The sequence below is a fragment of the Aeromicrobium sp. 9AM genome (genome assembly GCF_902506105.1).
Lineage (GTDB): Bacteria > Actinomycetota > Actinomycetes > Propionibacteriales > Nocardioidaceae > Aeromicrobium.
Map to the genome: position 1 here is coordinate 2,651,404 of NZ_LR733304.1, position 112,455 is coordinate 2,763,858.

Consider the following 112,455-nt stretch of genomic DNA (forward strand, 5'->3'; position numbering starts at 1 on the left):
GTCATCGCACTCCTGGTCGAGGCCCGGCGCGCGGAGACGGCGCTGCTGCGATCGCGTGGCGGGAGCACACCGGCGATGACTGCGGCAGCTGCAGTCGAAGGCGGCGTCGCGGCGGTCGCCGGCGCGACGATCGGCGCGGGCAGTGCGATCGCCGTGTTCACCGGTGCCGACCGATCGCCTGACACCGGTCTCGCGGTGCTCGCAGCAGCGGCCTGCGTCGTGGTGACGGTCGCGCTCGTCGTCGTGGCGACGGTGACGGCGGTCAGGCAGTCCGCAACACAGCGCGGATCGCGCGACCACCGCGGTGCCCGCAAGGCCCTCTTGATCGTGGTGCTGGCGGCCGCCGGCCTGTCGATCGGGCAGTTCATGGCGTACGGCGGCCCGGTGAGCGTCGGTGCCGACGGAGGCACACGGGTCGACGCGATCACGTCACTCGCGCCGGCTGCCGCGCTCGCGGCCACGGCCCTCCTGGGCATGGCCGCCGCGGCGCCCCTGCTCCGAAGTCTCGAGCGACGCGCAGCCGAGAGCCCGGGGATCACGCCGGTCGTGCCCGCCCGGCAGCTCGCCCGCCGGTTGCCGACCTTCGGCGTCACGATCGCGCTGACGTCCCTGGCGGTCGGGTTCGCGATCCTCGTCTCGACGGTGGATGCCACGCAGGCGTCCCTCGACGCCACGTCTGCCAGCGTCCGCAGCGGAGCCGACACCCGCCTCGACCTGGCCGTCGAGCCCACGGCCGACGTCGGTGTCGAGTCGACGACGGCCCCGCTCATGGGGCTCGGCCGCGATGCCGCGGCGGTCGTGTCGGTGGCAGGGCGGGTCGACCAGGGCCAGGACGAGGTCTCCTTCCTCGCGTCGAGCCGCGGGATCGCGGACGTCGCACACGACCCTCGAGTCAGCAAGGACACCGCCCGCATGGTGTCGGCCCTGGACGCCGGCCGGCGCGGCGTGCCGATCGAGCCCGGCCGGATCGACGTCACCGTCACGGTGAGCGGCGCCCCGATCACCGGTGATGTCAAGACCACGATCTGGCTCGTGGACAGCGCCGGGCAGATCGCCGTCCGCCCGATCGGGCTGGTGCGAGGCCCAGGGGCTGATCCGGCACAGCGGACCGTCACGATCCCCCGCAACTCCCGCGGCTGGCGGCTGCTCGCGCTCCACGCGGATGCGACCGGGGTCGCCGGCGACGCGACGATCAGCGTGCGCGGGCTGGCCGGCGCGAACCCGTACGACATCGAGCTCGTCGACGACAAGAGCAGCGGCGGCACGGTGGTGGGCCGCGCGCCCAAGCGGCTTCCCGTTGTCATCACGTCTGCTACCGCTGCGTTGGTCCAGGCCAAGACGGGCGACACGTTCGACCTGCTGCTGCCCGAGTCGGGGTTCCAGGGCACGGTCGTGGTGGCCGGCGTCGTCGACACGATCCCGGGGGTAACCGCCGCGCGCGGCATCGCGGCGGACCTGCCGACCATGGTGTCGTACGCCCTCGGCAGCGGAGCCTCCGTCCCGGCACCGGACTCGGTGTGGGTCGTGTCCGCACACCCGGACCGGGTGGCCCGCGCGGCGACCGCGGCCAGCGTCGTACGGACCACCGCCACCAACAGCAGCCCGGGCCCCGGAGCCCGGATCGTCTCGTCCGCCCTCGACACCTGGTGGTGGGCGGCCGGCGCCGTGATCGTCTTCGCAGCTCTCGCCACGGCGGCCATGACGGCCAGTCTCGGCCGGCGGCGCCGCGATGAGCTGCGGGTGCTCCGCGCGCTCGGCCTCACACCCCGCCAGCAGGCGCGCATCCGGTCGACGGAGCTGGCCGGGGCGGTGGCCGCGGGGGGCGTCATCGGCCTCGTCAGCGGAGCGATCGCCGTCCTCTTGACGGCCGGCGACCTCGCCCGCAGCGCGACTCCCGGACGCCCAGCCGCCGTCGAGCCGGCGATGTCGTTGGCACTGCCCGGCCTCGCGCTGCTCGTCATCCTCCTCGGCATCGCCGTGGTCGCCGTGTCCGTACGCCAGGCCCGGCACATCCGCCGGGACGCGACGCGCACCGCACGGGAGGGGGACTGATGACGACCTTCCGGCTCTTCCGGATCCACGTGGCCCACCATGCCCGCTCGATGTCGGTCATGGCCGTGATCGTGGTGTTGCTGTCGACACTCACGGCGCTGATGCCTCGCGCGGCCAACCACCTGCTCACGGACTCCCTGCGGCACCAGGTAGACGACCTCTCGGTCGTGCAGCGAGACCTGTCCGCGCGCGAACAAGGGACCCCGACGCCGACCGCGGCCACCGACCCCAAGAGCAACACCCTGCCGAGCGCGTCCGACCCGGTCTGGGGCGGGCTCGACGACACCATGACCGAGATTCGTGGAGAGATGCCGCCGCGGCTGCGATCGGTCTTCGGGCCTGGAGGCTTCGCCCTGACCCTCCCGACCGCACCGGCATCGCCCGTCGACCCGACCACGCTCACCAAGGCGAACGTGATCCTCAGCATCGGATTCGACCCCCGCCTGTCCGATCACGTCCGGATCACCAAGGGACGGGCGCCGTCCGCGGTGACCGCCGACCAACCCGCCAAGGGTCACCCGGTCGACGTCGTGCTGTCGGAGGCCACCGCAGACGCCATGCACTGGCCGGTCGGCCAACGCCGGACAAGTCCGGTCAACGGCGGCCCGCCCATCGACGTACAGCTGTCGGGCACCTATGTGGCCAAGGACAGGCAGGACCCGATCTGGGCGCAGGTCTCACCCACGTTGGTCCCATCGGTGTTCGAGCCCGACGGTGGGAAACCGATCGTGACGGGAGTCGGGTGGGCCGAGCCCGGGTCGCTCCCGCAGCTCGTCCATCTGAGCTCCAACGCGGACCTGCGTACGTGGTTCCCGCTCGACTCCTCGGCTCTCACGGCCGGCAACGCCGACGAGTTCGTGAACGAGCTGCGCCGGTTCAGCCGCGGTACGCACCTCCTGCCCGGTGACGGCTACCTCAACGACGCCCAAGGTGAACCGACGATCGTGGGCGCCACCCAGCTGGCGTTCAGCTCCGAGGCCCCCAATGCGATCGACCAGGCCACCAGGTCCGGCTCCTCGGCACGCGCCATGATGGCCCTTTTCGCCTCCGGGCCCTTGGGCGTCTCGGCCGTGGTGCTCGCGCTCACCGCAGGACTCGTCCTCCGGAAGCAACGCCGCTCACTGGCCCTCATCGCCGCCCGCGGCACGTCCGGCATCCAGCTGCGAGCGTTGGTGGGGGTGGAGGGACTCGCGGCAGGCCTGCCCATGGCCGTCGCCGGAGCACTCATCGGTGCAGCCGTGCTCCCCCACGACGGCAGCGCAGCGGCGTGGTGGTGGCCGGCGGTCGTCGGGGTCGCACCGGCCCTCCTGATGGGCGCGATGTCGCCGGCGGAGGCGCACGCGGGACGCGCCGACCTGACGTCAGGAGGAACCGGCGGGCAGCGATGGATCGTCGACGTGCTCGTCCTGCTCGGTGCCGTCGCCGCAGTCGTGGCGCTGCGCAACCGAGGCCTGGCCACCCCGGACGGCGGGGTCGATCCGTTGCTCGCCGCCACACCACTCCTGCTGAGCCTCGCCGGCTGCCTCCTCGTCATGCGGGCCTATCCATGGGTGCTCGGCCGCGTGCTGGCCCGGGCTTCGCGCTGGCGTGGTCCCACGGCCCTGCTCGGCACGGCGCGCGCACTGCGCGATCCAGCGGCCGGCCTCGCGGCGGCCCTCGCACTGGTGACCAGCGTCAGCCTGGCGGTCTTCTCGGGTGTCGCCACCACGACGCTGCAGCACGGACTCGAGGATGCGGCCGAGGCGACCGTCGGTGCCGACGTCGTGGTGGAGGGCCAGCCGTTGAATCCCCGGATCCAGGCCATGCTGTCGGATCGCGCAGACGTACGCGCGACAGTCGGGATCACCGAGCAGTCCGGCGTGCCGCTGTTCGCGGCCAACCGGCCAGCCTTCACCCGGGTCCTGTTCGTCGACGTCGCCGCCCTGCGCAAGGTCCAGAAGGGCGTGCCGGGCGCACTGCGGCTGCCGCGGGCCCTCGAACGTACGAGCGGGGACCGGGCGTCGATCCTGGTGTCGAAGGACTTCGGCAAGGATCGGGCGGCGCTGCGCATCGACGACCTGCCGGTGGACGTCGTGGGCACGGCGCGGGTGCCCTCTCCGCTCAGCCCCCTGAGCTCATGGATCCTGATGGACCGTGCCGTGGCGAAGCACTTCGGCTTCGACCCCGGACCACCCGACCGGCTCCTGGTCAGCACCACCGGCGCGAGCGAGACGGTCCGCGACGCCATACGCGCAGTTCCGGGAGACGCCGAGGCCAGGACGACGGACGACGTCGCCCGCAGGATCGAGGATCTCCCGCTGGTCCCCGGCATACGTCACGCGGCACAGATCATGCTCGGCGCACTGGTCGCCATGTGTCTTGCCGTCATCGCGCTGGCCCTCGTACGCGGTGAGGCCAACCGGTCGCGGCAGGCTGCGCAGCTCGATGCGATGGGTGAGCCTCGCCGGCGATCCCGCTGGCTCGTCGCATGGGAGATCGGGCCGCTCGCGATCGTCGCGATCGTGTCCGGCGTGCTGATCGGGCTCGTGCTCCCTGCGGTCGTGCTGGATGCCATCGACGTGAGGGCGTTCACGACAGGCACCACGCAACCGGCTGTCCACATCGACCCCGTGCCGACGATCGTGATCGCGGCCGGCGTGCTCGTCGCCGTCGCGGTCGGCGCACTCCTGGCCGCAACGGCCACCCGACGGCAGGACCTGTCCAGGCTCCTGCGGATGACGGAGGATTGACCAGATGACGATCACCGAGACCGAGGCCGACATCAGGTGCAACGACCTGGTGCGCATCTTCACCGCCGTCGGCGTGGAGGTGCAGGCCCTCCAAGGCCTCAACCTGACGGTCGAGGCGGGATCCATGGTCGCGCTCGTCGGTGCCTCCGGCTCCGGAAAGTCGACGCTGCTGACGATCCTGTCGGGGCTCGACACCCCGACCGCCGGGGTGGCGCACGTCGCCGGCCACGACCTGCTGACGATGGACCGCCAGGAGCGCATCGAGTTCCGCAGGCGCAGCGTCGGCTTCGTGTGGCAGCAGACGGCCCGCAACCTGCTGCCCTACCTCACCGCGGTCGACAACGTCGAGCTCGCGATGACGATCGGCCGCAGCCACCCCCGCCGCGATCGCCCGCGCCGCTCCCTCGACCTGCTCGACCTGCTGGGCGTCGCCGACGTGGCTCACCGGCTGCCGGCCGAGCTGTCCGGTGGCCAGCAGCAGCGCGTGGCGATCGCCGTCGCGATCGCCAACTCGCCGCGGGTGCTCCTCGCCGACGAGCCCACCGGCGAGCTCGACGACGCCGCGAGCGCAGACGTGCTCGAGGCGATGCAACGGGTCAACGGCGAGCACCGGACGACCGTCCTCATCGTGACCCACGACGCGACGGTGTCGAGCCACGTGCAGCGCACGGTCCAGATCCGCGACGGCCGCACCGCGACCGAGACTCTCCGGCGTACGCGCGTCGACCAGCACGGCCAGGAGCACAGCATCGCCGAGGAGTTCGCCGTGCTGGACCGCGTCGGGCGGCTCCAGCTGCCGGACGACTTCACGTCGCGCCTCGGCATGCGCGAGCGCGTACGCCTGGCGCTGGAGACCGACCACGTCGGCGTCTGGCCGGACGCGCCGCACGACGAGGAGGAGCAGTCATGACCTCGGTGCTGCGAGCGGACGGGCTGACCCGCACCTTCGGTACGCCTGCCGGTGAGGTCACCGCGTGCGAGGACATCTCGCTCCACCTCGAGCCAGGGGAGCTGCTCGTCGTGCGCGGTCCGTCCGGCTCGGGCAAGACCACGTTGCTCAACCTGCTCGGAGGGCTGGACCGACCGACCTCCGGCACCGTCATGATCGACGGCCACGACCTGGGCCCGCTCGGGGAGGACAAGCTCGCCGAGCTGCGCCAGCGGTCGATCGGGTTCGTGTTCCAGTCGTTCGGCCTGCTCCCCGTCCTCACCGCGGCGGAGAACGTCGAGGTCCCCTTGCGCATTCGCCGGATGGCGCCTGCCGAACGCGACGCCAGGGTCGTGGAGCTCCTGGACATGGTCGGCCTCGCCGAGCACGGGGCTCAGCGGCCCGACGAGCTGTCGGGCGGCCAGCAGCAACGGGTCGGCATCGCGCGGGCGCTCGCCGTGACTCCCCAGGTGCTGCTCGCGGACGAGCCGACCGGTCAGCTCGACAGCCGTACGGCCGGTTCGGTCATGGACCTGATCGTCGACGTGGTCCACCGGTCGGGCGTCGCCGCCGTCGTCGCCACGCACGACCAGCAGCTCGTCGAGCGCGCCGACAAGGTGCTGACGCTGCACGACGGACGCGTCGTCCAGGGCCCCTGAGGGCATCAGTGCAACAATCGGGCATGCCCAGATTCGTGACTGCTTGGATCCTCAGCGGACTCGCCCTCGCGGCGGCCGCCGGCCTGCTCGGCGACCACATGAACATCGGTGTCGCCGACGACTCGACCGGCGAGCGTGTCGTGGCGATCGCCCTCGTGGCGCTCGTCTTCACGGCGATCAACGCCTTCGTGGCACCGGTCATCAAGACCCTGTCCCTGCCGTTCATCATCATCACGCTGGGCTTCGCGCTGCTCGTGATCAATGCGCTGCTGCTCCTGCTGACCGAGTGGGTCACCGATAAGTTCGGCGTCGCGTTCCACGTCGACGGGTTCTGGTGGGCCGTGCTCGGCTCGATCGTCATCTCGATCGTCAACGCCGTCCTCAGCGGCTTCACCAACAAGAACCACGCGCGCTCCGCACGGTGACCTACCGCGTCGCCCTCGTCTGCCTCGGCAACATCTGCCGCTCGCCGATGGCGCACGTCGTCCTCGAGCGCCGGCTGGCCGAGGCTGGTCTCGACGACCGGGTCGAGGTCGCCTCGTCCGGCACGGGCGACTGGCACGTCGGTCACCCGATGGATCCGCGAGCCGCGGCGACGCTGTCGGCCGCGGGATATGACCCGACCCGGCACCGCGCGCGTACGTTCTCCACGGACTGGTACGCCGAGAACGACCTGCTGCTGACGATGGATGCCAGCAACTACGCCGATGTCGTCGACCAGGCGCCGACCGTCGAGCAGGCCCGACAGGTCCGCATGTTCCGGGAGTTCGACCCCGCGGCGGGCGACGATCACGACGTGCCCGACCCCTACTACGGCGGCGACGACGGATTCGCCGAGGTCCTCGCGATGATCGAGCGTACGACCGAAGAGCTCGTCGCCCGGCTGCCGGACCTCATGGACCGCTGAACGCAGGGTCCTCCACGGGGTAACGTCGTGGTCATGGCACGCATGGCAGGAACCGCCGCACGGGCGGAGGCACTCCTTGGCCTCGGTGTCGTCTCCACCACCCCGGTCGCCGGCGGTGACATCTGCACATCGACCCGGCTCCGGCTCACCGACGGGCGCGGCGCCATCATCAAGACCCGTCCGCACCCGCCTGAGGGCTTCTTCGAGCGTGAGGCAGAGGGACTCCGCTGGCTGCGTGAGGCCGACGGCGCCCACGTCCCCAACGTGCTCGCGGTCGCCGACGACTGCCTCGTGCTCGACTGGATCGAGCCCGGCAAGCCCACGACCGATGTGGCCGAGCGGTTCGGCCGAGCCCTCGCCGCGACCCACCAGGCCGGAGCCGACGCGTTCGGCGGCCCCAAGGACGGCTTCGTCGGACTCGCTCCCCTGCCCAACCGCTCGCTGCCGGCCTGGCCGGAGTTCTTCGCCTCGCGCAGGGTCATGCCCTACGTACGCGCCTCCGTCGACCGGCAGGCGCTGACCGCCGACGAGGCGGCCACGATCGAGGCCGCGATGCGTCGCATCCACGACTTCGCCGGTCCCGAGGAGCCGCCGTCGCGCATCCACGGCGACCTCTGGTCCGGCAACATCGTCTGGGGCTCCGACGGCAACGTCTGGCTCATCGACCCGGCGGCGCACGGCGGACACCGCGAGACCGACCTGGCGATGCTGGCGCTGTTCGGCATACCCCACCTGCAACGCGTGATCGACGCCTACGACGAAGCCGCACCCCTGGCCGACGGGTGGAGAGATCGCGTCGGCCTGCACCAGCTCCACCCGCTGCTCGTGCACGCGACGCTGTTCGGCGGCACGTACGGCGCGAGGGCCGCTGCCGCGGCTCAGGGCCTTCTCGACTCGTAGTTCAGCCAAGTCTCAGGGATCCGGGGCAGACTGATGCCCATGCGCATCCTTGTCGTCGACGATGACCGTGCTGTGCGCGACTCACTGCGACGGTCCCTCGAGTTCAACGGCTACACGGTCGAGCTGGCCTCCGACGGCGCCGAGGCGCTGGCACGTGTCCCCCAGATCAACCCCGACGCGATCATCATGGACGTCATGATGCCGCGGCTCGACGGGCTCGAGGCCACGCGCGCCCTCCGCAGCGCGGGCAACGACGTGCCGATCCTCGTCCTGACCGCGCGCGACGCCGTCTCCGACCGCGTCGACGGCCTCGACGCCGGGGCCGACGACTACCTGACCAAGCCGTTCGCCCTCGAGGAGCTCCTCGCCCGCGTACGTTCGCTGCTGCGTCGCTCAAGCCGGGCAGCCGCTGTCGAGCCCGACGAGGCACCCCTGGAGTTCGCCGACCTGTCGCTCGACCCGGTGACCCGCGACGTCAAGCGGGGCAACCGCTCGCTGTCCCTCACGCGTACGGAGTTCGCGCTGCTCGAGCTGTTCCTCCAGCGGCCCAAGCGCGTGCTCGAGCGGTCGTTCATCCTCGAGGAGGTCTGGGGCTTCGACTTCCCCACGACCGCCAACTCGCTCGAGGTCTATGTCGGTTACGTCCGCCGCAAGCTCGAGGCCGAGGGCGAGTCGCGCCTGCTGCACACCGTGCGGGGCGTCGGATACGTCCTGCGCGAGACGCCTCCGTGATCGATCTCCTGCACCGCTCGCTGCAGCCGTTCACGCAGCGGATGACGCTCGCCCTGCGGGTCGCGGTGCTCACCACGATGGCCGTCGCCGCAACGCTGGGCGTGGTCAGCGCGATCGTGTTCGTCGTCGTCCGCGCGGAGTTCGAGCGGTCGCTCGACGACTCGATGCTGCGTCGAGCTCACGCGGCGGTTGACGCCGATCTCGCAAACCCCGCGGTTTTCAACCAGCTCAATCCCCAGCTGCAGCGTATCGCGGATGTCCAGATTTTCGTCGTCAACAGCGGAGAGCTGTTCTCGCCGACCACCCCGGTCAACGCGCTGACCAAGCCGTTCAAGAGCATCAAGGAGATCGAGGTCTCCAACGGCGAGGCGTCGCAGTCCATGCGCACCGTTCGCATCCAGGGGACTCCCTACCGCGTGGTCGCCGTCCAGGGCGGCAGCGGCACCGCGCTCGTCATGACGCAGTCGATGGAGTCGATCGACTACGCCCTCGAGCGCCTCAAGGTCATCCTGCTGCTGTGCAGCGCGGCGGGTGTCGCCCTGGCGGGCATGGCTGGGTGGGCGGTCGCCGCCAACGGCCTGCGACCGGTCCGCCGACTGACGGCCGCGACCGAGCGCGTGGCGCGCACCTCGGATCTGACCCCGATCGAGGTCACCGGGCACGACGAGCTGGCTCGCCTGACGACCTCGTTCAACGCGATGCTCCAGGCGCTCGACGCATCGCAGACCCGACAGCGACAGCTCGTCGCCGATGCGGGACACGAGCTGCGTACGCCACTCACGAGCCTGCGCACCAACATCGAGCTGATCGGCCAGGCCGCCGACAACGCCGAGCGCTCCCTGACCGACGACCAGCGGCACGAGATCATGGGCGACGTACGGTCCCAGCTCGAGGAGCTGACGACCCTGGTCGGCGATCTCGTCGAGCTCGCCCGCGACGAGCCGCTCACCCGCGACCCCGAACCGCTCGACGTGTCAGACGTGGTGACCCAGGCGATCGACCGCGTACGCCTGCGCGCCCACACCGTCACGTTCGACGTCGAGCTCGAGTCGTGGATGGCGTTCGGTGAGCCGCAGCTGCTCGAGCGGGCCGTCACCAACCTGCTCGACAACGCGGCCAAGTGGAGCCCGCCCGACGGCACCGTCACCGTACGACTCGCCGACGGCGCATTGACCGTGACGGACGAGGGACCCGGCATCGACCCGGCCGACCTGCCGCACATCTTCGACCGGTTCTACCGCTCGAGCGAGGCGCGTACGCTGCCCGGCTCGGGGCTCGGGCTCTCGATCGTCAAGCGCGCGGCCGAGCGCCACGGCGGCACCGTCGACGTCGAGTCGGCCCCCGGCGGCGGCACCACGTTCACGCTCGTTCTGCCCAGCTCGGACCAGCTCTGACCTGCAGCTTTCTTCGATCGCTCACACGCCGCTCTTAGATCCGTCTCAGCGATGCGCGAGAATCTACTTCCATGACCGATTCGAACGACCCGTTCGCCGAGCGCCCGTACGTCCCGCCGACCGAGCGCGACTCCGGCGCCAGCACCACCCCCGCCGCCTCTGAACCCGCATCGCCGGACAGCACTCCGTCGAACGAGGCGCCCGCGCCCGCTCCGGAGCCCGCACCGGAGGCGCCCACGGTCGAGGCGCCGGCGGCTCAGTCCGAAGGGGACGCCGAGCCGACGATCCCGCTGGCTCCCACGTCGGCCGCCCCGTCGGACCCCGCGACGGTCGAGCAGCCCGCTGCCACCACGTCCGACCCGCCCGCCGCCGCACCGCAGCCGCCCGTCGAGACCTACACCCACCGCTACGCGGACGCGCCGTCCGAGCCGGCGTCGGCCACCACGCAGACCGACTCGTTCCCGCCGTTCGCCGCACCTCCCGCCGCGTTCCCGGCCGACGCCGGCCACGGCGGCGGTGAGCCACCGGCCAAGAAGCGGCGCGGTCGCTTCCTGGCCGGAGCGCTCGCCATGGTCCTGCTCGCCGGTGGTGCGGGCTTCGGCGGCGCCTGGCTCCAGGACAAGCTGCAGGACGATGACGACAACGGCACGACCGTCAGCTCGCTCGACCCCGGCAACAAGGTCACCGACACCAACGTGCCGGCCGGTGCGGTCGAGCAGGTCGCCAAGAAGGTCCTGCCTTCCGTCGTCCAGATCAACGTCAAGGGTGACGAGGAGTCCGGCTCCGGCACGGGCATCATCATCAGCAGTGACGGTGAGATCCTCACCAACAACCACGTCACCGCGGTGGCCGGCAAGGACGGCATCATCACGGTCGCGTTCAGCGACGGCTCCAACGCCAAGGCAACCGTGGTCGGTGCCGATCCCAAGACCGACCTCGCGGTGATCAAGGCCAGCGGCAAGTCCGGCCTGACCCCGGCGACGCTCGGCAGCTCCAAGGACCTCGAGGTCGGCCAGGAGGTCGTGGCGATCGGTTCGCCCTTCGGCCTGGAGAGCACCGTGACGCAGGGCATCATCTCGGCACTCAACCGCCCGGTGACGTCGTCGGACGGCAGCAACGACCCTGGCGCCTCCAACACGTTCCCGGCGATCCAGACCGACGCGGCGATCAACCCCGGCAACTCCGGCGGCCCGCTGGTCGACATCGACGGCAACGTCATCGGCATCAACTCCGCGATCAAGGCCTCCGGCGGCGCAGAGGGCGGATCGATCGGCCTCGGCTTCGCGATCCCGATCGACCTGGCCAAGAACGTGTCGAAGCACCTCGTCAAGGGTGAGAAGGTCGAGCACGCCCAGATCGGCGTCACCGTCAAGGCGGCCGTCTCGAGCGACGGCATCACCGGCACGGGCGCAGAGGTCGCGGGCGTCACGACCGGCGGCGCCGGCGACAAGGCCGGCCTCAAGAAGGGCGACATCATCACCGCGGTCAACGGAGATCTGGTCGCCAGCAACGACGCACTCGTGGCCTCCGTGCGCGGCTTCCGTCCGGGCGAGAAGATCACGCTGACCTACACCCGCGGCGGTGAGAAGCGCGACGTCGAGGTGACCCTCGGCTCCGACGGCGGCGCCACCAGCTGACGTCTCGCAGAGCCCTGAGACCGGGCGCCATCTCGTCACCCACACGCGGACGAGGTGGCGCCCACCAGGTTCGGCCGGATCGTTCGCGAGGATGGCTGATTTTCGCTCGTGAAGTGTCCGTGTCGTTCACTACCGTGGAGTGGTGAAGATCGATCGCGACCTCTCGCTGCCGGCACTGCTCGTCACCGTGGTCGTCTGGGCCTCGGCATTCGTCGCGATCCGGGCGGTCGGCGACACGTTCTCGCCGGGTTCACTGACGCTCGGCCGGCTCGTCGTCGGCGTGGTCGCCCTCACGTTCTTCGCCCGACCCCGCATCTCCGCCCTGCCCACGGGTCAACCGCTCCTGCTGGTCGTGCTCTACGGAGTCGTGTGGTTCGGCGCCTACAACATCGCGCTCAACGCCGCTGAGCGCGATCTCGACGCCGGCACGACAGCCCTGATCGTCAACGTCGGGCCGATCTTCGCCGCGGTCATCGCCGGGTTCATCTACAAGGAGGGCTTCCCCAAGCCCCTCATGATCGGCATGAGTATCGCGTTCGCCGGTGTCGTGCTCATCGCGCTCAGCACCAAGAGCGACTCCACGGCCGTCGACAGCGCCAGCACCACCGGCGTCCTGTTGTGCGTCGCCGCGGCGGCGTTCTACGCGTTCGGCGCCCTCGCGCAGAAGCCCGCACTCAAGCACATGGAGCCGGTCATGTCCGTGTGGCTCGGCTGCCTCGTCGGCGTCGTCGTCTGCCTGCCGTTCGCACCGACCCTGATCGACGAGCTCGGCCGCGCCTCGAGCGAGGACATCTGGTGGGTCGTCTACCTCGGGGTCTTCCCGACGGCGATCGGCTTCAGCACGTGGTCCTACGCGCTCAAGCGCATCTCGACCGGCAAGGCCGCCTCGACGACCTATCTCGCGCCGGCGACCGCGACGCTCATCTCCTGGGCCATCCTCGATGAGGTCCCCGCCGCGCTGGCATTCGTCGGCGGTGCGATGTGCCTCATCGGCGTCGCGATCACCCGCCTCAAGTCGACGCCCAAGGCGACCCCGGCCAGCGAGCAGGCCCCCGCCAGCTGACCCCAGCCTCGCTGGGAGTGACGTTCCGGTCGGGGGTGCACGGCGAGTCGCGACCCGAACGTCACTCCCAGCGCGAGCTCAGCTCGGGCCAGGCGACGGGAATCCCCACGCCCGGCTGCCACTCGGGATCGCGCTCATGGCGTCACGCGATAGGTCGCGGTCCTCAGTGACCTGACTCAGACTGGAAAGCATGAAGATCGGGGACAAGGTCAGCTGGGACACCTCCCAAGGTCGTACGCGCGGCAGGATCGTCGAGAAGAAGACCAAGGACTTCCAGCTCGCCAAGCAGAAGTTCACGGCCTCGGAGGATTCTCCCAAGTACGTCGTGCAGAGCGACAAGACCGGAGCCAAGGCCGCTCACGACCCGTCAGCGCTACGCGTCCTCAAGGGCTGAACCCTCGCTGCGCGTGGGTGCCCCCAACTACCAGCGAGGTCTAGCCGATGAGGTCCGTGACGAGGTCGCGCAGGATGCCGAAGCCGTTCTGCGTCAGGATCGACTCGGCGTGGAACTGCACGCCGCGGTAGTGCGGCCCGGCGACGTGATGGATGTCGCCGGTGGCAGGATCGGTCTCGACCGTGACACCCTCGGGCAGCCCTGACGCCGGCACCCGCGCGACGAACGTGTTGTAGAAGCCGACCGTCTCGGGCCGACCCAGCACCTCGAGCCGGCTCTGCGTGCCCTGGAACACGATGTCCTTGAACGCCAGGTCGAGTCCGATGTTGTGGCTCAGCACCTGGTGCCCGAGGCACACCGCGAGGAACGGCCGCCGGGTCTCGAGCAATCCCGTGACGAGACCGTGCAGCACGGCCATCTTGGGATCCGCGAGATCGCGAGGGTCACCGGGCCCGGGGCCGACGACGACGAGGTCGTAGCCGTCGAGGTCGCCATCGGCGTACGCGTCGTGCCGGATGATGTCGGTCGTCATGCCGAGCACGCCGAAGACGTGGGACAGCATGTTGACGAAGTCGTCCTCGCCGTCGACGATCACGACCCGCTTGCCGGTCAGCGACGTCACGGGCGCAGCGCCGGACTGGTCGGTGAGCCAGAACTGGCTGAGTCGCTGGTTGCGGGAGCCCAGCGCGATCAGCACCTCGTCCTCGCGGGTGAACGCGTCGAACCCCTCGACCGGCTCGGGTGCCGCCTCCACCAGCCCGAACGCACTGAGGATGCCGGAGGCCTTGGCCCACGTCTCCTTGGTCTCGTACATCGCGTCGGAGTCGCGCACGAGGGTCGCGCCCGCGGTGACCTTGAGGTTGCCCTCGAGGTCGACATCGGCCGTACGGATGAGGATCGGCGCGTCTGCGAGCGGGTTGCCGTCGTCGTCGCGGCCGATCAGTGCGGCGACCGCGGCGTAGTAGCCGCGGCCCTCCGGCTCGTACTTCTTGATCAAGCGGCAGGCGTTCTCGACCGGGCTGCCGGTGACGGTGGCGGCGAACATCGAGTCGCGCAGCACCTCGCGCACGTCGCGGTTGGTGCGGCCGGCGAGGAGGTACTCGGTGTGCACGAGGTGCGTCATCGGCTTGAGGTAGGGGCCGAGCACGAGTCCACCCTCGTGGCAGATGTCGCACATCATCTTGAGCTCTTCGTCGACGACCATGAAGAGCTCGTAGATCTCCTTCTCGTCCTTGAGGAACCGCAGCAGCTCACGCTTGCGGTCGGCATGCGTCTCCAGGCCGCGCATGCGGAACGTGCCGCTGATGGGGTTCATCCGCACCTGGCCGTCCTCGACGCTGACGTGGCGCTCAGGGCTCGCGCCGATCAGGTAGCGATCGCCGGTGAAGATGCAGAACGTCCAGAACGCGCCACGCTCCCGCTCCAGCAGTCTGCGGAACACCGTCAGCGCGCGATCGTGGCCCCAGTCGGCGACCTGCGCCCGGTAGTGCCGGCCGATCACCAGGTTGGCACCCTCGCCTTGGCCGATCTCCTCGTCGATGATCGTGCGGACGATGCTGGCATACGCCTCGTCGGAAGACTCGAACCCGCCACGGTCGGCGAACTCGATCGGAGCATCGGGCAAGAGACCGAGCAGATCCTTGATCTGCACCTCGGCGCTGTAGGCCGCCGTAATCGCCGACAGCGGTGTGCCGTCCTGGTGCGCCTCGAACCCGCGCTCGCGCACCTGCGCGTACGGCACGAGCACCAGGTGGTCCCAGGCCCGTTCGCTGCCGGGCACCAGCGGGATCTCCGAAAGCGTGTCGAGGTCCGTGCGGGGACCGCCGATGAGCGTCACGGTGTCGGAGTCGCGTACGCGGATCAGCGCGAATGCCGGTTGAGCGAGAAGGTCGTCGAGCTGGGTCATGAAGGTTCCTTGGGAAAGTCTCGACCGGCTGAGACACGAAGTGCCCAGAGCCGGCCATGAGGCGGTCTGGGCACGAGTCGACAGTCCACCTACAGGTGGAGCCACCAGCTTGAGGGCTGAACTGTCATGGCACGAGCCTAGCGCAGGGACAGTCGCGGTCGTGAGACCGAGCCTCGGCGATACGGTCTGAGCATGAGCTCCGCACCGGACATCGACGTCGACCTGATCCGGCGTGACCTCGCGCAGATCGTCAACATCCCCAGTGTCGGCGGCTCGGACGCAGAGGTCGCGGTCCAGCGCTGGTGCGCCGCGACCCTGACGGGCCTCGGCCTCGAGGTCGACCAGTGGAACCTCGACCTCGACGAGCTGCGCGCCACAGTCGACTATCCGGGCGAAGAGGTCGAGCGCGAGGAAGCTCTCGGCTGCGTCGGCGTCTCCGGTCCCGGGACCCCCGCGCTGATCCTCAACGGCCACGTCGACGTCGTGCCGCCGGGCGACCCTGAGACCTGGAGCAACGCCGACCCGTGGCTGATCCGCGAGGACGACGACACCTGGTACGGCCGGGGGGTCTGCGACATGAAGGGCGGCGTCGTCGCGATCATCGCGGCCGCCCGTGCGGTCAGCGGCATCCAGCTCAGCCGTCCGTTCGCCGTGCACACCGTGATCGGCGAGGAGGACGGCGGCCTGGGGACGTACGCGACTCTGCGCCGCGGACACCTCGGCGAGGCCTGCGTCATCGCCGAGCCGACCGATGGTCAGGTCGTGGCCGCCAATGCCGGCTCGTTGACGTTCCGGATCGAGGTCGTCGGCCGGGCGACTCACGGGTCGATGCGGGCGACCGGTCGCAGCGCGATCACCGCGTTCGAGCTCCTGCACCACGCCCTGGCCGAGCTGGAGAGCGTACGCAACGCGGCTCCGCCGTTCCCGTTCGGCGAGCTGCCGTGGCCCATCAGCGTCGGCATCATCCACGCCGGTGACTGGGCGAGCACCGTCCCCGACCTCCTCGTCGCCGAGGGTCGGTACGGCGTCATGCCGAGCGAGTCGTTCGCCGAGGCCAAGGCGGCGTTCGAGAACGCTCTCGCCCACGCAGCTGCCCAGGACTCGTGGCTCGCGGACAACCCGCCGACCGTCACCTGGCCCGGCGGGCACTTCGCTGCGGGCCGGCTGCCCGAGGGCGACCCCTTCGGCGCCCAGGTCGTCGACGCCGTCGTCGCCGCAGGCGATCCGCGCCCTCACCTGACGGGGGCGCCCTATGGCTCGGACCTGCGGCAGTACGCGGCAGCCGACATCCCGACGGTGCAGTACGGCCCGGGTCGCATCGCCAACGCGCACGCCGTCGACGAGCAGGTCGCGATCTCCGAGGTCGTCACGTGCGCGCGGGCGTACGCCGAGCTGATCCTCACCCGCTGCCGCTAGCGCGGCGACGTCGTGATCGGCGTGTAGTCCTGGACCTGGATGATGCCGCCCGGCTCGAAGCTGACCGGCTGCAGCCCGACCGGCTTGCCGTCGGCGAACGTCACGATCGTCACCTGCGCCTCGCGCCGGAGCTTGCTGCCGAGCGCGAACGCATACACGGCGCCGCCGGTCGTGCCGGTCGTCATCGTCGTGGTCGAACGACCGTTGGCACCGGTCACCCTGGACGGCCCGACCTGCCGGTGGAGGTGACCCGACAGCACCAGGTCGACGCACCCTGACGCAGCAGTGCGGCTCGCCGACGACGGCGAGTGCACCGCGACGACGCCGACCTCGCCGTCATCGCACGCAGCCTTCTCGAGCTCCTCGTCCTGCTGGCGCAGCGCCAGGGAATTGTCCGAAGCGTTGCCGTCGTAGCCCGCCGTGAGCCCTGAGCTGCGGGGGTCGCTGCTGCCGAGGAACCGCACGCCGCCGACCGTGACGGGCTTGCCGTCCAGCACGGTGAAGCCCTTGTCCTCCATCTGCTTGCGCACCGTCGACCCGGTGTCGTGGTTGCCGGCGACCGACACGATGTCGAAGTCGCGGAACTCCCGGGCCAGCGAGTTGATGCTGAACGTCTCCCAGCTGCCGCCGTTGGACGTGTCGTCGCCGAGGTCGATCAACATGCGGGCCCCAGCACGGTCGGCGATCGCGCGGGCCACCGGATCCATGCCGATGTTGTCGTGCCGGTCCGTCACGACCAACGCCGTCGTCTCGCCGTCGGACGGGGTGCGCACGTCGGCGGTCGAGGCGCTGACCGCGAGCCGACCATAGAACGACACCGAGGTGCGGTACGTCGAGAGGGCACCCTCGACGAGCGCCTTGCTACCGCTGGTCGACGCGCCTTCGACGATCTGCACCTTGTCGAGCACCTCGTCGGAGGGCAGCTCGGGGAACACCGAGTCGATCGGCACCCATGCCTGGTCCTCCGCTCGGGGTCGCTCAGGGGCGGCCACCAGGACCATCGCGGCGATCGTGACGACCCCGACGCCGGCGGCGGCCAGCGCCTGGCGCCGGTTCGGATGGTGAGCGCCCGCCCAGATCGCCCGCCGCCGCGGCTGCCCGATCGCGCGCCAGGCGAGCACCGCGACGAGCACGGCCAGCAACGCGGCGCCGAGGGCCCGCATCGCTGCGTCGATCAGCATCGAGATGAGCACCGAGCGTACGGACGCGATCTCACCTTGCGGCTGTGCCGCGATGGCGGCGTCCCGCGCGACCAGCTGGTCGAGGTTGGTGATCTCGCTGTCACCCAGGCGGATGTCGACGCCCAGGCCGAGGGGTGCCTCGGCCGGGACGCGGATCTGCGGGATCAGCGTGCCGAAGTCGATGCGGGCGTACCCGCTGAAGGTCGGCTGCACCGTCGCGTCGTGGGCGCCGATGACCACCTCACGCTCGCTGTGGATGAACGTCGAGTAGCCGGTCGGCAGCGCCACGCCCACCGCAAGGAGGACGAGCAGCAGGACCTTGAGAGTCCGGGTCATACGATGCGCGACAACCAGCGGTCTGTCGTGCCGACCGTGGTCAGCAGCTGCGTCGCGCGGGTCAGCACGACGTAGAGGGTGCGCCAGCCGGCGCTGGACTCGGCCGCGATCGCGTCGGGCTCGACCACGACGACACCGTCGAACTCCAGGCCCTTGGTGTCGAGGCCGTCGAGGAGCCGCAGCCGGTCGGGGTGCCGCTCGAGCAGGTCGGCGAGCTGGTCACCGAGCTCGGCCAGCTGTGCGGTCGGCGCGACGATCGCGACGGTGCCGTCGACCCGGTCGAGGACCTCCTCGGCACTGCGGCTCACCGTCTCGACGATCTCAACCGCCCCGACCGTGAGGTGGACGGGCTGCTCACCGGTGCGACGAACCGCGTCGGCAAGGTCAGGGTGCGGCACGCCGATCGCCGCGACCTTGGCAGCGAGGTCATAGATCTCGGCGGAGTTGCGGTAGTTGGTCGACAGCCGGAACGCGTGCTCGGGCTTGCCCTCGAGCGCAGCCTTGCGCGCAGCCGCCGACTCCTTGGGGTGCGGCCACGACGACTGGGCCTCGTCGCCGACGATCGTCCAGCTCGCGTAGCGGCCGCGACGGCCCAGCATGCGCCACTGCATCGGCGAGAGGTCCTGTGCCTCGTCGACCAGCACGTGGGCGAAGCCGTCGTCCTCGATGCTCTGGGTCGAGCGAAACCTGTCGTTGCGGTCCTCGCGCTCGCGTCGCTCGAAGCTCATGAGCTGCTTGGGCGCGTCGTCGTCATCGCCGCCCGTTGCCGGCACCTCGCCGATGACGTAGCGGAGCTCGTCGATCAACGGCACGTCCTCGATGCTGGGCTCGCCGACCGTCCACGACGCCTTGAGCGCGGCGAGCTCCTCGCCGCTGAAGGCGCCGCGCGCGAGCGAGTCGATCACGTCGGGCAGCGTCCGCCAGACGTCGATCGGCTCGACGGGTGGCCACCAGTCCTCGACGAAGTCGACGAAGCGGTCGTCCGTCGTGATGGTCTCGACGAACTCCTCCTCGCCCTTCTCCAGCGCGCGCTCGCCGGCGACCTGGGCCCACAGTGCCGAGACGATGGCCTCCGGAGCCTTGAGGTAGGCACGGTTGCGCTTGCCGCCCGACAGCAGGTTGCGGCGAATGCGCTCGAGCTGCTCGGCGTCGAGCCGCAGCACGTCGTCCTTGTAGAAGTAGCGGAACTCCGTCGGCGATCCAGGCATCGGCGCCGCCGCCGCGCGGCCCAGGAACGCCGTCATCCGCGACGAGCCCTTGGCCGCAGCGGCGACCGGCTCGTCGTGACGCATGGCGCGCAGCCCGTCGACGACCTCGCCCAGCGATCGCAGCGTCACGCTGGTCTCGCCGAGGCTCGGCAGGACGCGCTCGATGTAGTTCATGAAGACCGTCGAAGGTCCGACGACCAGCACACCGCCGGACTCGAAACGACGCCGGTCGGTGTAGAGCAGGTAGGCAGCGCGGTGCAGCGCGACGACGGTCTTGCCGGTGCCCGGTCCGCCGCCGATCGTCGTGGCGCCACGGCTCGGCGCGCGGATCGCCTCGTCCTGCTCCTTCTGGATCGTGGCGACGACGGAGTGCATCGAGCTGTCACGCGCGCGGGTCAGACTCGCCAGCAGGGCACCCTCGCCGATGATGACCAGGTCGTCGGGTGCATTGTCGGCATCGAGCAGATCGTCCTCGATGCCGATGACCTTGTCGTTGGCGCACCGCAGGACCCGGCGACGTACGACTCCGGCGGGCTCCTGGGCCGTCGCCTGGTAGAAGATCGCGGCCGCGGGAGCGCGCCAGTCGATGAGCAGGATCTCGCGGTCGGCATCGCGTACGCCGATGCGGCCGATGTAGCGCGAGTCGCCGTCGAGCATGTTGAGCCGGCCGAACACGAGCCCGTCGTGCGCGGCGTTGAGGGCCGAGAGCCGCAGCGACGCCTGGTAGACCATCGCGTCGCGCTCGACCAGTCCACCTTCGTTGCCGACGTGGCCGCGAGCCATGCCCTCGACGACCAGGGACTGGGCGACCTTGGCGGACGCGTCGAGCCGCTCGTAGACGGCGTCGACGTACGCCTGCTCCGAGTCGATCTCGCGCTGTTCCGCGTTGTCTGAGCTCACCAGACCCCTTTTCGTCCTAGAGAACTCACAAGTCTATTGCGTACGGGAAATATTCCGCAGGCAGTTGCCCGCTCAGCGGGATTTCACCCGGTTGTCACGACCGACCTGCCGACGTACATTAGTGACAAGCGTTCACATTCCGATCACAACGCCGAGGCCCCCATGACCACACGCCGTCCCACCACCGCGATCGTCGCGCTCATCCTCACCAGCTTCGCCCTGGTGCTCTCGGGCCTGGCGCCGGCGACCGCTGCAACGACCGGCGCCGTCAAGGGGGTCGTGATCTCGGCGGGCCAGCCGATCGCCGGGCTCACGGTGCAGCTGATGCGTTCCGACACCGAGGGCGAGACGTGGACCCGCGTCGCGACCGACACGACGGACGCCAAGGGTGCCTATGCGTTCACCGGGGTCAAGATCTCCGAGGTCTACCACCACCTGGTACGCATCAGTGACTCACACGGCAGGTACGTCACCACCGATCGCAGCTTCACCCCACGCTCCGGCAGGACAGTCACCCGCAACGCGACGGTCAAGCCCGCGGGATTCCTGACCGGCAAGGTCTTCCGCGCCGACGGCGCCTCACCGACCACGACTCGCGTGCACCTGATTGGTCCGGACGTCACGATCGGCGACCCCGACCAGAACATCAAGGCGTATGACACCGACCGCGGCGTCAAGGCCGATGGCACCTATCGGTTCGCCGGGCTGCCGGCTGGCGACTACACGGTCCGCTACACCGACACCTCCAGGAAGTACCTCGACCAGTGCTACGACGGCGTCCTCGCCAAGCTGGGCAGCGACCCCACCTGCGACAGCACCGAGGTGCCGGCCGCCAAGGTCGTCACCGTCGCGGCGAAGGCGACCAGCACCCTCACGGACCAGACGCTGACGCACGCGGGCGCGCGGCTCAGCGGCACCGTCACGAGCACCGCCGGGTCGATCCTGAAGGGCATCGACGTCACGCCCGTTCCCCAGGGCTCGGACTCGCGCGACTGGTATGACTACGCGAAGGCCACCGGGTCGGCCGGCACCTTCTCGCGTGGATCCCTGTCCAGTGGTCAGTGGCAGCTGTACGCCGAGGACTCCAACGGCGTCTGGGCGTCGCAGTGGGTCGGCGGCACCAACCAGGCCACCGCTCAGGTCTTCGACCTCAGCGCCGGCGAGACCATCGACAACATCGCGATCAAGCTCAAGTCGCGCGCCGTACTCAGCGTCAAGACCACCACCGGCTCGACCAGGGCGACGTTCGTCGTCTCGGTGAGCCGCAAGGTCACCGGCAGCGCGGTCAGCGGCAAGGTCAGCGCAGCCCTCGCCGGCAACACCAAGACCGCGACGCTCTCGGGCGGCAAGGCCACGATCACGCTCACCGGCCTCACGGCCGGCAAGCACACGTTCCGGATCCACTTCGAGGGCAACGGCAACACCTCCACCGGTACCAAGAACGTCACCGCCACCGTGGGCTGAACCCGGCCGCGGATGGTGTCGGGTTGATTCTGCCGAACCCTCGGCGTACGTTTGTGACAGCATGTTCGCATCACGTCCGTCTCACGGAGGATCCATGACACCACGCCGTTCCATCGCCGCCGTCCTCACGCTGGCCCTCGCAAGCCTTGCCTTGGTCGCCGGGGTCTCCTCACCGGCCACGGCCGCAGCGACCAGCAGCGTCACAGGCACCATCACCTCCGGCGGGAAGACGTTGCCCGGACTCAAGGTCGAGCTGCTGCGCATGGAGTCCGACGAGGACAACTACTACCCCGTGACGAGCGCGACCACGACGACGAGCTCCACCGGCACCTACAAGATCTCCGGGTTCCGGACCAAGGATCCGTACGACGAGTACTACCGGTTCCGCATCCGGGTCAGCGACCCACACGGGGCGTACGTCACCGGCGTCCGCAACTTCGCCAACGCTCCGGGCAAGACCGTCACCCGCAACGCGACGATCCAGCCTGCGGGCTTCCTGACCGGCAAGGTGCTTCGCGCGGACGGCGCCTCACCGACCACGACGCGCGTGCACCTGATCGGCCCCAACGTCGACATCGGCACACCCGACAAGCCAGCACTCGCGTACGACGACGACCGCGGCGTCAAGGCCGACGGCACCTATCGGTTCGCGGGGTTGCCAGCGGGCGACTACACCGTCCGCTACACCGACACCTCCGGGAAGTACCTCGACCAGTGCTACGACGGCGTCCTCGCCAAGCAGGGCACCGAGGCGACGTGCGACCCCGCCGAGGTGCCGGCTGCCACGAAGGTCACGGTCGCGGCCAAGGCGACCAGCACCCTCACCGACCAGCAGCTCACGAATGTCGGCGGCCACCTCAGCGGAACGGTGACGAGCACCGCCGGCTCGATCCTGAAGGACATCGACGTCACACCCGTGCCCCAGGGCTCCGCCTCGCGCGACTGGTACGACTACGCCAAGGCCACCGGGGTGGCCGGCACCTTTTCGCGCGGACCGCTGGCCAGTGGTCAGTGGCAGCTGTACGCCGAGGACTCCAACGGCGTCTGGGCCTCCCAGTGGGTCGGCGGCACCAACCAGGCGACAGGCCAGGTCTTCGACCTCAGCCCCGGCGAGACCATCGACGACATCGCAGTCAAGCTCAAGTCGCGTGCCGTCCTCAGCGTCAAGACGACCACCGGCTCGACCACGGCGACGTTCGTGATCTCGGTGAGCCGCAAGGTCACCGGCAGCGCAGTCAGCGGCAAGGTCAGCGCAGCCCTCGGCGGCAACACCAAGACCGCGACGCTGTCCGGAGGCAAGGCCACGATCAAGCTGACGGGCCTCTCGGCCGGCAAGCACACGTTCCGGATCCACTTCGAGGGCAACGGCAACACGTCCACGGGGACCAAGAACGTCACCACGACCGTGGGCTGACCGACACGCGGCGATTCCGCGCCTTGCGCTCGCAGGACAGGCCATACTGAGGGCCAACACACAGCGTGAGGAATGACGAGATGGCTGGCGGCTGGCGCGTGACGGCTCGGATGGTGGCCACGGCCGTTGCGGCGAAGGCAGTGACGCGCGCCGCCGAGTCCGTACGCAAGCTGCTCGACGAAGCCGCTCCGCAGGCCCAGCTGGCTGCTGCCCCTGCCGCGCCCGAGCCGTATCCGCCCGTCGCGCACCTGACGGCGACGGCGGGGCTGCATCCCGCACCCTCGAGCGAGGATCGGGTCATCGCGGCACAGGTGGTCCCGCCTCACGAGTTCGGCCCCATCCCGCTCGTCGCGCCGTCACACGGCATCGGCTTCCGCTCCGAGCCCAGGCGCCGTCAACCGGCCGGCGAGATGCCCGTCATCTCGCGGCCGCCGAGCGAGGAGCCTGGCGGCCGGAAGGACGTGGCCCCCGCCGCTCCGGTGATCCTGCCCAAGTCCGTCACCACGGCTGCCGCCTTCGTACAGGATCTCGATGACACCGACGACGACGGCGAGCCGCCGGTCGACGCATTGGACGAGGCTCCGCCGGCGGAGCCCGACGCCGCGCCCGAAGCTGTCGCAGAGGCTGAGCCCGTTGCCCAGGAAGAGGACGAGGCAGAGGACGTCGCGGAACCGGTTGCGGACGTGCCGGACGAGCCGGTGGTGGAACCCGTCGCCGAGGAGCCGGTCGCCGAACCAGAGCCTGAGCCGGAACCCGTACGCACGCTGCGGCTGACCGATCCGCCCTACGACGACGCGCCGATCAGCCCCGAGCCGGCACCCGTCGTCGATGAGCCCGTCGAGCCTCTCGCGGTGGTTCCCGAACCGGCCGTGATCGAGGAGCCCGCGAGCTCGCGGTACTCATTCGGGAAGCCCGGCAAGGCCAAGGGCAAGCACCGTCGTCGCACCAGTGCCATCAGTGGCACGGTCCAGAGCTCGCGTGGCCGTGGCCTGCGCGGCATACGGGTCACCGCCCTCGACGACCAGGACAACGTCGTCGGAAGTGCGGTGTCGGGAGCAGGTGGCGCGTTCGTCGTCGAGGACCTGCCCGCCGGCTCCTACCGGCTGACCGCGAGCGACGAGGCGCGAGGCGACTTCGCGATGGGACCCGACCCGGACGCCGACACCATCAAGGTCAAGCACGCCAAGACCCGCCGCAACGCCGGTGTCACTCTGGTCGCGGCCTCCGTGGTCAGCCTCGCCGTCGAGATGCGCAAGAAGAAGGCCGTCGTCGAGGTCACCGTGACCGAGCGCGCCACCGGCATACGGGCCAAGGGCTCGGTGCGGGTGACGACCAAGCGCTTCGCCGCCGAGCTGCCGCTGTCGAAGGGCCGCACGGCGGTCACGCTGATCGGCTCGGCCGACGGCTCGCCGAAGCTGGCCAAGAAGATCAAGGTCGACTATCGCGGCACCCGGCACGTCCTGCCCGGGTCGGCGACGGTCAGGCTCCGCTGACTCTGCTCACGCCGGATCGAGGATCCGCTGGAGGAACTGCCTCGTACGCTCCTCGCGCGGGTCGGCGATGACCTGCGAGCTGGGGCCACGTTCGACGACCACCCCCTCGTCGAGGAACAGCACCTGGTCGGCGACGTGCTCGGCGAAGCGGATCTCGTGCGTGACGAGCACCGTGGTCCATCCCTCGGCGGCCAGGTCCTTGATGACTGAGAGCACCTCGCCGACGAGCTCAGGGTCGAGCGCGGACGTCGGCTCGTCGAACAACATGACCCGCGGCTTGAGGGCCAGGGCGCGGGCGATGCCGACCCGCTGCTGCTGACCACCGGACAGCTCGAACGGGTGCTGATCGGCCTTGTCACTCAGACCGACCTGGTCGAGGAGCGCCTTGGCCTCGTCGACCACCTCGTCGAGTGGACGCTTCTGCACCTGGACGGGTCCCTCGATGACGTTGCCGAGCACGGTCTTGTGGGGGAACAGGTTGTGTGCCTGGAACACCATGCCGCTCTGCGCCCGCAGCGCCGCCATCTGCTGGCGCGCCGAGCTGCCCTTGTCTGGCAGGGTGCCGAAGTCCACCTCGACGTGGTCGATGCGGATCGTGCCGGCATCGGGTCGCTCAAGGACGTTGAGCGACCGCAGGATCGTGGTCTTGCCCGAGCCGGACGGCCCGATCAGGACCGATGTCGTGCCGGCCTTGACGTCGAGGTCGATGCCGCGGAGGACGTGGTTGTCGCCGAACGACTTCTGCAGTCCCCGCGCGCGTACGCGGAGATCGCCCATGTCGTTGCTGGGCTGCTGGATGTCGGTCATCTGGCCACGAACCTGTTCAGTCGGGTCTCGAGTCTGCCTTGGAAGGTCGCCATGCCCACGCACACGAACCAGTAGTAGAAGCCCGCGACCACGTAGATCGGGAGGTAGATCTGGGCGTTGGCGCCGGCCAGCTGGGCCTGCCGGAACATGTCGGTCAGCAGCACCACGGAGACCAGCGACGTGTCCTTGAGCAGCGAGATCGCGGTGTTGGACAGGGGCGGCACGGCCGTGCGTGCGGCCTGCGGGAACACGATCCGGCGCAGCGACTGCCAATAGCCCATGCCGATGGTGGAGGCGGCCTCGAACTGGCCTTTCGGGACCGACAGGATGGCGGACCGTACGACCTCAGCGGCGTACCCACCGACGTTGAAGCTCAGCGCGAGGATCGCCGATGGCCACGGGTCGAGGTCGATCCCGATCTCGGGGAGCCCGTAGAACACGATGAACAGCTGCAGCAGCAGTGGTGTTCCGCGGATGATCGAGATGTAGGCCCGGGCGATGGCGCTCAGCACTCGACTGCCGGAGATCCGGGCCAGGGCCGCGCCGATCGCGAGCACGAGCCCGATGGCGAAGCTGACGATGGTCAGGGGGATCGTCACGATCAGCAGCTTCTTGAGCATCGGCCATGCGGCGTCCTTGACGACCTGGGTGTCGCTGCGGACCTCGCGTCCGCCGGACACGTCGACCTTGCCGGTGTTCTCCACCGTGACGTCGGTCTTGAAGTACTTCTCCGAGATCTTCTTGAGGGTGCCGTCAGCCTTGAGCGCTGCCAGCGCCTTGTTGGACTCCTCGAGGCGAGGATCTCCCTTGCGGAACGCCAGCACCTGCTTGCTGACCTCGTCTCCCGCGTTGCCGACGATCTGGATGTCGTCGCGACCCGTGGTGTTGAGGTAGTCCAGGGCGGCGATGTTGTCGTTGATCAGCAGGTCCGCGCGACCCTGGACCACCAGAGCAGCAGCCTGCGAGAACCCCTCGACGGCCTGGATCTTGGCACCGGCCTTGCGCGCGACGTCGGCCCAGCTCGTCGTGGTGGACTCAGCGGCGGTCTTGCCCTTGACGTCCTTCAGGGTCTTGATGCCCTTGGTGCCCTTCTTGACCACGATGACGCCACGCGAGTACGTGTACGTCGTACCGAGGCCGTACTTGGCATCGCGTTCAGGATTGAAGGTGACCTGGTTGGCGATGACGTCGATACGCTTGGCCTCGAGTGCGGCGAAGATCGCGTCGAACTGCGTCTCGACGAACTTCAGGCGCCAGCCGGCCTTCTTGGCGACCGCCTTGATGACCTCGATGTCGAAGCCCGTGAGCTTGTTGGACTTGGCGTCGTGGAACGAGAACGGCGGATAGACGCCCTCGGTGCCGACACGCACGACGGGACGGTCATCGGCCTGGGCCAGATGTGTCGCGGTCGCGGAGGCGCTGCCGACCGGCAGCACGACCAACCCCACGAACGCCAGGACGAGCAGCCTCACGGCATGGCGCATTGCGTCTCCTCTGTGGTGGTCCACCGAGGGTTTCCCCGATAGACGTGACAGTAGCCCTGAAACGACGAGCCTGCCGATGTCTCGCCGGTCGGACTACTTCTTCCGCCGCTCGAGGAAGGCGCTCATGGCCTCACGCGCCTCGTCGCTCGCGAACAGCTCGGCCGACAGGGCGGCGACCTCGTCGCCGCGCTCGTCGATGCGGGCCACGAGATCGCGGTTGAGGATCCGCTTGCTCTCGCGCAGGCCCTGCGGGTACGCCTTGCAGAGGTCCGCGAGGACGCGCGCGATCTCCGCCTCCAGCTCGTTGTCGGGCACCGCGCGCGTGATGAGGCCGACCTGGGCCGCCTCCGCAGCGTCGAACGTACGGGCGGTCAGGAACAGGTCGCCGGCCGCACGGTCGCTGAACCGCGGGATGAGGCTCAGCGAGATGATCGCCGCCGCCAGTCCCAGACGTACCTCGGTCAGCTGGAACGACACCGACTCCGCGGCGATGACGATGTCGGCCGCGCCGACGATGCCGAGGCCCCCGGCTCGTACCGGTCCACCCAGCTCGACGACGACGGGCTTGGCCGCCGTGGCGATCTGGCGCTGCAGCGTGACGATGGCCTTGGCGCCCTCGGCCATGCCGCCAGCGACCGCCTCGGTCATGTCCGCGCCGGAGCAGAAGACCGTGCCGGCCGAGCGGATCAGGATCGCCTTGGCCTGCGGATCGGCGTCGGCCGTTGCGAGGTGCGCGGCGAGCTCGCTGACGAGCTGCTTGCTCAGCGCGTTGCGGTTGCGCTCGCTGTCGAGCGTGATCGTCGCAACCTGGTCGGCCACCTCGAGGTGCACCAGCTCAGTCATGTTCTGCCTTTCAGATCCCGCTGGCAGTGACGTTTCGGTCGCGAATCGCCGTATGAGGCCGACGCAAACGTCACTCCCAGCGGGGTTTCTTCTTAGTAGGACTTCGGGAGGCCCAGGGAGAACTGGGCGATGAAGTTGAGCACCATCTCCTTGCTGACCGGTGCGATGCGGGACAGGCGCGAGCCCGCGAGCATCTGCACCAGACCGTACTCGTTGGCCAGGCCGTTGCCGCCATGCGTCTGGATCGCCCGGTCGACGGCGTTGCACACGGCCTCGCCCGCGGCGTACTTCGCCATGTTGGCCGCCTCGCCGGCCGCCATGAAGTCACCGGCGACATACAGGGCCGCCGCCTTCTGGGTCATGAGCCGGGCCATCTCGATCTCGATGAACGTCTGCGCGAGCGGGTGCGCGATCGCCTGGTGCGAGCCGATCGGCGCCTTCCAGACCTGGCGCTGCTTGGCGTACTCGCACGCCTTGGCCAGGGCGAGCCGGGCGGTGCCGGTCGCGAACGCCGCGCCCATGATCCGCTCGGGGTTGAGCCCGGCGAAGAGCTGGTCGATGCCGGCGTCCTCGCTGCCGATCAGGGTGTCGGCCGGCACGCGTACGTCGTCGAAGAACAGCGTGAACTGCTTCTCCGGCGACGTGATGCCCATGTCGATCTGCTGGTACGTGAAGCCCTCGACATCGGTCGGCACGAGGAACAGCGCCGGCTTGAGGTTGCCGGTCCTGGCGTCCTCCGTGCGCGCGACGACGAGCACGTGGCTGGCCTCGTCGACGCCGGAGATGTACGTCTTGGTGCCCTTGAGGCGCCAGCCGTCGTCCTCGCGGTACGCCGTGGTGATGATCTGGTGGGAGTTGGATCCGGCGTCGGGCTCGGTGATCGAGAACGCGAACGTCGAGGTGCCGTCGGCGAGACCGGGCAGCCAGCGCTCCTTCTGCGCCTGAGTGCCGTACTGCGTGATGATCGTGCCGACGATCGCCGGGGAGACGACCATCAGCAGCAACGGACTGCCGGCCGCGGCCAGCTCCTCGCAGACCGCGGCGAGGTCGCCGATGTCGCCGCCACCACCGCCGAACTCCTCCGGCACGGCGACGCCGAGATAGCCGAGCTTGCCGGCTTCGGCCCACAGCTCGGTCGTCTTGCGGCCTTCCTTAGCGGCCTGCTCGAAGTAGTCGCGGCCGTACTTCGCGCCGAGGTCGGCCACGGCCTTGCGCAGCGCGAGGCGCTCGTCGGACTCGGTGAAGTTGTTCATGATGTTCCTTCGTTCGTTGAGCTCGTCGACACGTGGATGACTGCGAGGACTGCGCCGGACTCGACCTGGCTGCCCGGCGTGACCGACAGCTCGGACACGACGCCGTCGGTTGGTGCGGTGATGGTGTGTTGCATCTTCATGGCCTCGAGGACGACGACCACGTCGCCCTTGCTGACGTGTTGCCCGTCGGCGACGGCGACGCTGATGACGGCTGCGGGCATCGGCGCGAGCAGCGACCCCTCGGCGACGACGTCCGCAGGGTCGACGAATCTCGGCGCGGGCGTGAGGGTGATCGAGCCGTCCGGCCCGTCGACGTCGACCCACCCGTCACCGACCAGGACCTCGTACGTCTCGGTGATGCCGTCGACATCGAGCACGACGCGGGTCGGGCTCGCCTCGACGACGGTGACTCCCTCGAGGTCGTGCTGCACGAACCCAGCCGAGTAGGAGACGGTGAGCTCATCGGTCCTTGAGCTTGTCGAAAGGACGTACGTCCGGGTGCGGGGTTGGCTCGGGACGTTGCGGAACGCTGTGGGGATCCGGCCGAGGACCGTCGCGTTCGCGGTTGCCGTCGTGGCCTCGGCCAGTGCCGCAGCGAGTGCCGTCAGACGTACGGCCCGCTCGTCGAGCGACGGCTTGGTCCACTCAGCGAGTCGTTCGTCGAGCAACGCCGTATGAATGCGTGCAGCGGCGAACTCCTCGTCGGCGAGGATCGACCGGAGGAAGTCGAGGTTGGTCGAGACGCCGTGGATGCGCGTACGCCTGAGGGCGTCACCAAGCTTCCGCAGCGCGGTGGCCCGGTCGGCACCGTGGGCCACGACCTTCGCGAGCATCGCGTCGTAGTGGATGCCGACGACCGAACCTGACTCGACGCCGGAGTCGACGCGCACATCGTGCGGGACCTCGAACGTACGGACCGTGCCGGTCTGCGGCTGCCAGTCGTCAGCCGGGTCCTCGGCGTAGAGCCGCACCTCGATCGAATGCCCGCGGGGACCAGCCGGCTCCTCGCCGAGCTGCGCGCCCTCGGCGACCCGGATCTGCTCGGCGACGAGGTCGATGCCGAACACCTCCTCGGTCACCGGGTGCTCCACCTGGAGCCGGGTGTTCATCTCGAGGAAGTACGCCTTGCCGGTGTCGAGGTGCGCGTCGGCGACGAGGAACTCGACAGTGCCGGCGCCGACATAGTCGACCGCCTTGACCGCGGCGCGGGCCGCGTCGTGGAGCGCCGTGCGTACGGGATCGCTGACGGCAGGCGCGGGTGCCTCCTCGACGACCTTCTGGTGGCGGCGCTGGATCGAGCAGTCGCGGTCGCCGACGACCCAGCACGTGCCGTGGGTGTCGGCCATGACCTGCACCTCGATGTGGCGCGCGGTCGGCAGGTAGGGCTCGACGAACACCGTGGCGTCGCCGAACGTCGACAGCGCCTCGGCACCAGCAGCGGCGAGCTCACCCTCGAGGTCGGCTGGGTCGGTCACGACGCGCATGCCCCGGCCGCCACCTCCGGCCGACGCCTTGACGAGGAGCGGAAAGTCTTCGGCTCTCGCGGCCTCCGCGTCGACCGACAGGATCGGCACGCCGCCGGCAGCCATCAGCTCCTTGGCGCGGATCTTCGAACCCATCGCGTCGATCGTCTCCGGCGCGGGGCCGATCCAGGTGAGTCCCGCGTCGATCACGGCGCGGGCGAAGTCGGCGTTCTCGGACAGGAAGCCGTAGCCGGGGTGGATCGCGTCGGCGCCGGCCTTGAGCGCGGCGGCGATGACCAGGTCACCCCGCAAGTAGGTGTCCGTGGGGGCGTTGCCGGGCAGACGTACGGCGAGGTCGGCCTCCCGGACGAAGGGGGCACCGGCGTCGGCGTCGGAGTGCACCGCGACGGTGCGGATGCCGAGCTCGCGGCACGTCCGGAAGACGCGCCTGGCGATCTCGCCACGGTTGGCGACCAGGATGGACGTGATCATGCGGGATCTCCTCTTCGGTCCCCAATGAGGCCGCCAGCGGCCGAATGTGAGCGAAGCGAGGGGACGTCACGTGAGATCGCCTCGGTCGCTGGCGCTCCCTCACGGTCGGCCGCGGACGGCCTCCCTGGCGGACGATTGATTGCGCTCACGTTCTGAACACCCCGTATCCCTCGGCACCCTTGACCGGGCGGGTGTTGATCGCCGACAGGCAGATGCCGAGGATCGTGCGGGTGTCCCGCGGGTCGATGACGCCGTCGTCGTAGAGCATCCCCGAGGTGAAGTAGGCCAACGACTCCTTCTCGATCTGCTCCTCGACGTACGCCCGCATGGCCTTGTCGCCCTCTTCGTCGTACGGCTGGCACTTCGCCTCGGCGGCTCCCCGCGCGACGATCGAGATGACTCCGGCGAGCTGCGCCGGGCCCATGACGGCCGACTTCGCGTTGGGCCAGCTGAACATGAACCGCGGGTCGTACGCTCGACCGCTCATCCCGTAGTGCCCGGCGCCGTACGACGCGCCGATCACGACCGAGAGGTGCGGGACCGTCGAGTTGGACACCGCGTTGATCATCTGTGCGCCGTACTTGATGATGCCGCCCTGCTCGTATTCCGCGCCGACCATGTAGCCGGTCGTGTTGTGCAGGAACAGCAGCGGCGTGTCGGTCTGGTTGGCGAGCTGGATGAACTGCGTCGCCTTCTGCGCCTCCTCGCTGAACAGCACGCCCTGGGCATTGGCGAGGATGCCGATCGGGTAGCCGTGCAGCTGGGCGAAGCCCGTCACGAGCGATGACCCGTAGAGCGGTTTGAACTCGTCGAACTCCGAGGCGTCGACGATCCGCGCGATGACCTCGCGGGGGTCGAACGGGATCTTGAGGTCGGTCGGCACGATGCCGAGCAGCTCCTCCGGGTCGAGCACGGGCTCGGCGTACGTCGGTTCGGGCGTGAAGCCCTGCTTGCGCCAGTTGAGCCGCCTGACGATCGATCGGCCGATGCGGATGGCGTCCTCCTCGTCGACCGCGAGGTAGTCGGCGAGCCCGGACGTACGCGCGTGCATCTCGGCGCCGCCGAGCGACTCGTCGTCGGACTCCTCACCGGTCGCCATCTTGACCAGGGGCGGCCCCCCGAGGAACACCTTGGCGCCGCCCTTGACCATCACGACGTAGTCACTCATGCCCGGGATGTACGCGCCGCCGGCCGTCGAGTTGCCGAACACGAGGGCAACCGTCGGCCGGCGATCCGCACTGGCCCTGGTGATGCTGCGGAACGAGCCGCCACCGGGGATGAAGATGTCCTTCTGCGTCGGCAGGTCGGCACCGCCGGACTCGACGAGGTTGATCGTCGGCAGGCCGCACTCGGCGGCGATCTGCGCGGCGCGGTGACCCTTCTTGAGCGTGCTGGGGTTGGACGAGCCACCCTTCACCGTCGGGTCGTTGGCCACGATCATGCACTCGACGCCCTCGACCACGCCGATGCCCGTCACCAGGGACGCGCCGACGGCGAAGTCGGTGCCCCACGCGGCAAGCGTCGACAGCTCGAGGAACGGCGAGTCGGGGTCGATCAGCAGCTCGATGCGCTCGCGGGCGGTGAGCTTGCCGCGCTCGTGGTGGCGCTGGACGTACCGCTCACCACCACCGGCCAGCGCCTGGGCGTGCTGCTCGGCGAGGTCGGCGAGCCGCTCGAGCATCAAGGCCCGGTTGGTCTCGTACGTCTCGGTGGTCGGGTCGACAGTTGTCTTCATACGACTACCCCTCGCGACGGTGCTGGTTTCGAGGCTTCGCTCGCAGAGCTCGCTACGCACCTCAACCAGCGGGCTCCGGTGGTTGAGGTGCGAGGCCGCCCGCGGCCGAGCCTCGAAACCACGTCTGTATGGCTCATCTCAATATCCCAACAGCTTGGCGGCCAGGTCGTTCAGGACTTCGGTGGCGCCGCCGCCGATGCCGAGGATGCGGGCATCGCGGTAGTGCCGGTCGATCTCGGACTCGCGCATGTAGCCCATGCCGCCGAATATCTGCACGGCCTCGGAGACGACCCACTCGCACGCCTCGACCGACTGGTTCTTGGCGAGCACGGCATCGAGGATGACGGCCGGATCGGTCGGGTCCGCTGCGACTGCCCTCTCGACGGCCTGCCGGGTCAGCGCCCGGGCAGCAGCCGTACGCCGGTGCATGTCGACGAGCTTGTGGCGGATGACCTGGCGCGAGATCAGCGGCTTGCCGAACGTCTCGCGCTCGCGGGCGTACCCCACGGCGAGGTCGAGCGAGCGCTGCGCGGTCGCGTACGCCTGCACCGCCAGGCTGAGCCGCTCGCTGACGAACTGCTGCATCACCAGCACGAACCCGCCGTCGACCTCGCCCACGATGTTGCCGGCCGGTACACGTACGTCGTCGAAGCTCAGCTCGGCGGTGTCGGAGCAGTGCCAGCCCATCTTCTTGAGCGGCCGGGCGACGGTGAACCCGGGTGTGCCCTTGTCGATGACCAGCAGGCTGATGCCGCCATAGCCCTCGCCGCCGGTGCGCACGGCCGTCGTCACGAAGTCGGCGCGCACGCCCGAGGTGATGAACGTCTTGGCGCCGTTGACGACGAAGTCGTCGCCATCGCGGACCGCACGCGTACGGATGTTGGCGACGTCCGAGCCGCCGCCGGGCTCAGTGATGCCGAGCGAGCCGATCAGCTCACCCGCGAGCGTCGGGCGTACGTAACGGTCGATCAAGTCAGCGTTGCCCGACGCGACGATGTGCGGCAGCGCGATGCCGTGGGTGAACAGCGCGGCAATGAGCCCCGTCGACCCGCCGGCCTCGAGCACGGCCTCGCTGACGATCGCGGAGTCGATCAGGTCGCCGCCCTGGCCGCCGACCTCCTCGGGGAACGCGACACCGAGCAGTCCCGCGTCGGCTGCCTTCTGGTGCAGCTCGCGCGGCACCTCGCAGGCGTCCTCCCATGCCGGCAGGTGCGGGACGACTTCCTTCTCGGCGAACGAGGTGACCATGTCGCGCAGCGCCCGGCGCTCCGGCGTGTCCCAGGCACTCACAGTGCGGCCTCGGCGATCGCGTCCGGCAGCAGCGACGCTGGGATCGCGCAGTCGCGGGCCCGCAACCACTCGCCGACGCCCTTGGCCTGAGGGTCGAGGCGGGTCGACGAGGCGACGCCCTCGCCGAGCAGTCCGTGGATCACGATGTTGACCGCGGCGAGGTTGGGCAGCGGGTGGATCTCGAGGTCGAGAGTGGCTGCCTCGCGGATCAGCTCGCGCACCGTCGCCTCGTCGAGGAACCCGGCCAGCCACGCGTACGCATCATCTCGAGCCGGGTGGCCGGCGGGGATCCACACGCCGACGTTGGCGTCGCCGCCCTTGTCGCCGGAGCGCGCGTGGGCGAGTCGGCCGAGCGGTGCTCGTACGGTCTCGGCCACCCAGTCGCCGACCGGCGCCGGCGACTCCTGCACGGCAGCCTCCGGCCAGGCGGTGTCGTCCTCAGGGCTGCTGACGGTCGATGGCGGGTCGATGTCCTCGCGGCGGCCGGCGGCGTGCACGACGACGTGGGGCACCTCGGACTGTGGGACGTACGCGGGACGGTAGATCCCATAAGGCGTACCGGCCGAAGGTGGTCGCGTGACGCTGAAGCCGGGGTACGACGCGAGGGCCAGCTGGATCGCGGCATCGCTGAAGGCCCGGCCGACCGGGTCCGGCGACGCACTCTTGACGTGGCATCGCAGCAGTGAGGTGCCCTGCGCCTCGGTCGCCGGGTCGGGAGTGTCGGTGCGGTCGAGCTGCCACTCGACCGTCTCCGGCACCGTGCCGGCGGCCAGCGCGGCCTCCAGCTGGCGCTGGATCAGCTCGGCCTTCTCGGGGATGTCGAGCCCCGTGAGCAGGAACTCGACGCTGTTGCGGAACCCACCGAAGGCGTTGAGGCAGACCTTCGTCGTCGCCGGAGGCGGCTCGCCGACGACACCGGAGATGGCGACCCGATCGGGTCCCTCCTGGGTCAAGGTCATGGTGTCGAGCCGGGTCGACACATCGGGGCCGAGATAGGTGGGGCCGCCGATCTCGTAGACCAGCTGCGCCGTGACGGTGTCGATCGTGACCGCGCCGCCGGTGCCGTCATGCTTCGTGATGACGACCGATCCGTCCTCCGCGATCTCGGCGATGGGGAACCCCAGTGGACGGGACGTGTCGATGTCGCGGAACCCGGAGAAGTTGCCACCCGTCGCCTGCGTGCCGCACTCGATGACGTGGCCTGCGACGACCGCGCCGGCGAGCTGGTCGAGGTCGTCGCGCCCCCAGCCGAAGTGCGCGATCGCCGGGCCGACGACGACCGACGCGTCAGTGACCCGGCCGGTGACCACCACGTCGGCCCCTCCCTCCACGGCCGACGCGATGCCGAACGCACCGAGGTACGCGTTCGCGGTCATCACCTCACCGAACGAGAACTCGTCGGCGCGAGCCAGCAGGTCGTCACCCTCGACGTGCGCGATCGCGATGTCGAGGCCTTGCGACTCGGCGATCTCGCGCAGCTTGGCGGCGAGTCCCGCGGGGTTGAGCCCGCCGGCGTTGGCGACGATCCTGACGCCGCGCTCCTTGGCGAGGGCCATGGACTCGGTCATCTGCCTGACGAACGTCTTGGCGTAGCCCAGCGACTCGTCCTTCACGCGGTCGCGACCGAGGATCAGCATCGTGAGCTCGGCGAGGTAGTCGCCGGTCAGGTAGTCCAGGTCGCCGCCCTCGAGCATCTCGCGCATCGCCGAGATGCGGTCGCCGTAGTAGCCGGAGCAGTTGCCGACGCGGATCATCGGTCCGCCAGCCTGACCGGATCGTTGCCGGGCAGGCCGGCGAACGCCTGCACGATCGTCAGCCAGTGGGCCGCATTCTCACCCTCGGCTCGTACGTCGACATCGTCGACGTGCCGGCGGCGGGTCGCCAGCAGTGCGAAGTCGTAGCCTGAGCCAGTCACCCGCTCCCCGGCGTCCTCCGGACCCCAGGCCCACAGGTCACCGTCGGGCCCGGTCAGCTCCACACGTACGTCACCATGGGGCACCTGCTCGCCGCGCACCAGGTAGGCATAGCCGCGCGCGCGTACGCCGATGTGGCACACGTGCTTGGCTCGCGAGGTCTGCGGGATCGTCAGGCCGAGGGCCTCACCGACGTCGTGGCTGTGCGCCCAGGTCTCCATGATCCGCGCCGTCGCCATCGAGGCCGGGCTCATGGGCGGACCGAACCACGGGATCTTCTCGCCGTCAGGGACGCTGCGCAGCGCGGCGTCGAGCGCGACCCGGCCCTCACGCCACGTCGCGAGCAGCTCCTCGGGCGGCAGCATCGCCATCTCCTCGGCGCCGTCGTCGACATAGCCCTCGGGATTGGCGGCGGCCCGCTTCAAGCCGCGGCCGAACTCGTCCTGGTCGGTGATCGCTGCCAGGGAGGCCGCGTCGGTCCAGTGCAGGTGGCCGATCTGGTGCCCCACCGTCCAGCCCTCGGGCGTCGTGACAGCCGCCCAGCCATCGGCAGGCAGTCCGGCCACCCACGTGTCGAGCTGCAGGCTCTCGTCCACGAGGTCCGACAGCAGTCCTTCCAGAATCGTCATGCGTACTCCAGCTCGTCGTCGAGGACGACGGCCCACGAGTCGAGCACGGCGGCCCGGCGCTTGGCGTCGTCACTGAGGGAGGCTGCGAGGCCGAGGCCGCGCAGCAGGTCGAGGGTCGCCTGGACGAGCCGGCGGTTGTCGCCGCGGGTCTCGTCGATCGCGAGCAGCTCGACGGCGTACGCATGCGTCTCGCGGCCGACCCGCCGCTCGAGGGGTGCGACCTCGGCTCGCAGGGTCGCATCGGTGCGGGCCGCGACCCACAGCTCGAGCGCCGCGAAGAAGACCGGAGAGACGAACTGCTGGCTGAGGATCTCCAGCACGGCTCGAGTGCGCCCGGTCTCGGGGAGCTCAGCCGCGGCAGCCCGCATGTCGTCGCGGCGGCGTTCGGTCAGGTGCCCGACGGCCGCCACGACGAGGTCCTGCTTGCTCGGGAAGTGGTGCAGCTGCGCACCGCGACTCACGCCGGCCCGCTTGCTCACGACCGTCGTCGTGGTGCCGGCCCAGCCGAGCTCGACGAGGCAGTCGACCGTGGCCTCCATCAGCCGCAGCCGCATCGCGCGGGTGCGCTCGCCCTGCGGCGTACGCATCGTGGTGCCCGAGTCGTTCGTCACGCACCCCAGCATGCGGACATTCTCACAAACAGTCAAGCCTGATTGTTTGTGACTTGTGATTCCGGCCCGTCATCCCGGGGGCATGCCCTAGAGTTGGCGACTCGTGCGAACAGCGCGTCTGATTCCTCGGAGGGTCACTCCCATGCCCACGCTCACCACGCGGCGCCTCGGTTCGTTCGCGGCTGCGCTCGCCCTGACCGTCAGCGGTCTCGCACTCGCCAGCCCCGCCCAGGCAGCCGTTGGCGTCGACCTCAGCGTCAACGACACCACGATCACCGAGGGCGAGAGCGTCACGCTGTCGTGGACCAGCACCGAGGCGATCGACCTGGTCGCATCCGGCGGCGGCTGGTCCGGCAACAAGGCCAACCCCGCCGGCAGCGAGAGCGTCACCCCGACCGGCACCGGTGACGTCACCTACACCCTGACAGCCACCGACGAGAACGGCCGCGACGCCACCGACTCGGTCACCGTCACCGTGGCTCCCGCCGCGCCCGCAGGCATCACGCCCAACCCCGTGACGTTCCCGGACCCGTGCACCGTCGTGGTCCCCGAGACGCTCCACGTCACCTACTACGTCGACTACGGCGACGACGACGTCGAAGAGGTCGACGCCGACACCTACGACGGCACCGACTTCTCCGAGCCCGACTTCCCGGTGCGGTTCTACGCGGAGGCCGACCCCGGCTTCTCGCTGGCCGACGGCGCGCCCGCGGAGTGGGAGTACACGGCGCCCGAGAGCTGCTTCGGCGAGAGCGCGACGCTGGTCAAGGCCGTCGCCTCGTGCGGCAAGGTGACGTTCAACAGCGTGTCCGACGAGACCGTCACGGTCCTCTACGGCAGTGAGGACGAGGACCAGCCCGACGGCGAGATCACCCTCGAGGCCGGCGACTCGCGCACCGTCAAGACCAAGCGCCGCGAGCTCCTCTTCATCGCCTACACCGACGACACCGACGTGCAGCTGGACAGCATCAAGGTCCGGCAGAACTGCGGCGACACCAGCCCCGGCGGATCGGGGCATCCGACCGTTGCCCCCGCAGCCGGGTTGTAGGTGTCCCGCGGCACCCGGCGCGGCCCCGGCAGGCACCGGAGACTCGCGTACGTCCTGGCGGTGACCGTTGCGGTTGTCGCCGCGGTCGCGGCGTACGTCGTGCTGCGGCCGAGCGATGACCAGCCCGAGCCGAAGGCCCGGCCGACCGCGACGAGAACCAATCCGACCGCGTGGCCCAGCACCGCAACGCCCAAGGTCGTCAAGCCCATCGGCGAGCCGACTCAGCTGGTCATCCGTGGCATCGGGGTCGACGCGAAGGTGCTCCCCGTCGGGACGACGGCCAAGGGGGCCCAAGAAGTTCCAGCGAGCCTGCACGACACCGGCTGGTGGAAGGACGGCCAGCAGCCCGGGCAGCCCGGCAACGCCGTGATCGTGGGCCACACCGCCTCCAAGGCCGATGGCGTGTTCGACGAGCTCTCCGACCTCGGCAAGGGCGACCGGCTCACCGTGAAGGGTCGAGACGGCACCCTGACCTACCGGATCACCTCCGAGAAGGAGATCAAGGTGGCGGACTTCGCTGCCGAGTCCGACCAGATCTATCGCGAGACCGGCGCCAGCGGCCTCGTCCTGATGACGTGCGGCGACTGGAACGGCAGCCGGTTCGAGACCACCGTCATCGCGTACGCCGAAGCCGTCGGCCGCTCCTAGCGCGGCTCCATGAGAGATCTCTCACCCGTCCCTCACCGGCCCCTCACGCTGCACCGCTGTGCTGTAGGCAACTGATCATCTACTGCACAGGAGTGACATGCGTACCCCTCGCGCCATCATCGGACTGACCCTCGTCGCGGCCCTCGGCCTCAGCGCCTGCGGAGGCGGCGACAACGACGAGAAGCTTTCCAGCGGCGACCGTGCCAAGGCATCCGCCGCAGCCCTGAAGTACGTCGGCGGCGGTGCCGTCACCGACGCTGAGCGCGGCGACGGCGATGACGCCTACGCGTACGGGGTCGAGGTCACGCTGCCCGGCGGGACCGATATCGACGTCGAGGTCGACAAGGCGTTCAAGGTCACGAACAGCCCGGCCAAGGCGTCGGACCTCGAGCCCTCAGCGGCACCCAGCGAGCCGGCGGCGACCCCGTCGCCCAGCGTGACGGCCGACGACGATCGCGCCCTCACCGGCACAACCCTGAAGAAGGCGTCCGCAGCCGCGCTCAGGGCCACGGACGGCGGCAAGATCACCGAGACCAGCGGCAGCGACGACGCCGACCACGTCTACGAGGTCGACGTGCTGCTGCCCAGCGGCGAGGACGTCACCGTGGAGCTCGACAAGGCTTTCAAGGTCACCAAGATCGATCGCTGACCCCCACGACGGCATGCCGTGTGCCCGACACCACGAGACAGGGCGTACCGATTGGTTCGGATTCGGGCTCGGGCAGGCGGGGATTCCGGTAGTCTCCTCTGACTCCCCCGACCTTTTTCTGAAGGAACACGCATGACCGAGCAGCCCCCGATCACGTACGAGCTTTCGACCCCGGACGAGGCGCCCGCCGGCGGCCGCAACACCAAGGCGCTGGTCGTCGCGGCTATCGCTGTCGTCGTGGTCCTCGCCCTCGCCGGTGGCGCGTTCGCCGTGATCAAGAAGCTCGACGGCGGCGGCCCCCAGCCGCACGACGTGCTGCCGGCCTCGGTCATCGCGTACGCCCGCGTCGACGTCGACCCGTCGGCGAGCCAGAAGATCGCGCTGTTCAAGCTGATCCGCAAGTTCCCCGAAGCGGCCGACCAGATCGGGATCAAGAGCGCCGACCAGGACGTCCGCAAGCTGCTGGTCGAGGGTGCGCTCGACGAGGCCGACTGCGACCTGACGTACGACAAGGACGTCAAGCCGTGGCTGGGCAGCCGCATCGGCGTCGCCCTCGACACGAAGCAGACCCCGCTCGTCGCGATCCAGATCTCGGACGAGAAGAAGGCCAAGGCCGGCATCAAGGCCCTGTTCGCCTGCGGTGACGAGAAGGCGTCGGTCGCCTACCTCGACGGCTACGCGATCGTCGCCGAGACGCAGAAGCAGGCCGATGCCGCCGTCAAGGCGGCCGAGGCGAAGCCCCTGGCCGACAACAAGGCGTTCGCCAAGGACTTCGACGACCTCGGGGAGCAGGGCATCGCCTCGGCGTGGGTCAACCCCAGCAAGCTCATCGACGCCTTCCCAGAGCTCAAGGACATGATGGGGAGCACCGCGGGGACTGACCTGGAGCGGCTCGAGCAGTCGGGGACGACGGCCGTCACGCTGCGGGCCGACGGCTCGTCCCTCGAGCTGGCTGGCCTCTCCGGCCTGACCGACTCGGTCGCAAAGCAGAAGGCCGCCCACATGGGCAAGCTGCCCGCCGACACCGTGGCCGCCCTGTCGGTCGGCGGTCTCGGCGACCAGGTCGCCGCGCAGTACAACACGATCCTCGAGGAGTTCAGCAAGGGATTCGCACCCAGCTCGGACGACGTCGACACCTCCGGCATGAGTCCCGAGGAGAAGGCGGCCTACCAGACGTACCTCGAGAACGCCCCGATCGGCCTCTTCGACCCCGAGGACCTCATCAAGGAGTTCGAGAACTCGACGGGTCTCAAGCTGCCGGCGGACCTCGAGACGCTGTTCGGCGACGAGCTCACGTTCGCGGTCGGCTCCAAGAACCTCGAGAAGCTGCCGGAGCTCGCCGGTCCCGAGGACGTCGCCGGACTCGACGTGGCGCTCAAGATGACGACCGATCCGGCCAAAGCGTACGACCTGGCCAAGCGGCTGGCCGCCCTGGCCGGCCAGGCGGGCATCGAGCTGCCGACCAAGCAGACCGCCGACGGCGCAGTCATCGCCACCAACCAAGGTGCCGCCGACGCGATCGACGCGTCCGGCGGCAAGCTCGGCGACGACGACACGTTCAAGTCCGTCATGCCGTACGGCGACGACACGCTCTACGGCCTCTTCGTCGATGTCGGCACGGTGCTCGACAAGCTCAGCGACGCCAACCCGCCGGACGATGTCGCCAAGGACATCGAGGAGGCCAAGGCCCTCAAGGCCGTCGGCTTCTCGTACGCCACGAAGGGCAAGCACACGGTCTTCAGCCTGCGCGTGGCGTTCTCGAAGTAGTCGCTCAGGCTGCGGAGTCGTCCTGGTCCGGCACGAGCTCGCCGGTCAGGACCTCTTCGTGGCTGTTCGGGTCCTCGACCGGGGCGCGGTCGAGCTCGCCGATCACGCGGCGGGCGAAGTCGGCCGCCAGCTGGATCGCCATCTCGCTCTCGGGCACGACGTCGACCAGGACCGGGAAGGCATGCACCTGCTTGCGCCAGAGGTGCGTCTCGACCTCGACGCCGCGCTCGGACAGCGACAGCGCCATGGCCTCGACCTCGGGCCGCAGCAGCTCGTCCTCGACTGCGACGAAGAACGTGGGCGACGTGATGTAGGCCGCGGCGTGCAGCGGTGAGGCGTACCCCTCGATCGGTGCACCGTCCTCGGGCAGCCAACGCTCCCGGATGCGGGCGATGCGCTGGATCGGCAGGTACGCGTCACGGGCCGGCGCGATCCGCTCGACCGCCTTGTCCTCGCGGTCGGGGTCGACGCTCAGGAGCGGTGAGAACCCGAGAAGCGCGGCCGGCGCCTGCAGGCCACGGCGGGTGGCGAGCTCGGCGACCTTCATCGTGAGGTAGCCGCCGGCCGAGTCGCCGGCGACGACGATCTTGTCGGGATGGTTGCTCTCCGCGACCAAGGCGGCGTACGCCGAGATGGCGTCATCGACCGACTCGGCGATCGTGCCCTCGGGCAGCTGGACGTAGTCGACCGAGATGACCTCGGCGCCGGTCTTGAGCGCCAGTCGCTCGCAGATGCGGCGATGCGTCGCGACGCTGCCGGAGAAGAATCCGCCGCCGTGGAGGTAGAGCAGGGTCATCTCGCTGTCGGGACCGTGGCGGTGCCGCATGCGCTCGACCCGGACGCCGCCGAGCTCGGAGACCTCGAACGTGATGTGGGGTGACCTCTTGCGGTGGACCTGCAGGCCGTCGATCGCACGGATCGCGGCGAACGTCCGCTCGCTGATCGGGGTGAAGCGGAGCACCGGCTTGAACACCAGGCGGATCGTGCGCTGCAGCACCCTCGACCGGAAGCTGTAGGTCTCGTGGACGACGGCCTTGTCGTAGACGACCCGCATCGGACCGCGCCCGGGCAGCACCAGACGGACGCGTCTGCGCGGCATCCGGGCAGCGCTCCGGAGCGCCGTCAGCCGGTCGAAGAACGAGGTCCACATACGTCGAGCGTACGCTCGGTATGTCGGCCACTCAAATCGGCCGCTCACGTTTGCGCAGGTCAGGGGCGGTTTGCCGGAGCCGGTGACCGCCGCCCGAGGCGATGGGTGACACTCGAACAGACAGCACGTCGACGGGAGGGGCGATCTCATGCTGGAGGCCATCGCCATCTTCGCGGCCGGCATGTGGGCCGGCATGATCAACGTCATCGTCGGCTCGGGCACCCTCATCACGTTCCCCACGCTCCTGCTGTTCGGCTATCCGGCGATCACCGCCAACGTGTCCAACAACATCGGCCTGGTGGCCGGCGGGCTGTCCGGCGTCCACGGCTACCGCAAGGAGGCCCTGCGCCATCGCGCCCTCCTGCTGCGACTCGCACCGGCGTCAGTCCTCGGCGCGCTGACCGGCGCCATCCTGCTGCTGGTCCTGCCGGCCGACTCGTTCAAGTCGGTCGTCCCGGTCCTCATCACTATCGGGTTGATCATGGTCATGATCGGGCCGGCGATGCAGCGTCGTACGGCCCGGCGGCATGCCACGCTCGACAGCGAGCCACGGACGGCGCAGTGGGCACTGCCGGTCGGCGTCTTCTTCGCCGGCGCGTACGGCGGCTACTTCGGTGCGGCGCAGGGCGTGATCCTGGTCGGGCTCATGGGCGTCTTCCTGACGATCGGCCTCCAGGACATCAACGGCGTCAAGAACGTGCTGGCGACGATCGTCAACGCGGTGGCCGCCGTGGCGTTCATGGTCGTCGCATGGGACCGGATCGACTGGAAGATCGTGGCGCTGATCGGTGGCGGCAGCCTGATCGGCGGTCAGTTCGGCGCCCGCATCGGCCGGCGCCTCCCGCCGGCAGTGCTGCGCGGGGTGATCCTGGTCATCGGCGCCCTCGCGCTCGTCAAGATCCTGTTCTTCGACTAGCCCCGACTCACTCCGCGACGAAGCGGGCGTCCACGTCGACGTGGATCACGATCTCGGCCGGGGTGAGGTCGAGCATCGGGCCACCGTCCGACATGTCCGCGAATCCGGACTTGGCCAGCATCGGCAGGCTCCCGGCACTCTCGATGTGGTGCGTCAACATGCCCGGGTCGGCGAGCTGCACCGCCACGACCTTGCCCCGACGCACCGCGTTCGCGTACGACTGCGCCTTGGCGACGGCGTCGTCGACCGCCGCCTTGCGGACCTCGGCCTCGTACGCCCGACGGCTCTTGACCCCGACGTCCCAGGCGATGCCGCCGACCTCGACACCCTCGGTGCCTGACCAGAAGTCGAGGAAGCCGCTGAGCCGTTCGAAGTCGGTGAACTCCGCGCCGACCTGCACCCGGGCGACGTGCACCATGGCGCCGCGCCTGCCCTCGGCGTCCCACGGGCGGTGGCTGAACACCCGCACCTGATCGCTCGACCACGGGCCGACGGCACGAAGCTCGACCAGCTCGCGGAGCTGGGAGGTCAGCGGGTCGTGGATCGCGACGGCGTCCTGGAAGACCTGCTTGCGATCCGGGCCTTCGACAGCTGCCGCGAGCGACACGATGGCACGTTCGGCCTGGTAGTGCTGCTCGGCGGAGCCGCGCACGGTGATGTCGAGCGTCATGCTGGCATCTTGCCGCATCAATTGCCGTACGACGATGACATCGGGGTTGTCACATAGCCCGGTCCCTGCTTTACTGGTTTCAGATATTCGCATTATCTGAAACCGACGGGAAGATCCCATGGCCCAGACCATCCACGACGCCGCGATCATCGGCGCCGGCTTCGGCGGCATCGGCGCCGCGATCCAGCTCCGGCAGCTCGGCTACGACGACCTCGTGATCCTCGATCGCGAGAGCGACCTCGGCGGCACCTGGCACGTCAACCGCTATCCCGGCCTCGCCGTCGACATCCCGTCGTCGACCTACTCCTACTCGTTCGAGCCCAACCCCTACTGGTCGCGGCTCTACGCGCCCGGCGCGGAGCTCAAGGGATACGCCGCTCATGTCGCCACGAAGTACGACGTGCGCCGGCACATGCGGTTCGACACCGTCGTCGAGGGCGCGGTGTGGGACGAGGACGAGCAGCACTGGACCGTCAACATCGCCGGCGGCGAGCGCCTGCACGCCCGCCTGCTGCTGACCGCGACCGGATTCCTGTCCCAGCCCGCATTCCCCGACATCGAGGGCATCGAGTCGTTCGCCGGCACGGTCATCCACACGACGCGGTGGGACGACTCGGTCGACCTGGCCGGGCGACGCGCGGCGGTCATCGGCACGGGGGCGACGGCCGTGCAGCTGATCCCCGAGATCGCGCCCCGGCTCGCGGAGCTCACGGTCTATCAGCGCACCGCGATCTGGGTGACGCCGAAGTGGGACGGTGCGGTGCCCAAGCGCGTGCAGAAGCTGTACGCCCGGGTGCCCCTGGCCCAGCGCGCCGTCCGCACGGTCGGCAACGGCATCCTCGAGCTCATCATGGTCGCCGGCGTGCTGAAGTACCGCCGCACCAAGCTGCTCAACCGAGCCGTGGAGAAGATGGCGCTGCGACACCTGGCGCGACAGGTCGACGACCCGGAGACGCGCAAGAAGCTCACGCCCGACTACACGTTCGGCTGCAAGCGCCCCACGTTCTCCAACACGTACTTCCGCACCTTCAACCGCGACAACGTGCACCTCGAGACGTCGCCCATCACGCGCATCGAGCCCGACGGCATCGTGACCGCCGACGGCACGAAGACCCCGATCGACACCCTCGTGCTCGCCACGGGCTTCAACCTCTGGGACACCAACTTCCCGGCGTTCGAGGTCATCGGGCGGGACGGCAAGGATCTCGGCAAGTTCTGGCGCGCCCGGCAATTCCAGGCGTACGAGGGCGTCACGGTGCCGGGGTTCCCCAACTTCATCTCGCTCAACAGCCCCTACTCCTACTCAGGCCTGTCGTACTTCACGACGATCGAGTCGCAGATGCGGCACATGAAGCGCCTGCTCGGCGAGGTCGAGAAGCGCCGGGCGTCGACGTTCGAGGTCACCGAGGAGGCCAACGCCGAGTTCCTCGGGCGGATGACCGACCTCGTCGAGGACTCGGTGTTCGTCAACGGCAGCTGCGCGACCTCGCGGTCGTACTACTTCAACCAGCACGGCATGGCGACGCTGCTGCGGCCGACGTCGACGCTCAACGCGTTCCGCGAGGCCGGCAGCTTCCCGCTGGACGACTACTCGTACGCCTGATCGATCTGGTCCTTTCGACAAGCTCAAGGAACGTCACTCGAGTCGCGAGCACCGCTCCTTGAGCTTGTCGAAAGGAAATCAGCCGGCCAGCTTGGCTCCGGCCAGAGGGACGAGCTCGGCGCGCGTCGCCGTCTCGATCTCGTGACCCGCAGCGCAGGTGAGGTGCGCATGGATCTCGGCACCGCAGTCACGGTGCCGCAGTGACATCGGCGGACCGTCCTGGCCCGGGCGGTGGACGTCGCCCCAGTCCATCAACGCGACCATGACCGTACGCAGGTCCCGCCCGGCCGGCGTGAGGACGTACTCGTGACGGAGGCGCTCGCCCTCTGGCTGGTACGGCCGACGCTCGACGATCCCCTCGTCAACCAGCAGCGCGAGGCGCTTGGTCAGCACGTCACGGGCGATGCCGAGGTGCTGCTGCAGCGCGTCGAAGCGGCGCATCCCGTTGAACAGGTTGCGGACCACCAGGACGGACCAGCGATCGCCGAGGATCTGCGCCGTCCTGGCGATCGAGCAGGCGGCCGAGTCGTAGTCGGTCAGCGGCATGTGTTCTCCCTCATGCTGAGTCTGGAATCCCAACTCAGATGCTACGCTCTTCTTCTTCGTACGAGAAGAGGCGCGACATGACCGAGCTCGACCAGGCCCAGCAGAAGACCATCACGTGGGTCGACCCGCGGCCCCAGGCCGCCGCAGCCCTGACGATGTCCGGGCTCGACTACCTGCAGGCGATGATCGATGGAACGTTTCCCGCGCCGCCGATCGCGAGCCACATCAACCTCGAGCTCGTGACCGTCTCGCCCGGTGTCGCCGAGATGGCAGCCACCCCCGACGAGTCGCACTACAACCCGATCGGGTCGGTGCACGGCGGCTTCGCCGCGACGCTGCTCGACTCGGTGTGCGGCTGTGCGGTGCAGACGACGCTGCCGGCCGGCAAGGCGTACACGTCCCTCGACCTCAGCGTCAGCTTCCTGCGCGGGATGACCAGCGAGACCGGTCGCGTCACGGCTCAGGGCCGGGTCACCAAGCCCGGGTCGCGGGCCGCGTTCGTCGAGGCGGACATCAAGGATGCGGCCGGGCGCGTGCTGGCGACCGCGACGTCAACCTGTCTGGTGTTCACGCCCTGACGCTTCGACAAGCTCAACGACCCATGGGCTGGAATTGCGGTCAAACGTGAGGATTTCCTCGGATACCATTGTCGGGTGGTTTCCCTCTCCGACCTCCAGGTCCGCTCGCTCGGCGCATGCGCCGTCGACTCGCCTCTCGCGCTCTATGTCGAGGGGCGTACGACCAACGAGTACTACGTCGGCGAGACCGATCGCATCCTCTACGACGACACGCTCGAGCTGATCGCATCGCGCGGCGTGCCGCTCGAGGAGCTGCCGACCTTCGAGTCCGGCGGTCCGCGCCAGAAGATCTTCTTCGACCCCGCCACGACCAAGGTCGGCGTCGTCACCTGCGGCGGCCTGTGCCCCGGCCTCAACGACGTCATCCGCGCGATCGTGCTCGAGCTCAACACGCACTACGGCGTGCGCGACGTGGTCGGGTTCCAGCACGGCTATGCGGGACTCATCGAGTCCAACGGCCACGACGTCGTGCAGCTGACCCCGGAGTTCGTGTCACGCATCACCGAGCGCGGCGGCACGATCCTCGGCTCGTCGCGCGGCGCCCAGGACCCGGTCGCGATCGTCGACCGCCTGGTCGAGCTCGACATCGACATCCTCATGGTCATCGGCGGCGACGGCTCGATGCGCGGCGCCCACAACATCGGCGCCGAGATCGCCGCGCGAGGACTCACGATCGGCGTCGTGGGCGTGCCCAAGACGATCGACAACGACATCCCGCACATCGGCCAGAGCTTCGGCTTCTCCACGGCGTTCGCCAAGGCCGCCGAGTCCATCAAGGCCGCACGTGTCGAGGTCGAGGCAGCCGTCGGCGGCGTCGGCATCGTCAAGGTCATGGGCCGTCACGCCGGGTTCATCGCCTGCTACGCCGCCCTGGCCAACCACGACGCCGACTTCGTCCTGATCCCCGAGGTCGGATTCTCGCTCGACGGCGACAACGGCTTGCTCGCCCTGCTGGAGCGCCGCGTCGCCGAGCGCGGCAGCGCCGTGATCGTGCTCGCCGAGGGTGCCGGCCAGGACCTCATCCCGGCCAGCGACCGTCGCGATGCGAGCGGCAACGCGGTCCTCGGCGACATCGCGGGCTTCCTGCGCGAGCAGATCACCAAGGACTTTGCCAACCGCAACCAGCCGCTGACGATGCGCTACTTCAACCCCGGCTACGCGATTCGCTCGGTGCCGGCAGATGCCTCGGACTCGGTCTACTGCGCGCGCCTCGCCCAGACCGCCGTGCACGCCGCGATGGCCGGGCGTACGGACATGGTCGTCGGCCGTCGCCGCCACCGCTTCGTGCACGTGCCGATCCCGTTCGTCACCTCCGGCTCGCACAGCGTCTCCCCCGACGGCGACCTGTGGCTGTCGGTGCTCGAAAGCACCGCGCAACCCTTCAGCATGTGCTGACCACCGGCCCCTAGCGGCGAGCTCTGCGAGCCGCGGGAGGGAGCGCCAGCGACCGAAGGGGCGTACGACGACTGACTCGCTCGAGCCTCTCGTCTCACCACCCTTCGCTCGCTCGTTCCTCGCTCGCTCCCAGTCGGCCGCGGGCGGCCTCCTTAGGGAGCGGTGGGTCGCGGCCGCGGGCGGCCTCCTTAGGGAACGGTGAGTCGCGGCCACAGGCAAGGAGTCGGTCGCTGGCGCCCTCCGAGGGGGGAATGGGGGAAGCGCCAGCGACCGAGTGCGGGGCTTACCGGAGCCGCACCTTCACCAGCTTTCCGATCGGTTGCGGTCCCATGTCGCCAAGCACGAACGCGTCGGTCGTCACGTAGAGGGAGCTCGAGTGCCGGTCGCCGACCCACTCGACTGCGGCGGGCGACGTCAGCGGCAGGTACGAGCGATGGTGCGACCCGCGCTTCAGCAGGGTGACCTGTCCCGTTCCATCACTGCCGCCGAACAGCTCCGCCACGGCGATCTGGCCCTTGGGACCAATGGCGAGGTTGGTGGCACCGACGAATCCGGCGGCCACCAGCTCGGTCCGGCCGTTGTGCGGGTTGACTCGGTGGACCGAGCCGCGCGCACCGAGACTCGCGTCCTCGGGCCCGCCCGGCAGCGACGTCACGTAGAGCCAGCCGTCGCGCCCCATCTCGACGTCGGTCGGCACGAACTCGAAGCGGTACTTGTATCCGACGGTGCACTCCGGCAGGCCGATGGCCTCGTAGTTGTCGGCCGTGATGCGGACGGGCTTCGCGGTCGGCATCACGGCGACGGTGTGCACCTTGCCGTGGCGCACCCAGAGGATCGCATTCGCCGCCGCGTCGGCTACATAGACGCCGCGCCGGGTCGGCAGCGATGCGTACGGGTGGCTGTCGACGAGACCCTGGTACGTCGCCGGTCCCACCTCGTCCGGAAGCTGGCTCGCGCACGACTGGGGCAGGCCCTTGAACCCGTAGGTCCTGATGCGATCGGGGTTCTTGGTGTTCTCGTGCTCGTACAGATCACCGATCTCCTTGGGCGCATGGCCCTTGCGGAGCGCCCAGAGGTTTGCCGACGGGTGCTCCGGGTCCTGGCCCGTCGTGGCGTAGTAGATCGTGTCGCCGCGCTTCGACACCGCACCGAGCTCATCGCCTCCGGTGCTGGCGATCGTCGTCTTCGTGCCGTCTCTGGTGATCTTCAGGAGCTCGCCGGTGAAGTTCTGCGAGACGTACGCGGTGCCGTGATGTCCGATCTCGAGGCTCAACGGTGTGACGAGATCGGTGGCGACCGTGCGCGGCGGACCTGCGTGTGGGCCGTGTCCGCCGGCAAAGGCGGGAGGCGTGGTGAGACCGACGGCCGCGATGACTATCGCGGAGGACGCCAGGACAGCTGAGCGTTTCATGGGGGCTCCCTCGTGCATCGTGATGTGTGGAGAGGCATCACGTCTGCGCACCCGAGAGTCCCTCTGAACGTTGCAATCGCAGCCGTTCGTGTCTCTTCCGCTTGACCATCGGACCGTAACGCGGACGGTCTCGGATGTGAATCCCGCAGAGCCGCCAACCTGTTGCGGCATCGCGCCATGCCGCAGCGATCTTGCGGGGTCATCTCGCATCTTGAGAAGGTGTCTCACGGTCCGGTCGCGGTGGCACGGTGGAGGCAGACCTTCGACAGGAGACACCATGAGCGACCAGTGGTCATTCGAGACCAAGCAGATCCATGCGGGTCAGACGCCTGATCCGACGACCGGCGCCCGCGCGCTGCCGATCTACCAGACGACGTCCTACCAGTTCCGCGACACCCAGCACGCGGCCGACCTCTTCGGACTGGCCGAGCCCGGCAACATCTACACGCGGATCATGAACCCGACGCAGGACGTCGTGGAGCAGCGGCTCGCGGCGCTCGAGGGCGGCGTCGGCGCGCTGCTGCTGGCATCGGGCCAGTCGGCGACGACTGCGGCGCTGACCAATGTCGCCGAGGCAGGCGACCACATCGTGGCATCAGCCAGCCTCTACGGCGGCACCGACAGCCTCCTGCGCCACAGCTTCCCCAAGCTCGGCATCCAGGTCACGTTCGTCGAGGACTCGAACAATCCCGACGCGTGGCGCGCTGCCGTGAAGGACAACACGAAGGCGTTCTTCGGCGAGACGATCGGCAACCCCAAGGGCGACATCCTCGACCTCGAGGCGATCTCCGCCGTGGCCAAGGACGTCGCGGTGCCGTTCATCGTCGACAACACGATCGCGACGCCGTACCTCCTCAACCCGTTCAAGCACGGCGTCGACACCGTCGTCCACTCCGCGACCAAGTACATCGGCGGACACGGCACCGCGATCGGCGGCGTCGTGATCGACGCCGGGACGTTCGACTACGGCGCGCACGGCGACAAGTTCCCCGGATTCACCGAGCCGGACGCCAGCTATCACGGGCTCAAGTTCGCCGAGGCCCTCGGACCGGCCGCCTACATCGCCAAGCTCCGCGTGCAGTTCCTGCGCAACATCGGGCCGGCGATCAGCCCGTTCAACGCGTTCCTCCTGGCGCAGGGCCTGGAGACGTTGAGCCTGCGCCTGGATCGGCACCTGGAGAACGCCCGGCGCGTGGCCGAGTGGCTCGAGAGCCGCGAGGACGTCAGCCAGGTCACCTGGGCGAGCCTCGACAGCAGCCCCTACAAGGCACTCGCCGACAAGTACGTCCCCAAGGGTGCGGGCGCGGTGCTGACGTTCGAGCTGCCCGGCGGACTGGAGGCCGGCAAGGCGTTCATCGACTCGCTGGAGCTATTCAGCCACGTCGCCAACATCGGCGACGTGCGCAGCCTCGCGATCCACCCCGCCAGCACGACGCACTCGCAGCTGTCGGCCGACGAGCAGGCCGCCACCGGCGTCACCCCGGGACTCGTACGTCTTGCGGTCGGCCTCGAGGGCATCGACGACATCCTCGCCGATCTCGACGCCGGCTTCCGCGCAGCGAAGTGACGATCAGTCCCGGCATAGATCCCTCTCTCGTCACCGGTGCGTGGCGAGAGGGGGATCCGCCGGGCGCCCGGAAGTTCGCCGACGTCGGCGACCTCGTCCTCGACTCGGGCACAACGCTGCCGGACGTACGCCTGGCGTACGAGACGTGGGGTCGCTACGACGGGTCGAACGCCGTCCTCGTCCTGCACGCTCTCACCGGCGACAGCCACGTCGCCGGCGGGGCCCGAGCGGGCCATCCCACGCCGGGATGGTGGGACGCGGTGGTCGGGCCGGGCAAGGCGATCGACACCGATCGGCTGTTCGTGGTGGCGGCCAACATCCTGGGCGGTTGCCAAGGCTCGACCGGTCCGTCGTCCCGTGATCCTGACGGCCTGCCATGGGGTGGGTCGTTCCCGGCGTTGACGGTCCGCGACCAGGTGCGCGCCGAGGTCGCACTCGCCGACCGGCTCGGCATCCCGCGCTGGCGCGGCGTCATCGGCGGGTCCGCCGGCGGCATGCGCGCCCTGGAGTGGGCGGTCGAGCATCCCGAGAGGGTCGAGCGGCTCTTCCTGCTCGCCACCTCGGCGGCGGCGTCGGCGGAGCAGGTCGCGCTCTCGGCGACGCAGATCGACGCGATCCGCGCCGACCCCGCGTACTTCGACGGCGACTACTACGACGGGCCGCAGGGTCCGCTGCAGGGCCTCGACCTGGCCCGGCGGATCGCCCACATCAGCTACCGGAGCGAGTACGAGCTCGCCGAGCGGTTCGGCCGCGCGGTGCAGGACGACGGTCGCTTCGCCGTCGAGTCCTACCTGCAGCACCACGGTGCCAAGCTCGCCGGCCGGTTCGACGCCAACTCGTACGTCGTGCTGAGCGCGGCGATGAACAGCCACGACGTCGGCCGCGACCGCGGCGGGATCACGGCGGCGCTCGGCCGGATTACCGCCCGGACGGTCGTCGCCGGCATCAGCTCGGACCGGCTCTATCCGCTGCACCAGCAGCAGGAGCTCGCCGACGGGATCCCCGGCTCCGGGTCGCTCGAGATCGTGAAGTCCGATCACGGCCACGACGGGTTCCTCGTCGAGTCCGAGCAGGTGGGCGAGCTGGCGCGTCAGCTGTTGGGGTGAGCCGATCACCTTGGGGAGTCATCTCACCTGCCCTTCGCTCGCAGAGCTCGCTCCCGCTCGGCCGCGGGCGGCCTCCCTAGGGAGCGGATGCGAGAGACCAGTCTTCTTCGACGAGGGTGCCGTTGATCATGGCGCCGACCTTGGCGCCCTGGGCTGCGGCCGAGATGACCTGAGAGCCTGCGTCGGCGACGTTGCCGGCAGCCCAGAGTCCGGGCACGTTCGTGGCGCCCATCGGGTCGGCTGCGACGACAGGTCCCATCGGGGTGTCGGTCATCTCCAGCTCGAAGCCGGCGAGCGCATCGAGGTTGAGCACCATCGTGGGCGCCACGAACACCGCGTCGACCTCGTGAACGGCCTCCCCCGCGCGTACGCCTCGCAGTGCGCCGTCTCGACGGACGATCTCGTTGACCGGCCCGTCGACGACCTCCACACCACGGGCGGCGAACACCCGGCGCTCTTCAGCACCGAGCTCGATGGTGTCGTTGAGGAAGAACACCACGTCGTCGGACCACTGCCGCACCATGCGTACCTGGTGACCTGACATCGGCTGCGTCGCCACGACGGCGAGGCGTTCGCCGGCGACCTCGTAGCCGTGACAGTACGGGCAGTGGAAGATGTCGACGCCAAAGCCTTCGCTGAGCCCGCCGAGGCCGGGCAGCGAGTCGGTGATGCCTGCGGCGACGACCACGTGCTTCGTGCGGAGAGTGTCGCTGCCCACGTGCACGGCGAACCCGCCATCAGCGGCCTCGACGTGTGAGGCGATGCCCTCGCGGACCGCGACCCCGAGCTTCTCGACCTGCGTACGTCCGACAGCGAGCAGCTCGAGTGGGCTGAGCCCGTCGATGCCGAGGTAGCCGTTGACGTGCGCCGCGGCAGCGTTGCGCGGAGGCCCGCCGTCCAGCACCAGCACGCGGCGCCGCGCACGACCGAGCACGAGAGCGGCGGACAGGCCGGCTGCACCGGCTCCGATGACGATGGCGTCGTACGCGTCTGAGTTCATGTCCCTCAGTGTTCGTCGACATGTACAGATTCGCAAATGCCTTTGCCACTATGGCAAGATGCCGGTATGACCGATGATCTCGGCGAAGCCCTCACCTCTGTCGGGCCGCGCCTGCGGGCGCTGCGCCAGCGCGGCGAGGCGACCCTCGCCCAGCTCTCCGCCACGACCGGCATCTCCGTCAGCACGCTCTCCCGCCTCGAGGCCGGGCAGCGCAAGCCGACGCTGGAGCTGTTGCTGCCGCTGGCCAAGGCGCACGGTGTGACCCTCGACGAGCTCGTCGAGACACCTCCCAGCGAGGATCCGCGCGTCCAGGCCGAGCCGATCCACCGGCACGGCCGGACGTACGTGCCACTGACCCGCTCGGCCGGCGGCCCGCAGGCCTACAAGGTGGTCATGCCACCCGGCCAGACGCCCGAGGACACCGGGGGCCTCAAGACGCACGAGGGCTACGAGTGGCTGTACGTCCTGTCCGGGCGCCTGCGGCTCGTGATCGGCGAGCACGACCTCGTGCTGGGCCCGGGCGAGGCCGCCGAGTTCGACACCCGGCTGCCGCACTGGCTGGGCTCTGCCGGCAAGGGCGCGACTGAGGTCCTGTCGCTGTTCGGGCCGCAGGGCGAACGGATGCACGTACGCGCGAAGCCCCGCTCCAAGGACTAGATTGCCAGACCAGCAAACTCATTTGTCAAGCGCCGATCACCGGCGCACGATGGGTTCATGACGCATCAGCACACCGAACGGCCAGAGGATCACTTCACCCGCGAGTTCTGGGACGAGCGGTACGTCGGCGAGCAGGTGTGGAGCGGCAATCCCAATCCGCACCTCGTGACGTACGGCTCGGAGCTCCGGCCCGGCACCGCGCTCGACTTCGGCAGCGGCGAGGGTGCGGACGCGATCTGGCTCGCCCAACAGGGTTGGCAGGTCACCGCGATCGACATCTCCGTGGTGGCCCTCGAAGGAGTCGCCGCTCGTGCCGCCGAGCTTGACCTCGAGCTGATCTGCCTGCAGGCTGACGCGTTCTCGTGGTCCGCCGACACGACGTACGACCTGGTGTCGGCCCAGTTCATGCACCTGCCACGACCTGCGTTCGTCCGCCTCCATCGTGAGCTGGCCGCATCGGTCGCGCCCGGCGGCACCCTGCTGATCGTCGGTCACCACCCCGAGGACATCGGTCACGCGCCCGAGGGCACGACGTTCGAGGACGTCCGCTTCACCGCCGAGGAGACCGCCTCGACGCTGGACCCGGCGGAGTGGGACACGATCGATGCGCTGCGACTCGAGCGGGAATGGATCGACCGCGACGGGCGTCCTGCCGTCGCGGTCGATGCCGTGCTGCGTGCCGTGCGTCGCGGCTGAGCTCAGCGCTCTTCGCGGAACTCCACGTGGCGCTGCGCCACGGGGTCGTACTTGCGCAGCCCCATGCGCTCGGGATCGTTCCGGCGGCTCTTGCGGGTCACGTACGTGTATCCCGTGCCGGCGGTCGAGCGCAGCTTGATGATGGGCCTGAGATCCGTGTGTCGAGCCATGGTGGCCACCTCTCCTTGATTGACAATGAATGTCAACAAGGCTCATGCGTTCGGCATTCCCAGCTGCGCGACGTCGGCAGGAACGTACCGGACGTCGGCTCGGCTCATCGGATCGAACCTGGCGGCGAAGTCCCTGTCGTTCGGCAGCCATACGTCGATCCAGAGCTCGTCGTGCTGACTGCCGTTGCGCCGGTCGCGCTCCCGGCCCCGTTCGCCCGCCGTCTCCAGGTCGACATCGACCCAGACGGACAGGTCGAAGCAGCCCTCGAGCTCGGGGTGCAGGATGCCGATGGCGTCGACGAGGAGCGCCTCCGTGTCGGGCAGCTCCGTGACCGACCCCAACCTGCCGGTGCTCCAGTCGAACGGCCGGAAGCGCACCTGCTCACCCCTCCTGAACGGCGCGAGCACCTCGTCACGAAGGCGCGTACGTTCGACGCCGTCCCAGTCCGTCGAGCGCAGGTGCGAACGCATCGGGTCGAGGAAGTCGTCGCCGCGCAGGCGCGTCCAGCCCGGTTCCGCGGCGAGCGTCTTGGTGAGCGTCGACTTCCCGGCGCCTCCGTACCCGCTGATCGCCACGACCGTACGTGCCTGGCTACGCCTCAGGGCCGCGATACGTACCGCGAGCTCCTCGATGCCGGCCAACGGGACGGGCTCGTTCAGCCCCACTGGGGGCGGGACCGAGCTGCGTAGAACTCGCTCGACTCCTTGCGCCACAGCAACGACAGGATCACGAGGGCGAGCACGAGGCCCACGACGGAGACGGCGATCGAGGCGCCGGTCGTGTTGCCGAGGGAGACGGCCGACAGCGTCGACAGCAGGTTGAGGCCACCGAGCACCGAGGCCACGATGCGCGCCCACGGGCGGCCCTGACCGTTCTTCCACGCCATCCAGGCCCACAGGCTCACGCCGATGAGAGCCGCGACGACCGCGATGCCCACCGAGATCCCGTAGAGCGCATCGAAGTCGGACTGGGTGTAGTTGGGGTCGCTCTTCTCGAGCGAGTCGCGCAGCTGCGACTTCAGCGAGTCGAGCGTGAGGAAGGTGACGACGAGGCCCGCCAGGCTCAGCGCAGCGCCGACCCACATCAGCCGGACCGCGAGCCGGATCGGCGCGGGCTGCTCGACGGCGGCTGCAGCCCGGGGCTGCTCGGCCGGCGTGCCGGGATGGACGGGATAGCCGTCCGGACCGATCGGTCCGCCGGGCGGTGGTGTGCTGCTCATGAGGACTCCCTGGTTCGCGTGAATTCGGGTCCCACCGTGTCATGGAGACACACCCTGTCGCATCCTGACCTCGATGTGAGGTTCGCCAGACCCGCGCCGATACGTGCGTCACCCACGTAAAGTAGCCACATGCTGGAGTGGATCCTGATCGGAATCGTGGTGCTGGGCGGCGCCGTGCTGGCCGCTCATGCGGCGGCTGTCGCGTTCGTGGTCAGCCGGATCGTGTTCTCCGGCCGGCCCAAGCAGAAGCAGTTCAGCCCGAGGTCCTAGTCAGACCATCCGGCGCACGATGCTGAGCGGTGCGTGCTTCATGACCTGGCCGAGCGGTGCCCAGGGCCAGGCCGGCACGGCCGCGTCGACGACTTCCTTCTCGATGTTCTTGACCAGTGCTCGGCAGCCGGTCTCGGTGTCGACCATCATCTTGGCCTCCTGCTGGACGCCCTCGTTCATCTCCGAGGCGATGTAGCCGGGGTAGAGCGTGGTGACCTTGATGTCGAGACCCTTGCGGCCGATCAGGTCCGAGCGGATGCCCTCGGCGATCGCCGCGATGCCGGCCTTGGTCGCCGCGTACGTCGTCATGGACGACGGCATGCCCCGCATCGCCGACATCGAGGAGATCACGACGAGGTGCCCGGCCTTGCGCTCGTAGAAGTGCTCCATCGCGGCCTCGCACTGCGCGATCGCGGCGATGAAGTTGGTCTCGGCGGTCTGCTTGTTGGCGTGGAACTTGCCCGTGCCGATGCGGCCACCCTTGCCGAGGCCGGCGTTGACGATGACCCGGTCGAGTCCGCCGAGGTCCGTGATCGCCTGCTTGAACACCTCGAAGACTCGCTCGTGGTCGTTGACGTCGAGCTCGTGGACGACGACCTCGATCCCGGGGTGGGCGGCGAGCAGCTCGTCCCGCAGCGCCTCGAGCCGGTCGACCCGGCGGGCGGTGAGGGCGAGGTGGTGACCCTTGGCGGCCAGGATGCGGGCCATCCCGGCGCCGAGCCCGGAGCTCGCGCCGGTGATGAGAACGTTCTTGCGCATGTCAGTCCTTCTTCGACATCTGGACGGAGGCCTTGGCCATCATCGAGTAGTAGAGCGGGCGGGCGAAGCGCTTGGCGGCGTACGCGATCCGGCCGTCGCGATCGGTCAGGATGATGTGCTTGCCCTTCTCGACGCCCGCGACCACCCGGCCCGCGATGACGTCCGCGCTGACCTTGGAGCCGTCGATCAGCTTGGCCGCCGACCTGTTGGCCGCCTCGTCCTTGCCGCGGAGCGACTCGGTGAGGTTGGTCTTGAAGAACGTCGGACAGATCACCGACACCTTGACCCCGTACGGCTTGAGCTCGTGGAGCAGCGTCTCGCTCAGCGCCACGACGCCGGCCTTGACCGCGTTGTACTCGCTCATCCGCGGCGGGTGGACCAGTCCGGCCGCCGACGCGGTGTTGACGATGTGCCCGCTGCCTTGCTCCTTGAGCAGGGGCGCGAACGTACGGCAGCCGCGTGCGACGCCGAGCAGGTTGATGTCGACGATCCACTGCCACTGGTCCATCTCGGACAGCTCGATGCGCCCGCCCGCGGCGACGCCGGCGTTGTTGAACAGGTAGTCGAGACCGTCCCACTGCTCGACGACCCAGTCGTGTGCCGTGGCCCAGTCGACGTCCTGGGTGACGTCGAGCTTCAGGTACGAGACGCCGTCGAGGTTGCGCAGCACGTCGGGCAGCTCGGTGTGCACGTCGGTGGCGAGCACGCGGCAGCGCCGTTCGGCGAGCCGGCGCACGAGCGCGAGCCCGAGACCGGAGGCCGCTCCGGTGACGAGGACTCGGGAATGGGAGGGGATGGCCATGTTCAGATACTAGCGGTATCTCAATGTTGCCTCGCGCAGTTGTCTCGCCACGCCTCGCAGCTGGCGGCTTCGCCGCGAACGCTCACGCTCCGCTGGCGCGCTTCGGAGCTCGTCGCTGCACTCCTCGTCCTCAGCGGTACGTGACGAGGTCGCGCGGGAGGTGCGTGCTCTCGTTGAGCGCGAGCAGCCGGGGACCCGTCGAGCCGACGATGACCGTCGTGACCGCCGCGTTGAGCATGACGTCGTTGATCCGCTGGAACGCCGACGCGTCACCCGTCAGCAGGTGGGACGCCACGATCGCGATCGGGCCGCCGGAGGTGAACACCGCGATCGACTGGCCAGACCCCGCATCGGCCACGCCCTTGCCGAACGACGTCATGACCCGGTCCACGAAGTGCCGGTACGTCTCGGCGTGCTCGCCCTCGCCGGCGATCCATGCGTCGAGGGCGGCGTTGAGATGCCGCTGGAACTCCTTGGCGTCCTTGCTCCGGGCGGCCGGGTCGTGCGCGTTGGCGATCGCCAGGTGGTCGTACTCGTTCCAGCCGTCGTCGATGTCGTAGCCGTCGCCCTGCCCGCACGCGTCGATCGCCGCGATGGCGGTCTGGGCGTGACGCTTCATCGACCCCGCGACAGCGGCGGTGGGTGCCCACCCCGACGCCTCCCACGACATGCCGAGAGCCGTCGACTGCTGCATGCCAACGGGCGAGAGCTGGTCGTAGTCGTCGGACCCGAATGACGCCTGGCCGTGGCGGATGAGGTGGACGGATCCCATGCCGGGAGCCTAGCGACCCTGCTCGAGGCGGGTCTTCCGCAGTCTTGTGGAACTCCGCAGGGTCTGTGCAGCTCCCCGCATTCCGCGTCCATTCGACCCACGCGTCCCCTTGGGAAAGCCGAATGTGGATTTCTCGCGGGAATCGCACCAGGGGTATGAGAGATGAGCACGCAGACACCAACGCAGACCGAGCACCACCAACGCCCGAGACGAGTCCGAGCGCGGGTGTCGTGGTGCGCCGCGATGATCCTGGCACTCCTGCCCGGCGTGATCGTGATGTCTCCCGGCCAGGCCGCTGACGGTCCACCGACCGTCGTGAGCCTCACGTTCGACGACGGCAGCACGACCCAGCTGCTGGCCGCCGGTCTCATGACGAACCACGGGATGCCCGGCACGTTCTACGTCAACTCGGGCAACGTCGGCAAGAACGGCTATGCGACGAGGGCCGAGCTCACACAGCTCGCCGCGGACGGCCACGAGATCGGCGGCCACACGCTCCATCACGCGAACCTCACGACCCTGCCGTCCACCGAGGCCAAGAGGCAGATCTGCCTCGACCGGGCCAATCTCACCGAGTGGGGCTTCACGGTGCGCAGCTTCGCGTTCCCGTTCGCGGAGGGATCGACCGCGATCGGCGACCTGGTGCGCGACTGCGGCTATAACAGCGCTCGCAACGTCGGTGACATGAGGTCGCGCTTCGGCTGCGACGACTGCACCTACACCGAGTCGACCCCGCCCGGCCAGCCGTACTCGCTCAAGGCGCACGACGTCGTCAACGAGTGGACCCTCCAGGACCTCCAGGACGCCGTGACGAACGCCGAGTCGAGCGGAGGCGGCTGGGTGCCGCTGACCTTCCACAACTTCTGCGAGGACGTGTGTGGCGCGTTGTCGACCGACACGGCGCTCTTCGAGCAGTTCCTCACCTGGCTCGAACCCCGGGCGGCATCGAACAACACGGTCGTCAAGACCGTCGGTGATGTCGTCGGCGGTGTCGCCCAGCCGGTCGTGTCGGTCGACGACGTGCCGACCCAGGACGAGAGCGGGGTCAACAACCCGAGTCTCGAGAGCATCGCACCCTCGGGACTGCCCGCGTGCTGGCAGGCCGGGACGCAGGGCGCGATCACCGCGGCGGTCGACACCGTCGCGCCCGGACGCACGGGGCAGGTCGCCGGTCGGGTGACGGTCTCGAGCTTCACCAGCGGCGACGCCAAGCTCGTCATCACCCGCGACCTCGGCACGTGCGCGCCCGCGGTGACACCGGGCAAGGCTTACGTGCTGCGCGGCTGGTACACGTCGACGGCCCAGACGCAGTTCGTCGTGCATCGGCGGAACGCGGCCGGCACCTGGTCCTACTGGACCTCGAGCCCGTTCTTCGGACCTTCCTCGACGTATGCCCCGGCGACGTGGACAACCGGGCAGGTGCCGCCCGGCACGACCGGCATCAGCTTCGGCCTGAACCTCGTCGCCGTCGGCACGCTCACGGTCGACGACTTCACCCTCTCGGCGACCGACTCGGTCCCCCGGACGATCGCCGCGGTCGCGCCGACCGCGCCCGACGGTACGGCCGGCTGGTACAGGACGCGCCCCGAGGTGACCTTGAGTGTGGACCGTGGCAGTCCCGCCGCCACGACCGAGTACTCCGTCGACGACGGCGCGACGTGGCACGCGTACACGGGTCCGTTCGATGCGCCGGACAGCTACACGCTGAGCTACCGCTCCAAGTTCGGCACCATCGTCGAACCCACGCGCACGATCGACCTCAAGGTCGACACGACCGCGCCCTCGATGGCCCCGGCACTCGACCCCTCGAACCGGACGCTCAACGTGAACGCGGCCGACAACGGATCAGGCATCGCCTTGGTCGAGAAGCGCGATGTCGGCAGCTCCGACTGGACGCCGGTCACAGGACCGGAGGTGCTGGGCGACGACGCCGCGCACCTGGATCTGCGCGCGACCGACCACGCCGGCCACGAGTCGACCAAGACGGTGCACGTCCTGGCGAGGGCCGAGGCGGGCGTCTCCCTCAGCCTCGGTTCGAGCCTGACGTACGGCAAAGGGAACACAGCGACCGTCGCGGTCACGGCGCCACTCGGCTGGCCCCCGCCGACCGGCACCGTCACGATCAAGGACGGCACCAAGGTCATCGCGACGGGGCCGCTGTCGGGCGGCACGGCTGCGATCCCATTGCCCACCCTCGGCGCGGGCAGCCACGGACTCACGGCGAGCTATTCGGGCGACAGCCGGACCAAGGCCGGCACGTCGGCCATCACGACCGTGACGGTCAATAAGGCCACGCCGACCGTGACGTTCACGCTGAGCACGTCCAAACCCAAGGTGAGCTCCACCAAGGTCAAGATCACGGTCAATCTCCGCATCGCGGGATCGTCGATCAGGCCGGCCAACTATGTGTACATCCGGCTCGACGGCAGGACGATCAAGACCATGTTGATCTCGTCGGCGTACGCAGGGACCCGCAGCGTGAGCCTGCCGGTGTTCAGGAAGAAGGGGACGTTCAAGCTCAGCGTGAAGTACCAGGGCTCGTCGAACGTCTACTCCGGGACCAGCAGCAGCAAGACGATCACCGTTCGCTGAGACCGCACGCACGTACGGGCCGAACCCTGGAGGAGGTCCGGCCCGTACGTGTGGTGCTTTCCTCGTGTGATCAGGCGGCGGGCGGCATCAGCACGGTGTCGATGAGGTAGACCGTCGCGTTGGCGGTCTTGACGCCGCCACAGATGACGCTGGCCTGGTCGCCTACGCGGATGTCGTCGCCCGAGCCGGTGATCTTCAGGTCCGCACCGTTGACCGTCTTCTGCGTGCCGTCGATGTCAGCAGGCGCGATCTGGCCGGCGATGACGTGGTAGGTCAGCACGCTCTCGAGCGTCTTGGCGCCCGCGGGGGTGCCGAGCGTCGCGAGCGTCTTCTTGTCGAGCTTGGCGAACGCCGTGTCGACCGGGGCGAAGACCGTGAACTCGCCGCCGTTCAGCGTGTCGACCAGGTTGACGTCCTTGTTGACCTTGCCCGAGACCGCGGCGACGAGCGTCTTGAGGAGCGGGTTGTTGCTCGCAGCCGTGGCGACCGGGTCCTTGGACATACCGCTGACCGAGCCCTTGCCCTCCGGCACGGCCTTGGCGTAGTCGGCGCAGCCCGGACCCACGAGGTCGGATCCCGCGTCGTCCGCCGGGGCGGCCGACGTGGAGGTGTCGTCCTTGGGCGCGGCCGCGCCGTCGCTGCCGTCGCTCGAGCCACCGCAGGCCGCGGTGAACAGGGACAGCGAGGCAACCGCCGCGATGGCGAAGCTCTTGGTGGATGTACGCATGTCATTTCTCCTTGGGTTGGGGTGCTGCATCTACTCGACGCGGAACTGGACGCTGTGCCAGCCGGTCGTACCGTTCGGGCGAATGCGTGCCCGATCGGAGGTCTGGGTCTCGCCGTTCTTGTTGGTGGCGCGGATCGTGAGCTTGTGGGTGCCTTCGGTCGCGTCGTCCCACTGCCAGCTCCACTGGCGCCAGGTCTCGACGGTGTCCTGCGTGGCCAGGGTCGCTTGCTGCCAGTCACCGTCGTCGACCTTGACCTCGACGCGTTCGATGCCGACCGTCTGCGCCCAGGCGACGCCACCGACGCGGACCTTGTCCCTGGGGAAGGTCTGGAACGACTTGGGCACGTCGATGCGTGACGAGAACTTGATCGGCGCCTCGGCGTCGTAGTCACGGGTCGTCCAGTACGCCTTGAAGTCCGCGAAGCGGGACACCTCGATCTCGGTGAGCCACTTGGTCGCCGAGACGTAGCCGTAGAGGCCCGGCACGACCATGCGCGCAGGGAATCCGTGGGCCAGCGGCAGCGGCTCGCCGTTCATACCGATCGCGACCATCGAGCTGCGGTCGTCGGTGACCGCCTCGAGCGGCGTGCCTGCGGACCACTTGTCGGCGCTGGTCGTCTTGATCGCGTCGGCTCCGGCCTTGACGCCGGCCATCGCCAAGAGGTCCTTGACCAGCACGCCGGTCCAGACCGCATTGCCGACGTACGGGCCGCCGACCTCGTTGGAGACGCAGGTCAACGTGACCCGGTGATCGACGAGCGGCATGCCGAGCAGGTCGCGGAACGAGAGGTTGAGCTCCTTGTCGACCATGCCGTGGATGCGGAGGTTCCAGCCCTCGGCCGGTACGTCCGGGATCCGCAGCGCGGTGTCGACGCGGTAGAAGTCGCGGTTGGGTGTCACGAACCTGCTGACGCCGTCGATGTCGACCTGCGCGCCGGCCGGGACCGCCGGCGCAGGGTTGGCCCGCCGAGGGAGCTTGATGCCGGCCCGTGATGCGGCCGCGGCGGCGTTGCCGAAGACCTGGCCGACGACTCCGCCGACCACGACGAGGGCGCCGAGCCCGGCAGCGACGCCCAGGAAGCGCCGGCGCTGGAAGCCCATGGGGTGCTCGGCGGCCCGCTTGCCGGTCGGCACGAGGGCCGAGAGCAGCAGCACCAGGGCTGCGAGACTCACGAGGAGAGTCAGGACGGACGGGACGAGGGTCAGCGCGCGGCTTGCCGTCGTGGTGCGGTCCGAGGCCGCCGCGGCGACCGCGACCAGCCCGATGACACCGACGAGGATGACGGCGACGCGCGGCCTGCGGCGGCCGATGATCCCGGCGATCATCGCGATCACGGCGAGGCCGGCCACGACGCTGCCGATCAGGATCGGCTTGTCGTTGGTGCCGAACTGCTTGACCGCGAACTCCTTGAGGAACGGCGGCGCGTAGTCGATCGCGCGGTTGCCGACCGACTCGATCGGCGACGGCACACCCTGCAGAAGGGCGGCGACTGCGGTGCCCACCGCGACGCCGGATGCGGCGGCGAGCAGGCCCGAGAGGGCACCGGCCCACCAGGGGGCTGCTGCTCGGGGTGCCGCCGTCGTGGTCATGCCCGTGGTTCGCCACGCTCGGACGTACTGATTGGTCGCAGCTGGAAAAAGATTCGGTCACATGACTCGTCAGTAACCGATATCCGCTCCTAGTCTGAGCCGATGGGACTTGAGGGAGTGTCGTTTCCGTCCGAGAGCACGTCCGCAGCCGCGCGCACGATCCTGTCCGATGCGCTGCGCAAGGCCGATCCGGTGGGCGCCCGCGCGGTCGAGAACGAGACCAACTGGCGGCGTCACTATCTCGACCACTTCCGCCGGGCGCTCGAGGCCGGTATCGGCGAGGCGACCGCGGCCCAGTCGATCGCCGCCGACGGGTTGCGCAGCGCGCACGGACTAATGCGGTACGGCGACGTGCCGCTCGATGATGCGATCACCGGCACGGCGCTCTCGCAGGTCTTCCACACCCGGACGGTCACCGGCGACGCCGAACCGGAGACCGAGCTGTCGGTGCCCTATCGCAGTGAGCGGCTCCGCGGCAAGGCGTTGCTGGACCAGCTCGACACCTGGGTCGAGGGCGGGGTCATCACGCAGTCGTGCTCCGAGGCGATCCAGACCGTCCAGGAGAACCCCGAGTGGCTGCGGCTCGAGGGCGACACAATCGTCGTGCTCGGCGCCGGCGCCGAGATGGCCCCCTACCGGGCCCTCCTGCACTGGGGCGCAGAGGTCGTTGCGATCGACCTGCCGCGGCCCGACGTGCAGGAACGCGTGCGGACGTACGCCGAGCAGTCGGCCAGCCGTGTGCACGTGCCGGCCCGCATCGTGACCAACGGCGACGACGACTCCGGCGCCGACCTCGTCACGGAGCTGTCTGCCGTGGCGCACTGGCTCGACGGCTTCGAGGGCCGGCTGGTGCTCGGCAACTACTGCTACGCCGACGGCGCGTCACACGTCCGCGTGTCGATGGCGGCCGACGCCCTGGCGGCGCACCTGACGCGGCAACGGCACGACACAGCGTTGGCCTTCCTCGCGACGCCGACCGACACGTTCGCCGTGCCGGCGGCCGAGGTCGCGTACGCCAACCGGGCTTACGCCGAGTCGTCCAGGATGCTCCGGGCGCCCCTGCGGATGATCAGTGGCGGCCGCCTGCTGCAGCGCAACTACCCGCCCGGCGCCGACCCCGGCGTGTGCGACGCCCTTGTGCCGCAGCAGGGCCCCAACTACGCGCTCGCCAAGCGGCTCCAGCGCTGGCGCGCGACCGCGGCCCGCCACGAGGGCACGATGGTGTCGCTCAACGTCGCGCCGGCGACGCGCACCCGTTCGGTCGTCAAGAACAAGGCGCTCGCCGCCGCGTACGCGGGCGCGCACCGGTTCGGCGTCGAGGTCTTCGAACCGGCCACGAGCAACACGCTCATGGCCGCCCTCATGGCGTACGACCTGCGCTCCGGGGCGCAACCGCAGGCGGAGCCGTGGCAGGACGAGGCCGTCAACGCCGCGCACGGCGGGCTGTGGACGACGGCCTACCACCCACGCAGCGCCCTGGGTCTCGCCGCGGTCCTCGGCATCGGCGCCCTCCGGGGCTGAGATCAGCCCCGCTGGTTGAGGTGCGAAGGCCGCCCGCCTCGAAACCAGTGGTGGTTTCGAGGCTGCGCTCGCAGGGCTCGCTTCGCACCTCAACCACCGATTAGGCGCCTCTGAAGTCTGCCTTGCGCTTCTCGACGAACGCCTGCCCACCTTCGGCGAAGTCGGCCGTCGAGAAGAGGGCGACCTGACCCTCACGCTCACGGTCGAGCGCCTCGTCGAGGTGGCTCAGCGTGGTGGCGGTGATCGCGGCCTTCATGGTCCCGAGGGCGACGGTCGGCCCGTTGCCGAGCTTGTCGATCAGCGTCGCGAGCTCGGCGTCGTACGCCTCGTCGTCGAGGGACTTGTGGATCAGGCCGATCTCCGCCGCGACAGCTGCCGGGAGTCGCTCGCCCAGCATCGCCATGCGGCTGGCGCGAGCCCGGCCGATCGACGCGGCGACGAGCTCGGTCGCTCCGCCGTCGGGCATCAGGCCGACGTTGACGAACGCCAGCAGGAAGTAGCTCGAGCTCTTCGCGATCGTGATGTCCGCCGCGATCGCGATCGAGACGCCGACACCGGCGGCGATGCCGTTGACCGCGCTGACGACCGGGACCTGAGCACGCGTGATGGCGCGGATCAGGCGGTTCGCGCCGTCGATCGTCGCGGCGCCGTCGAAGCCGGGACCGAGCGCGGCGCCTGAGCTGAACGCGCGCCCGTTGCCCGTGATGACGATCAGGCGTACGTCCGACGCCTCCTCGATTGCAGTGGCCGCAGCGTTGAGCATGTCGGCGTCGAAGGCGTTCAGGCGGTCGGGCTCGTTCCAGGTGATCGTCAGCACACCGTCGGTGGTGTCGACCAGCACGGACGTTGTCATGGGTTCCTCCATTGGCCGAGCAGGGTCTGCAGCACCGCGATGAGCGCGATGGGCTGGTCGAGCATGATGTGGTGGCCCGCGTCGCGGATGACCGTGACCGGGACATTGCGCCCGAGTCGTTGGGCGACGACGTCGGTGATGTCGGTCGTCGCCATGCCGCGCTCGCCACGGATCAAGGCGATCTCGCAGGTTGCCGCGGCCAGGTCCTCAGGCTCCATCTGGGCCCGCAGGAAGATGCGGGGGTCGAACTTCCACGTCCAGCCGCCGTCGGCCTCGCGGATCGACCCCTCGGCGAGGTGCCTTCGCACGTACGGGAGCGAGGCGTCGTCGGCCGGCAGCGTACGGAAGCGACCGAGGATCGTGTCGCGGTCGGGATAGACCCAGTTGCCGGGCACGTGCTCCTTCGCGACCCATGCTCGCGCCTCGGGCGACATCTCTCGGACCGGCGAGTCGATCGCCGCAGCTCCGCGGATCGCGTCGCCATGGCGTTGCGCGGCCGTCAGCACGACGAACCCGCCCATGCTGTGACCCAACAGGACCGGAGGTAGATCGGACTCCGCCGCCGCCACCGCCATGACCTCGTCGGCCCATGTCTCCAGGGAGTACGCCTGACGGTGCCCGCTGTCGCCGTGACCGCTCAGGTCGATCGCGATGACGCGATGACCCGCGGCGAGGTGCGGCGCGACGTGATCCCACCAGCCGGCGTGGGCAGCCCCGCCATGCACGAGGACCGCCACCGGATCGCCGCTCTTGCCCCACGCGCGGTAGACGATGCGTGCGCCGTCGACCTCGACGTCACCGGAGTCGTACGACTGGCCGAGCGCGTCGGCGAACCATGCCGGGACCTCTTGGCTCATCGCGATCCTCCTCGTCCGTCACAGCTACTTGGACTTTAGGCGACCGCATCAGCCGAACTGCGTTCAGGTCCGACGCCCATTGCGGCAGGATGTCTCCGATTCGAGGACGTGGGCCCGTCCGCTGAGGCACGATGTCCCGGTGACTATTCGGGGTCGGCGCCACGCAGCGCCTGTCAGCTTCCTGCTCATGGCCATGACGATCGGCGCGGGGACGCTCGCCGCCATGCCTGCCGAGGCTGCGACCGCGCCTGTCGCTCACGGCACCGTGACGGCTGCCGAGGGATCCGGTCCGATCGTGGGGATCACGGTGTGCGCGACCCACCGCAACGCCCGCGGCGACTACGGCGCCCAGCGCTGCACCGAGACCGCGGCGGATGGGACGTACACGATCCCGGTCACGAGCAGCCTGTGGTCGATCAGCGCCGAGCAGCGCAACCTCTACGGGGCGTGGCTCCCTCAGGACTACAACAACCGCAAGGCGTACTCCTTCGCCACGAGCCCGAGCCGGACCTTCAACTTCGCGCTGGTGCGCGGCGCCACGATCTCGGGCTACCTCAGCCCGCCCGAGAGCGGGCCGCGCATCGACTACACCCACGTCGGAGCCCATCGGGTGGGTTCGACCGGCAAGGTCGACAAGACGGCAACGAGCTTCTCCAACGTCAGCTCGGACGGCTACTACCGCGTGGCGAAGCTGCCGGCCGGCACCTACAAGCTCCTGGTCGACGACGGCTACTCGCCCGTGGGTTATGCCAACCAGTGGTATCCCGATGCGGCGGCGGCGAGCGGTGGTGAGCGTGTGACGGTCGGGACCGGGCAGTCGGTCACCGGGCGGGACATCTCCCTGAGCCTTGCCGGATCACTCACGATCGCCCTGCACTCACCCAAGGGATCGTCGCTCAAGGGCGACCTGAGGGTCTACGACGTCGACGGACGCGTGGTGTATGTCGGCGACGGTGACTACACGACAGCTCACACCATCGTCGGCCTTCACCCGGGCGTCTACAAGGTTCGGGCGTCGCCCTACGACGTCTCGGGATATCAGGAGTGGTTCTCCTGGAAGCGCACCTTCGGCACGGCCAACCCGATCACGGTGACGTCCGGCGGGACGACGTCGAGGACCCTGACGTTCCACTACCCGACGATCAAGGCCACGAAGCGGCCCGTCGTGCGGCTGGACGCGAACTCGATCGTGACCAGTCACGCGAAGTGGAACGTCAAGCCGAGGTACGTCCGCTACGAGTGGTGGCGCGACGGCAAGCGGATCGAGTACGAGGGCTGGGACTGGCGACTCGCCCGCAAGAGCGACGTGGGCCACCGCTTCAAGGTGTGCCAGTTCGCGGACCGCTCCGGTTATGCCGACGGCAGGACGTGCTCGGACTACTCCAAGAAGGTCACGACGTACTGAGGGCGACGTCACTTACGGTCAGGCTTGACCGTAAGTGAGGTGGGCGGCAGGATCGGACGATGGCCCCTCCGAGCGTGATCGTGGTCGGCGGCGGCGCGATGGGGTCGAGCGCCGCCTGCGAGCTGGCCCGGCGGGGGCACCCGGTGACAGTCCTCGAACAGCACGACATGCAGCACGCTCGCGGCAGCTCCCACGGCTCGTCGCGCATCGTGCGCCTCGCGTATGCCGACCCGTTCTACGTACGCCTCGCGATGACGGCGCGACCCGACTGGGACGAGCTGCAGCGGCACAACGATGTCGAGGTGTTCCGGCGCACCGGCGGTGTCGACCACGGCCCCCGTGAGCTGCTGGAGCCGTTCGCCGCCGCGATGGACGCGGCCGGCGCCGCGTACGAGTGGCTCACACCCGGCGAGGCGAGCCGCCGATGGCCGGGGCTCCGCTTCGACGAGGCAGTCCTCTTCCAGCCCGATGCCGGTGTCGCCCATCCCGACAACACCCTCGCGATCCTGCAGCGCGACGCCAGGGCTCATGGCGCCCAGTGGCATCCGCACACTCGCGTGGACGGCATCAACCAATCAACCGATGGCGTGAGCGTCGTCGCGGGCGATCGTACGTTCACCGCTGACCAGGTCGTGGTCACCGCAGGCGTGTGGAGCCATCGCCTCGCGGGCCTGCCCGCCGACGACGCGATCCAGGTGCAACCGGCGCACTTCGTGCCGGTCGACTCCGAGTCGCCCTGGCCGACGTTCATCCATCGCCGCACCGACGAGCGGGGCCGCGAGCTCCCGGAGGCGTACGGGCTGCCGTCACCCGATGGCGTCAAGGTCGGCTTCCACGGGGGCGGCAAGCTGGTCGATCCCGATGACCGGGACTTCGCCGTCGTCGACGAGGAGGTCGCCGACCTGCGGGCGTACGTCGGCCAGTGGCTGCCCGGCCTCGACCCGGCGACTCTCGAACCCGGCACGTGTCTGTATGGCGGCCTGGCGGAGGACGACTTCATCATCGACCGCACCGACCGGCTCACCGTCGCGGCCGGGTTCTCCGGTCATGGCTTCAAGTTCGTGCCGCTCGTCGGCCGCATGGTCGCCGACCTCGTCGCCGGCACTGCGCAACCCGAACCACGCTTCACCATCTCAGCCCACCGCACGACTACCTAAGGTGTGACCATGTCCCTTGCAGGAAAGACCATCATCATGTCCGGCGGATCCCGTGGGATCGGCGAGGCGATCGCGGTGCGCGCGGCCAAGGACGGCGCCAACGTCGCGCTGCTGGCCAAGACGACCGAACCGCACCCCAAGCTGCCCGGCACGATCTACACCGCCGCGGCGGCGATCGAGGAGGCCGGCGGCAATGCCCTGCCGCTCGTCGGCGACATCCGCGACGACGAGTTCGTCATCGACGCCGTCGCCAAGACCGCTGAGGCGTTCGGCGGCATCGACATCGTCGTCAACAACGCGAGCGCGATCGACCTGACCGACACGGCAGACGTGTCGATGAAGAAGTACGACCTGATGAACGACATCAACACACGCGGGTCGTTCCTGCTCGCCAAGTCCTCGATCGAGTGGCTCAAGCAGTCCGACAACGCGCACATCCTGACCCTGTCGCCGCCCATGAGCCTCGACCCCAAGTGGTTCAACAAGCACACGGCGTACACGATCGCGAAGTACGGCATGAGCCTCGTGACGCTCGGCCTGAGCGAGGAGCTGCGCCCGTTCGGCATCGCCGCCAACTCGCTGTGGCCCCGCACGGCGATCGACACCGCGGCCGTCCGCAACGTCGTAGGTGCCGGGCTCGTCAGCCACTCCCGTACGCCCGCGATCATGGCCGACGCGGCATACGAGATCCTCACCAAGCCGAGCCGGGAGTTCACCGGCCAGTTCGTGATCGACGACGACGTGCTCGAGGACGCCGGCGTCACGGACTTCTCGATCTACCTCAACGGCGGCACCGAGGAGGAGCTCGCGCTCGACTTCTGGGTCGAGCCCAAGGGCCCGCACAACCCTGAGCTCACGCTGCACTGAGTCCGCCCGCCACACCCCGTTCGAGATTTCTTCGCGCTCGTACTTGACGTACTGGTTAATTAACCTTTACGTTAAATGCATGGCAACCGATCAGCTCAGCAAGGTGTTCTCGGCACTCGCTGACCCGACGCGGCGTGACATCCTCACGCGGCTCGGGCAGGGCGATGCCACCGTCACCGAGCTCGCCGACCCGTTCCCGATCAGCCTCCCGGCGATCTCACGACACCTCAAGGTGCTCGAGACCGCCGGCCTGATCAGCCGGGACAAGCGAGCGCAGTGGCGGACGAACAGCCTCGAGGCTGCGCCGCTCAAGGAGGCGACAACGTGGATGGAACATCTCAGCCACCTGTGGGACGACCGCTTCTCTCGTCTCGACGCGCATCTCGCCGCCATGAAGGCACTGCAGGACAACCCCACGGACACCGACAAGGAAGAGGAATCGACCGATGACTGAAACGACTTACGAGGTCAACATCTCGCGCTACTTCGACGCCGCCCCCGAGCTCGTCTATCGCGCATTCACCGATCCCGAGCAGCTGGCCCAGTGGTTCGGACCGCTGATGTTCGTGGTCCCGATCGACACCGTCGACGTCGACGTACGGCCCGGTGGTCACTGGAAGCTGACGATGGTCGGCAAGGACAACCCCGAGTGGCGGGCGCCGATCAACGCGACGTTCACCGAGGTCGTGGAGAACCAGCTCATCGTCGGCTACGAGACGGCCGAGTCGATCCCCGGCATCGAGGACGGCACGCAGATGTCGCTGTCGATCGAGTTCATCCCCGAGGGCGACGGCACCCGCCTCGAGCTCCGCCAGGGACCGTTCCCCGAGCAGATGCGCGAGATGAGCGAGCTGGGCTGGAGCCAGTCGTTCTACAAGCTCGACGCCCTGCTCGCCACGCCGGCGCACTTCCGCAACACGCCCACCGACGGTGACGCGTCATGACCACGATCACCCCGTTCCTGTGGTTCGACGACAACGCCGAACAGGCCATCGAGCGCTACCTCAAGGTGTTCGACGACGCCGAGCTCGTCGACGAGAACCGGCTGCACGACGGCAACCTGTTCATCGCGACGATCCGCCTCCAGGGCACGACGTTGACGCTCATGAACGGCGGGCCCGACCACAAGCTCACCGAGGCGTTCTCATTGGCGGTCAGCGTCGAGACGCAGGACGAGGTCGACCAGATCTCCGACGCGCTGATCCAGGGTGGCGGCGAGCAGGGTCCGTGCGGCTGGCTCGTCGACGCATTCGGCCTCTCCTGGCAGATCGTCCCGACGCTGCTGATGCAGCTCCTGGGCGATCCCGACCGCGAGAAGGCCGGCCGGGCCCAGGCCGCCATGATGCAGATGAAGCGCCTCGACCTGCAGGCTCTTCAGGATGCCTTCGACGGCAGGTGAGTCGTACGCTGGCCGCATGATCGGCCGGCTCCACCACATCATCCTGGACGCCGCCGACCCTCAGGGTTCGGCGGCGTTCTGGTCTGCGCTGCTGGGCCAGCCGGTCACGTACGACGACGGTGACTTCGTCGTGGTGTCGGTCGACGACACGACGTCCGGCATCGCGTTCCAACGGGCACCCAACCACGTGGAACCGACGTGGCCCGACCCGATCGTCGGTCAGCAGGTGCACGTCGACGTCGCGGTCGACGATCCCTCAGCCTCCGGCCCGGAGGTCGTGGCGTTGGGCGCCCGGCACCTCGAGGGTGACGTGTACGCCGATCCGGCCGGTCACCCGTTCTGCCTGATCCGCCGGCCGTCGTGGATGTCGGCCGTCAGCTCAGTGCGCGACGACCTCTGACTCCACGGGCGTACCGACGATGACCGTGCGGGTGACGGTGCACAACCGGTCGTGCGACTGGGCGACGGCCCGCGGCAGGCTCTCCTTGGCCCGGTCGCCGTCGTCACCCTCGGGGAACGTCACGTCGAACGACACCCGGATGTTGGTCAGCCGGTTGCCGAGGTCGTCGCGGATCTTGTCGGCACGGATTGAGACATCGAACGACTCGGGGTCGACCCGCTTGCCGACGAGGTAGTCGACGTCGATCGCGCTGCACCCGGCGATGCCCGCCAGCAGCAGCTCGATCGGCGTGAAGTCATCGTCATTGCCCTCGCCGAAGTCCAACGTCTTGCCCCGGACGTTGGTCGCCCGGAACCGGGCCTTGCCGGTGCGGGTCAGCTCAACGGATCGCTCGGTCTCAGTAGCCATACCCCGACGCTACTCCCGGCCCTCCGCACCCTTGGCAATCACGTGATGCCAGTGGTCAGGTCCTGTCCCTGCGGCTTCTCGCCCTCGCCCTCCTCGATCGAGCGGGTCTCGGGACGCGAGCCGCCCGGCGCCATCAGCTCGGTGATCTGGTCGGCGAGCGAGCTGCCCAGCTCACCCCAGCCGTCCTTGTAGCCGTACACCGAGCGCAGCGATCGTGCCTCGTAGTCGCCGCACATGATGTCGACGTCGTCAGCGGTGATCAGCCCGGGGTGCGCGACGCCGACCGACTCGGAGACCTTGACCATCTCCTTGCGGAACGTACGAATGTATTGCGCGCACCGCTCCGACTTCAGCGTCGGATCGAGCCCGTGCGCCAGCCACGGATCCTGGGTCGCCACGCCGGTGGGGCACCTGTCGGTGTGGCACTTCTGCGACTGGATGCAGCCGATCGACATCATCGCCTCGCGCGCGACGTTGACCATGTCGGCGCCGAGGGCGAACGCGACGATCGCGTTGTCGATCAGACCGAGCTTGCCCGAGCCGATGAACGTGACGTCGTCGGTCAGCCCGGCCTCGGCGAACGTCCCGTAGACGCGGGAGAAGCCCATGCGGAACGGCAGCGCGATCGAGTCGGCGAAGATCGGCGGCGACGCACCCGTGCCGCCTTCGCCGCCGTCGACGGTCACGAAGTCGACGCCGCGGTCGCCCTTGGCCATGAGCCTGACCAGCTCGTACCAGAACTCCATCTCCCCCACGGCGCTCTTGATGCCGACCGGCACACCCGTCTCGGTCGCGGCGAGCTCGACGAAGTCGAGGAGGCTGTCGACGTCGGTGAATGCCGTGTGGCGCGACGGGCTCGCGCAGTCCTTGCCCATCGGGATGCCACGGATCTCGCTGATCTCCTGGGTCACCTTGGCCGCCGGCAGGAGTCCACCGAGCCCGGGCTTGGCGCCCTGCGAGAGCTTGATCTCGATCGCCCTGACCGGCGCCGACCCGACGACGTCCTTGAGCCGGTCGAGCGAGAAGGTGCCGTCCTCGTTGCGGCAGCCGAAGTACGCCGTGCCCACCTGGAGCACGATGTCGCCGCCTTGCCGGTGATGCGGTGAGAGGCCACCCTCACCGGTGTTGTGCATGCAGCCGGCCAGCTTGGCGCCCTGGTTGAGCGCCTGGATCGCGTTGCCCGACATCGAGCCGAAGCTCATCCCCGAGACGTTGATCAGCGACTCGGGGCGGAAGGCCTTGGCTCGCCCGCGCGGACCACCGATCACCTTGGCGCTCGGCAGCCCGACCTTCTCGGCGTGGTCGTGCGGCAACGAGTCGGCGAACGTGCGGTGCTTGATGATCGCGTAGCCCGGCGTGTGCTCGATGTCGTTGTCGGTGCCGAAGCCGGAGTAGTTGTTCTCCTGCTTCGACGACGCGTAGATCCACGTGCGCTGGTCGCGGCTGAACGGCCGCTCCTCGTCGTTGCCGGTGACGATGTACTGGCGCAGCTCCGGGCCGATCGTCTCCAGCAGGTAGCGCGCGTGCGCCACCACCGGATAGTTGCGCAGCAACGCGTGTCGTTTCTGGGTCAGGTCGCGCACCGCGACTGCCCCGACAGCAAGACCGACCCCACCGAGCACGCGGCTGAGCTTCATGTCCAAGTCCTACCCCGCACCGGTGAACGTTGTCCATCGGGACGGCGACGAGCGGCTTCGGGCGTACCTAGTCCTTTCGAGTCATTTTTTCCCGGCACGCAACAAATGCCCGCAATTGCAGGCGCACAGTCGTACGGTCGAAGGAGAAGCACTGGAAGGACTATCTCGGATGAGCGTCTATCTGTTCGACATGGACGGCGAGCCCATCGCGTTCCGACGGACCTGGACAGACCCCTACGTCTTCGACCTGCATGGCCGCTGGATCGGCTGGTTCCCCTGGGAGGACCACGACGCGGTCGATCGTGACGGTCGCTACCTCGGCACGGTCGTCGACGACCGCCTGGTGCGGCGCAACGACTGGTACGAACGCCCGTGCCCGGCCGGCCCGGGCGACCCCGGCGAGGCCCGACCCACCGGACATCCGCTGGCACCGCACGCGTTCCCCAACCGGTTCGCGTACGAGGATGCCGGCATCCGCCTGCTGACCTAGCTTTTCGGCGTGCAGCATCGCGCCATCCCCCGAAGACTGGAGGGGTGTCCGCCACCCGCAGTCTCGTCACCGGAGCCACCGGCTATGTCGGCGGCCGCCTCGTCCCGCAGCTCCTCGAAGCAGGTCATGACGTACGCGTGATGGTCCGCGACGAGCGCAAGGCCCAGGCGCACGACTGGGCCGCCGACGTCGAGATCGCCACCGCAGATGCCACCGACGCAGGTCAGGTCGCGGCAGCGCTCGAAGGCGTCGATGTCGCCTACTATCTGCTGCACTCGATCGGGACCGGCACCGACTTCGCCGCGACCGAGAGCCGGATCGCCCAGACATTCGCCACCGAGGCCAAGCGGGCCGGCGTTCGCCGCATCGTCTTCCTCGGCGGCATGTCGCCCAAGGACGAAGAGCTGTCGGAGCACCTGCGATCCCGCGAGGAGGTCGGCGAGATCCTGCTCGGCTCCGGCGTGCCCACCGCCGTGCTGCAGGCCGGCGTCGTCATCGGCTCGGGCTCCGCGTCGTTCGAGATGCTGCGCTACCTCACCGAACGACTGCCGGTCATGGTGACGCCGAAGTGGGTGCACACCCGCATCCAGCCCATCGCGATCCGCGACGTCCTGCGCTACCTCGTCGCGTGCGCCGACCTGCCCGCCGACGTCAACCGGCGCTTCGACATCGGCGGGCCCGACGTGCTGACGTACTTCGACATGATGCAGCGGTACGCCGCGGTGGCCGGCCTGCCGAGGCGCCGCGTGCTGCCGGTGCCGGTGCTGTCACCAGGACTCTCGAGCCACTGGGTCGGCCTCATCACGCCAGTGCCGGCGAACCTGGCGCGGCCGCTCGTCGAGTCGCTCCGCAACACCGTCGTCGCAGGTGAGACCGACATCAAGACGTACGTGCCCGACCCGCCGGAGGGCCTCATCGGCTTCGACCGCTCGGTGGAGCTCGCCCTCACGAAGATCCAGGACCTCGACGTGCCGACCCGCTGGTCGTCCGCCGCGACAGCCGGCGCGCCGGCCGAGGGGCTGCCGACCGACCCGGACTGGGCCGGCGGGTCGCTCTACACCGACGAGCGCACGCGCGAGGTCCACGCCAGCCCGGAGCACCTCTGGACAATCATCGAAGGCATCGGCGGCCGCAACGGCTGGTACTCATGGGCGCTCGCCTGGTGGATCCGCGGTCTGCTCGACCGGGCCGTCGGCGGGCCGGGCCTGCGCCGCGGCCGGCGCAACGACCGGGACCTCGTGGTGGGTGACGCACTCGACTTCTGGCGGGTCGAGGACACCGACGACCGTACGTTCCTGCGCCTCCGCGCCGAGATGAAGCTGCCCGGCCTCGCCTGGCTCGAGCTGCAGGTCGGCTCGACCGATGGGGGGACGACGACGTTCCACCACCGGGCCCTGTTCCACCCCAAGGGCCTGTTGGGACACCTCTACTGGTGGTCGATCTACCCGTTCCACGGGATCATCTTCGGCTCGATGCAGAAGAACATCGCCAAGGCGGCCGAGGCGCTCGAGCGTGACGACGTCGCTCAACGCGCGGAACCCCGGGAGCTCTGAGACGATCCTCTCGGGGAGAGGGAGCGACATGGGAGACGTCGAAGCAGCCGGCGAACAGGCGCGGCACAGCGACACGTTGCGCGCAGCGGCGCGGGTCGGCCTGGCCGCGTTCGGCCTGGTCCACTTGTTGATCGCGTGGCTCGCGCTGCAGGTCGCGTGGAGCAGCGGCGGGAAGGCCGACAGCCAGGGCGCCCTGCAGACCGTGGCCAAGGAGCCGTTCGGCGAGGCCCTGCTCTGGGTCGTCGCGGCCGGGCTGGTCGCGCTGACGATCTGGCAGGTCATGACCGCGATGTGGGGGTTTCAGACCGAGTCCGACGACAAGAAGCGGGCGGCCAAGCGTCTCGCCGCCGTCGGTCGCGCCGTCGTCTACGCCGCCATCGGGTTCTCCGCGGCCCGCACTGCTGGCGGCTCGGGCGGCGGCAAGAGCCAGGACGCCAAGGGCGAGGGCTTCACGGCCGACCTGCTGTCAGCACCGGCCGGCCGGGTCCTCGTCGCGGCGATCGGGATCACGATCCTGGTCATCGCCGCGCGGCACGTGCATCGCGGGCTCAGCGACAACTTCACGCACGACCTCGAAGGAGGGGCCACGACCGGCTCCACGGGTTCGGCGGTGCTGCTGTTCGGACGAGTCGGGTACGTCGGCAAGGGCGCCGCGATCGGCGTCGTCGGCGTGCTGTTCGGCTGGGCTGCGCTCTCGTACGACCCGGACAAGGCCGGCGGCCTCGACGACGCGCTCAAGACCGTACGCGACCAGCCTTACGGTCCCTATCTGCTGACGCTGGTCGCCATCGGCTTCGCGGCGTTCGGGCTGTTCTGCTTCGCCTGGGCCCGGTACGTGCGTACGCGCTGAGCGCCTGCCGCGGTTGCGCGACCCAACCGTCGACAACAGGATGGTGGCCATGGACCTCTTCCGCACCAAGTCCGTGGAACGCTCGATCGAGGAGACCGACGAGCCGGAGCACAAGCTCCGCAAGGAGCTCTCGGCCTGGGACCTGACGTTCTTCGGCGTCGGCGTGGTCATCGGCACCGGCATCTTCGTGCTGACCGGCCAGCAGGCACACCTCAACGCCGGTCCGTCGATCGTCATCTCGTTCATCGTGGCCGGCATCGCGTGCGGGCTCGCTGGGCTCTGCTATGCCGAGTTCGCCTCGACCGTGCCGGTGGCCGGCAGCGCGTACACGTTCTCGTACGCGACGCTCGGTGAGTTCATCGCCTGGATCATCGGCTGGGACCTCGTGCTCGAGCTCGCGCTGGGTGCCGCTGTGGTGGCCCGCGGCTGGTCGGCCTACCTGCAGGACCTGTTCGACCTGCCGACCTGGCTGGCCGGCGATGACGCCAAGCCCGACATCGGTGCGATCGCGATCGTGCTGGCACTGACGGTCATCGGCGTGCTGGGCACCAAGCTGTCGGGCCGGTTCACCGGCGCCCTCGTGATCATCAAGGTCACGGTGGTCTCGTTCGTCGTGATCGCCGGGTTGTTCTTCATCAAGTGGTCCAACTACAAGCCCTTCGTCCCTGACTCCGAGCCCGCCGCCGGCGGCAAGGGCGCGGACCAGACCCTGCTGCAGGGCATCTTCGGCGTCGACCCCACGGCCTTCGGCGCGTACGGCATCATCGCCGCGGCGTCGGTCGTGTTCTTCGCCTACATCGGGTTCGACATCGTCGCGACGTCGGCCGAGGAGACCAAGAACCCGCAGCGCGACGTCCCCCGCGGCATCCTCGGGTCGCTGGCGATCTGCACAGCGCTCTACGTCGCGGTGTCGTTCGTCATCACCGGGATGCTGAAGTACAGCGACAAGCGCATGAACACCGCCGCCCCCTTGGCCGAGGCGTTCGACGCCAACGGCGCCGGCTGGGCGTCCAAGATCATCTCGACCGGAGCCGTCGCCGGTCTCACCACGGTCGTCCTCGTGCTGATGCTCGGCCAGGCACGGGTGCTGTTCGCGATGTCCCGCGACGGCCTGCTGCCGATCGGCCTCGCCAAGGTGCATCCGCGGTTCGGCACGCCGTACCGGATCACGATCATCACCGGCGTCTTCGTGGCCGTGCTCGCCGGCGTCGTGCCGCTGTCTGAGCTGTCCAAGCTCGTCAGCATCGGCACCCTGTTCGCGTTCGTCCTCGTGTCAGCCGGCGTCATCATCCTGCGGCGTACGCGCGGCGACCTGCATCGCCCGTTCCGCGTACCGGCCGTCCCGTGGGTCCCGGCCCTGTCGATCCTGTCGTGCGCGTGGCTCATGGTGAACCTGTCGATCGAGACCTGGGTGCGATTCGTCATCTGGCTGCTGATCGGGTTCGTCGTCTACTTCCTGTACGGCTATCGCAGCTCTCGCCTCGGAAGAGGCCTGAAGCAGGCGCCGACCGACGGCGGCACCGTACCGTCGGTGGAATGAGCACACCCACCGTCACGGAGGTCGCCGACGGGGTCCACTTCGTGCAGAGCAAGGCCGTCAACTGGACCCTGCTCACCGACGGCGATGCGTTGACGTTGGTCGACGGCGGCTACCCGGGAGACCACGACGCAGTCCTGTCGTCGATCGAGCAGGTCGGTCGTACGCTCGACGACCTCGCCGCGGTGCTGGTGACGCACGCGCACGTCGACCACATCGGCTCGTTGCCGAAGCTGCTGAGCGGCCGCGACGTCCCGGTGCTGACGTCGGAGACCGAGGCCCGCCACGCCCATCGGGACTTCCTCGAGCAGGCGACCCCGCTGCAGGTCGTCGCCGCGTCGTGGCGCCCGCGCGTGCTCGGTTGGTCGCTGTACGTCATGTCGGCCGGTGGCATGACGAAGGCCGGGGTGCCCGAGGCGAGGCCGTTCGCCGCTGGCCCGCTCGACGTGCCGGGCCGCCCGGTCCCGATCGTGACGCCGGGGCACACCAGCGGCCACACCTGCTACCACCTGCCGGACGCCGGCGTGCTGATCACCGGCGACGCGCTGATCACGGGTCACCTCATCGTCGCGCGTACCGGGCCGCAGATGGTCGCCCCGATGTTCCAGCACGACGCTGGGGCCAACCGGCAGTCGCTCGAGGCGCTGCGATCATTGAGTGGCGAGGTGCTCCTGCCGGGCCACGGATCGGCATGGCACGGCTCGTACGCCGACGCGGTCGACCAGGCGCTCGCCTAGGACGCCGCGGAGACCGTCTCCCTTGCGGCGTGATGACGACCGCGCGGGACGATCATCGGGGTGCCGCTGACCGGATCCGGTACGACCTCGCAGGCCAGGCCGAAAACCTCGGTCACGACCGCCGAGTCGATGACGTCGATGGGTGGGCCCTCCGCGAGGATCGCGCCCTGCTTCATCGCGATGATGTGGTCGGCATAGCGGCAGGCGAGGTTGAGGTCGTGCAGCACGATGACGATCGTCTTGCCCGACTCGCGGTTGAGGTCCGTCAGCAGGTCGAGCAGCTCGACCTGGTGGTTGATGTCGAGGAAGGTCGTCGGCTCGTCCAGCAGCAGCAGGTCGGTGTCCTGCGCGAGGGCCATCGCGACCCACACCCGTTGGCGCTGGCCTCCGGAGAGCTCGGCGATGTTGCGGTCCGCCAGGTCTGCCGTGCCGGTGGCCTCCAGCGCGGCGGCGACCGCGCGGTCGTCCTCGGAGCTCCACTGACGGAACCAGCCCTGGTGCGGGTAGCGGCCGCGGCCCACGAGGTCACCGACCGTGATGCCGTCCGGTGCGACCGGAGACTGCGGCAACAGGCCGAGCACCTTGGCGACCTCGACGCTCTTGAGGTCGTGCACGGAGGTGCCGTCGAGGATCACCTGGCCGCTGCGTGGCCGCAGCAGGCGAGCCAGCCCGCGCAGCAACGTGGACTTGCCGCACGCGTTCGCGCCGACGATCACGGTGATCCGGCCGTCAGGGATCACCACGTCGAGGTCGCGGACGATGTCGACGTCCGAATAGCCGAGCGTGAGGTTCTTGGCACGCAGGTCGTGAGTCATCCGCCGCGTCCTTCCCGGTTGACGGTGGCGAGGAGCCAGATCAGATAGGGGGCACCGATGATGCCCGTGATGACACCCGTGGGCAGGGCCACGGGTACGACGTGCTGGGCCACCAGGTCGGCGCCCAGCACGATGATCGAGCCGACCAGTCCGGCCGCGATGATGCCGCCACCGCTGTGGCCGACCATCCGCTGGGCGATCGGGCCGGCGATGAGTGCGACGAACATGACCGGACCCGCTACCGCCGTGGCGAAGCCGATCAGGACGATCGAGACCGCGATCAACGCCAGTCGGCTCAGCTCGACGCGCGCACCCAGCGCGTTGGCGGTGTCGTCACCCAGCTCGAGGACGCGGAGCGGTCGTTGCAGCAGCAGCGCGACCGGCACGAGCACCACCAGCGCGACGAGCAGCGTGCGCAGCTCGGTCGAACCGGCCTGGCCGACCGTGCCGACGAGCCAGGTCATGGCCTGCCGCGCCTCGTACAGCTCGGCATGCGCCACGAGGTAGCCGATGATCGAGAGCATGAACTCCGACAGTCCGATACCGATCAGGATGAACCGGTAGCCCGAGATGCCGTCGCGCCAGGCCAGCAGGTAGATCAGGACGGCACTGACCAGTGCACCGGCGAGCGCCGAGGCGGACACCATCGCGCTGCCCGCGCCGAGCAGGATGATCGACGACACGGCGAACAGGCTCGCGCCCGAGGAGATGCCCACGAAGTCCGGCGACGCGAGGGGGTTGCCGAGCAGCTTCTGGAACAGCATCCCCGACACCCCCAGCGCGAACCCGACCGCCAGCGCCGCCGTGGCGGTGGGCAGCCGCAGGTCGCGCACGATGAAGTCGACCGACGGCTCGTCGCGCAGGTGGAACGCCGAGGTGATGACGTCCCACGCCGACACGTAGAAGCTGCCGACCATCATCGTGAGGACGAAGAGCGCGAACGCGACGACCGCGAGCGCGACCGTCACCGTGCCTGCGCGGCGCCGGCGCGTACGACGTCCGGCAACGACCGCCGTCACAGCTCCGCCAGGCTTCGGTAGCGCACCAGCGCGATGAAGGCCGGTGCGCCGAGGACGCCCAGCACGACGCCGACCTGCAGCTCACCGGGCGACACCACGAGGCGGCCGATGATGTCGGCGCCGAGCAGCACGATCGGCGTCAGCACCAGGGAGTAGGGCAGGATCCAGCGATAGTCGGGGCCGCAGATGAACCGGGCGAGGTGCGGCACCACGAGGCCGACGAAGACGATGGGCCCGCAGGCGGCGGTGGCGGCTCCGCACAGCACCGCGACCGTCACGAACATGACGAGCCGCGTACGCCGGAGCCGCTGCCCGAGCGCCAGCGCGAGATCCTCGCCGAGCGCGAGACCGTTGAGCGCACGCCCGGTGAGCATCGCCACGAACAGGCCCAGCACGATGAAGGGCGCCGTCTGCCAGAACACCGGCATGTAGCGGCCGGCCAGTGAGCCCACCTGCCAGAAGCGCAGCTCGTTGAGCGCGTCGGCGTTGGTCATGACGATCGCCGAGGTGAGCGACGACAGGATCGCCGTGACCGCAGCGCCGGCGAGGGCCAGCTTGACCGGCGTCGCCCCTTCACGCCCGAACGAGGCGATGCCGTAGACCGTGACGGTCGCGACGCCCGCGCCGAGGAAGGCCAGCCAGACGTACCCGCCGATGCCCTGGACACCGACGACCATGATGCCGAACACGATGAACGCCGCCGCGCCGGCGTTGATGCCCATGATGCCCGGATCCGCGAGCGGGTTGCGGGTCACTCCCTGGAGGATCGCGCCGCTGACGCCCAACGCCGCGCCGGCGAGGATGCCGATGAGCGTGCGCGGCACCCGCATCTCGCGGATGACCGTCTCGGAGGCCGACGCAGGGTCGAAGTCGGTGAACGCCTTCCAGATCGTCGGCACGCCGACACCGCGCGAGCCGAGCGTGATGCTGAAGAAGCAGACCACCAGGAGGACGCCGATCAGCACGACCAGTCCCGCGACCAGCCCGGCGCCGGGGCGGTGCCGGGGCGCGGTCTCCAGCCGGGGCGCGGACGTCTCGAGCAGCGTCATGTCAGGTCGGGGTCGGCCTTCTGGATCGCCGCGGTGAGCTGGGTCAGCTGGTCGGCGTACTCACCGTAGGTGTGCATCCAGTAGGCCGGCCACGGCACGTACGCCTTGGCCTTGGCCGCCTTGATGTTGTTCCAGGTCGGCTGCTTCTCACCCTGCTTGAGGGTCGACGCGTATGCCCGGTCGTCGATCAGCAGCAGGTCGGGCTGGTACTTGTCGGCGTTCTCCCAGCTGAGGTTCTCCCAGTAGGGGAAGCCCTTGTCCGGCTTGTCCGGGTTGATGACGTCCAGGCCCCAGCGCTGGAAGTCGAGCAGCTCGGGCGCGTACTTCGGGTTGGCGACATACAGCAGGTCATCGGACGGCGACACGGCCAGCACCGTCAGGCCGGGCTTGGCCTTGACGGCCTTCTCGAACGCGGCCTTAGCGGACTCGAAGGACTTCTTGTCGGCGGCGATCTTGGGATCCTTGACGTCGGCGCCGAGCGAGACTGCCAGCTTCTCGTAGCCCTGCGCCAGCTTCTCGATCGAGTCACCCTGGGCGATGCCGACGACCGGTGCGAGGTCGAGCAGCTTCTTGCTCGACGCCTTCACGCCCGACTCGAATCCGCTGTAGGCCTTCTCGGCCGGCCACCAGTCGGCGACGATCAGGTCGGGCTTGAGCGACGCGGCCTTCTCCACATCGATCTGACCCCACGTCTGGCCCAGGATCGTGATGCCTGACAGGTCGAGATCCTTGAGGTTGGGATCGTCCTTGACCGGCCCCGTCGCATAGATGCCGACCGGCTTGATGCCGAAGGAGATCAGTGCCGCGGCCTCGGCGCCGCTGGCGATGATGCGTTTGGGGGTGGCGTCGAGCGTGACGGTCTTGCCGTTGCCGGACACGAAGGACCAGGGCCCACTCTTCGCGGCATCGTCATTCGGCTCGCTCGTGCCGCAGGCGGCGAGAAGTGTGGTGGCGAGCAGAGCGGCGATCGCTCCGCCCGCCACACGACGTACGTAGGACACGGACAGGCCTTTCGTCAGGGGGACCTCAGGTCACCCTAACTTAGGCATGGCTTACCTCGCCACGTGGGCAAGGTCACGGGCCGGGGTCAGTCCTTGGAGCGCTGCTTGAACGCCCGCAGGGCCAGTGGCGCGAAGATCGCAGTGAGCACGATCGACCAGGCGATCGACACCCCCACCGGGTGGTGCAGCGGCCAGGCCGCGCTCGCCGCGGCAGGATCTCCGTTGCCCCAGAGGTTGCGGCAGGCCTGGGTCAGCGAAGAGATGGGATTCCACTCGGCGATGAAGCGCAACCACGACGGCATCTTGGCCGTGGGCGCGAACGTGTTGGCGAGGAAGGTCAGCGGGAACATGACGGTGAACATGACCCCTTGAACGGCCTCGGTCGTCTTGAGCAGCGAGCCGACCAAGATGCCGAGCCAGATCATCGCGAAGCCGAACAGCAGGATCAGCAGGAAGGCCATGACGCCGTCGACCACGCCGTTGCGGATACGCCAGCCGATCAACAGGCCGGTGACCGCCATGACCGCGATGCCGATGCTCGAGTGGATGAGGCTTGCGATGCTCCGGCCGATCAGCACCGACGCCCGTGAGATCGGCAGCGACTTGAACCGGTCGACGATGCCCTTCTCGAGGTCGTTCGTCAGGCCGATCGCCACGATCATCGCGGAGAACACGATCGTCTGCGCCATGATGCCGGGCAACAGGAACTCGCGGTAGTTGGAGCCCGGAATCGCGATCGAGGCGCCGAAGACATAGGCGAAGAGGAGCACGAACATGATCGGCTGGACCGTGACGTCCATGAGCATCTCGGGCATGCGCTTGATGTGGATGAGGTTGCGCCAGACCACGACCATCGAGGCCCGGGCGAGCGATGGCGGGTTGATCGTCGGTCGGACGGTCTCGGTCGTCATGAGCGCGCCTCTTCCATGGTCTCGGTCTCGTCGGTGGACTCGGCCTTGTGGCCGGTGAGGTGCAGGAACACGTCGTCAAGGCTCGGTCTCTTCAGTCCCAGGTCGTCGACGGGGATCCCGCTCTCCTCGAAGACCTGGCCGATCCGTGACATGTCGCCGAGGCCGGCCGCCTTGGCGGTGAGACGCCGCGCGATCGGATCGACGTGGACCTCGTCCGAACACGTACGGATGAGTCGCTCGGCCGCGTCGAGGTCGGAGGCGTTGGTCAACGTCACCACTACGCTGGCCGCTCCGGCCTGATCCTTCAGCTGCGTCGGGGTGCCGGCCGCGATGATCCTGCCCTTGTCGATCACGATGATCTCGTCGGCCAGGTTGTCGGCCTCCTCGAGGTATTGCGTCGTCAGGAGCAGCGTCGTCCCATCCCGGACCAGTCCTCGCAGGACCTCCCACAGCTCCGACCGGCTGCGCGGGTCGAGACCCGTCGTCGGCTCGTCGAGGAACAGCACGGGCGGGGCGGCGATCAGGCTGACCGCCAGGTCGAGCCGTCGCCGCATGCCACCCGAGTAGGTCTTGGCCGTGCGGTCAGCGGCCTCGGTCAGCGAGAACCGCTCGAGCAGCTCGTCGGAGGTCTCGGCAATGTACTTCTTCGGCAGGCCGTAGAGGCTGCCGATCAGCTTGAGGTTCTCGCGGGCCGTCAGGAACTCGTCGACCGTCGCAGCCTGTCCCGTCAGACCCATGCTGCGGCGCACGGCGTCTGGCTCCTTGCGGATGTCGTGGCCGGCCACGCGGCCCGTGCCGCTCGTGGGGACGCTCAGGGTCGTGAGCATGCGCACTGTCGTGGTCTTGCCGGCACCGTTGGGGCCCAACAACCCGAGCACACTGCCCTCGGGCACGACGAAACTGACGCCGTCGACGGCGGCGTTGTCGCCGAATCGTTTGACGAGGTCTATTGCCTCGACTGCCGGAGCAGACATGGTGTTCCTTCCACAGAAAGTGAGGTTCGAGCCTATCGCGTTGTTCCTACTAGGAATAGCAGGGACGACCGACACTTTTCGCCGAATTCCTGCCGCGCCGCCCGACCCATGCTCCAACCTCAATTGCGGTTGATGTCAAACCTCGTCCGCAGACAGCAGAACACCCCGGTCGGTGACCGGGGTGTTCTGTGGTGCTCCAGCGCTGCGTTGTCGGCTCGCGACCCTTCGCTCGCAGAGCTCGCTCGACCTCAGGCGAATCGCTCGCCGTTCTTGGCCTTGTCCAGCAGCAGCGCGGGGGGCTCGAAGCGCTCGCCGTACTTCGCGGCCAGCTCCTGCGCCCGCTCGGTGAACGCCTCGATGCCGATGCGGCCGTCGGGGGCCTCGTAGCCGTTGATGTACTGCAGCGCGCCACCCAGCAGGGGCGGGAAGCCGATGCCGAAGATCGAGCCGATGTTGGCGTCCGCGACCGTACGCAGCACGCCCTCCTCGAGGCAGCGCACGGTGTCGAGCGACATGACGAACACCAGACGGTCCTTGAGGTCCTGGAAGTCAGGCTGCTCGGCGGCGACGGGGAAGTGCTCGGCGAGTCCCGGCCACAGGGCCGCGCGCTTGCCGTTCTCGTCGTAGTCGAAGAAGCCCTTGCCGACGAGACGGCTCGTCCGGCCCAGCTCGATCATGGTGTCGATGACGTCCTCGGATGCCGTACGCACCCAGGTGCCGCCCTCGTCCTCGACGGCCTTCTGCGACGCGACACGGATCTTCTTCATCAGCTCGAGGTTGAGCTCGTCGCTGATCTGGATCGGTCCGGTCGGGTAGCCCGACTGGGTCGCGGCACGGTCGATCGAGACCGGGTTGACGCCCTCGGCGAGCATGCCGAGACCCTCGTTGATGTAGTGCCCGATGACGCGGCTGGTGAAGAAGCCGCGGCTGTCGTTGACGACGATCGGCGTCTTCTTGATCGCCTGGACGTAGTCGAGCGCGTGCGCGATCGTCTCGTCGTTGGTCTTGGCACCGGCGATGATCTCGACCAGCGGCATCTTGTCGACCGGCGAGAAGAAGTGGATGCCGATGAAGTCCTCGGGACGCGTGACACCCTCGGCGAGGCCCGTGATCGGCAGCGTCGAGGTGTTGGAGCCGAGCAGCGCGTCGGGGTTGACGACGGGCTCGAGCTCGGCGAACACCGAGTGCTTGAGCTCGACCGACTCGAACACCGCCTCTACGACCAGGTCGCAGCCCTTGAGGTCGGCGTAGTCGGCGGTCGGCGTGATGCGAGCCAGGAAGGCGTCCTTCTTCTCCTGCGTGATGCGGCCCTTCTCGAGCTGCTTGTCGAGGAGCTTCTCGCTGTACGCCTTGCCCTTCTCCGCGGCCTCGAGGCTGACGTCCTTGAGGACGACCTCCATGCCGGCCTTGGCCGAGACGTACGCGATGCCGGCGCCCATCATGCCGGCGCCGAGCACGGCGACCTTGGTGAACTTCTTGGGCTCGATGCCCGCAGGACGCGACCCACCGGCGTTGATCGCGCCGAGGTCGAAGAAGAACGCCTGCGTCATGTTCTTGAACTGCTGGCCGACGAGGAGCTCGACGAGGTAGCGCGACTCGATGCGCGACGCCGTGTCGAAGTCGACCTGGGCGCCCTCGATCGCGGCGCTCATGATGTTGCGCGGAGCCTTGTAGTCAGCGCCCTTGATCTGCTTGCGCAGGTTGGCGGGGAACGCCGGCAGGAACGCGGCGAGCTTGGGCGTCGACGGGGTGCCGCCGGGCAGGCGGTAGCCCTTGCGGTCCCACGGCTGCGTGGCAGCCTCCTCGTTGCCGGCGTTGGCCTCGATCCATGCCTTCGCGGCAGGGATGAGCTCGTCCTGCGTCGGCACGATCTCGTCGACGAGGCCCTTGTCCTTGGCCTGCGCCGGCTTCATGCGCGGACCCTGGAGCAGGATGCCCATCAGCGCGTCCTGGATGCCGAACATGCGGACCGTACGCGTGACGCCACCGCCGCCGGGCAGCAGGCCGAGGGTCACCTCGGGCAGGCCGATCTCGTAGCCGCCGTCGACCGCGATGCGGTGGTGCGTCGCCAGCGCGATCTCGAGGCCGCCGCCGAGGGCAGCGCCGTTGATGGCAGCGACGACGGGCTTGCCGATCGTCTCGAGCTTGCGCAGCGTCGCCTTGATGCGCTCGACGTTCTCGAACAACGCGGGGGCGTCCTCGGGCTTGGACTGCGTCATGAGCTTGAGGTCACCGCCGGCGAAGAAGGTCTTCTTCGCCGAGGAGACGATGACGCCGTTGATCGCATCGGCGTCGGCCGCGATGTCGGTGGCGAGCTGGTCGACGGCCTTGGCCATCGAGTCGGCGTACGCCTGGTTCATCGTGTTGGCGCCCTGGCTGGGGTCGTCGAGGATCAGGTTGACGATCCCGTCGACGAGCTCGTAGCGGACGGCTTCAGTGGTGCTGGTCATGTAGGTGTCCTAGTCCGTTTCAGATTCGTTCGACGACGGTCGCGATGCCCATGCCGCCGCCGACGCAGAGCGTGGCGAGGCCGTAGCGCAGGTCGCGGCGCTCGAGCTCGTCGATGAGGGTGCCGAGGATCATGGCGCCGGTCGCGCCGAGCGGGTGGCCCATCGCGATCGAGCCGCCGTTGACGTTGGTGCGTTCGTGCGGGAAGTCGAGGTCCTTCATGAGTCGCATCGCGACGGCGGCAAAGGCCTCGTTGATCTCGAGCAGGTCGACGTCGTCGACCGTGAGGCCGGCCTTGTCGAGCGCCTTGCGGCACGCCGGCGCGGGACCGGTCAGCATGATCGTCGGGTCGGCACCAGAGACCGCCGCCGAGACGATGCGCGCTCGCGGCGTCAGGCCGTGGCGCTTGCCGGCCGCCTCGCTGCCGATCGCGACGAGCGCGGCGCCGTCGACGATGCCCGAGGAGTTGCCGGCGTGGTGGACGTGGTTGATGCGCTCGATGTCGTGGTACTTCTCCAGCGCTACCGAGTCGAAGCCACCCATGTCGCCGATCTGCGCGAACGAGGCGGGCAGGCCGGCGAGGCTCTCGGCCGTCGTGCCCTCGCGGACGAACTCGTCGTGGTCGAGGATCGTCAGGCCGTTGGCGTCCTTGACCGGGATGACCGACTTGGCGAAGTAGCCGTTGGCGATCGCCTTGGCGGCACGCGCCTGCGACTCGGCGGCGAACGTGTCGACGTCCGTACGGCTGTAGCCCTCGATCGTCGCGATCAGGTCGGCGCCGATGCCCTGCGGAACGAACGCGGTGTCGAACGCCGTACGCGGGTCCATCGCCCAGGCGCCACCGTCGGTGCCCATCGGCACGCGGCTCATCGACTCGACGCCACCGGCGAAGATCAGGTCCTCCCAGCCGGAGCGGATGCGACCGGCGGCCTGGTTGACCGCCTCGAGACCCGAGGCGCAGAAGCGGTTGAGCTGGACGCCGGCGACCGTGTCGGGCAGTCCCGCGGCGAGCGCGGCGGTCTTGGCGATGTCGGCGCCCTGGTCGCCGACCGGCGAGACGACACCGAGGACGACGTCGTCGACGCCCTGGGGATCCAGCGAGGGGTTGCGCTTCTGGATCTCCTCGATCAGGCCCGTGATCAGCGAGATCGGCTTGACCTCGTGCAGCGATCCGGTCTTCTTGCCGCGCCCTCGCGGGGTGCGGATGGCGTCGTAGACATAAGCCTCGGTCATAGCGGGTCCTCGCAGAATTCAGGTGAAAGACGTGTCAGCAGCGTGACAACCTCGATTGTGACACCAGCACTGTCAAAGTTCTAGCGACGGTCCTGTGGGCCGCATCACGTCCGGTTTCCGTGGCATAGTCTCTGCACCATGGACACCGCACCCGCCGAGATGAGCGTCGAGCAGCTCTCGTCACGGGTGGGCATGTCGGTGCGGACCGTACGTTTCTACGCCGGCCGCGGGCTCATCCCGCCGCCCCGTCGCGAGGGTCGCAACGGCTACTACGGCCCCGACCACCTCGCCCGGCTCGAGCTCGTCCGCGAGCTGCAGGCGCACGGATTCACCCTCTCCGCGATCGAGGGCTATCTCGAGAACATCCCGTCGGACGCGACCCCCGAGCAGGTGGCGCTGCACCGCACGTTGCTCGCGCCCTGGATGGCCGACCGGCCCGAGGAGCTCAGCCGCGAGGCGCTCGAGCTGCGGGCGGGCCGCGAGCTCGACGACCACGCCCTCGAAATGCTGATCGCCCTCGGCGTGCTCGAGCCGACGCCGACCGAGGACGTCTTCCGCGTCGCACCGGCGCACCTCGCGGTCGGCATCCAGTTCATCGAGACGGACATGCCGATCGAGGTCGCACACGCCTCGCGGCGCATCTTCGACGCCGCCGGCAAGGCCGTGGCCGAGGAGATCACCGAGGTCTTCCGCACCCTGTGGTGGCCGCAGCTGCGGTCCTCAGGGCGTACGGCCGAGGACATCACGGCCCTCGTCGAGCGCTTCAAGCCGCTCACGATCCAGGCGCTCGTCACGGCGTACGAGACCGCAGTCGACGAGGCCAAGCGCGAGACGATCCGCCGCCGCACCGAAGGCAGCTGAGACTCCGTAGGTGGTTGAGGTGCGGAGCGAGCTCTGCGAGCGCAGCCTCGAAACCAGGCGGGCTCGCTAAAGCCCCATCGTGCGGCCGATGATCTCCTTCATGATCTCGGTCGTGCCGCCGTAGATCGTCTGGATCCGGCTGTCGGTGTACGCCTTGGAGATCGGGTACTCGGTCATGTAGCCGTAGCCGCCGTGCAGCTGCAGGCACTTGGCCGCCGCCTTGTTCTGCAGCTCGGTGGTCCACCACTTGCCCATCGCGGCTTCCTCGATCGTCAGCTCGCCCTTGCTCAGCGCGACGATGCTCTTGTCGACGAACGCCTGGCCGATCTGCATCTCAGTCTCGAGCTCGGCGAGCACGAAGCGCGAGTTCTGGAACGAGCCGATGGGCTTGCCGAACGCCTTGCGCTCCTTGACGTAGTCGAGCGTCATGTCGAGGATCGCGCGGGTCGCGGCCATCGCGCCGACGGAGATCGCGAGGCGCTCCTGCGGCAGCTTCTCCATGAGGTAGATGAAGCCCTGGCCCTCCTCGCCGAGGAGGTTGGTCACCGGCACGCGTACGTCGTCGAAGAACAGCTCGGCGGTGTCCTGCGCCTTGAGCCCCATCTTGTCGAGGTTGCGGCCCCGCTCGAAGCCCTCCATGCCGCGCTCCAGCACGATCAGCGAGACGCCCATCGCGCCGGCGTCGGGGTCCGTCTTGACCGCGACTATCACGAGGTCCGCGAGGATGCCGTTGGAGATGAACGTCTTGGCGCCGTTGACGACGTAGTGGTCGCCGTCGCGCACCGCCGTGGTCTGGATGTTCTGCAGGTCCGAGCCTGTGCCGGGCTCGGTCATCGCGATCGCCGTGATCATCTCGCCGCTGCAGAACTTCGGCAGCCAGCGCTGCTTCTGCTCCTCCGTCGCGTACGACAGGAGGTAGCCCGACACGAGATCGGTGTGCAGGACGAAGCCGACGCCGCTGGCGCCGATGCGGATGATCTCCTCGTCGAGCACCGCGTTGAAGCGGAAGTCGTTGATCCCGCCGCCGCCGTACTCCTCGGGCATCATGAAGCCGAGCAGGCCGAGCTCGCCCGCCTTGGTCCAGAGCTCGCGCGGCACGATGCCGTCCTTCTCCCACTGGTCGTGGTGAGGAGCGATCTCCTTCTCGCAGAACGTCCGCACGGTCTCGCGGAACGCCTCGTGGTCGGCCTCGAAAATGTCTCGTTGCATGATTCCCTCTGGTCAGTCGGCCTGGACGGCGACGCCGTCGGCGATGAGCTGGTCGATGTCGTTGATGCCCCAGGCGGCGAGCGCCTCGGTGGTGTTGGCGCCCGGCCTAGCCGGGGGTGTGGTCAGCGTCGTGGGGGTCCCGGAGAACCGGGGCGCCGGAGCGGGCTGGGTCACGCCGCCTTCCTCGACGTACGTCCCACGGGCGGCGTTGTGCGGGTGCTCGGCCGCCTCGTGCATCGGGATGACGGGGGCGACGCATGCGTCGGTCCCGTCGAAGAGCGCGGCCCACTCGGCCTGCGTCCTCGAGGCGAATGTCTCGGCCAGCACCTTGCGGAGCTCGGGCCACTGGCCGATGTCGTTGCGATCGGGCGGGTCGTCGAGTCCCAGGACGCCGACGAGAACCTCGTAGAACCGTGGCTCGAGGGCGCCGACCGACATCCACCGGCCGTCCGAGGTCTCGTAGACGTCGTAGTAGGGCGCGCCCGTGTCGAGCAGGTTGGTGCCGCGCTCGGTGGTCCAGAGGCCCGCTGCCTGCATCGACAGCTGCATCGCGAGCAGGTGGGCCGCGCCGTCGGTGATGGCCGCGTCGACGACCTGCCCCTCGCCCGTCGTACGCGCGTGGGTCAGGGCCGCGAGCACGCCGGTGACGAGGTACATCGAGCCGCCGGCGAAGTCGCCGAGCAGGTTGAGCGGGATCTGCGGGGGTCCGCCGGCCCGGCCGATCGGGTCCAGCGCGCCGGCGACGGAGATGTAGTTGACGTCGTGGCCGGCGGTCTGCGACAGCGGCCCGTCCTGGCCCCAGCCGGTGATGCGTCCGTAGACGAGCTTCGGGTTGCGCGCGTGGCAGGCCTCCGGCCCGAGTCCGAGCCGCTCGGTCACCCCCGGCCGGAATCCCTCGATCAGGATGTCGGCCCGCTCGACGAGCTCGAGCACGACCTCGACAGCGCGGGGGTCCTTGAGGTTGAGCGCGACGGACGGCCGGCCGCGGCTCAGCACGTCCTGCGCAGTCGGCACCACCAGTCCGGCGCCGCCGGGCCGGTCGATGCGGATCACCTCGGCGCCGAGGTCGGCGAGCAGCATGCCGGCGAACGGTCCGGGACCGATGCCGACGAGCTCGACGACACGTACGCCGTGCAGCGGGCCGGAGCGTGGGTTGGTCACACGGCCGATTGTGACAGTGGCACTGTCACGGTTGCAAGTGACCCCCGTTACATACCGGAGGTATGGGTATGTGTCATCATCAATGTCACGTTCGTGAAAGGACTGCTGCATGACGACTCGTCTCGCGTACACCCGCAAGGGATCCGGTGAACCCCTTCTGCTGATCCATGGCATCGGGCACCGGCGACAGGCCTGGGACCCGGTCATCGACCGCCTCGCCGAGTCGTACGACGTCATCGCGATCGACCTCGCCGGGTTCGGCGAGTCCGAGCCCTATCCGGACGGCACCGCCTACAACATGGACAACGCGTGCCGCATCATCGGCGAGAACCTCGAGGAGTGGGGCGTCTCCCAGCCGCACGTCGTCGGCAACTCGCTCGGCGGCGCGATCGCACTCGAGATGGGCGCCCGCGGGATGGCCCGTTCGGTCACCGCGCTGAGCCCGGCAGGATTCTTCCGCAACGTCGGCGACCGGCTCATCGCCCTGTTCGCCCTGATCCTGCTCAAGCTGTCGTCGTACCTGCCGCTCGCGGTCGTCCGCCCGGCGCTCCGCAGCGCAGCGGGCCGGCGCCTCATCGGACGCACCCTGTACGTCAACGGTGACCGGATCACGGTCGAGGACTTCGTCGGCGACGCGCTGGCGCTGCGCAACGGCTCGGCGTTCTTCCCGACGTTCAAGGCCGGGTTCACCTATCAGTTCACGAGCACGGTCGACGTCCCGACGACCGTCGCGTGGGCCACCCGCGACCAGGTGCTGGTCTATGGCCAGTCGGGTCTCGCGCAGGAGCGCCTCCCGGACGCGCGGCACGTCGCACTGCCGCACTGCGGTCACGTGCCGATGGTCGACGACCCGGAGCTGATCGTCCGCGTCATCGACAACACGATCGACGAGGCGTCGGCGTCCGAGGAGCAAGCCGCATAGGACGCCGCTGGTTGAGGTGGTTTCGAGGCTGCGCTCGCAGAACTCGCTCCGCACCTCAACCACCGGAGTCGGCCTGCTGGTTGAGGTGCGAAGGCCGTCCGCGGCCGGAGCCTCGAAACCAGTTCTCGAGGTGGGCATACCTGTTCGGTCCTGGGCGTTCTGCATGGTGTGGAGATCTTTGACTCGGTGGTGATCGGTGGCGGGCAGGCCGGCCTGTCGTCGTCGTACCACCTCAAGAAGCGCGGCATCGCGCACGTGCTCCTCGACTCCAACGCGCACCCGGGCGGCGCGTGGCAGCACCGTTGGGACGCGCTCACGATGAGCGACGTGCATCGCGTCTCGGACCTGCCTGACGACCCGATCCCCGACGCCGCCGACACGGAGCGGGCCAACGCGTTCGTGCCGGCGTACTTCGCGGACTACGAACGTACGCACGACCTGCCCGTCGTCCGGCCTGTGAAGGTCCAGCGAGTCGGCGATCACGACGGGCTGCTCCGGGTCGAGAGCGCCAACGGCACGTGGCTCAGCCGTACGCTCGTCAACGCGACCGGCACCTGGACGAGGCCGTTCATCCCGTACTACCCGGGCGCCGAGACCTTCGCCGGCGAGCAGCTGCACACCGTCGACTACCCCGGACCGGAGCACTTCCGGGGCAAGCGGGTGCTCGTCGTCGGTGGTGGCGCGTCGGCGGTGCAGTTCCTCGGCGCGCTCCGGCCGCTGACCGACACGATCTGGGTCACCCGGCGCGAGCCGGTGTGGCGCACAGACGAGTTCACCCCCGAGATCGGCCGCGAGGTCGTGGCTCGGGTCGAGGAGCGCGTACGCCAGGGGCTGCCGCCCCGCAGCGTCGTGAGCGTGACCGGGCTGATGCTCCGGCCGCAGGAACGCGAGGCCGAGCGCCTCGGTGCGTACGAGCGCAGGCCCATGTTCAGCCGCATCGAGCCCGACGGCGTGCGCTGGGCCAGCGGGGAGTTCGAGCACGTCGACGTGATCCTTTGGGCGACCGGCTTCAGGCCGGCGATCGAGCACCTCGGACCCCTGCAGCTGCGCAGCCCACGCGGCGGCATCCAGCTCGACGGGACCACCGCGGTCGCCGATCCCCGCATCCAGCTGGTCGGCTACGGGCCGTCCGCGAGCACGATCGGCGCCAATCGCGCCGGCCGCTCTGCCGCGCGAGGCGTCGCCGCCTGGCTGGCGTCAGAAGTGGTCGAGCAGACCGCCTGACACCGGCTGCCACTCCCGCACGGTGCGGTCCGTTCCGGGCTAAGGTGTCGTCACCGGCAGGGCGTCTGAGGGGGCGAAGACATGGTGGCTCGTACGCCAGGACCGTTTGCGTACTACGGCGACACGTATGCCGGTGTCACCGGCGACTCGATCCGCGCGGCGGTCGACCCCGTCGACACCCACGCGTCACAGCTCGGCGTGCTGGCCGAGGACCTCAAGGGCGACGAGAAGCAGATCCTCGAGTCGACCGAGGGCGACATCACGACCGACATCGCGGCCAGCCCGCACGTCCCGTACGAGGTGGCGATCCGGCTCGGCGGCAAGGCGCAGTTCGCTGCGGCGTGCACACGCGAGTTCGCCGGCGACGTCGACACGTTCGACGCCGCGGTCAACGAGATCAACGAGTCCTACCGGTCGTCGGTCTTCGCCGCGCAGCACGACCCCGACGTCCGCAGCGGCGACATCAAGCTGGCCGACCTGCAGTCGGGGTTCAAGGCCAACCTGCAGCCGCGCTACGCCAAGGCCGAGGAGGCTCTCGACACGGCCGCCGACGAGGTCGCCGCCAAGCTCAAGACCGGGCCGACCGACGAGGAGGTCCGCCAGTTCATCCGGCAGGGCCTGATGCCGCTGGCCGCCGCGTCGTTCTTCCCGACGCTCGTGCTGACGGAGTCCGACAAGCAGGCCGCGTACGTGTTCATCGTCAAGGACACGATCGCCCGGCTGCGCGAGGAGGGTCTGCTCACGGGACCGGACCCTGGCGGCTACTACCTGAAGTGGCTGCAGAACGCGACGGCCCGAGGCGTCTCGATCGACGACATCGTCGAGATCGCCCGCGAGCACGACATCCGGCCGGACGACTTCGAGGTGCTGGACGGGCTCGAGGAGGTCAAGGACCGCGACGGCAAGTCATTCTTCATCCTGCCGACCGACATCAGCGGCGACGACGCCCGCAAGGCCGTGCTCATGACGTACATCCTCAATGCCGGCACCGACTACGGCACGGCCGACAGCTCACGCGACTTCGCCGAGACGCCGTACTCCTCCGACGAGATCCAGCGCATCAAGGACCGGCAGGGCGAGAACGACTGGTTCAGCTACGGCCAGGACGTCGGGTTCGTCAACGGCAACGGCGGCCGGCTCGCCACCACGCCGAACGGCATGCTGATGGGCCTGGGCGGCAACGGCCTGCAGGACGTCTACAGCTCCAACGGCGGCACGACGTTCGGCGACATCTTCATGCTGAACATCGACGACCCGGACGACAGCCACGAGGCGCTCCGGTCGGTCATCCAGTCCGGGCTGGCCAACTACGCGGACAGCGACGGCGAGCCGTACTCCGACAGCAGCCTCGACCTCGACCGGCTGCTGCACCACGAGGAGCGGCACTCCCAGCAGTGGGCCCGCGAGGGGTACGCCGGGTTCATCGCGAGCTATCTCAACGAGTCGGTCGACTGGGACATGAAGGGGTGGGGCCCGTTCCAGGCACCCATCCCGCACACCGCCGAGGGCAAGGACAACGCGTACGAGTCAGACGCCGGCCTGACCGACGGCGGGTACTGACCCAGATGCGGCGCCGCCCCATCCGCGCGGCGGTGACCGTCGCCGCACTCGGCCTGCTCCTGGGACTCGGGGCGTGCGATCCCAAGAGCGATCCGATCACCCCGCGGGGCGCCGGGTTCCAGCAGTCCGCCGAGGGCGACCTGGACATCTGGTTCGGCGGGCCGTGCCGCGACGTCGTCGAGATCGAGCTGGGATTCGTCAAGGACGAGGACGACGAGGACCCCCTCCGGCTCGTGCTGCGGGCGCCTGGTTTCACCCCCTCGGCGGAGCTGCCCGCCAAGCCTCCCAAACCGGGGTCAGGCATCCCGTCGCTCGACGAGCTGAGCGTCGGTACGACCCCGGACGGCCTGCAGGCGACATCGCCGCTCCCCAAGGGATTCGACTGGCGCGACTACCGCACGGTCCGCCTGCTTGTGAAGACCTCACGCGGCCAGGCCGCCACGTACCTCAGCACCAAAAGACTGAAGGACGAGTCCGGCGACCACGCCGACGAGTTCTACGTGCAGGACCAGGGCTGGTTCGACAAGAGCGCGTTCAGCAAGGCCGAGGGTGACGACTTCAAGGCGCTCTGCAGCAGCATCAACCCGTGACGGCTAGGACGGGAGGTTGGCGAGGTCGAGCACCTCGTCGGCGGACGGTGCCTGCGCCTCGGAGACCTTGTCGTACGAGAAGTCGAAGCTGCCGGCACCACTCGTTGCCACGAGACTGATCGGCCTGGCGTTGCTCTTGTCGAAGTAGAACGTGCCCTGCTTGTCCTTGAGCGCGATGCAGTCGACGCCGTTGACCTTCTTCTCCGTGCCCTTCGTGACCTTGCTCTCCGGATCGAGCAACGAGTCGAAGAACTCCTTCTTCGAGACGAAGCTGCCGATCTCCGCGAAGTTCTGGTTGCCCGGATCGATCGCGACCCACTTGTCGCCGATCAGGTCCATGGTCTCGGCCGGCGCGCCGCTCGACTCGAAGAACTCCTTGTCGGCCTTGAAGTAGGACTTGCCGTCGGCCTTGAGGACCTTGAGCGTCATGCCGCTGAACTCGACGGTTCCCGATGCGGTCTTGCCCGCGAACGACATGTCGACCGCGATCTCGGCCCCTTCGTCCTCGTCCTTGCCCTGCCCCTTGACCGCGATGAATTCCTCCTGGGCCAGCTGCTTCTCGGCCTTGGCGAGGATCTTGGTGGCCGAGAGGTCGGCGATTCCGTCGTCCGAATCGCTGCCCGAGCCGCAGCCGACCAGGACGAGTGCCGAAGCGACGACGAGAGTGAGAGTGCGTGCGCGAGTGATCATCGGTCATCCCCTGTGTGCCCGGCGCCCCCTGCTGGTCACCGGTGATCGAATGGACACACCCTCTCGTGGATCACGCGGACGCGCCAGTCGGCTCCGCCCGCCGCACCACGGCGTGGACCACGCTGATCACGACCGCGACCAGTGCCGCGACGAAGGGCACGAGGAGCGCGGCCCGATAGTCCTCCAGCGTGTACGTCGCACCGTCCGCGACCGCGACGAGGACGGCGGAGACCACCGCGAGGCCGACCGCGCCGCCGATCTGGAAGGACGTGTAGAGCAGGCCGCCCGCCAGGCCGTGCTCCGCCTCCTCGACACCGTCGGTCGCGCCGATCGCGAGCGTTCCGTAGGCGAGGGTGAACGCGAAGCCCATCGCGACGAGGCTGGGGAGCATCGCGAAGTACGACCAGTCGGCGGTCATCGGCAGGAACAGGGCGAAGGCCAGGAGCTGTGCGCCGACACCTGCCGCGAGGACCGGAGCATGCCCGAACCGGGTGACCAGCCTGGGGGTCAGCGTGGGTGCCAGGATGCCGTCGATCGCCATGATGACGAGGGTCAGGCTCGTCTCGAGCGTCGACCAGCCGCGCAGCTCCTGCAGATAGAGCACCACGACGAACTGGAAGCTGAAGAACGCACCCATGAACAGCAGTCCCACCGCGTTGACCCGCACGACCGTCCCCGTTCGGAGGATGCCGAGTCGTACGAGCGGCTCGGGCGTCCGGCGCTCGATCCACACGAAGCCGGCCAGCGCGGCCACCGCTGCGAGACCCGTGGTGGCCGTCGTGAGCAGGGAGCTGTGCGAGGCCCGCTCGAGTGTGTAGACGAGCAGGAGCAGACCGGCGGCCAGGGCCGCTGCGCCTCCCAGGTCGAGCTCGCGGACCCGACGGCGGACCGCGACGGTGTCCACCGGGACGAGCCGGAGTGCGGCCGCCAGGATCAGGCCCGACATGATGACCGGGGCGAAGAAGACCCAACGCCAGTCGGCCAGGGTCAGGAAGCCACCCATCACGAGTCCCAGACTGAACCCGGCCGCGCCCGCCGCGCCATAGATCAGCAAAGCCTTCTCGCGTGCGGCACCCTCGGCGTACGTGGTCGTGATGATCGACAGGCCGGCGGGCGTCATGAACGCGGCCGCCACACCCGTGACGAAGCGCGCCACGACCAGCATCCAGGACTCCGTGGCCAGACCGCCGACGCCGGAGAAGACGACGAACACCGCGAGCGAGATCAGGAACATCTTGCGGCGGCCGAGGAGGTCGGCGGCCCGGCCACCCAGCAGCAGGAAGCCGCCGTAGCCCAGGACGTACGCGCTCATGACCCACTGCAGGCCGCCGGCAGCCAGGTCGAACTCCGCCCCGATCGATGGCAACGCGACAGCAAGCATCGCGATGTCGGCACCCTCGAGGAACAGCGCACCGCTGAGCACGAGCAGCAGCCCGAGCCCTTGCCCGTCGAGGCGTCTGATCTCCGTCCGAGTCGCCGTGCTCATGAGCTGTCCTCCCGAATTCGTGGTTCCCTCTTGTAACTGACCCCATCTTGCGTCACCATGAGGAACTATGGAAGAAGGCACTTCAACCTCACCCGGTTCCTGCGACGTAACCGGCGAGACCGACGCGTTCCAGTGGGACACCCGCGAGGGCTGCGAGGTCAGGCAGATCCTCGACCGTATCGCCGACAAGTGGTCGCTCATGGTGATCTCACTGCTCGGGCACCGGACCCTGCGGTTCACCGAGCTCAAGCGCGAGATCGACGGCGTCAGCCAGCGCATGCTGACTGTCACGCTGCGCCACCTCGAGCGCGACGGACTGATCGAGCGCACGGTGCACCCCGTGGTCCCTCCGCGTGTCGACTACGCGCTGACCGACCTCGGCTGCGGGCTCATCGAGACGATCCAGTCGCTGGTTCGGTGGACCGAGGGCAACCAGGAAGCCATCATCCGGGCCCGGGTCGCGTTCGACCAGCGGCAGAACGAGACTGTGCCTGCGTGATAGGCACCACGTTGCACTGCAACTAGTTGCATAGTACGGTCGCGGGCATGGCGCTCGAGCACGCGATCCTGGTGTCCCTCGCGGAGAAGTCCGCGTCGGGCTACGACCTCGCGCGCCGCTTCGACGCCTCGATCGGGCACTTCTGGAAGGCCAGCCACCAGCAGATCTACAAGGTGCTGGGCCGCATGGAGTCCGACAAGTGGGTCGAGGCTCACCTGGTCGAGCAGAGCGGACGACCGGACAAGAAGGTGTACGCCATCACGTCCGAGGGCAGCGACGAGCTCATGCGCTGGTCGTCGACCCCGACGCCGATCGAGGCCTACCGCAGCGAGTTCGCCGTCAAGCTGCGCGGGCTGCGGTTCGGCGATCGCGACGCGGTGCTGTCGGACGTGACCACCCGCCGCGCGGCGCACGTGGCGCAGCTGGCGTACTACGAGGCCAGCGCTGCCAAGCACTATCCCGATCCGTCGGCGATCGGCGAGGACGAGCTCGGTGCCTATCTCGTGCTGCGGGGCGGGCTGATGCAGGAGCAGGCCGCGATCGCGTGGTGCGACGAGATTCTTCAGGCCCTCGGTGCGGACGGCGAGCGATGAGCCCGTACGCCGATCAACAGCACACCGAGGCCGATCACGATCGCCGTCGTGATGAGCACCGCGTGCACCCAGAAGAACGCCGTCGGAGCGCTGTGCCAGTGCTCGCCGTCCCACGCCCGGTCGTCGTCGACGATCGCCTTGGCGAACCGCGGCCAGATCACGACGTTGAAAACACCCGCGACGATCAGGAACCGGGCTGCCAGCCGGTCCCGGTTCCTAGGGAGGCCGTCCGCGGCCGACCGGGAGCGAGCTCTGCGAGCGAAGGACACCAGGCCATCCCATCACAGGAGTCCTCATGAACGAGTTCCGCGCTGCCGTCGAGGCGGGTGACTTCGCCGCGCTGGGCGACCTGCTCGCCGACGACGTCGTGTTCCGCAGCCCCGTGGCCTTCAGGCCGTACGAGGGCAAGCCGATCGTCGCTGCCATCCTCCGCGGCGTCGGCCGGGTGTTCACCGAGTTCCGGTACGTCCGGGAGCTCGCCGATGACGACGGACGCGGCTCGGCGCTGGTCTTCGAGACCGTCGTCGACGGGGTGAGCGTCAACGGCATCGACCTCATTCGTACCAATGACGACGGCCTGATCAGTGAGCTGACCGTGATGGTCCGCCCCCTCTCAGCCGCCAACGCCCTCGCCGCCGCGATGGCAGCACAGTTCGACCAGATCGTCGCCGAAGCCTCAGGAGCCAGCTCATGACCAGTCCTTATCCGCATCTGCTCGAGCCGCTCGACCTCGGCCACACGACCCTGCGCAACCGCGTGATCATGGGCTCGATGCACACGGGCATGGAGGACCGCGCCAAGCACCTGCCAGAGCTCGCGGCCTACTTCGCCGAGCGCGCCAAGGGCGGCGTCGCGATGTCGGTGACCGGCGGGTACGCACCCAACTGGCGCGGCTGGCTGTCGCCGTTCGGCTCGGTCATGACGTCGAAGCGGTTCGCCGACAAGCACCGCATCGTCACCGACGCGGTGCACGAGCACGACGGCAAGATCGTGATGCAGCTGCTGCACGCAGGCCGCTACGGCTACCACCCGTTCAAGCGGGCCGCATCGACGAAGCCGTCGCCGATCACGCCGTTCGGCAAGCCCAAGGCGATGTCGGCCAAGGAGGTCGACCGCACAATCACGGACTTCGCGAACTCGGCCACGCTCGCCCGGCGGGCCGGCTACGACGGCGTCGAGATCATGGGCTCCGAGGGCTACCTGATCAACCAGTTCCTGACGGCACGCACCAACGACCGCGCGGACAAGTGGGGCGGCAGCGCCGAGAACCGGATGCGCTTCCCGGTCGAGATCGTCGAGCGCGTACGCGAGGCAGTGGGCGACGACTTCATCGTGATGTACCGGATGTCGTTGCTCGACCTCGTCGACGACGCGCAGAGCTGGGAGGAGACCGTCACGCTGGCCAAGAAGATCGACGCGGCCGGCGTCTCGATCATCAACACCGGCATCGGCTGGCACGAGGCCCGCATCCCGACGATCGTCACGTCGGTGCCGCGCGGCGCGTTCTCGTGGGTCACCGGCAAGCTGCGGCCCGAGGTGTCGGTGCCGGTCGTGGCGTCCAACCGCATCAACACCCCCGAGATCGCCGAGGAGATCATCGCCTCCGGGCAGGCCGACCTGGTGTCGATGGCGCGGCCGCTGCTCTCGGATCCGTACTTCGTCGCCAAGGCCGCGGAGGACCGGGCCGACGAGATCAACACCTGCATCGCGTGCAACCAGGCATGCCTCGACCACACGTTCAAGAACCAGCGGGCGAGCTGCATGATCAACCCGCGAGCCGGACACGAGACGTCGCTCGTGCTGTCGCCCACGCGTACGTCCAAGCGGATCGCGGTCGTCGGCGCTGGCCCCGCGGGGCTCGCGGCGGCCACCGAGCTGTCGGGCCGCGGTCACACCGTGGAGCTGTTCGAGGCGTTGCCTGAGGTCGGCGGGCAGTTCCGCCTCGCGATGCAGATCCCCGGCAAGGAGGAGTTCAAGGAGACGATCCGCTACTACTCGCGGCGCCTCGAGCTCGGCGGGGTCAAGATCCACCTCGACACCAAGGCCACGGTCGACGACCTGGCGAGCTTCGACGAGGTCGTCGTGGCCACCGGCGTCGAGCCCCGCATCCCGTCGATCCCCGGCGTCGACCACCCCAAGGTCGTCAACTACCAGGACGTCATCCGGCACCGCGCGCCCGTCGGTCGCCGCGTCGCGGTCATGGGCGCCGGCGGCATCGGGTTCGACATCTCGGAGTTCCTGCTGCACGACCCCGACGAGTCGGCCGAGCACTGGATGCAGCGCTGGGGCGTGACCGATCCTGAGCTCGAGCGCGGCGGTCTCGCGACCAAGCTCAAGGCGCCGCCCAGGCGCGAGGTCGTCCTGCTCCAGCGCAAGGCCACCGACCTCGGCAAGGGTCTCGGCAAGACCACCGGCTGGGTGCACCGCCAGACCCTCAAGGACTCCGGCGTCGAGATGGTCAAGGGCGTCACGTACGACCGCATCGACGACGACGGCCTGCACATCACGGTCGCCACGGGCAAGGACACCTCGGAGTCACGGGTCCTCGACGTCGACACGATCGTCCTGTGCACGGGTCAGGAGTCCGTACGCGACCTCATCGAGCCCCTGGAGTCGCTCGGCAAGCCGGTGCACGTCATCGGTGGTGCCGACGTCGCCGCCGAGCTCGACGCCAAGCGCGCCATCAAGCAGGCCACCGAGCTCGCGGCGAGGTTGTGAGCGGGCTCCATCGTCTTCCCCGGGGGAATGGTTGCCGGGTGCACCGGGTTGAACCATTGACGTGACGACCCCTGGACCTACTCGCGCCTCCATCGGACTGCGGTCCGAACGCGGCCCGGTGCTGCTGGGGGTCATGCTGTCGGTCGGCCTGGTCGCGATCGACGCGACGATCCTGGCGACAGCGGTGCCATCGGTCGTCGAGGACCTCGGCGGTTTCTCGCAGTTCCCGTGGTTGTTCTCGATCTACCTCCTCGCCCAGGCGATCTCGGTGCCGCTGTACGGCAAGTTCTCCGACATCCTCGGCCGCAAGCCGGTCATGCTGTTCGGCATCGCGCTGTTCCTCCTCGGCTCCGTGCTGTGCGGCGCTGCGTGGAGCATGCCGTCGCTGATCGTCTTCCGAGCCGTCCAGGGTCTCGGCGCCGGCGCCGTCCTGCCGATGAGCATGACGATCATCGGTGACCTGTACTCGATCGAGGAGCGGTCGAAGGTCCAGGGCTACGTCGCGAGCGTATGGGGTGCGTCCTCGGTCATCGGCCCGACGCTCGGCGGGGTGTTCTCGGACTACCTGTCCTGGCGCTGGATCTTCTTCGTGAACGTGCCGATCGCGATCGGCGCCGCCTACATGTTGATCCGCCGCTTCCGCGAGGACGTCACGCGCACCCGGCACCGGATCGACCACGCCGGTGCCATCACCCTCGCGATCGGTGGCTCGCTGCTGATCCTCGGCCTGCTCGAGGGCGGCGTCGAGTGGGCGTGGGGCTCGACGGCCAGCATCTCGGTGCTCGCCACCGCTGCCGTGCTGCTCACCGCGTTCGTCCTGATCGAGCGCCGTGCCACCGAGCCCATCCTGCCGCTGTGGGTCTTCCATCGTCGGGTGCTGGTGGGCGCGAACGCGTCGAGCCTGGTCGTCGGTGTCCTGCTGATCGGCCTCACCTCGTACGTCCCGCTGTACGCCCAAGGGGTGCTCGGCACCAACGCCCTGGTGGGCGGATTCGTCGTCGCCGCGATGACGATCGGTTGGCCCATCTCGGCCGCGATCGCCGGCCGCTTCTACCTCCGCATCGGCTTCCGCGACACGGCGTTCATGGGCTCGGTGTTCGTCCTGACCGGTGCCGTGCTGCTGCTCACCGTGACCGGCGAGAGCTCGATCTACCTGCTCGCGGGCGCCTGCTTCGTGTTCGGTGTCGGTCTCGGCTTCATCGCCGCACCAATCCTCGTCGCCGCCCAGTCGTCGGTCGACTGGTCAACCCGCGGCGTCGTCACGGGCACCACGATGTTCGCCCGCTCGGTGGGGAGCGCCCTCGGCATCGCGGTGTTCGGCGCGATCGCCAACGCGGCCGTCGCCCGACGTGTGGGTGGATCACACCCCGACCTCGAGCACCTCCCCGCTCACGTGCTCGAGCCGTCGATCCACGAGGTGTACGTCGGCGCAGGAATTGCGGCGATCGTCATGATCGGCGCGATTGCGCTGCTCCCTCGCCGCGTCACGACGGTCGACTGAGTCCGAAACCGCACCACGGGCCAGCCGTACGCGCTAGCGTTCGCGGGTGACCACGCCCCCGGAACCGCAGCTTCCGCCGTTCGGTACGCCGCCAACACCGCAACCCCCGCACCCGCCGGCGTACGCACCGCAGCCGTACCCACAGGCGTACGCACCCCGGCCGCCGAGCAACAACGGTCGCACGGTCGATCGCACACTGTCGTGGATCCTGTTCGTGCTGCAGGTCCTCGGCACGCTGGTGCTGGGGATCGTGTCGATCTTCACGATCTTCACGACGGACTCGTGCGGCACCTCCACCAGCGCCACCGTCCCGGCGGTCTGCGACTCCGACTACTTCGGTGGCGTGCTGATCGGCTACTGGATCTCGTTGGTCGTGCTCGTCGTTGTCACCCTGATCGCGATCATCGTCGCCACCGCTCGGTCGGCGGCCGTGTGGCCGTGGTCCGTCGGTGGCGTCGTGCTCACGTTCGTCGCGACGATCGTGTTCTTCGTGCTCATCAGTCGCTGAACGACATACTGGATCGGTGAGCACCCGGATCGTCCTCCTCCGTGCCGTCAACGTCGGCGGCACCCAGCTGCCCATGGCTGAGCTCCGCGAGATCGCGGGCGATCTCGGAGCGACCGACGTGCAGACGTACATCGCCTCCGGCAACCTCATCGCGGACGTGCCCGGCAAGGGCGCCGACTTCGACCGCGCGCTCGAGAAGGCGCTCGAGAAGCGCTACGGCTGGTTCCGCGACGTCATCTCGCGCACGCCGGCGCAGGTCCGCAAGGCGCTCGACGTGCATCCGTTCGACGTCGAGCAGCCGAAGTACTCGTACGTCTCCTTCCTCACCGGCAAGCCCACCGCAGCGGCGATCACGAAGGCTGAGACGTACGAGACCGGCGAGGACCAGTGGAAGGTCATCGGCACCGAGCTGCACATCCGGTACGCCAACGGTGCGGGCAGGCCGCAGATGAAGGCCGACTCGATCGGCCGCGCGCTCAAGGTGCCCGGCACGGCCCGCAACCTCAACACCGTCAAGAAGCTCATCGAGCTGGCCGACTGACCCACAACATGGAACGGGGCCGCCACCCGAAGGTGACGGCCCCGCCTGTTCAGAAGTAGTGTCTTCGACCGCCGATGCCGCGGTCCATCGAACCCAGGATCCACAAGATCGCACCGACCACGATCAAGATGATGCCGATCGTGTAGAGGATGGCGACATTGAGCACTGCTCCCAGGATCAGCAGGATGATTCCGAGAATGATCACAGCTATTCCTATCTCCCAACGAGCCGGCGAGTACCGACCCGTTCCGCCTCTGGGACTACCCCGATTCGTGGCGCGCACGCACCAGCGGGCCGGAATCACTGAGATTGCAGGTTGTCTCAATGGGTACAGCCGCCCGCATGAGCCAGCTGATCTTCCCCTACTGCCTGGGTGTCTTCTGCGTGCTTCTCCCGCTGCTGGGCAGGCGTCGGATGGAGCGCATGATCGAATCGGCGGACGAAGAGCAGCTCAAGGGCTTCCGCCAGCTCGCCGAGTCGCGGTGGATGGAGAACACCCTTGGCGTGTGGGGTCTGTTGGCCTTTGTGGGAGCGACGTTCGCGGTCGTCCGCGGCCATGCCATCGGGTGGGCCTGGTACGGAGCCGCGGCGCTGTACTTCCTCGGCATCTTCACGGGTCGGCTGCGTCGCGCGCGCCTGCTGGAAGCACTCGGCGATCGCGGGCGGCAGGAGCGACCCGAGCGCTACAAGCAACGCGCCGCCACGTCGTACCGATTCATCCCTGTGGGTGTCAGCGCCTACGTCGGGATGAGGGTCGTTGAGTACGCCTACCCCGACGAGATGCCGACGTGGGCACAAACCGTTCGGGTCGCCTTCGCCCTGGTCCTGATCGTCTGTGTCATCGGCTTCCTTGTGGTTCGCGCGCGCATGTACTGGTCCGGCGACGATCTCGAGCCCGTCGCCGACAAGGAGCCGGACCCACATTGATACCCGGCGGCATACTTGCCTTATGAGCACGGTCCAGAGCGTCCTCGGCGATCGCCGTTGGCTCGTGCTCACGGGCGCCGGGGTGTCGACCGACTCCGGGATCCCCGACTACCGCGGGCCGGGCTCGCCGGTGCGGACGCCGATGACGTACCAGGAGTTCGTGCGTACGCCTGAGGGTCGGCAGCGCTACTGGGCCCGGGCTCACGTCGGATGGAGTCGCATGCGCACGGCGCAACCCAACGCGACGCATCACGCCTTGGCGGAGCTGGAGCGCGACGGACGGCTGACCGGCCTGATCACCCAGAACGTCGACGGGTTGCACGAGCGCGCAGGTCATCGCGACCTGATCGACCTGCACGGCCGGATCGACCGGGTGATCTGCCTCCAGTGCCGCGAGCTGACTCCACGATCCGCGTTGCACGCCCGGCTCTCGCTGCTCAATCCCGGCTACGAGGCGCGCGTCGGCGAGGTGGCGCCCGACGGCGACGTCGTGCTGGACGAGACCGCCGACTTCCGGGTCGCCGAGTGCACGACGTGCGGCGGCGACCTGAAGCCGGACGTCGTGTTCTTCGGCGAGAACGTGCCGAAGGACCGGGTCGAGCGCAGCTACGCGCTGGTCGAGGAGGCCGAAGCTCTGGTTGTGCTGGGGTCGTCGTTGCAGGTGATGTCCGGGCTGCGCTTCGTACGAGCGGCGCACAAACGAGGCATTCCGATCGCGATCATCAACCGCGGGACGACACGGGGCGACGAGCTCGCGACGATCAAGGTCGAGGCCGGCTGCGCCGAGACGCTCGCACTCCTGACCCATGTCGATGCGTCGTTGCCCCTGCAACGGCAGACTGAACTGGCAGCCCAGGACTAACCTCCAAATGCGAGCGCCTGTCGCGTGGGTGCCCTAATGTGTCAATCGGTCTGCAACCATCACACATCGGAGGACTCCCATGAGCGCAGGAGCCACGTCTGGATATCCCGTCACCTTCGAGTTCGACCCGCCGGAGAAGATCGCGCGTTGGCGACCGCTCGTCCACTGGCTGCTGGTGATCCCGCACCTGATCGTCGGGTACGTCCTGACGTTCGTCGCCGAGATCCTGGCATTCGTCGGCTGGATCCTCGGGATCGCCACCGGCAAGATCCCCGAGGGCATCCAGACCCTGATCGCGCTCTCGATCCGCTACAACGCGCGCGCCATGACGTACGCGCTGTTCATGCGCGAGGAGTACCCACCGTTCTCGTTCGACACGACGTTCGACGACCCGGGTGACGACCCACGGGTGCGCGTCTCGTTCGTGCCGGAGATCGAGGGCCGCAACCGCCTCACGATCTTCTTCCGGCTCCTGCTGGTGATCCCGCACTTCATCGTGCTGATGCTCGTGTTCATCGTGTTCTACTTCGTCGTCATCATCGCGTGGTTCGCGGTCATCATCACCGGCAACTGGCCCGCTGGACTGCGCAACTTCGCGGTCGGCCTGATGCGCTGGAACAACCGGCTCAACGGCTACATGTTCCTGTTGACCGACAAGTACCCGCCGTTCGGCTTCCAGTAGCCGAACGACAGAACGCCCCGATCCGCAGCGCGGGTCGGGGCGTTCGTACGTCTGGATCAGCTCAGCTGGCGAAGGCGTACGGTCTCGGGCAGGCCGGCGAGCTCCTTGAGCACGTCGGGACCGACCTCGGCAGCCACGTCGGTCAGCACGTAACCCAGCTCGCCACGCGTCGACAGCGACTGCGCCTCGATGTTGACCTCGTGCTCACCCAGCAGGCCGTTGATCCGGGCCAGCACACCCGGGTGGTTGCGGTGCACCAGCGCCAGCCGGTGCTTCGTCGCGTCGGACGGCAGGTTGATCTCCGGCAGGTTGACGCTGAGCGAGGTGCCACCGGCCGAGGCGTACGAGCGCAGCTTGGAGGCCACGAACCGGCCGATGTCCTGCTGCGCCTCCTCGGTGGAGCCGCCGACGTGCGGCGTGAGGATCACGTTGGGCAGGCCGCGCAGGTCCGACTCGAACGGGTCACCCTGGCGCTTGGGCTCGACCGGGAAGACGTCGAGGGCGGCGCCGGCGATGTGGCCCGACTCGATGTGCTGGCGCAGGGCCGCGGTGTCGACCGCGATGCCGCGCGACAGGTTGAGGAACAGCGAGCGCGGCTTCATCTGCGCCATCTCCTCGGCACCGAACAGGCCGGCGTTGCCGGGACGGCCGTCGACGTGCAGCGTCACGACGTCGGAGATCTGCAGCAGCTCCTCGATCGTCGAGCACCGCTTGGCGTTGCCGAGGGCGAGCTTGTCGTCGATGTCGTAGAACACGACCTTGAAGCCCAGCGCCTCGGCGATCACCGAGAGCTGGCTGCCGATGTTGCCGTAGCCGACGATGCCGAGCGTACGGCCGCGGACCTCGTGGCTGCCGGCGGCGGACTTGTTCCACACGCCGTTGTGCATGTCGGTCGACTTCTCGTGCAACCGGCGGGCGAGCGAGATGATCTCGGCGATCGCGAGCTCCACGACGCTGCGGGTGTTGGAGTAGGGCGCGTTGAACACCGCGATGCCGCGCTCGGTCGCCGCGGGCAGGTCGATCTGGTTGGTGCCGATGCAGAACGCGCCGATCGCGATCAGGTCGGGGGCGGCGTCGAGGACCTTCTCGGTGATGTACGTCGTCGAGCGGATCCCGAGCAGGTGCACACCCTGGATCGCCTCGATCAGCTCGTCCTCGCCGAGCGCACCGTCGCGCGTCTCGACCTGGTAGCCCTTGCCACGCAGGAAGTCGGCGCCATCGATGTGGATGTTCTCGAGCAGCAGGACGCGTACGTCCTCGTCGCCCAGCAGCGAGGTCGGGAAAGGATCAGTGGTCGTCATGGTCATCATCATCTCTGTTGCCTCCAGTCAGCAATGCACGGCTGACGTGGGGCCCAGGCGAACGGTCCCGATGTCCGGTGTTGCAGTCGCTCCCCGGTGGTACCCACCTCAACGCCAGTCGCGACCGACTGCCTCGAGTCTACCGTGTACCCGCCGGCGCCTCGTCACCATGCATGTCTGCTGAGACGACTCAGAGTCCCGTCAGCGACTCGAGCAGCAGACCGAAGAATCGCTCCGCGTCGGGATCCGTGGCCACGTGGACGGCGCCGGCCGGGTCGAAGGCGATGTCGGTACGCCCGCGGGTCGGCGAGTCGCCGGTGTGGACCCGTATGGTTGCGGGCCTCAGCGTGACCAAGGTCGGGTCGACGAGGTAGGCGACGGTCAGCGCGTCGTGCACGGGCGCCGCGGCTCGACCCTCCATCGCCGGCAGCGTGCGGTAGCGCTCGATGCGCTGCTCGATGAAGTCGGCCGCGACACCGGCCGCTGCACCGCCGGCTTTGCGTAGGGTGGCGCACTGTTCGGATGTGACGATCGTGCGATAGGTGGCGTCCAGTGGCACGAGCACCAGCCGTTCGAAGCCGGCATCCAGGACGACCTGCGCTGCCTCGGGGTCGTAGCCGACGTTCGTCTCGATGTCGGGCAGCAGGCCGCCTCGTTCGGTGACACCACCCATGATGACGATCTCCTCGACTGCGTCCAGGAAGGCCGGATCCTCAGCCACTGCGGCGGCGACGTTGGACAGCGATCCGGTCGGCACGAGGGTGAACCGCTGGGTCGCGGCACGGGCCGTCTCGATGAGCCACCCGACGGCGTCACGGTCCTCAAGGGGAGCTGTCGCCGGCGGGATCGGCAGGGTGTCGGGCTCTGTGCTGCCGATGGCCGCGGGCGCGCCCGGTGGTGGTGCGACCGGTGCGCTGCGCCCGGCGTACACGGGCACCTCGCTGCGGCCGATCAGGTCGAGTGTGCGGCGGGAGTTGTCCGCGGTGTGCTCGACGGCATGGTTGCCCCAGACGGCGGTCACCGCCATCAGGTCGAGCTCTGGTCTCGTCGCCGCGAGCATGATCGCGATGGCGTCGTCAGTCCCGGTGTCGCAGTCGAGGATCACGCGCCGTGCCACGGCCTACTCCGCGGGCGTCGACCCGATGAAGTTGGCGAGCATCTCGGGCGGCATCTGCTGGTCGAGGTTGGCCAGCCGGACCTGGCCCTGGGCGATGAGCCGGCCGTCCTGGTCGACCGAGTCGAGGTGCCACAGCTGCTGGCTCCGACCTCGGTGGATCGGTGTCGCGGTCGTGGTGATCGTGTCGCCGACCTTGGCCTGGCGGAGGAAGTCCGTCGAGTTGTTGGTGCCCACCACGATGCCCTTGTCGCCCAGCCAGATCTGCCCGGCGATGCTGGCAGTCGACTCGTGCACCGCACAGTACGCGCCGCCGTGCGGGATGCCGAACGGCTGCATGTGCTGCTCGCCGATCGTGAAGCGCACGACGACCTTGTCGGCGTTGGTCTCCAGGTGCTCGACACCGAGCAGGCCGTCCAGGCCGGGGATCTGGGTCATAGGGCGAGCCTAGGTCAGTGGTAGTCGTGCATGACGGCGTGGCCCTTGCCGCGGCCGATCAGCCAGCGGTTGACCGGAACGGTCACGAGGAACGCGATCACGAGGGAGAACGCGAGGCTGGCCCAGAACAGGACGCTGCCGAGACCGGCGTCCATCGCGCCGGGCACCGCCACGAGCACGGTGTTGTCGATCAGCTCCATCGTCAGGATCGAGAGCGTGTCGGCCGCGAGCGCCACCTTGATCGCGCCGGCGAACGGGATGCCCGCCGCGAGGACCGGCCGGATCGTCAGCGCGTAGCCGAAGAAGAACGCGAGGACGATCGACAGGATGATCGTGGTGACGTTGTGCAGGCCGAACGCCGTGCCGATGACCATGCCCAGGACCTCGCCGATCGCACAGCCGGTGAGGCAGTGCAGGGTCGCCGAGATCGCGCTTCGGGTTAGCTCACGACCCGTCATCGCCATGTCGTGGTGATGCTCGTGCTCGGTCATGAGGCTGCTCCCTCGTTGAGGGTCTTGAAGCCGCGGAGCCGCAGGCTGTTGGTGACGACGAAGACCGACGAGAACGCCATCGCGGCCCCGGCCAGCATGGGGTTGAGCAGGCCCGCAGCGGCCAGTGGGATGCCGACGACGTTGTAGGCGAAGGCCCAGAACAGGTTGCCCTTGATCGTGCCCAGGGTGCGGCGGGACAGCCGGATCGCGTCGGGCACGGCGAGCAGATCGCCGCGTACAAGGGTCAGGTCGGACGCCTCGATCGCGGCGTCGGTGCCGGTGCCCATCGCGAGACCGAGGTCGGACTGCGCGAGCGCGGCCGCGTCGTTGACGCCGTCGCCGACCATCGCCACGGTGCGGCCCTCGGCCTGGAGCCTGCGGATGACGTCGACCTTGTCGCCGGGTCGTACCTCCGCATGCACTTCGTCGATGCCGACGGTTGCGGCGACCGCGTGGGCGGCGCGTTCGTTGTCGCCGGTCAGCAGGACCGGGCGCAGGCCCAGCTCCCGGATCTGGCGTACGGCCTCGGCGCTCGACTCCTTGATCGTGTCGGCCACGACCAGGACGCCGCGCACGGCACCGTCCCAGCCGATGACCACGGGCGTACGTCCTTGCGCCTCGGCCTCGCCCTTGGGGCCGGCAAGATCGCCCAGTCGCTGCGACCAGTCGGCCAGGAAGGCCTCTCTGCCGATGACGACCGCCCGGCCCTCCACGACTCCGTGGACACCGAGTCCTTCGGTGTTGCTGAAGCCCTCGACCGACGGCAGCGCTCCCAGCTCGGTGCGAGCGGCGTCGGCGATGGCGCGGGCGATCGGGTGCTCCGATGCGTCCTCGAGCGCACCGGCGATGCGGAGCACCGTCGCGCGGTCCTCGCCCTCGGCGACGATCACGTCGTGCAGCGTCATGCGGCCCGTCGTCACCGTGCCGGTCTTGTCGAGCACGACGGTGTCGATCGTGCGGGTGGACTCGAGCACTTCGGGGCCCTTGATCAGGATGCCGAGCTGGGCGCCACGCCCGGTGCCGACCATCAGCGCGGTCGGTGTCGCGAGGCCCAGCGCGCACGGGCACGCGATGATCAGCACCGCCACCGCAGCGGTGAAGGCCGCCGAGGCACCCTCACCCGTGCCGAGCCAGAAGCCGAGCGTGCCGACCGCCAGCGCAATGACGATCGGGACGAAGATGCCCGAGATCGAGTCGGCCAGCCGCTGCGCCTGCGCCTTGCCGCTCTGTGCGTCCTCGACCATCCGCGCCATCTGCGCGATCTGGGTCTCCGCACCGACGCGGGTCGCCCGCACGGTCAGCCGGCCGCTCGTGTTGAGCGTGCCGCCGACGACGGCATCGCCGGCAACGACCTCAGCCGGCACGGACTCGCCCGTCACCATCGACGCGTCGACCGCAGACGTGCCGTCCTCGATCACGCCGTCGGTGGCGATCTTCTCGCCCGGACGGACGACGAACAGGTCGCCGGCATGCAGGTCCTCGGTGGGGATGCGCACCTCGGCGCCGTCACGTACGACCGACACCTCCTTGGCGCCGAGCGCGAGCAGCGCGCGCAACGCAGAGCCCGACCGCCGCTTGGCACGGGCCTCGAAATAGCGCCCAGCGAGGATGAACGTGGTGACCCCGGCGGCCGCCTCTAAGTAGATGTTGCCGCTGCCGTCCATGCGAGAGATCGTCAGCTCGAACGGGTGCTTCATGCCGGGCTCGCCCGCTGTGCCCCAGAACAACGCGTAGATCGACCAGCCGAAAGCCGCGAGCGTGCCGACCGAGATCAGCGTGTCCATCGTCGCGGCACCGTGGCGCAGGTTGGTCCATGCCGCGAGGTGGAACGGCAGGGCGGCCCAGACGACGACCGGAGCCGCGAGGGTCAGCGACAGCCACTGCCAGTTGGTGAACTGCAGCGCCGGGATCATC

At 68.9% G+C, this 112,455-nt stretch carries 107 protein-coding genes and 1 riboswitch (2 of these 108 cut by a window edge); of the genes, 58 read left to right on the forward strand and 49 right to left on the reverse strand.

Annotation, left to right across the window (positions count from 1 at the left end; all coding sequences use genetic code 11):
- From BOSE46_RS19580 to BOSE46_RS19635, 12 genes are all read left to right on the forward strand, one after another.
- Positions 1-2,052 carry the 3' portion of an FtsX-like permease family protein gene (locus tag BOSE46_RS19580; RefSeq protein WP_159541913.1) on the forward strand. 861 nt of this gene lie to the left of the window's left edge, so 2,052 of the gene's 2,913 nt are visible here — the last part of the coding sequence; the start codon falls outside the window, past its left edge; the stop codon is at positions 2,050-2,052.
- On the forward strand, positions 2,052-4,781 hold the full coding sequence (locus BOSE46_RS19585) for an FtsX-like permease family protein (RefSeq protein ID WP_159541915.1): 2,730 nt from the start codon (positions 2,052-2,054) through the stop codon (positions 4,779-4,781). The genes BOSE46_RS19580 and BOSE46_RS19585 overlap by 1 nt, the downstream gene beginning before the upstream one ends.
- Positions 4,782-4,785: 4 nt before the next feature.
- The gene (locus tag BOSE46_RS19590; RefSeq protein ID WP_159541917.1) at positions 4,786-5,691 is read left to right on the forward strand and encodes an ABC transporter ATP-binding protein; all 906 of its coding nucleotides are present in this window, start codon (positions 4,786-4,788) and stop codon (positions 5,689-5,691) included.
- Positions 5,688-6,368, forward strand: coding sequence for an ABC transporter ATP-binding protein (locus BOSE46_RS19595; protein ID WP_159541919.1), 681 nt, complete (start codon positions 5,688-5,690; stop codon positions 6,366-6,368). Before BOSE46_RS19590 ends, BOSE46_RS19595 begins: the two co-directional genes overlap by 4 nt.
- A 35-nt stretch (positions 6,369-6,403) precedes the next feature.
- Complete coding sequence (locus BOSE46_RS19600) at positions 6,404-6,793, forward strand: phage holin family protein (RefSeq protein WP_236551812.1); 390 nt, start codon at positions 6,404-6,406, stop codon at positions 6,791-6,793.
- Positions 6,790-7,275, forward strand: coding sequence for a low molecular weight protein-tyrosine-phosphatase (locus BOSE46_RS19605; protein ID WP_159541923.1), 486 nt, complete (start codon positions 6,790-6,792; stop codon positions 7,273-7,275). Before BOSE46_RS19600 ends, BOSE46_RS19605 begins: the two co-directional genes overlap by 4 nt.
- A 33-nt stretch (positions 7,276-7,308) precedes the next feature.
- Positions 7,309-8,175 (forward strand): fructosamine kinase family protein, encoded by an 867-nt coding sequence (locus tag BOSE46_RS19610; RefSeq protein WP_159541925.1) that lies wholly within the window; start codon positions 7,309-7,311, stop codon positions 8,173-8,175.
- Positions 8,176-8,214: 39 nt separating this feature from the next.
- The gene (locus tag BOSE46_RS19615) at positions 8,215-8,907 is read left to right on the forward strand and encodes a response regulator transcription factor (protein WP_159541927.1); all 693 of its coding nucleotides are present in this window, start codon (positions 8,215-8,217) and stop codon (positions 8,905-8,907) included.
- Complete coding sequence (locus BOSE46_RS19620) at positions 8,904-10,301, forward strand: cell wall metabolism sensor histidine kinase WalK (protein WP_236551813.1); 1,398 nt, start codon at positions 8,904-8,906, stop codon at positions 10,299-10,301. The genes BOSE46_RS19615 and BOSE46_RS19620 overlap by 4 nt, the downstream gene beginning before the upstream one ends.
- A 71-nt stretch (positions 10,302-10,372) precedes the next feature.
- Positions 10,373-11,938: a S1C family serine protease gene (locus BOSE46_RS19625; RefSeq protein WP_159541929.1), complete on the forward strand. Its 1,566-nt coding sequence runs from the start codon at positions 10,373-10,375 to the stop codon at positions 11,936-11,938.
- A gap of 142 nt (positions 11,939-12,080) precedes the next feature.
- Positions 12,081-13,001: a DMT family transporter gene (locus BOSE46_RS19630; RefSeq protein ID WP_236551814.1), complete on the forward strand. Its 921-nt coding sequence runs from the start codon at positions 12,081-12,083 to the stop codon at positions 12,999-13,001.
- 190 nt (positions 13,002-13,191) lie between these two features.
- Positions 13,192-13,395: a DUF2945 domain-containing protein gene (locus BOSE46_RS19635; protein WP_159541931.1), complete on the forward strand. Its 204-nt coding sequence runs from the start codon at positions 13,192-13,194 to the stop codon at positions 13,393-13,395.
- 40 nt (positions 13,396-13,435) lie between these two features.
- Here BOSE46_RS19635 and BOSE46_RS19640 read toward each other — a convergent pair whose 3' ends face one another.
- Positions 13,436-15,301 (reverse strand): anthranilate synthase family protein, encoded by a 1,866-nt coding sequence (locus tag BOSE46_RS19640; RefSeq protein ID WP_159541933.1) that lies wholly within the window; start codon positions 15,299-15,301, stop codon positions 13,436-13,438.
- A gap of 192 nt (positions 15,302-15,493) precedes the next feature.
- Here BOSE46_RS19640 and BOSE46_RS19645 point away from each other — a divergent pair, with 192 nt between their 5' ends.
- The gene (locus tag BOSE46_RS19645; protein WP_159541935.1) at positions 15,494-16,717 is read left to right on the forward strand and encodes an ArgE/DapE family deacylase; all 1,224 of its coding nucleotides are present in this window, start codon (positions 15,494-15,496) and stop codon (positions 16,715-16,717) included.
- Here the strand turns inward: BOSE46_RS19645 and BOSE46_RS19650 are convergent.
- Together BOSE46_RS19650 and BOSE46_RS19655 are read right to left on the reverse strand one after the other, a co-directional pair.
- Positions 16,714-18,234, reverse strand: a complete 1,521-nt coding sequence (locus BOSE46_RS19650) for a metallophosphoesterase (protein ID WP_159541937.1) — start codon at positions 18,232-18,234, stop codon at positions 16,714-16,716. The two genes, BOSE46_RS19645 and BOSE46_RS19650, sit on opposite strands and share 4 nt — an antisense overlap.
- A complete protein-coding gene (locus BOSE46_RS19655; RefSeq protein ID WP_159541939.1) occupies positions 18,231-20,342 on the reverse strand; it encodes an AAA family ATPase in 2,112 nt (703 codons plus the stop codon). Before BOSE46_RS19655 ends, BOSE46_RS19650 begins: the two co-directional genes overlap by 4 nt.
- 162 nt (positions 20,343-20,504) lie before the next feature.
- Here BOSE46_RS19655 and BOSE46_RS19660 point away from each other — a divergent pair, with 162 nt between their 5' ends.
- From BOSE46_RS19660 to BOSE46_RS19670, 3 genes are all read left to right on the forward strand, one after another.
- Positions 20,505-21,806 (forward strand): hypothetical protein, encoded by a 1,302-nt coding sequence (locus BOSE46_RS19660; protein ID WP_159541941.1) that lies wholly within the window; start codon positions 20,505-20,507, stop codon positions 21,804-21,806.
- Between the two features lie 94 nt (positions 21,807-21,900).
- Positions 21,901-23,220: a hypothetical protein gene (locus tag BOSE46_RS19665; protein WP_159541943.1), complete on the forward strand. Its 1,320-nt coding sequence runs from the start codon at positions 21,901-21,903 to the stop codon at positions 23,218-23,220.
- Positions 23,221-23,300: 80 nt separating this feature from the next.
- Positions 23,301-24,713 carry a carboxypeptidase-like regulatory domain-containing protein gene (locus BOSE46_RS19670; RefSeq protein WP_159541945.1) on the forward strand — a complete coding sequence of 471 codons (1,413 nt, stop codon included), beginning with the start codon at positions 23,301-23,303 and terminating at the stop codon, positions 24,711-24,713.
- A gap of 6 nt (positions 24,714-24,719) precedes the next feature.
- On the opposite strand, the gene BOSE46_RS19675 is transcribed toward BOSE46_RS19670, so the two are convergent.
- The 10 genes from BOSE46_RS19675 to BOSE46_RS19720 all read right to left on the reverse strand — a co-directional run bounded on the left by BOSE46_RS19675 (position 24,720) and on the right by BOSE46_RS19720 (position 37,233).
- Positions 24,720-25,520 carry an amino acid ABC transporter ATP-binding protein gene (locus BOSE46_RS19675; protein WP_371415520.1) on the reverse strand — a complete coding sequence of 267 codons (801 nt, stop codon included), beginning with the start codon at positions 25,518-25,520 and terminating at the stop codon, positions 24,720-24,722.
- Complete coding sequence (locus tag BOSE46_RS19680; protein ID WP_159541947.1) at positions 25,517-27,004, reverse strand: ABC transporter substrate-binding protein/permease; 1,488 nt, start codon at positions 27,002-27,004, stop codon at positions 25,517-25,519. Before BOSE46_RS19680 ends, BOSE46_RS19675 begins: the two co-directional genes overlap by 4 nt.
- 93 nt (positions 27,005-27,097) lie before the next feature.
- The gene (locus tag BOSE46_RS19685) at positions 27,098-27,847 is read right to left on the reverse strand and encodes an enoyl-CoA hydratase-related protein (protein WP_159541949.1); all 750 of its coding nucleotides are present in this window, start codon (positions 27,845-27,847) and stop codon (positions 27,098-27,100) included.
- A 92-nt stretch (positions 27,848-27,939) separates the two neighbouring features.
- Complete coding sequence (locus BOSE46_RS19690; RefSeq protein ID WP_159541951.1) at positions 27,940-29,100, reverse strand: acyl-CoA dehydrogenase family protein; 1,161 nt, start codon at positions 29,098-29,100, stop codon at positions 27,940-27,942.
- Positions 29,097-31,055, reverse strand: coding sequence for a biotin carboxylase N-terminal domain-containing protein (locus BOSE46_RS19695; RefSeq protein WP_159541953.1), 1,959 nt, complete (start codon positions 31,053-31,055; stop codon positions 29,097-29,099). The genes BOSE46_RS19690 and BOSE46_RS19695 overlap by 4 nt, the downstream gene beginning before the upstream one ends.
- Positions 31,056-31,200: 145 nt before the next feature.
- Positions 31,201-32,790, reverse strand: coding sequence for an acyl-CoA carboxylase subunit beta (locus BOSE46_RS19700; protein WP_159541955.1), 1,590 nt, complete (start codon positions 32,788-32,790; stop codon positions 31,201-31,203).
- A gap of 138 nt (positions 32,791-32,928) precedes the next feature.
- On the reverse strand, positions 32,929-34,080 hold the full coding sequence (locus BOSE46_RS19705; RefSeq protein WP_159541957.1) for an acyl-CoA dehydrogenase family protein: 1,152 nt from the start codon (positions 34,078-34,080) through the stop codon (positions 32,929-32,931).
- Positions 34,077-35,834 carry an acyclic terpene utilization AtuA family protein gene (locus tag BOSE46_RS19710; protein WP_159541959.1) on the reverse strand — a complete coding sequence of 586 codons (1,758 nt, stop codon included), beginning with the start codon at positions 35,832-35,834 and terminating at the stop codon, positions 34,077-34,079. Before BOSE46_RS19710 ends, BOSE46_RS19705 begins: the two co-directional genes overlap by 4 nt.
- Positions 35,831-36,622 (reverse strand): TIGR03084 family metal-binding protein, encoded by a 792-nt coding sequence (locus BOSE46_RS19715; protein ID WP_159541961.1) that lies wholly within the window; start codon positions 36,620-36,622, stop codon positions 35,831-35,833. The genes BOSE46_RS19710 and BOSE46_RS19715 overlap by 4 nt, the downstream gene beginning before the upstream one ends.
- Entirely contained in the window at positions 36,619-37,233 is a 615-nt protein-coding gene (locus BOSE46_RS19720) for a TetR/AcrR family transcriptional regulator (protein ID WP_236551815.1), read from the reverse strand. The genes BOSE46_RS19715 and BOSE46_RS19720 overlap by 4 nt, the downstream gene beginning before the upstream one ends.
- Positions 37,234-37,375: 142 nt before the next feature.
- Here BOSE46_RS19720 and BOSE46_RS19725 point away from each other — a divergent pair, with 142 nt between their 5' ends.
- The 4 genes from BOSE46_RS19725 to BOSE46_RS19740 all read left to right on the forward strand — a co-directional run bounded on the left by BOSE46_RS19725 (position 37,376) and on the right by BOSE46_RS19740 (position 41,345).
- Positions 37,376-38,281 carry a hypothetical protein gene (locus tag BOSE46_RS19725; protein ID WP_159541965.1) on the forward strand — a complete coding sequence of 302 codons (906 nt, stop codon included), beginning with the start codon at positions 37,376-37,378 and terminating at the stop codon, positions 38,279-38,281.
- Between the two features lie 60 nt (positions 38,282-38,341).
- Positions 38,342-38,929 carry a class F sortase gene (locus BOSE46_RS19730; RefSeq protein ID WP_159541967.1) on the forward strand — a complete coding sequence of 196 codons (588 nt, stop codon included), beginning with the start codon at positions 38,342-38,344 and terminating at the stop codon, positions 38,927-38,929.
- 97 nt (positions 38,930-39,026) lie between these two features.
- On the forward strand, positions 39,027-39,578 hold the full coding sequence (locus tag BOSE46_RS19735; RefSeq protein WP_159541969.1) for a PepSY domain-containing protein: 552 nt from the start codon (positions 39,027-39,029) through the stop codon (positions 39,576-39,578).
- Positions 39,579-39,710: 132 nt separating this feature from the next.
- Entirely contained in the window at positions 39,711-41,345 is a 1,635-nt protein-coding gene (locus BOSE46_RS19740) for a DUF3352 domain-containing protein (protein WP_159541971.1), read from the forward strand.
- Positions 41,346-41,349: 4 nt separating this feature from the next.
- Here the strand turns inward: BOSE46_RS19740 and BOSE46_RS19745 are convergent, their stop codons facing one another.
- Entirely contained in the window at positions 41,350-42,495 is a 1,146-nt protein-coding gene (locus BOSE46_RS19745; protein ID WP_159541973.1) for an alpha/beta hydrolase fold domain-containing protein, read from the reverse strand.
- Positions 42,496-42,643: 148 nt separating this feature from the next.
- Here BOSE46_RS19745 and BOSE46_RS19750 point away from each other — a divergent pair, with 148 nt between their 5' ends.
- Complete coding sequence (locus BOSE46_RS19750; RefSeq protein ID WP_159541975.1) at positions 42,644-43,411, forward strand: sulfite exporter TauE/SafE family protein; 768 nt, start codon at positions 42,644-42,646, stop codon at positions 43,409-43,411.
- A 7-nt stretch (positions 43,412-43,418) separates the two neighbouring features.
- Here the strand turns inward: BOSE46_RS19750 and BOSE46_RS19755 are convergent, their stop codons facing one another.
- Positions 43,419-44,081 (reverse strand): SIMPL domain-containing protein, encoded by a 663-nt coding sequence (locus BOSE46_RS19755; protein ID WP_201299688.1) that lies wholly within the window; start codon positions 44,079-44,081, stop codon positions 43,419-43,421.
- Between the two features lie 118 nt (positions 44,082-44,199).
- Here BOSE46_RS19755 and BOSE46_RS19760 point away from each other — a divergent pair, with 118 nt between their 5' ends.
- Complete coding sequence (locus BOSE46_RS19760) at positions 44,200-45,684, forward strand: NAD(P)/FAD-dependent oxidoreductase (protein WP_159541979.1); 1,485 nt, start codon at positions 44,200-44,202, stop codon at positions 45,682-45,684.
- A gap of 78 nt (positions 45,685-45,762) precedes the next feature.
- On the opposite strand, the gene BOSE46_RS19765 is transcribed toward BOSE46_RS19760, so the two are convergent.
- Positions 45,763-46,230, reverse strand: a complete 468-nt coding sequence (locus tag BOSE46_RS19765; protein WP_159541981.1) for a helix-turn-helix domain-containing protein — start codon at positions 46,228-46,230, stop codon at positions 45,763-45,765.
- A 38-nt stretch (positions 46,231-46,268) separates the two neighbouring features.
- Between BOSE46_RS19765 and BOSE46_RS19770 the strand changes: the two genes are divergently transcribed.
- Both BOSE46_RS19770 and BOSE46_RS19775 read left to right on the forward strand, forming a co-directional pair.
- Positions 46,269-46,808, forward strand: coding sequence for a PaaI family thioesterase (locus BOSE46_RS19770; protein WP_236551816.1), 540 nt, complete (start codon positions 46,269-46,271; stop codon positions 46,806-46,808).
- A gap of 75 nt (positions 46,809-46,883) precedes the next feature.
- Positions 46,884-48,203 carry an ATP-dependent 6-phosphofructokinase gene (locus tag BOSE46_RS19775; protein WP_159541985.1) on the forward strand — a complete coding sequence of 440 codons (1,320 nt, stop codon included), beginning with the start codon at positions 46,884-46,886 and terminating at the stop codon, positions 48,201-48,203.
- 283 nt (positions 48,204-48,486) lie between these two features.
- On the opposite strand, the gene BOSE46_RS19780 is transcribed toward BOSE46_RS19775, so the two are convergent.
- The gene (locus BOSE46_RS19780; RefSeq protein ID WP_159541987.1) at positions 48,487-49,614 is read right to left on the reverse strand and encodes a ScyD/ScyE family protein; all 1,128 of its coding nucleotides are present in this window, start codon (positions 49,612-49,614) and stop codon (positions 48,487-48,489) included.
- 277 nt (positions 49,615-49,891) lie between these two features.
- Here BOSE46_RS19780 and BOSE46_RS19785 point away from each other — a divergent pair, with 277 nt between their 5' ends.
- Both BOSE46_RS19785 and BOSE46_RS19790 read left to right on the forward strand, forming a co-directional pair.
- Entirely contained in the window at positions 49,892-51,181 is a 1,290-nt protein-coding gene (locus BOSE46_RS19785; protein ID WP_159541989.1) for a bifunctional o-acetylhomoserine/o-acetylserine sulfhydrylase, read from the forward strand.
- Entirely contained in the window at positions 51,178-52,287 is a 1,110-nt protein-coding gene (locus tag BOSE46_RS19790) for a homoserine O-acetyltransferase (RefSeq protein WP_236551817.1), read from the forward strand. The genes BOSE46_RS19785 and BOSE46_RS19790 overlap by 4 nt, the downstream gene beginning before the upstream one ends.
- A 76-nt stretch (positions 52,288-52,363) precedes the next feature.
- Here the strand turns inward: BOSE46_RS19790 and BOSE46_RS19795 are convergent, their stop codons facing one another.
- Positions 52,364-53,287, reverse strand: coding sequence for an NAD(P)/FAD-dependent oxidoreductase (locus tag BOSE46_RS19795; protein ID WP_159541991.1), 924 nt, complete (start codon positions 53,285-53,287; stop codon positions 52,364-52,366).
- Positions 53,288-53,353: 66 nt separating this feature from the next.
- On the opposite strand from BOSE46_RS19795, the gene BOSE46_RS19800 reads away from it, so the two are divergent.
- Entirely contained in the window at positions 53,354-53,944 is a 591-nt protein-coding gene (locus BOSE46_RS19800) for a helix-turn-helix domain-containing protein (protein WP_159541993.1), read from the forward strand.
- 57 nt (positions 53,945-54,001) lie between these two features.
- Entirely contained in the window at positions 54,002-54,640 is a 639-nt protein-coding gene (locus BOSE46_RS19805) for a bifunctional 2-polyprenyl-6-hydroxyphenol methylase/3-demethylubiquinol 3-O-methyltransferase UbiG (RefSeq protein WP_159541995.1), read from the forward strand.
- Between the two features lie 2 nt (positions 54,641-54,642).
- Here the strand turns inward: BOSE46_RS19805 and rpmG are convergent, their stop codons facing one another.
- The 3 genes from rpmG to BOSE46_RS19820 are packed head-to-tail and all read right to left on the reverse strand — an operon-like array spanning position 54,643 to position 56,030.
- Positions 54,643-54,810: a 50S ribosomal protein L33 gene (gene rpmG / locus BOSE46_RS19810; protein ID WP_159541997.1), complete on the reverse strand. Its 168-nt coding sequence runs from the start codon at positions 54,808-54,810 to the stop codon at positions 54,643-54,645.
- A gap of 42 nt (positions 54,811-54,852) precedes the next feature.
- The gene (locus BOSE46_RS19815) at positions 54,853-55,452 is read right to left on the reverse strand and encodes a uridine kinase (protein ID WP_201299689.1); all 600 of its coding nucleotides are present in this window, start codon (positions 55,450-55,452) and stop codon (positions 54,853-54,855) included.
- 14 nt (positions 55,453-55,466) lie between these two features.
- Positions 55,467-56,030: a hypothetical protein gene (locus BOSE46_RS19820; RefSeq protein ID WP_159541999.1), complete on the reverse strand. Its 564-nt coding sequence runs from the start codon at positions 56,028-56,030 to the stop codon at positions 55,467-55,469.
- Between the two features lie 129 nt (positions 56,031-56,159).
- Between BOSE46_RS19820 and BOSE46_RS19825 the strand changes: the two genes are divergently transcribed.
- Positions 56,160-56,300 carry a hypothetical protein gene (locus BOSE46_RS19825; RefSeq protein ID WP_159542001.1) on the forward strand — a complete coding sequence of 47 codons (141 nt, stop codon included), beginning with the start codon at positions 56,160-56,162 and terminating at the stop codon, positions 56,298-56,300.
- On the opposite strand, the gene BOSE46_RS19830 is transcribed toward BOSE46_RS19825, so the two are convergent.
- From BOSE46_RS19830 to BOSE46_RS19840, 3 genes are all read right to left on the reverse strand, one after another.
- The gene (locus BOSE46_RS19830; RefSeq protein WP_159542003.1) at positions 56,301-57,059 is read right to left on the reverse strand and encodes an SDR family oxidoreductase; all 759 of its coding nucleotides are present in this window, start codon (positions 57,057-57,059) and stop codon (positions 56,301-56,303) included. It lies immediately after the preceding gene.
- 1 nt (position 57,060) lies between these two features.
- Positions 57,061-57,861: an SDR family NAD(P)-dependent oxidoreductase gene (locus BOSE46_RS19835; RefSeq protein ID WP_159542005.1), complete on the reverse strand. Its 801-nt coding sequence runs from the start codon at positions 57,859-57,861 to the stop codon at positions 57,061-57,063.
- A gap of 130 nt (positions 57,862-57,991) precedes the next feature.
- Positions 57,992-58,633, reverse strand: coding sequence for a histidine phosphatase family protein (locus BOSE46_RS19840; protein ID WP_159542007.1), 642 nt, complete (start codon positions 58,631-58,633; stop codon positions 57,992-57,994).
- A gap of 243 nt (positions 58,634-58,876) precedes the next feature.
- On the opposite strand from BOSE46_RS19840, the gene BOSE46_RS19845 reads away from it, so the two are divergent.
- Positions 58,877-61,225 carry an Ig-like domain repeat protein gene (locus tag BOSE46_RS19845; RefSeq protein ID WP_159542009.1) on the forward strand — a complete coding sequence of 783 codons (2,349 nt, stop codon included), beginning with the start codon at positions 58,877-58,879 and terminating at the stop codon, positions 61,223-61,225.
- A gap of 70 nt (positions 61,226-61,295) precedes the next feature.
- Here the strand turns inward: BOSE46_RS19845 and BOSE46_RS19850 are convergent, their stop codons facing one another.
- Positions 61,296-61,952 carry a fasciclin domain-containing protein gene (locus tag BOSE46_RS19850; RefSeq protein ID WP_159542011.1) on the reverse strand — a complete coding sequence of 219 codons (657 nt, stop codon included), beginning with the start codon at positions 61,950-61,952 and terminating at the stop codon, positions 61,296-61,298.
- A 30-nt stretch (positions 61,953-61,982) separates the two neighbouring features.
- Positions 61,983-63,542: a molybdopterin-dependent oxidoreductase gene (locus BOSE46_RS19855; RefSeq protein WP_159542013.1), complete on the reverse strand. Its 1,560-nt coding sequence runs from the start codon at positions 63,540-63,542 to the stop codon at positions 61,983-61,985.
- Positions 63,543-63,644: 102 nt separating this feature from the next.
- Between BOSE46_RS19855 and BOSE46_RS19860 the strand changes: the two genes are divergently transcribed.
- A complete protein-coding gene (locus BOSE46_RS19860; RefSeq protein ID WP_159542015.1) occupies positions 63,645-65,063 on the forward strand; it encodes a hypothetical protein in 1,419 nt (472 codons plus the stop codon).
- Between the two features lie 100 nt (positions 65,064-65,163).
- Here BOSE46_RS19860 and BOSE46_RS19865 read toward each other — a convergent pair whose 3' ends face one another.
- Positions 65,164-65,916 carry an enoyl-CoA hydratase-related protein gene (locus BOSE46_RS19865; RefSeq protein WP_159542017.1) on the reverse strand — a complete coding sequence of 251 codons (753 nt, stop codon included), beginning with the start codon at positions 65,914-65,916 and terminating at the stop codon, positions 65,164-65,166.
- On the reverse strand, positions 65,913-66,773 hold the full coding sequence (locus BOSE46_RS19870) for an alpha/beta fold hydrolase (RefSeq protein ID WP_159542019.1): 861 nt from the start codon (positions 66,771-66,773) through the stop codon (positions 65,913-65,915). The genes BOSE46_RS19865 and BOSE46_RS19870 overlap by 4 nt, the downstream gene beginning before the upstream one ends.
- Before the next feature lie 139 nt (positions 66,774-66,912).
- Here BOSE46_RS19870 and BOSE46_RS19875 point away from each other — a divergent pair, with 139 nt between their 5' ends.
- From BOSE46_RS19875 to BOSE46_RS19905, 7 genes are all read left to right on the forward strand, one after another.
- Positions 66,913-68,178 (forward strand): collagen binding domain-containing protein, encoded by a 1,266-nt coding sequence (locus tag BOSE46_RS19875; protein ID WP_159542021.1) that lies wholly within the window; start codon positions 66,913-66,915, stop codon positions 68,176-68,178.
- Positions 68,179-68,237: 59 nt separating this feature from the next.
- Entirely contained in the window at positions 68,238-69,335 is a 1,098-nt protein-coding gene (locus BOSE46_RS19880) for an FAD-dependent oxidoreductase (RefSeq protein ID WP_159542023.1), read from the forward strand.
- Positions 69,336-69,344: 9 nt separating this feature from the next.
- Complete coding sequence (locus tag BOSE46_RS19885) at positions 69,345-70,202, forward strand: NAD(P)-dependent oxidoreductase (RefSeq protein ID WP_159542025.1); 858 nt, start codon at positions 69,345-69,347, stop codon at positions 70,200-70,202.
- A gap of 79 nt (positions 70,203-70,281) precedes the next feature.
- Positions 70,282-70,656 (forward strand): helix-turn-helix transcriptional regulator, encoded by a 375-nt coding sequence (locus BOSE46_RS19890; protein WP_159542027.1) that lies wholly within the window; start codon positions 70,282-70,284, stop codon positions 70,654-70,656.
- Positions 70,649-71,146 carry an SRPBCC domain-containing protein gene (locus BOSE46_RS19895; protein WP_159542029.1) on the forward strand — a complete coding sequence of 166 codons (498 nt, stop codon included), beginning with the start codon at positions 70,649-70,651 and terminating at the stop codon, positions 71,144-71,146. The genes BOSE46_RS19890 and BOSE46_RS19895 overlap by 8 nt, the downstream gene beginning before the upstream one ends.
- A complete protein-coding gene (locus BOSE46_RS19900; protein WP_159542031.1) occupies positions 71,143-71,601 on the forward strand; it encodes a VOC family protein in 459 nt (152 codons plus the stop codon). Before BOSE46_RS19895 ends, BOSE46_RS19900 begins: the two co-directional genes overlap by 4 nt.
- A 16-nt stretch (positions 71,602-71,617) precedes the next feature.
- The gene (locus tag BOSE46_RS19905; protein ID WP_159542033.1) at positions 71,618-72,001 is read left to right on the forward strand and encodes a VOC family protein; all 384 of its coding nucleotides are present in this window, start codon (positions 71,618-71,620) and stop codon (positions 71,999-72,001) included.
- Here BOSE46_RS19905 and BOSE46_RS19910 read toward each other — a convergent pair.
- Positions 71,981-72,409 (reverse strand): OsmC family protein, encoded by a 429-nt coding sequence (locus tag BOSE46_RS19910; protein WP_159542035.1) that lies wholly within the window; start codon positions 72,407-72,409, stop codon positions 71,981-71,983. The two genes, BOSE46_RS19905 and BOSE46_RS19910, sit on opposite strands and share 21 nt — an antisense overlap.
- A 38-nt stretch (positions 72,410-72,447) precedes the next feature.
- Positions 72,448-74,046 carry an FMN-binding glutamate synthase family protein gene (locus BOSE46_RS19915; protein ID WP_159542037.1) on the reverse strand — a complete coding sequence of 533 codons (1,599 nt, stop codon included), beginning with the start codon at positions 74,044-74,046 and terminating at the stop codon, positions 72,448-72,450.
- Between the two features lie 169 nt (positions 74,047-74,215).
- Between BOSE46_RS19915 and BOSE46_RS19920 the strand changes: the two genes are divergently transcribed.
- Genes BOSE46_RS19920 through BOSE46_RS19940 form a run of 5 tightly spaced genes read left to right on the forward strand, consistent with a single transcriptional unit; the run spans position 74,216 to position 79,213 of the window.
- Positions 74,216-74,536 (forward strand): 4-fold beta flower protein, encoded by a 321-nt coding sequence (locus tag BOSE46_RS19920; RefSeq protein ID WP_159542039.1) that lies wholly within the window; start codon positions 74,216-74,218, stop codon positions 74,534-74,536.
- Between the two features lie 44 nt (positions 74,537-74,580).
- A complete protein-coding gene (locus BOSE46_RS19925; RefSeq protein ID WP_159542041.1) occupies positions 74,581-76,089 on the forward strand; it encodes an SDR family oxidoreductase in 1,509 nt (502 codons plus the stop codon).
- 28 nt (positions 76,090-76,117) lie between these two features.
- Positions 76,118-76,939 (forward strand): DUF1206 domain-containing protein, encoded by an 822-nt coding sequence (locus tag BOSE46_RS19930; protein ID WP_159542043.1) that lies wholly within the window; start codon positions 76,118-76,120, stop codon positions 76,937-76,939.
- A gap of 49 nt (positions 76,940-76,988) precedes the next feature.
- On the forward strand, positions 76,989-78,479 hold the full coding sequence (locus BOSE46_RS19935; RefSeq protein WP_159542045.1) for an amino acid permease: 1,491 nt from the start codon (positions 76,989-76,991) through the stop codon (positions 78,477-78,479).
- Entirely contained in the window at positions 78,476-79,213 is a 738-nt protein-coding gene (locus BOSE46_RS19940) for an MBL fold metallo-hydrolase (RefSeq protein WP_159542047.1), read from the forward strand. The genes BOSE46_RS19935 and BOSE46_RS19940 overlap by 4 nt, the downstream gene beginning before the upstream one ends.
- Here the strand turns inward: BOSE46_RS19940 and BOSE46_RS19945 are convergent.
- The 8 genes from BOSE46_RS19945 to BOSE46_RS19980 all read right to left on the reverse strand — a co-directional run bounded on the left by BOSE46_RS19945 (position 79,210) and on the right by BOSE46_RS19980 (position 88,663).
- Complete coding sequence (locus BOSE46_RS19945; RefSeq protein WP_159542049.1) at positions 79,210-80,028, reverse strand: ABC transporter ATP-binding protein; 819 nt, start codon at positions 80,026-80,028, stop codon at positions 79,210-79,212. The genes BOSE46_RS19940 and BOSE46_RS19945 overlap by 4 nt on opposite strands.
- Positions 80,025-81,047 (reverse strand): iron chelate uptake ABC transporter family permease subunit, encoded by a 1,023-nt coding sequence (locus BOSE46_RS19950; protein ID WP_236551818.1) that lies wholly within the window; start codon positions 81,045-81,047, stop codon positions 80,025-80,027. The genes BOSE46_RS19945 and BOSE46_RS19950 overlap by 4 nt, the downstream gene beginning before the upstream one ends.
- Positions 81,044-82,096 carry an iron ABC transporter permease gene (locus BOSE46_RS19955; RefSeq protein ID WP_159542051.1) on the reverse strand — a complete coding sequence of 351 codons (1,053 nt, stop codon included), beginning with the start codon at positions 82,094-82,096 and terminating at the stop codon, positions 81,044-81,046. The genes BOSE46_RS19950 and BOSE46_RS19955 overlap by 4 nt, the downstream gene beginning before the upstream one ends.
- On the reverse strand, positions 82,093-83,097 hold the full coding sequence (locus BOSE46_RS19960) for an ABC transporter substrate-binding protein (RefSeq protein WP_159542053.1): 1,005 nt from the start codon (positions 83,095-83,097) through the stop codon (positions 82,093-82,095). Before BOSE46_RS19960 ends, BOSE46_RS19955 begins: the two co-directional genes overlap by 4 nt.
- 86 nt (positions 83,098-83,183) lie before the next feature.
- A complete protein-coding gene (locus tag BOSE46_RS19965) occupies positions 83,184-84,008 on the reverse strand; it encodes an ABC transporter permease (RefSeq protein ID WP_159542055.1) in 825 nt (274 codons plus the stop codon).
- Positions 84,005-84,982 carry an ATP-binding cassette domain-containing protein gene (locus BOSE46_RS19970; protein ID WP_159542057.1) on the reverse strand — a complete coding sequence of 326 codons (978 nt, stop codon included), beginning with the start codon at positions 84,980-84,982 and terminating at the stop codon, positions 84,005-84,007. The genes BOSE46_RS19965 and BOSE46_RS19970 overlap by 4 nt, the downstream gene beginning before the upstream one ends.
- A 248-nt stretch (positions 84,983-85,230) precedes the next feature.
- On the reverse strand, positions 85,231-87,432 hold the full coding sequence (locus BOSE46_RS19975) for a 3-hydroxyacyl-CoA dehydrogenase NAD-binding domain-containing protein (RefSeq protein WP_159542059.1): 2,202 nt from the start codon (positions 87,430-87,432) through the stop codon (positions 85,231-85,233).
- A 19-nt stretch (positions 87,433-87,451) separates the two neighbouring features.
- The gene (locus BOSE46_RS19980; protein ID WP_159542061.1) at positions 87,452-88,663 is read right to left on the reverse strand and encodes an acetyl-CoA C-acetyltransferase; all 1,212 of its coding nucleotides are present in this window, start codon (positions 88,661-88,663) and stop codon (positions 87,452-87,454) included.
- 138 nt (positions 88,664-88,801) lie between these two features.
- On the opposite strand from BOSE46_RS19980, the gene BOSE46_RS19985 reads away from it, so the two are divergent.
- Positions 88,802-89,524 (forward strand): MerR family transcriptional regulator, encoded by a 723-nt coding sequence (locus BOSE46_RS19985; RefSeq protein WP_159542063.1) that lies wholly within the window; start codon positions 88,802-88,804, stop codon positions 89,522-89,524.
- A gap of 66 nt (positions 89,525-89,590) precedes the next feature.
- Here BOSE46_RS19985 and BOSE46_RS19990 read toward each other — a convergent pair whose 3' ends face one another.
- The gene (locus BOSE46_RS19990) at positions 89,591-90,733 is read right to left on the reverse strand and encodes an acyl-CoA dehydrogenase family protein (RefSeq protein ID WP_159542065.1); all 1,143 of its coding nucleotides are present in this window, start codon (positions 90,731-90,733) and stop codon (positions 89,591-89,593) included.
- 12 nt (positions 90,734-90,745) lie between these two features.
- Positions 90,746-91,894, reverse strand: a complete 1,149-nt coding sequence (locus BOSE46_RS19995; protein WP_236551819.1) for a CaiB/BaiF CoA-transferase family protein — start codon at positions 91,892-91,894, stop codon at positions 90,746-90,748.
- Between the two features lie 109 nt (positions 91,895-92,003).
- Here BOSE46_RS19995 and BOSE46_RS20000 point away from each other — a divergent pair, with 109 nt between their 5' ends.
- The 4 genes from BOSE46_RS20000 to BOSE46_RS20015 all read left to right on the forward strand — a co-directional run bounded on the left by BOSE46_RS20000 (position 92,004) and on the right by BOSE46_RS20015 (position 96,190).
- Positions 92,004-92,816: an alpha/beta fold hydrolase gene (locus tag BOSE46_RS20000; RefSeq protein WP_159542069.1), complete on the forward strand. Its 813-nt coding sequence runs from the start codon at positions 92,004-92,006 to the stop codon at positions 92,814-92,816.
- Positions 92,817-92,984: 168 nt separating this feature from the next.
- Complete coding sequence (locus BOSE46_RS20005) at positions 92,985-94,040, forward strand: NAD(P)-binding domain-containing protein (protein ID WP_159542071.1); 1,056 nt, start codon at positions 92,985-92,987, stop codon at positions 94,038-94,040.
- An 81-nt stretch (positions 94,041-94,121) separates the two neighbouring features.
- Complete coding sequence (locus tag BOSE46_RS20010) at positions 94,122-95,600, forward strand: hypothetical protein (RefSeq protein WP_201299691.1); 1,479 nt, start codon at positions 94,122-94,124, stop codon at positions 95,598-95,600.
- Between the two features lie 5 nt (positions 95,601-95,605).
- Complete coding sequence (locus BOSE46_RS20015) at positions 95,606-96,190, forward strand: hypothetical protein (RefSeq protein ID WP_159542073.1); 585 nt, start codon at positions 95,606-95,608, stop codon at positions 96,188-96,190.
- 3 nt (positions 96,191-96,193) lie between these two features.
- Here BOSE46_RS20015 and BOSE46_RS20020 read toward each other — a convergent pair whose 3' ends face one another.
- Together BOSE46_RS20020 and BOSE46_RS20025 are read right to left on the reverse strand one after the other, a co-directional pair.
- Positions 96,194-96,880 carry a hypothetical protein gene (locus BOSE46_RS20020; protein ID WP_159542075.1) on the reverse strand — a complete coding sequence of 229 codons (687 nt, stop codon included), beginning with the start codon at positions 96,878-96,880 and terminating at the stop codon, positions 96,194-96,196.
- A gap of 70 nt (positions 96,881-96,950) precedes the next feature.
- Positions 96,951-98,366 carry an MFS transporter gene (locus tag BOSE46_RS20025; protein WP_159542077.1) on the reverse strand — a complete coding sequence of 472 codons (1,416 nt, stop codon included), beginning with the start codon at positions 98,364-98,366 and terminating at the stop codon, positions 96,951-96,953.
- A gap of 67 nt (positions 98,367-98,433) precedes the next feature.
- Here BOSE46_RS20025 and BOSE46_RS20030 point away from each other — a divergent pair, with 67 nt between their 5' ends.
- Both BOSE46_RS20030 and BOSE46_RS20035 read left to right on the forward strand, forming a co-directional pair.
- Complete coding sequence (locus BOSE46_RS20030) at positions 98,434-98,865, forward strand: helix-turn-helix domain-containing protein (protein ID WP_159542079.1); 432 nt, start codon at positions 98,434-98,436, stop codon at positions 98,863-98,865.
- Between the two features lie 47 nt (positions 98,866-98,912).
- A complete protein-coding gene (locus BOSE46_RS20035; protein WP_159542081.1) occupies positions 98,913-99,458 on the forward strand; it encodes a PadR family transcriptional regulator in 546 nt (181 codons plus the stop codon).
- Here BOSE46_RS20035 and BOSE46_RS20040 read toward each other — a convergent pair.
- Positions 99,428-99,727, reverse strand: coding sequence for an SCO4848 family membrane protein (locus BOSE46_RS20040; RefSeq protein ID WP_201299692.1), 300 nt, complete (start codon positions 99,725-99,727; stop codon positions 99,428-99,430). The two genes, BOSE46_RS20035 and BOSE46_RS20040, sit on opposite strands and share 31 nt — an antisense overlap.
- A gap of 26 nt (positions 99,728-99,753) precedes the next feature.
- Here BOSE46_RS20040 and BOSE46_RS20045 point away from each other — a divergent pair, with 26 nt between their 5' ends.
- The 5 genes from BOSE46_RS20045 (at position 99,754) to BOSE46_RS20065 (ending at position 104,726) form a co-directional block, all read left to right on the forward strand.
- Positions 99,754-100,152: a nuclear transport factor 2 family protein gene (locus BOSE46_RS20045; protein WP_159542083.1), complete on the forward strand. Its 399-nt coding sequence runs from the start codon at positions 99,754-99,756 to the stop codon at positions 100,150-100,152.
- Positions 100,149-102,176, forward strand: coding sequence for an NADPH-dependent 2,4-dienoyl-CoA reductase (locus BOSE46_RS20050; protein ID WP_159542085.1), 2,028 nt, complete (start codon positions 100,149-100,151; stop codon positions 102,174-102,176). The genes BOSE46_RS20045 and BOSE46_RS20050 overlap by 4 nt, the downstream gene beginning before the upstream one ends.
- A 61-nt stretch (positions 102,177-102,237) precedes the next feature.
- Positions 102,238-103,677, forward strand: coding sequence for an MDR family MFS transporter (locus BOSE46_RS20055; RefSeq protein ID WP_236551820.1), 1,440 nt, complete (start codon positions 102,238-102,240; stop codon positions 103,675-103,677).
- A 46-nt stretch (positions 103,678-103,723) separates the two neighbouring features.
- Positions 103,724-104,185: a DUF6264 family protein gene (locus tag BOSE46_RS20060; RefSeq protein WP_159542087.1), complete on the forward strand. Its 462-nt coding sequence runs from the start codon at positions 103,724-103,726 to the stop codon at positions 104,183-104,185.
- A gap of 16 nt (positions 104,186-104,201) precedes the next feature.
- Positions 104,202-104,726 (forward strand): DUF1697 domain-containing protein, encoded by a 525-nt coding sequence (locus tag BOSE46_RS20065; RefSeq protein WP_159542089.1) that lies wholly within the window; start codon positions 104,202-104,204, stop codon positions 104,724-104,726.
- A gap of 49 nt (positions 104,727-104,775) precedes the next feature.
- On the opposite strand, the gene BOSE46_RS20070 is transcribed toward BOSE46_RS20065, so the two are convergent.
- The gene (locus BOSE46_RS20070) at positions 104,776-104,931 is read right to left on the reverse strand and encodes a DUF6131 family protein (protein ID WP_201299693.1); all 156 of its coding nucleotides are present in this window, start codon (positions 104,929-104,931) and stop codon (positions 104,776-104,778) included.
- Positions 104,932-105,050: 119 nt separating this feature from the next.
- On the opposite strand from BOSE46_RS20070, the gene BOSE46_RS20075 reads away from it, so the two are divergent.
- From BOSE46_RS20075 to BOSE46_RS20085, 3 genes are all read left to right on the forward strand, one after another.
- A complete protein-coding gene (locus BOSE46_RS20075) occupies positions 105,051-105,653 on the forward strand; it encodes a hypothetical protein (RefSeq protein ID WP_236551821.1) in 603 nt (200 codons plus the stop codon).
- Between the two features lie 22 nt (positions 105,654-105,675).
- Positions 105,676-106,515, forward strand: a complete 840-nt coding sequence (locus tag BOSE46_RS20080; protein ID WP_159542093.1) for an NAD-dependent protein deacetylase — start codon at positions 105,676-105,678, stop codon at positions 106,513-106,515.
- Between the two features lie 79 nt (positions 106,516-106,594).
- A complete protein-coding gene (locus BOSE46_RS20085) occupies positions 106,595-107,197 on the forward strand; it encodes a DUF4389 domain-containing protein (protein ID WP_159542095.1) in 603 nt (200 codons plus the stop codon).
- A 56-nt stretch (positions 107,198-107,253) separates the two neighbouring features.
- Here BOSE46_RS20085 and serA read toward each other — a convergent pair whose 3' ends face one another.
- From serA to BOSE46_RS20110, 5 genes are all read right to left on the reverse strand, one after another.
- Positions 107,254-108,498: a phosphoglycerate dehydrogenase gene (gene serA, locus BOSE46_RS20090; RefSeq protein WP_236551822.1), complete on the reverse strand. Its 1,245-nt coding sequence runs from the start codon at positions 108,496-108,498 to the stop codon at positions 107,254-107,256.
- Between the two features lie 44 nt (positions 108,499-108,542).
- Positions 108,543-108,630, reverse strand: a riboswitch (ZMP/ZTP riboswitch).
- A gap of 58 nt (positions 108,631-108,688) precedes the next feature.
- Positions 108,689-109,615, reverse strand: coding sequence for a nucleoside hydrolase (locus tag BOSE46_RS20095; protein WP_159542099.1), 927 nt, complete (start codon positions 109,613-109,615; stop codon positions 108,689-108,691).
- A gap of 3 nt (positions 109,616-109,618) precedes the next feature.
- Positions 109,619-110,050: a PaaI family thioesterase gene (locus BOSE46_RS20100; protein WP_159542101.1), complete on the reverse strand. Its 432-nt coding sequence runs from the start codon at positions 110,048-110,050 to the stop codon at positions 109,619-109,621.
- Positions 110,051-110,064: 14 nt separating this feature from the next.
- Complete coding sequence (locus tag BOSE46_RS20105; RefSeq protein ID WP_159542103.1) at positions 110,065-110,541, reverse strand: DUF4396 domain-containing protein; 477 nt, start codon at positions 110,539-110,541, stop codon at positions 110,065-110,067.
- On the reverse strand, positions 110,538-112,455 hold the 3' portion of the coding sequence (locus BOSE46_RS20110; RefSeq protein ID WP_159542105.1) for a cation-translocating P-type ATPase. Its footprint extends 341 nt past the window's final position; 1,918 of the gene's 2,259 nt are visible here — the last part of the coding sequence; the start codon falls outside the window, past its right edge; it ends in the stop codon at positions 110,538-110,540. The genes BOSE46_RS20105 and BOSE46_RS20110 overlap by 4 nt, the downstream gene beginning before the upstream one ends.

Excerpts from the sequence above, each read along its gene's own strand:
- BOSE46_RS20010 (WP_201299691.1), top strand. The coding sequence starts at position 94,122 with ATGGTGGCTCGTACGCCAGGACCGTTTGCGTACTACGGCGACACGTAT.
- BOSE46_RS19865 (WP_159542017.1), bottom strand. The coding sequence starts at position 65,916 with ATGACAACGTCCGTGCTGGTCGACACCACCGACGGTGTGCTGACGATC.
- BOSE46_RS20015 (WP_159542073.1), top strand. The coding sequence starts at position 95,606 with ATGCGGCGCCGCCCCATCCGCGCGGCGGTGACCGTCGCCGCACTCGGC.
- BOSE46_RS20035 (WP_159542081.1), top strand. The coding sequence starts at position 98,913 with ATGGCGCTCGAGCACGCGATCCTGGTGTCCCTCGCGGAGAAGTCCGCG.
- BOSE46_RS19735 (WP_159541969.1), top strand. The coding sequence starts at position 39,027 with ATGCGTACCCCTCGCGCCATCATCGGACTGACCCTCGTCGCGGCCCTC.
- BOSE46_RS19725 (WP_159541965.1), top strand. The coding sequence starts at position 37,376 with ATGCCCACGCTCACCACGCGGCGCCTCGGTTCGTTCGCGGCTGCGCTC.
- BOSE46_RS20045 (WP_159542083.1), top strand. The coding sequence starts at position 99,754 with ATGAACGAGTTCCGCGCTGCCGTCGAGGCGGGTGACTTCGCCGCGCTG.
- BOSE46_RS19905 (WP_159542033.1), top strand. The coding sequence starts at position 71,618 with ATGATCGGCCGGCTCCACCACATCATCCTGGACGCCGCCGACCCTCAG.
- BOSE46_RS19840 (WP_159542007.1), bottom strand. The coding sequence starts at position 58,633 with ATGGGATCCGTCCACCTCATCCGCCACGGCCAGGCGTCATTCGGGTCC.
- BOSE46_RS19750 (WP_159541975.1), top strand. The coding sequence starts at position 42,644 with ATGCTGGAGGCCATCGCCATCTTCGCGGCCGGCATGTGGGCCGGCATG.
- BOSE46_RS19980 (WP_159542061.1), bottom strand. The coding sequence starts at position 88,663 with ATGACCGAGGCTTATGTCTACGACGCCATCCGCACCCCGCGAGGGCGC.
- BOSE46_RS19680 (WP_159541947.1), bottom strand. The coding sequence starts at position 27,004 with ATGCGCCATGCCGTGAGGCTGCTCGTCCTGGCGTTCGTGGGGTTGGTC.
- BOSE46_RS19870 (WP_159542019.1), bottom strand. The coding sequence starts at position 66,773 with ATGAGCCAAGAGGTCCCGGCATGGTTCGCCGACGCGCTCGGCCAGTCG.
- BOSE46_RS19595 (WP_159541919.1), top strand. The coding sequence starts at position 5,688 with ATGACCTCGGTGCTGCGAGCGGACGGGCTGACCCGCACCTTCGGTACG.
- BOSE46_RS19820 (WP_159541999.1), bottom strand. The coding sequence starts at position 56,030 with ATGAGCAGCACACCACCGCCCGGCGGACCGATCGGTCCGGACGGCTAT.
- BOSE46_RS19880 (WP_159542023.1), top strand. The coding sequence starts at position 68,238 with ATGGCCCCTCCGAGCGTGATCGTGGTCGGCGGCGGCGCGATGGGGTCG.
- BOSE46_RS19850 (WP_159542011.1), bottom strand. The coding sequence starts at position 61,952 with ATGCGTACATCCACCAAGAGCTTCGCCATCGCGGCGGTTGCCTCGCTG.
- BOSE46_RS19920 (WP_159542039.1), top strand. The coding sequence starts at position 74,216 with ATGAGCGTCTATCTGTTCGACATGGACGGCGAGCCCATCGCGTTCCGA.
- BOSE46_RS19860 (WP_159542015.1), top strand. The coding sequence starts at position 63,645 with ATGGGACTTGAGGGAGTGTCGTTTCCGTCCGAGAGCACGTCCGCAGCC.
- BOSE46_RS19990 (WP_159542065.1), bottom strand. The coding sequence starts at position 90,733 with ATGCAACGAGACATTTTCGAGGCCGACCACGAGGCGTTCCGCGAGACC.
- BOSE46_RS19640 (WP_159541933.1), bottom strand. The coding sequence starts at position 15,301 with ATGACCCAGCTCGACGACCTTCTCGCTCAACCGGCATTCGCGCTGATC.
- BOSE46_RS19610 (WP_159541925.1), top strand. The coding sequence starts at position 7,309 with ATGGCACGCATGGCAGGAACCGCCGCACGGGCGGAGGCACTCCTTGGC.
- BOSE46_RS20025 (WP_159542077.1), bottom strand. The coding sequence starts at position 98,366 with ATGAGCACGGCGACTCGGACGGAGATCAGACGCCTCGACGGGCAAGGG.
- BOSE46_RS19940 (WP_159542047.1), top strand. The coding sequence starts at position 78,476 with ATGAGCACACCCACCGTCACGGAGGTCGCCGACGGGGTCCACTTCGTG.
- BOSE46_RS20030 (WP_159542079.1), top strand. The coding sequence starts at position 98,434 with ATGGAAGAAGGCACTTCAACCTCACCCGGTTCCTGCGACGTAACCGGC.
- BOSE46_RS19885 (WP_159542025.1), top strand. The coding sequence starts at position 69,345 with ATGTCCCTTGCAGGAAAGACCATCATCATGTCCGGCGGATCCCGTGGG.
- BOSE46_RS19650 (WP_159541937.1), bottom strand. The coding sequence starts at position 18,234 with ATGACCCGGACTCTCAAGGTCCTGCTGCTCGTCCTCCTTGCGGTGGGC.
- BOSE46_RS19805 (WP_159541995.1), top strand. The coding sequence starts at position 54,002 with ATGACGCATCAGCACACCGAACGGCCAGAGGATCACTTCACCCGCGAG.
- BOSE46_RS20000 (WP_159542069.1), top strand. The coding sequence starts at position 92,004 with ATGACGACTCGTCTCGCGTACACCCGCAAGGGATCCGGTGAACCCCTT.
- BOSE46_RS19900 (WP_159542031.1), top strand. The coding sequence starts at position 71,143 with ATGACCACGATCACCCCGTTCCTGTGGTTCGACGACAACGCCGAACAG.
- BOSE46_RS19845 (WP_159542009.1), top strand. The coding sequence starts at position 58,877 with ATGATCCTGGCACTCCTGCCCGGCGTGATCGTGATGTCTCCCGGCCAG.
- BOSE46_RS20020 (WP_159542075.1), bottom strand. The coding sequence starts at position 96,880 with ATGATCACTCGCGCACGCACTCTCACTCTCGTCGTCGCTTCGGCACTC.
- BOSE46_RS19710 (WP_159541959.1), bottom strand. The coding sequence starts at position 35,834 with ATGATCCGCGTCGGCAACTGCTCCGGCTACTACGGCGACCGCATCTCG.
- BOSE46_RS19915 (WP_159542037.1), bottom strand. The coding sequence starts at position 74,046 with ATGAAGCTCAGCCGCGTGCTCGGTGGGGTCGGTCTTGCTGTCGGGGCA.
- BOSE46_RS19625 (WP_159541929.1), top strand. The coding sequence starts at position 10,373 with ATGACCGATTCGAACGACCCGTTCGCCGAGCGCCCGTACGTCCCGCCG.
- BOSE46_RS19895 (WP_159542029.1), top strand. The coding sequence starts at position 70,649 with ATGACTGAAACGACTTACGAGGTCAACATCTCGCGCTACTTCGACGCC.
- BOSE46_RS19770 (WP_236551816.1), top strand. The coding sequence starts at position 46,269 with ATGCTACGCTCTTCTTCTTCGTACGAGAAGAGGCGCGACATGACCGAG.
- BOSE46_RS19765 (WP_159541981.1), bottom strand. The coding sequence starts at position 46,230 with ATGCCGCTGACCGACTACGACTCGGCCGCCTGCTCGATCGCCAGGACG.
- BOSE46_RS20080 (WP_159542093.1), top strand. The coding sequence starts at position 105,676 with ATGAGCACGGTCCAGAGCGTCCTCGGCGATCGCCGTTGGCTCGTGCTC.
- BOSE46_RS19855 (WP_159542013.1), bottom strand. The coding sequence starts at position 63,542 with ATGACCACGACGGCGGCACCCCGAGCAGCAGCCCCCTGGTGGGCCGGT.
- BOSE46_RS20085 (WP_159542095.1), top strand. The coding sequence starts at position 106,595 with ATGAGCGCAGGAGCCACGTCTGGATATCCCGTCACCTTCGAGTTCGAC.
- BOSE46_RS19930 (WP_159542043.1), top strand. The coding sequence starts at position 76,118 with ATGGGAGACGTCGAAGCAGCCGGCGAACAGGCGCGGCACAGCGACACG.
- rpmG (WP_159541997.1), bottom strand. The coding sequence starts at position 54,810 with ATGGCTCGACACACGGATCTCAGGCCCATCATCAAGCTGCGCTCGACC.
- BOSE46_RS19975 (WP_159542059.1), bottom strand. The coding sequence starts at position 87,432 with ATGACCAGCACCACTGAAGCCGTCCGCTACGAGCTCGTCGACGGGATC.
- BOSE46_RS19635 (WP_159541931.1), top strand. The coding sequence starts at position 13,192 with ATGAAGATCGGGGACAAGGTCAGCTGGGACACCTCCCAAGGTCGTACG.
- BOSE46_RS19645 (WP_159541935.1), top strand. The coding sequence starts at position 15,494 with ATGAGCTCCGCACCGGACATCGACGTCGACCTGATCCGGCGTGACCTC.
- BOSE46_RS19910 (WP_159542035.1), bottom strand. The coding sequence starts at position 72,409 with ATGGCTACTGAGACCGAGCGATCCGTTGAGCTGACCCGCACCGGCAAG.
- BOSE46_RS20050 (WP_159542085.1), top strand. The coding sequence starts at position 100,149 with ATGACCAGTCCTTATCCGCATCTGCTCGAGCCGCTCGACCTCGGCCAC.
- BOSE46_RS19690 (WP_159541951.1), bottom strand. The coding sequence starts at position 29,100 with ATGAACAACTTCACCGAGTCCGACGAGCGCCTCGCGCTGCGCAAGGCC.
- BOSE46_RS19965 (WP_159542055.1), bottom strand. The coding sequence starts at position 84,008 with ATGACGACCGAGACCGTCCGACCGACGATCAACCCGCCATCGCTCGCC.
- BOSE46_RS19700 (WP_159541955.1), bottom strand. The coding sequence starts at position 32,790 with ATGAAGACAACTGTCGACCCGACCACCGAGACGTACGAGACCAACCGG.
- BOSE46_RS19685 (WP_159541949.1), bottom strand. The coding sequence starts at position 27,847 with ATGACTGAGCTGGTGCACCTCGAGGTGGCCGACCAGGTTGCGACGATC.
- BOSE46_RS20100 (WP_159542101.1), bottom strand. The coding sequence starts at position 110,050 with ATGACCCAGATCCCCGGCCTGGACGGCCTGCTCGGTGTCGAGCACCTG.
- BOSE46_RS19740 (WP_159541971.1), top strand. The coding sequence starts at position 39,711 with ATGACCGAGCAGCCCCCGATCACGTACGAGCTTTCGACCCCGGACGAG.
- BOSE46_RS19670 (WP_159541945.1), top strand. The coding sequence starts at position 23,301 with ATGGCTGGCGGCTGGCGCGTGACGGCTCGGATGGTGGCCACGGCCGTT.
- BOSE46_RS19985 (WP_159542063.1), top strand. The coding sequence starts at position 88,802 with ATGGACACCGCACCCGCCGAGATGAGCGTCGAGCAGCTCTCGTCACGG.
- BOSE46_RS19970 (WP_159542057.1), bottom strand. The coding sequence starts at position 84,982 with ATGTCTGCTCCGGCAGTCGAGGCAATAGACCTCGTCAAACGATTCGGC.
- BOSE46_RS19695 (WP_159541953.1), bottom strand. The coding sequence starts at position 31,055 with ATGATCACGTCCATCCTGGTCGCCAACCGTGGCGAGATCGCCAGGCGC.
- BOSE46_RS19755 (WP_201299688.1), bottom strand. The coding sequence starts at position 44,081 with ATGACGCTCGACATCACCGTGCGCGGCTCCGCCGAGCAGCACTACCAG.
- BOSE46_RS19945 (WP_159542049.1), bottom strand. The coding sequence starts at position 80,028 with ATGACTCACGACCTGCGTGCCAAGAACCTCACGCTCGGCTATTCGGAC.
- BOSE46_RS19660 (WP_159541941.1), top strand. The coding sequence starts at position 20,505 with ATGACCACACGCCGTCCCACCACCGCGATCGTCGCGCTCATCCTCACC.
- BOSE46_RS20105 (WP_159542103.1), bottom strand. The coding sequence starts at position 110,541 with ATGACCGAGCACGAGCATCACCACGACATGGCGATGACGGGTCGTGAG.
- BOSE46_RS19590 (WP_159541917.1), top strand. The coding sequence starts at position 4,786 with ATGACGATCACCGAGACCGAGGCCGACATCAGGTGCAACGACCTGGTG.
- BOSE46_RS19675 (WP_371415520.1), bottom strand. The coding sequence starts at position 25,520 with ATGACCGACATCCAGCAGCCCAGCAACGACATGGGCGATCTCCGCGTA.
- BOSE46_RS19800 (WP_159541993.1), top strand. The coding sequence starts at position 53,354 with ATGACCGATGATCTCGGCGAAGCCCTCACCTCTGTCGGGCCGCGCCTG.
- BOSE46_RS19585 (WP_159541915.1), top strand. The coding sequence starts at position 2,052 with ATGACGACCTTCCGGCTCTTCCGGATCCACGTGGCCCACCATGCCCGC.
- BOSE46_RS19785 (WP_159541989.1), top strand. The coding sequence starts at position 49,892 with ATGAGCGACCAGTGGTCATTCGAGACCAAGCAGATCCATGCGGGTCAG.
- BOSE46_RS19745 (WP_159541973.1), bottom strand. The coding sequence starts at position 42,495 with ATGTGGACCTCGTTCTTCGACCGGCTGACGGCGCTCCGGAGCGCTGCC.
- BOSE46_RS19760 (WP_159541979.1), top strand. The coding sequence starts at position 44,200 with ATGGCCCAGACCATCCACGACGCCGCGATCATCGGCGCCGGCTTCGGC.
- BOSE46_RS19665 (WP_159541943.1), top strand. The coding sequence starts at position 21,901 with ATGACACCACGCCGTTCCATCGCCGCCGTCCTCACGCTGGCCCTCGCA.
- BOSE46_RS19935 (WP_159542045.1), top strand. The coding sequence starts at position 76,989 with ATGGACCTCTTCCGCACCAAGTCCGTGGAACGCTCGATCGAGGAGACC.
- BOSE46_RS19780 (WP_159541987.1), bottom strand. The coding sequence starts at position 49,614 with ATGAAACGCTCAGCTGTCCTGGCGTCCTCCGCGATAGTCATCGCGGCC.
- BOSE46_RS20075 (WP_236551821.1), top strand. The coding sequence starts at position 105,051 with ATGGGTACAGCCGCCCGCATGAGCCAGCTGATCTTCCCCTACTGCCTG.
- BOSE46_RS19955 (WP_159542051.1), bottom strand. The coding sequence starts at position 82,096 with ATGACGCTGCTCGAGACGTCCGCGCCCCGGCTGGAGACCGCGCCCCGG.
- BOSE46_RS19715 (WP_159541961.1), bottom strand. The coding sequence starts at position 36,622 with ATGACGATTCTGGAAGGACTGCTGTCGGACCTCGTGGACGAGAGCCTG.
- BOSE46_RS19615 (WP_159541927.1), top strand. The coding sequence starts at position 8,215 with ATGCGCATCCTTGTCGTCGACGATGACCGTGCTGTGCGCGACTCACTG.
- BOSE46_RS19835 (WP_159542005.1), bottom strand. The coding sequence starts at position 57,861 with ATGGCCATCCCCTCCCATTCCCGAGTCCTCGTCACCGGAGCGGCCTCC.
- BOSE46_RS19890 (WP_159542027.1), top strand. The coding sequence starts at position 70,282 with ATGGCAACCGATCAGCTCAGCAAGGTGTTCTCGGCACTCGCTGACCCG.
- BOSE46_RS19795 (WP_159541991.1), bottom strand. The coding sequence starts at position 53,287 with ATGAACTCAGACGCGTACGACGCCATCGTCATCGGAGCCGGTGCAGCC.
- BOSE46_RS19825 (WP_159542001.1), top strand. The coding sequence starts at position 56,160 with ATGCTGGAGTGGATCCTGATCGGAATCGTGGTGCTGGGCGGCGCCGTG.
- serA (WP_236551822.1), bottom strand. The coding sequence starts at position 108,498 with ATGACGACCACTGATCCTTTCCCGACCTCGCTGCTGGGCGACGAGGAC.
- BOSE46_RS19830 (WP_159542003.1), bottom strand. The coding sequence starts at position 57,059 with ATGCGCAAGAACGTTCTCATCACCGGCGCGAGCTCCGGGCTCGGCGCC.